The sequence below is a fragment of the Rickettsia slovaca 13-B genome (assembly GCF_000237845.1).
GTDB classification, from domain to species: Bacteria; Pseudomonadota; Alphaproteobacteria; order Rickettsiales; family Rickettsiaceae; genus Rickettsia; species Rickettsia rickettsii.
Window position 1 is genome coordinate 576714 of sequence record NC_016639.1, and the last position, 115343, is coordinate 692056.

Genomic DNA, 115343 nt, shown 5'->3' on the forward strand with positions numbered 1-115343 from the left:
GAAACAAAAACATTAGTTCAGTCCCTAGGGTTTGCAAGTTCCGTTGTTGAAAAACGTAATGTCATACCTGAATATGCAAACATTAAATTATCGGCAAAAGACGGCAATCTAGAGCTTAGTTCTACTAATATGGATTTGTACTTAAGTCAAAAAATAGCAGTACAGGTAGTAAGTGAAGGTGAATGTACCGTTTCTACGAAAACTCTAAATGATATAGTCCGAAAACTTCCGGATTCCGAGCTTACATTAACAGATCTCGGTACAACGGGACTTGAGATCAAAGGAAAAAATTGTAAATTTAATTTATTTACTTTGCCGGTTAGTTCTTTTCCTGCAATGGATAGTATTAATCCTGAAGCAAGTTTTAAAATTTCCTGCACGGATTTTGCTAAAATAATCGAATCGACAAAATTTTCGATTTCTTTAGATGAAACTCGTTATAATTTAAACGGTGTTTATTTACACATAAAAGACAAAGAGTTTTGTTCGGCAAGTACCGATGGGCATAGACTTTCGATTTCATGGGTAACATTAGAAAAACAAATAAAGAATTTTGGAGTTATATTACCCCAAAAAAGTGCAGAGGAAATTTTAAAAATCGTTAAAGATCCTAAAAATATAAATGAAGATATAGAAATTTTATTAAATAGCAATAAGATTAAATTTATATGTAACGAAAATACTATTATGCTATCAAAGCTTATAGACGGTACTTTCCCTGATTATAGTACTTTTATTCCGGAAAGCAGCAGCTCAAAATTAGTAATTAATCGAAAAATGTTTGCAGATAGTATAGAAAGGATAGCGATAATAACCGTTGAAAAATTTAGAGCAGTAAAATTATCGTTATCTCGTGAAACCTTAGAGATTAGTGCCGTCGGTGAAGCAAGAGGTAACGCAAAAGAGGTTATTAATTCTTCACAAGATAAGGAAAGTTTTTATGAATATAATAGTGATGAGTCTTTAGCTATAGGCTTTAACCCGCAATATTTGGAAGATGTCTTAAAAGCAGTGAAATCGGATTTAGTAGAACTATATTTTTCAGATGTTTCAGCACCGGTACTTATTAAATTTCCTGAGAATCCTAAAGATATTTTTGTCGTCATGCCTGTTAAGGTGTAAGTGTTATGAGAACCGGAATATATAAGCATTACAAAGAAAAATTATATCAAGTTATAGATACTGCAAAACATACTGAAACTTTGCAAGAGTTATATGATAATTTCCAGCTTCTGGGTAAGGCCGCTTGAAATGTTTAACGAAAAGGTTTTATTACACGGCAAAAATATTCCACGTTTTGAATTTATTTCTGAGAAATAATTAAATCTGCCCTATGTCATGCCCGCCTATGCGGGCATGACATCGAGTGGGTTTTTTTGAGCCATATAACAATGCCAAAGAACGGTGGAAAGAAATAATTTTTGACTAATAGCTAAAGCTTCTCTATTATTTCCCTCAAGCACACTAATTAAATATTGGTTATGAAGAAAATTATCGGATTATTTTTTGTAATTATACTTAGTGCAATAAGTACTAGTATCTTAGCGGGTGATTATCCAAAAACAGAACGAGAGCAGAAATGGGACGAAGTAGGTTCTATAGCAGGTGAAGAAGGATTAGTTTTTAGACCGGGTAGGGTTAAGAATGAATCTACTAAAGCTGTAGGAGGTTCAGTTAATAAATATCTCTGGCAAGCAGCATTAGAGACTATAAGTGTTGCTCCTCTTGCATCAGCCGACTCAAACGGCGGTGTGATTATTACGGAATGGTATAGCCCACGTTCTAATCCTAATTTTCGATTTAAAATAAATATATTTATTAAAGACGATGTAATCAGCCCTGATTCAATCGAAGTGAAAGTATTTGAAGAAATGCTTAAAAATAAACAATGGGTACTTAATGAAAACACCTCAAATCTTGCTATCACGCTTGAAGATAAAATTTTAAGAAAAGCTAGAGAGATATATATTAATAGTGTGAGGTAATAACAGTATTGCCGTCATTGCGAGGAAATTACGGAGTAATTGACAAAGCAATCTCAGGATATTTGATGAGATTGCCGTGTAGTCTACGACTGCTCGCAATGACAATGTAGTATATAAATTAAAAAAATATGAACCAAATAGAACAAAAATGGCAGTACATTTGGCAAGAAGAAAAAGCTTTTGAGGTATCAAACGCGAGTAGCAAGCCAAAATATTACGTACTTGAAATGCTGCCTTATCCTTCCGGTAAAATCCATGTAGGTCACGTACGCAACTATTCTATAGGTGATGTTATTGCAAGGTTTATGACTATGCAAGGTTTTAATGTGCTTCATCCGATGGGCTGGGATGCTTTCGGGCTACCTGCCGAAAATGCCGCAATAAAAAATAATTCTCACCCAAAAAAATGGACATATTCTAATATCAAGAATATGAAAAAGCAGCTAAAATCTATGGGCTTTTCTTATGATTGGTCTAGAGAGATAAATAGTTGCGATCCTGAGTATTATAAACATGAGCAGAAATTCTTTTTAGAGCTTTATGAACGAAATCTTGCTTATCAAAAAGAATCATTTGTTAATTGGGATCCGGTTGATAATACCGTGCTTGCGAATGAACAAGTTGTAGACGGGCGTGGTTGGCGTTCAGGTGCAATAGTTGCAAAACGTTATTTAAAGCAATGGTTCTTAAAAATTACCGATTATGCTGAAGAATTATTAAACGAAATTCAGAATTTAAAAGAGTGGCCTGAAGCTGTTCGGTCTATGCAAGAGAAATGGATAGGTAAATCGATAGGTGCTAATTTTCATTTCAAAATTAAGGATAATGAAGAGACTACTATAGAAGTATTCTCAACCAAACCTGAAACCATTTTTGGTGCTAGCTTTATAGGAATTGCCTTTAATCATCCGATAATAGAGCGGTTAGTTTCTAAAACACCTGAAATACTCGCTTTTATAACTCAATGCTCGCATATTACAAGAAGTAGCGAACTAGAAAAGGCTGAAAAGGAAGGTGTATTTACCGGTCTTTTTGTTACTCATCCTTTCGATTCAAATATAGTTTTACCGGTTATTATTACTAATTTTGTGCTAATGGATTATGGCACTGGTGCAATATTTGGTTGCCCTGCTCATGACGAATGTGACCATGAATTAGCTGTTAAAATGAATTTATCTATTAAACAAGTAATTAAAGCAGATATGGATGTACAAAAGACCGCTTATACGGAAGATGGAATTTTAATTAATTCGGATTTTCTAAACGGCTTAACTAGTAACGAAGCAAAACAAGAAGTCATCGGAGAATTTGAGAAACTAGGCATAGGTAAACGCAGCGTAAATTATCGTCTAAAAGATTGGGGGATTTCAAGGCAGCGCTTTTGGGGATGTCCTATTCCTATGATTCACTGCGAAATTTGTGGCATAGTGCCTGTACCTTACAAAGACTTACCCGTTACTTTACCTGATGATGTCAATTTTGACGGTCACGGTAATCCGCTTGATCATCATCCTAGTTGGAAACATGTTAATTGTCCGAAATGCGATAAGCCGGCTGTGCGTGAAACCGATACTTTTGATACATTTTTTGAATCATCTTGGTATTTTACGAGATATTGCAATAGCAATGCTACAGAGATGACTGATAAAAAAGCTTGTGATTACTGGCTACCGGTCGATAAATATATAGGCGGCATTGAACATGCGGTAATGCATTTATTATATGCAAGGTTTTTCACAAAAGTAATGAACGAACAGAATTACGTAAGCGTTCGAGAGCCTTTTAAAGGGCTATTTACTCAAGGTATGGTGCTGCATGCCACTTACAAAGATGAACATAATAATTGGTTATATCCTGAAGAAGTAGTTAAAAAGGGTAATGAATTTTTTCATAAAGAAAGCAATAATAGAGTAGTGCAGGGACGCATTGAAAAGATGAGTAAGTCTAAAAAGAATCTCATCGATCTTGAGACAATGCAAGAGCAATATGGGGGCAGATGCTATTAGGCTTTTTGTACTGTCCGATAGTCCGCCTGAGAAAGATCTAGAATGGTCGGCAAGCGGTATTGAAGGCTGCTCACGTTTTATTAATAAGCTTGAGTATATGTTTAAGGCGATAGATTCTTTAAAAGATGATGTGAATAGCGAGGTTAATAAAGAGCTTAATAGGTTAGTACATTTTACAATAAAGCACGTCGCCGAAGATATAAAGCATTTTGCCCTAAACAGAGCAATAGCACGTATGCGCGAGCTTTCTAATGCTATATCTGCTGAAATATCCAAAGATAAAATTGATGTTAAAACCGTAAGGCGTGGCTTTAATGTTTTAGTACAGCTACTAAATCCTTTTATCCCGCATATTACGGAAGAAATTTGGCAAAAGCTTGGCAATAAAGAGCGATTATATAATTTGTCTTTTCCTGCATTTGATGAATCAATGCTAGAGTTAGATACATATATTATGGCAGTGCAGGTTAACGGCAAACTCCGTGATACCTATGAGTTTAAAACTTCCGTAAGTGAAGATGAAATAAAGCAAGTTACCGTCAGTCTGCCAAAGGTACAAAAGTTCTTAGAAGGGAAAGAGCCGAAGAAGATTATCCTCGTTCCTCGTAAAATTGTGAATATACTCGTTTAATTTGGAAAATTGGCTACGTCGTTTTGGTAAGTCTTCGGATGCTCACGTATTAAGTATATGCTCCGCTCCTCGGCTTACAGACTCCTTGCTCTTTCCAAATTAAACTGCGTCTATCTACTTTTCATTTATCAGAAGTATATTATTTTTTGAATCTGTCATCCCGCGACTTGATCGCGGGATCTAGTTTAAAATACTAAAATTATTAGTACTTTAAGTTGTTTTTAAATACCGTGGTCAAGCCGCAGTATGACACCTAGCATACTTTTATTGTATTACCACCATACTAACCCAAAAAAAAGTAGTAGTATGACCTAAAACTACCTCCTTATGTTTATCTAATGAAGCGTCATAATGCTGCTGCGTCTCATTTATAAAATTACTGCAATTATTATGGTAAGTACCTTTTGAAGCACCCTTATAACTCTGATAAGATGAAGTTTCATAATGCCCCTTCTCTAAGGTAATAGTAAATATTGTTTATTAGCATTAATACTTTATCTATTATATAATTGGCTGCCTACCAAAATGCGGCAAAAACACCGCCATCAATACTTAAAGTGTCTTCTTCTGTTTTACAAGTTATAATCCTAGGATAACAGAGGTTTGCTATACTATCTAGACTTAGATTTAAATCTGACTCTGAATCTAGCACGTCTATTTTTTTTCTATTAGTCATAAAGATCCCCTTTGAGTTACTAATTAATTAAACTTTTTGTATAACTTGCGTCTAAGGGTAAATTTGTATGTCAATCCGGTACTCACATCCTTACGTATTTTTATGTATGCTGCGGTGGCAAGTGTTTCCGTGTTGTCTTCAAATTCTTCCTTATTAGCTACATTATGCAATAAGTCTATTGTAGGCTTAGTAATTTAAAAAAATCAATTAGCTACTAATAAACTGTCTGTAATAAATTTTAACCGGTAATTTAATTTTTTTTGCTGTAAATTATAAGATTTTTTTGAAATAGGAACTGCTATTTCTGCAAAAATCTTCAATTATTAATTAAAATTTATTACAGATAGACTATTAAATAGTGCGCCTGATTTTATACCTGAAGTCAATAAATGGTATTAATAAATTAATGCATGAAAATATCGATTTCATTCCAACCGATAAGGTCTAAATTAGCTCTTATCGGTAAAAAACGGAAAATATCTTGGGCAAGTTCATACCTATTTTCTTTAAGTAGCATTTTTTGTAAAATATCTTTTAACTGATGCAAATAAAGTACATCTTTTGCTGCATATTCTTTTTGTTCTGAAGATAAATTATCCGCACCCCAATATGAAGATTGTTGTTGTTTTGAAATATTTATATTAAGCAATTCTCGGCACAAATCCTTAAGCCCATGACTATCGGTATAAGTTCTAACTAGTTTTGAAGATATTTTAGTACAAAAGATATTTTCTAAATCTATACTTAAATATTTTTTTATGGATGCTAGATCAAATCTAGCAAAATGAAATATCTTACATCTAGTTTTATCTAGTAATAATGCTTTTACATTAGGAGCTGTATAATCTTGATTTGTAAAATGAACAAGATGAGCTTCACCATTGCCGTTACTAAATTGTAGCAAACATAGTTTATCTCTATGTAGATTTAGTCCCATTGTCTCGGTATCTATAGCTAGATCTCCTTCAAGTTTAAAATTATTAGGTAGGTCGTTTTGATAAATTTTTATAGTCATAAATGATTTTTAATTCCTTTGAATCAATAATGTTGTTGTGCGGATCGAAAAACGCGTTCTGTGTCATACCGTGGCTTGACCACGGTATCAAAAAAAAATTAAAAAAGACTGGATCCCGCGATCAAGTCGCGGGATGACAACAAAGTTTTGTTATTGGTGATTAAACACCTGCTCATTTGGAGCAGCTACTCCTAAAACTTTCTTTGCTTGTTCTTCTAACATATCTTTATTTAGAGATTCCGTTCGAAGTAATTTGACGTTATGCTCAAGTTCTACTCTTTCTGCTCGTAAGCCTTTTAGTTCATCATAAGCTTTTTCAAGCTGCCTATTTACTTTTAGATATGCAATAATCCCTTTGTTACCATATATGCAATGAAAAACAAAATATCCAAGCAGTAAAGCTAAAAAGATATTTAAAATTATTTTTTTAGAATGATTATTTAAATGTATTATCATAAATATATATTCATAAGAAATAATATCAGAGCGGTTAAAATAATACTATCAAATCTGTCTAGCACTCCTCCATGACCGGGTATTATATGACCGCTATCTTTAATATTAAATTTTCGCTTAAAATATGAAATAAATAAATCACTTAATTGAGCTATTAATGCTAATATACAACTAATTATAAACAAATAAATTTTATTTGAAAAATAGTAATTTTCAATATGAAAGTTTGGTATAAAACTAACTAATACCGCAACTAAACCTGCTGATAATACTCCCGTCACTAAACCGCTCCAGGTTTTTTTAGGACTAAGTTTCGGAGCAAGTTTTGCTCCTTTAAAAGTTTTACCGCCAATCATAGCGAAAGTATCTACCGACCACATTATGCAAAAATAAAGCATAATAAGCCATCTATTGGTATCTTCCATACTTAAAAATATTAATAGGCTTATAGGAATCGGAATAATAATTAGCCCGATTAATAGATCAGGAATAGAAGAGTAGGTCATATTATACCATTCACTTAACATTCCCGTACCTACTAATATCATTAGAATATAGAATAAAGGCTTACACCATAATATAGCTATGACAAATAACGGAACTAAAACTATACCGGACAGGATTCTTAAATATATGTTTGATTTTTGTTTATCTTTTACCAAATGTTCTTTTCCTTTTTGAGTAATCATTTATAGCTTCTTGTATATCATATTTATTAAAATCAGGCCAATATTTGGGTGAGAAATATAATTCAGCATAAGCTGCTTGCCAAAGCAAGAAATTACTGATGCGATAAACCCCGCCCGGTCTTATTAATAAATCTACATCCGGCATTTCAGGATCATATAAAGCGTGTTGTATATCGCTGTCACTTACTGCTTTTTTACCGCTTGTAATAATTTTTGTGCAGGCATCAACTATTTCTTGACGACTTCCATAACTAAAAGCTATACAAAGCGTTATTTTATTATTATTTTTTGTTAATTCTATAGCATTATTTATTTGTTTTTGCAATGAGCTACTTAATAAAGTCAGCCTACCTATTACTTTTATTTTAACGCCGTTTTTATGTAAATTATTTAATTCGGTTTTTAAATAAATACTTAATAATTTTATTAAGAAATCTACTTCCGTGCTTGAGCGTTGCCAATTTTCAGAAGAGAAAGTATATAAAGTTATATAAGGTATGTTAAGGTTAAGAAACTCAGGCAGTAATTCACGAATTTTATCGGCTCCTGCTTTATGCCCTTCAGATTTTGTTAAGTTATGCTGATCTGCCCAACGAGCATTACCGTCCATTATTATTGCTAAATGTTTTATGTTAGTCATTATTTTATATTTTAGATGTTGCTGCATGGATCGATTTTTCCGTCATTGCGAGCGACTGCAAGGAGCGTGGCAATCTCATGAAACAATATAAAATTTCTGAGATTGTCACGCCCTCGGCTTTGCCTATCCTTGTAATGACGATTTGGCATCTACACGGGAATGACATCGGTAGTCATATTTTAGGTATTTCGATTCTTACCGATAGCCCGCCTAAATCCTTGCTATCTTCTAAATAAATAGAGCCTTTATGATCGTTTATTATTTCTTTAGTAATAGCAAGCCCAAGCCCTACGTTACTTGCATTATCAAGCTGTCTTGCTTTATCCGATCTATAAAACGGTTTAAATACAAGGTGTGTTTCCGTATCATCTATACCGGGACCGTTATCCTCAATAATTATAGCTACGGTAGATGAATTATCTTTTGAGGATATCTTAATTTTAGTTCCATATTTTATAGCGTTACCGATTAAATTAGACAAGGCTCTTTCAAAAGAATGCGGCTTAATGCATACTTCTAGTTTATCTAAATTAGTAGATTTTATAAATTCAATATTTACATGTGACCATTTGTTAAAAAAACGTTCCATCCAAGGTAATAATAAAATGTCTTCAAATTCTTCTGTACTTTCACCTTTAGCAAAATCTAAATAAGAATTTATCATTTGCTGCATAGTTAATATATCTTGTTTTAACCCTTCGATTTCTTCGCTTTCTTCCATCAATTCAAGTTGTAACTTCATTCTTGTTAAAGGAGTTCTCAGGTCATGAGAAATCATAGCAAGCATAGTGGTTTTTTTAGTAATTTGTTTTTCAATACGAGCTTTCATTTTTAAAAAAGCAAGCCCTGCTTTTCTTATTTCTAAGGCTCCTGAAGGTTTGAAATTTTTGCCTTTTAAAACACCTCGACCAAATTTATCCATGCTATCCGCAAGAGTGAGTATTGATTTAATTTGATTTTTGGAGAAAATAATAGAAACAGAAAGTAATATAACAGTTAAAGATATAATCCATAAAACAAATATATATACTGTAGGATTAAGTAGTAACTTTGCAGGAAAAGTAATATATAATACTCCATCTTTTAATTCTAAAAATACTTCAATTTTATTTTCCTTATTTAGTTTAACTATATTTTTTTCATGGATTTTTGTAGCTAAAATATTTTTGAATATAGTTAAAGGTTCACCTAATTTAGGCTGTTTTATAGATAACTTTTTATTAAGCTGAAACTGATAAGATAAATTAAGATAATTTTCCGATAAATGGGTTATCTCTCTTGAATTATTTCTATGTTCTTTAATCAATGATTCTATTTCATTGATAATAATAGTACTAGTATAATATGAAACATTATACCAATGACGATCGTAAAACAAAAATATAGCAACGATTTGTCCTATTAAAATCGGAATGATTATAATAAACATAAACCGTACAAATAATGTTCTTGGTAAAGCATATTTCAAAGAGCTTGATACAAGCGAATTTTTCAAGATTCGTCTGTGCTCACGTATTTTTATACGCTGTGTAGGCTCGCTTTTAAATTCATCTTGTCTGAAGCTCTTTGAAATATGCTGTAATAATTTAGATATAAAGTGCATAGCCCTCATTACGCACAGTTTTTAAATATTTCGGCTCTTTTGGGTTGTCTTCTATTTTGCTTCTTATTCTTGTAATTTGTACATCGATAGAACGCATACTAAGCCCTCCCATGATTTTTGACAGTTCAAAACGACTAGTAGATTTACCGGAATTTTTTATTAATATCTCAAGTAATTTTTGTTCAGTAGAGCTAAGAGATACAATTTGATTATTCTTGGTAAATTCTTTTGTATCGGAATTATAAAAATTATTGCCGAATTTAATTATATTCGTTTCTTTTGTAAAGTTATTATAATTATTGATTAAGTTATTTATCCGAAGTAATAATTCTCTCGGTTCAAAAGGTTTAGTTATATAATCAGAGGCACCGGCTTCAAGTCCTTTAACACGGTCATCGGCTTCCGATAAAGCAGTAAGCATAACTATAGGAATATTATTACCGGCATCCCTTATAGTAGTAGCAAAATCAAGCCCTGTTATTTCAGGTAACATAACATCTAAAATAATTAAATCATAATTAGAAGTTTTTAATAGATTTTTAGCTTCTATGACTGAGCTTGCCGTTGATACTAAAAACGCGTTTTTATTTAAAAATTGCTTTAAAAGTGCTAATATTCTGCTATCATCATCAACGATTAAAATATGTGCTTTGTATGTATGCATGTATACTCGTTTAATTTAAAAAAATTGTATTTCACTATTGTCATCCCGTGGCTTGACCACGGGATCTTATGTCGCAGGCTGTGTTCTGAGATCCTGCGATCAAGTCGCGGGATGACGTTAAATACTACTGGATTCCCGCTTTCGCAGGAATGACATAAGAACTACGGCCGTATAGCTCATGACGATTGACAATACTTTAATATAAATATAGGTTAATGACAATGGTAAAACTAGAGCAAATTTTTTGGCATGTTTGGATTAACGGTGATTTAGTTCCTTATCAATTTGCAAGGATTCATGTTTTGACTCATAGCCTGCATTATTCAGGATCGGTATTTGAGGGTGAGAGAGCTTATAACGGCAAAGTTTTTAAACTAAAAGAACATACGGCAAGATTAATAAAATCAGCAGAAGCATTAGGTTTGAAAGTACCTTATAATGTAGACGAGATAATAAAAGCTCATGAACGTGTAATAAAACAAAATAATATTAAGGATGCATATATAAGACCGCTTATTTGGTGCGGAGACGAGTCGCTAAATATCACTAATCAGTATTTATCTACTAATCTTTTGATTGCCGGTATTCCATCTATGCCGAGGTCTTTTGAGAAAGGTATAAATTTGCATGTAAGCCGCTGGCGTAAAGCAATGCCTGATAGCACCCCGGTACAGTCTAAATCCGCCGCTCAATATAATATGGCAATAACGAGTAAAAAAGAAGCTAAGGCTCTTGGCTATGAGGATGCATTATTACTTGATTATGAAGGGTATATTGCTGAATGCACTACAACAAATATTTTCTTTGTTAAAGATAAAATATTATATACTCCAATTGCCGATAGGTTTTTAAACGGTATAACAAGACAGACTATTATTGAAATTGCAAAAGATTTAGGTCTAGAAGTAAAAGAAGAGCGTTTAAAATTAGAGCAAATAGAGGATTTTACCGGATGTTTTGTTACAGGCACGGCAATTGAGGTACAAAATATTGATTCTATAGATCTTGGCAATAAAAAGATTATTTTTGATGATCATAAAATTGCAGATCGTTTGAAAGAAGAGTATAGGCGTGTTGTTAGGGAGTAGAAGAAACGTCATTGCGAGGAGGTATTGCCTGTGTATGGATACCGAGTCGTCATTGCGAGCAGTCGTAGACTGCGTGGCAATCTCATGAAATAATAACAAACTCCTGAGATTGCTTCGTCGAATTACTACGTAATTCTTCTCGCAATGACGATTTAATAAGCTAAACAATTAAAATCAAAAAAATCATGCATAACATATTTAAAGGTTTAATTACCGCACTTATAACACCTTTTAAAGATAATAAGTTAGACTTATATGCTTTAGAGAGAATTGTAAAACATCAAATAAAGCATGAAGTTGATGCAGTATTAATTGCAGGCTCAACGGGAGAAAGTAGTAGTTTAAGCTTTGAAGAATATAAATTATTACTGCAAACTAGTGTAGAAATCGTTAATAAATGTATTCCTATAATAAGCGGGTGTTCATCAAATAATACTACTTATGCAAGAGCACTTGCAGCGGAATCTACAAAAATCGGCGTAGATGGTTTTATGGCTAGTCCACCATCTTATGTCAAACCTACCCAACACGGGATTTATAAGCATTTTGAAGCATTGCATGAAGCGTGTAATCTACCTATTATGTTATATTCAGCTCCAACTAGAAGCGGAGTAGATTTTTCTGATGAGACAATATTGAGACTTAGCAAGCTACCGCGTATTTTAGCATTAAAAGATTGTGGTGTAGATTTAGAACGTCCATTGCGGATCAGAGCAACAGTTAAAAAGGATTTCAATATTTTAACCGGTAATGATGAAGTAGTCTTAGCTTTTAACGCTCAAGGTGGGGTGGGGTGGACTTCTGTAGCCTCTAATATTGTTCCTAATATATGTAAAGAGCTATTAGAAAAATGGAATAAGAACGATACTAAAGGAGCATTAGAAATACATCAGAAATTACTACCTTTATATACAGCATTATTTGTAGAATCTAATCCGATTCCGATAAAATATGCTGCACATTATTTAGGTTTATGTGAAAATGAAATTAGACCCCCATTAACTGAAGCAAGCGATAGTGCCAAAAAACAAATTGAAAACATCATAACATCACTATCTATAAAAATATGACTGAATATAAGAAAGTTATTGCACAAAATAAGAAAGCCCTTTTTAATTATTTTATTGAAGAAAGATTAGAAGCGGGTATTGTATTAAAGGGTAGTGAAGTACGGTCTCTGCGTCAAGGCAAAGCTTCTATAGAAGAAAGTCATGCGGCAGATACCGGACATGAGGTATTTTTGTATAACTGCCATATTGCAGAATATGAAAAAGCGAATAGATTTAATCATGCTACTCGTAGACCGCGTAAATTATTGTTGCATACTAAAGAGATAAAGAAAATTATCGGTAGAATTAGAATAAAAGGCTATACGCTAGTAGCTCTTTCTATGTATTTTAATAAAAAAAATAAAGTGAAAGTTGAACTGGGTATTGCTAAAGGTAAGAAATTACATGATAAAAGAGAGTCAATTAAAGAAAAAGACTGGAAAAGAGATCAGAGCAGATTAATAAGACAGAAGTAATGGACTTTGCTACACCGGATGACAAGCCGGCTTTGTTACATAGCTCGTTTTATGTCATTCCCGCTTTCGCGGGAATGACATATAGAATTACTTAGACTTTAGGAAGATATAAAATTTTAAAAAAGGTATTTATGCAGCATATTATAGGTAAAATATTGGTTATATTTATAGTTATAATAGGAGTTTTATTTGTTTTCAAAACAATGAAAACTTATTCTACAAATCCGGTTTCCGTTGAGGTTAAACAAAGCGAAGATGCAAGAAAATGTGAAGAGGAAAGAGTACAAGAAATAATCAAAGATTATTTGCTTAAAACTCCAGAAATAATAATAGAATCAATAGAAGGGTTGCAAAAACGTAAAGTACAGGAAAATGAGACTAAAGTTAATAACTATATAAAAGATAATAAGTTAAGTATTGAAGATAGCACAAGCTTTCCTGTTATAGGAAATAAAGACGGTGATGTAACAATAATTGCTTTTTATGATTACAATTGTTCTTATTGTAAAAAAGGCGATGTTTCTATAAATGAATTATTGCAAAACGATCCAAAAGTTAAAGTTGTATTACGACCGCTTCCTATCCTTGGAGATGTTTCCGAATATCTTGCAAGAATAGTTTTAGCCGTTTATAAGGTTAATCCAAGTAAATTCAAAGCTGTTCATGATGAATTAATAAAAATAAGAGATGTTTCTAAGGAATCTATAAAAGAATTATTAACTGAGAATGGCTTAAATGCTACGGAAATTGAAGAAATTGCCGATAGTAATGAGATTAAAGATTTAATTACTCAAAATATGAAAATAGCTAGAAGTCTTAGAATTCAAGGAGTACCTGCGTATATAATCGATTCAAAATTAATACCTGGGTTAATAGATTTCCCACAATTACTAAATATAGTTAAAGAAATTAGGGGTAATTAAGAGTTCTTAAGAATTGTTGCGTAGACCAGTAAATGCTTTTTATGTTATTCCCGTGAAAGCATTGTTGCATGGATACCAAATCATCATTGCGAGGAGCGAAGCGACGTGGCAATCTTGTCAAGCATCCTGAAATTGCTTCGTCAATTAGTTACGTAATTTCCTCGCAATGACGACCTTCAGTCTCCACGCAACAAGGCCTAGTAGGAATGACAGCAATTGCTCTTGAATAACTTTAGCCTTTATTTAGTAAATCTAACATAGTTTTACCGATATCGGCAGGGGATCTAGTGATAATTACGCCGGCACTTTGTAGAGCTTCAAGCTTATCTTCGGCACTTCCTGTTCTTCCGACAATAATGGCTCCGGCATGTCCCATTCTTTTACCTGGAGGTGCTGTAATACCTGCAATAAAGCTTACTATAGGTTTCTTGATTTTTGACTGCTTGATAAACTCAGCTGCATCTTCTTCTGCATTACCACCAATTTCACCGATCATAATAATTGCTTTTGTTTCATCATCTTTCAAAAACATCTCAATACAATCAACAAAATTAGTGCCGTTAACAGGATCGCCGCCTATACCGACACACGTAGATTGTCCAAGTCCTACTGCTGTTGTCTGTGCTACTGCTTCATAAGTTAGAGTACCTGATCTTGAAACAATACCTATTGTTCCTTTTTTATGAATATGCCCAGGCATAATACCGATTTTACATTCACCCGGTGTGATAACTCCAGGGCAGTTAGGACCGATTAATCTAGTTTTAGAACCGACTAAAGCACGTTTTACTTTCACCATATCAAGCACCGGAATTCCTTCCGTTATACATACTACTACTTCAATTTCGGCATCGATTGCTTCTAATATCGAATCAGCGGCAAAGCCGGGCGGAACATATATAACGCTTGCATTTGCACCGGTTTTTGCTTTTGCTTCATGTACGGTATTATATACAGGTAAATCAAGGTGAGTATGACCGCCTTTGCCGGGTGTAACACCGCCAACCATGTTAGTGCCGTACGCTATCGCTTGTTCAGAGTGAAAAGTTCCTTGTAAACCAGTAAAACCCTGACAGATAACTTGTGTTTTTTTATTTATTAATATTGCCATGTTAAATAATGTTTATTGTTTTTATTTTACTTTGATGTCATCCCGCGACTTGATCGCATGATCCAGTCCTTTTTTAATTTTTTTATGGATACTGTGGTCAAGCCACGGTATGACACTGAACTGGTTTTTCGAGCTATACAACAAGGTCAATGCCTGTATAGCTCATGACGGTTATCTACCGTATCGCTTCAACTATTTTATTTGCCGCATCTGCTAAATCATGTGCCGGTATTATTGCTAAACCGGAATTTGATAAAATTTCTTCGCCTTTTTCAACGTTTGTACCGGCTAAACGAACTACTAACGGTACTTTTATACCTATGTCTTTTGCAGCGGCAATAATCCCTTCTGCTATAATATCACAACGCATGATACCGCCGAAAATATTAACTAGAATCCCTTGTACTTCTTTATCAGATAAAATTATTTTTAAAGCTTCTTTTACACGCTCACGATCAGCTCCACCACCGACATCCAAGAAATTAGCAGGCGAAGCACCGTAAAGTTTAATAATATCCATAGTGGCCATGGCAAGACCGGCACCGTTAACCATACAACCGATATTACCGTCCATTTTTACATAGCTAAGTCCTGCATTTGCTGCTCTAGTTTCTAGAGGATCTTCTTCATCATGATCACGCATTGCCGTAATATTCGGATGCCGAAATAAGCCGTTATCGTCAAAAGTAATTTTTGCATCTAAAGCTAATAAGTTCCCGTCGCTATTTACAATTAATGGGTTGATTTCAATTTGTGCTGCATCGGTTTCAATAAAAGCATTATAGACTGATTTTACTATTTCTTTCATCTGTTTAGCTTGGTTATTCTTAAAGCCTAACTCATAAGCTATGCCTCGCATATGAAAATCTTGTAAACCGGTTGCAGGATCAACGGAAAATTTAATAATTTTGTCCGGAGTTTTTTCTGCTACTGCTTCAATATCAACTCCTCCTTCTGTAGAAGCTATAAAAGTAATACAGCTAGCCGATCTATCAAATACTATACTAAAATAATATTCTTTTAAAATATCACAACCTGATTCGATATAAAGACGGTTTACTTTTTGTCCTTGAGGTCCTGTTTGATGAGTTACTAAATTAATACCAAACATGTCATGAGCAACTTTTTTGGCTTCTTCTTTACTCTTAACAACCTTAACACCGCCTGCTTTACCTCTACCGCCGGCATGTATTTGTGCTTTAACCACATATACTTCCGTATTTAATTTATCTATGGTTTCATTAATCTTTTCGGTTTTCGTAACAACTAGCCCGGTGGAAGTAGGTACGCCGTATTTTCTTAAAATCTCTTTTGCTTGATATTCATGAATATTCATTTTAAATAATTTATTTAAATTGCTATTAATTTTTATGGATAAGATGCATTTTTAACTTCTCTTACTAGGTCTTTATCAAAAGTGATAAACTTATTAGCACTATTGACTTCTCCTTCTGCAATAATCATATAATCGGTAAAGTCTGCTTTACCTTTAATATATTTCTCAGTAGCTGATATTATTATGTCTTGATGCCCAATGATAAAGCCGGAATTATCAATAAGATTAATTACTGCTTCATAAATTTCCTGGCGAGTAAATTTATTTACTTTTAGCACCCATACAAATTCAAGTAATGCATATGATGCAATAAAAATCTTATTAGTGATGTTATTTTTTAAGAAATTTTGAGCTGCTTTACCTTGTATTTCATCATCTTCAAGAAAAGTACGAGTTAAAATATTAGTGTCAATTCCTATCATTTTCGATAACCGCAATACTAATAGCTTCATCTACATCCACTGGACCGTTTTTAGCTTTATGTTTACCTTTACCAAAAAAGCTATAGATATCTTTTTTTATAGGAAGCAATTCTAATGTTTCATTTTTTTTGTAGTTAATTATTAACTCAGAGCCTGAATGTAAACCAAGTTTATTTCTTATATATTTAGGTATAACTACCTGTCCTTTCGATGAGATTACTACTCTGGCACTTTTACTCATAATACTAATATAGTAAGTTATCTGATCTTACTTTGTATATAAAACACAATTTATTATATGTCAATAAGTTTATAATGAGGTTACTCATTCAATATCCTCTTTAATACGTTATCTTTCCTAATAAAGTGATGATATAATGCAGCTAGTATATCAAAATAATTAAAGCAGTAAATAAGCAGCCTTTTTATAGATTTTTTTAAAGATTTTGGCAAATTGTAAATCTGGAGCAAAAGAATTTATAGTAAACAAACCATAAAAATCAATATGATGGTTTGATAAAATAGTTATTAGAAAGCCGCTTATCGGCATTAATAACCATTAAAAGCTATAGCAAATTTATATTAATATTAGCGGCTTTTTTTGCCAATTCGGCATATCTTCCGGTAGCAAAACATTAGCATTATAGAATTTCCATAAAAGCCTTATTATTACTAAAGATAAAACAACTATACCGGTTGCTTCATGTATCCCGTATAATTGCCATTTTAAAGGAAGTTCTAAGAAATTATCCATTAAGACACCGACAACGAGCATTACTATAACTATAATGCTCATGATCCAGTGAAAAAGTTTTGCAATTAAGCCGTAAGAATTTTCAGTATTTGTAAGTAGCATGATAGTACTCAAACTTACTTAATGTCATTGTCGCTCTTCTGTGTCATTTTCCTGCGAAAGCAGGAATCTAAAAAACAATAAAAAATACTATTATTAGTATTTTTAACTAGATCCCATGGGCAAGCCACGGGGTGACACCGAGTCACGGTATGACAGTTTCTTCTTAATTCCCAACGGCCGTATCTATAATCTTTTCTGCCTCTGTACCGCTAATTTTTTCTTTATCATTCAGAATGAGATTAGCATTCTTTAAGTCATCTCCTATATGTTCCGCTCTTCCTTTTAAAACCTTAGCTAAAAACTGCTCGGCAAGAGCGTAATATGAGATTCGATTACCGGCTTTTGCAAATCCATGACCTTCATCTTTGTAAAGTGCATAAACTACCGGTATATGCTTTGCTTGCATGCTGTTTACAATCTGTTCTGATTCTGCCTGCACGACTCTCACATCGTGAACACCCTGTGCTATAAATAAAGGCTTTTTGATATTATCAACAAAATTAATCGGTGATCTTTGTCTTAAAAATTCTTTTTCTTCTTCAGTATCCCAAGGTCCTATACGTGTTTTATATATACTTAACAATGGTGTAATATAAGGAGCTTTAGATTGCACATGAGTTAATAAATTAGACATACCGACAACGTCAATACCGCAAGCAAATACGTCAGGCGTCATGGTAAGACCTACAAGCGTTGCATAACCTCCATAGCTTCCACCCATAATACAAACTTTGTCAGAATCAACTATATTATTCTTAATAGCCCAGTTAACACCATCAATTAAATCTGTGTGCATTTTACCGGCATATTCTAAATTACCGGCGTTTAAGAAATCTTTCCCAAAACCGGTAGAACCACGGTAATTTATACTTAAAACTGCGTAACCACGATTTGCAAGCCACTGATGCTCAGGATTGTATCCCCAGCTATCACGTACCCACGGACCGCCGTGGACATTTAAAATTAGAGGTACTTTTCTATCGGGTATATTATTTTTATCGAGCTTTACATCATTTGGAAAAGTGATATAGCTAACTAAATCAAGCCCGTCACGTGACTTGATAATTATCGGTATCATCTTAGCAAGATTATATTGCTCAAGTTCTTTACGATTAGTAAATAAAAACTCAGCTTTTTTATTTGCCCTATCATATTTATAATATTTCACCGGTGTATTATCAGCCATATAAGCAACGATCCAAGTTTTATCGTCTAGCGTCCTACTATTAATAATTAAATCACCGCGATCAATAGATTGCAAATATTTAATATCATCTTCAATATCTTTATCTAATATTTTATATGAGACTCTATCATAATCTATAGATACTGCTTGCGGAGTTTGCTTTGTGGGATGAACTGTAAATAAGCCGATATCAGCTTTTGCATCTTCGGCTAATATTTCTTCACTACCTGTAGCTAGTGTTATAGCTTTAAGTGCGGAGGTATTACGATTACGTCCCTCTAGCATATATAAAGTTTCACCGCTAGCATCAAAACCAAGTATGGAAGTGTTAAAAGAATCTTCCATTGATATCTTAGTAAATAACTTTGGTTCTCCGTCTTTTAATTCATAATATTCAACAGCTCCGTCTTTATCTAGTAAGCTACCGAATCTTAAATTTAAATTTTCATCAGTTACATAATCAGTAAATCTATCATTTTTATAAATCAGTTCTTTTTCTAGAGTATCTAGATTTAATTTGTAAATATCAAAATATTCAGGATTACGCTCATTTAAATATATTAATATCTCATTTGGCTTCTTATGACTTGCTCCGGCTATTTTGGCTTTAACTCCTTTTGCAGGAGTAAGTAATTTTGTCTCTTTTGTCTCTATGTTATAGCTATAAATTCGGTCATTTTCATCACCGTTAAAATCTTGGGTATATAAAATATTTTTATTATTATAAGCTTTAGCATAAGACCAAATACCGCGTCCTTTATCATGGGTTATGGCTTCTGCTTTACTAATATCATCTGAGGGTGCTAGCCAAATGTTTAATACACCGTCTTTCGGTGCAACATATAGAATATATTTGCCGTCGTGGGTTAGAGAAACCCTTGCTTTATCAGGGTTACCGAATAAAACTTTTCTGGGGATTATTTGATTGTTATCCGTTATCGTTTGAAACATAAAAATACCGACACTTATTATTAATATAGTGCCTATAATATAGAAAATTTTACTCATTACTAATAGTTTGTTATTTAGTTTTATAGTCTTTTGATGTCATTCCCGCTTCCGCGGAAATGACATTCAGGTCATAAAATATAATTGCTACACTCTCTCAATATTGCTTAAAAACCAATCAACTTCTTTGGTATTAGCATTACGTGTAAATGTCCATTCTTCTTTTAAATCTTCGATTTTGTCAACTACATTTTTACCTTGAAATAGTAATTTAATAAATATGTTATTACCGAACATGTAAATTTCTGAATATTTTGCACTTAAAGCCGATGAGTCAAAAAAATCACCATAGGACGGTGTTATTTTTTCAAATTCTTCCAAGTATCTTTTATCTATCAGCTCAGATAATTCTTTAGCATCTTTTTTATAAGCAGCTTCTATAATCATTTGAAAAGCAGTTTTAGCATTATTTATGAATTTAACCGGATCAAAGGAGTAAAGGCGTTTATGGATTTGTTCCATTCCATCTACGACCGCAGTTATATTATGTTCTACTATTATATCTTTAAAAGCTTTAATATCTTGGGCTGTTGGAATATTTTTTTCTTCTTTATTAGATTTAACTATACTGTAAGTTACGTCCTTAATAACCGGTTCGCCAAAATAAGATTTTTGCTTTGTCTGTTCCTCTTCTGAAGTAGAACCGAGAGTCGTAATTAATTTGTTGATAATGTAAAAGGCAATAACGGCAAAAATTAATAACTCTATTATTTGAGGAGACATTTTCTATGTATTTTTATTAAAAGATTATTTTTATATTTTAATATAAAAAAATAATCTTTTAAAGTTATTTAATAAAAATAAGGATTTATTTTTATTTGAGTTATACTTAAAATTTAAAAGATCACTAAAATATCTTGATTATTTTAATTATTATGATATTTATCGTTTTGTAAATGATGTTTAAACTCCATCATTGCAAAACATTTATTATAGCCTTTAGTCCATTTATGCTAGGGGGCTGTTGTACTAAAGCTTAATTTTTAAGCGTTTTTAGTATAACGGATAATTATTGTTTTCAATGATTGCGTTTATCCCCTAGCACCTATCTATCTATTCACTTTTAATTGATGAATGAACTGGCGAGCTGGTAATTCAATTATATAATGCAACATAGTAGCTATTGTAACCGAAGTAGCAAATTTAAGCCATAAAGGAGTTGGATAAATCCAGTAATATGCTACAAAAAATTCTGTAGTTAAAGCAGAAAGGTATAAAGCATATGAAATTTGATCTAGAAAATATGTTATTGGATTACCGAAAATAAGTTTACTTAATCCTGAATCATTAGATGTTCCAATAATTATTAAGGATGAGCCAACTGCAAGCCACCAAAGTGTTTCTGCATTAATTATAATAAAAATATAAGCAAAAACAGCAATTCCTACAAATGTAATAATATCATAAATAATATAATTAAGTTTCAAAGATTTTATATATTTTGTAATAAAAAATGTTATACAACCAAAAATAAATACACCTAAAAACATTATTAAGCTTTTACCGTAAGCAAATTGTACTCTTTCGTTACTAATATGGGTCTGCAGCCATTGAAAAGCATAAGGAGCAGAAATTATCCCATAAGATATAAATAACAAGATTATCAATAACTTAATTATTGATAATCTTTGCATCAATGATATTAAAAAAGGAAATAATTAATATGCAAACATTGCCGTACTTATTGCACATGAAGGTTGATTCCAAGATACTAAATCCGTGAACTCCCCTTGAATAAGGAACACATTATAAATTATAAAAGCATAAATAAATGTAAGGGATAAACTCTGGCAATACGTGCAAATAAAAAACTTTTATAACTAACGGTATGCGTATAAAATCTAGTATTATATACATAACATAAAATAAAGCCGGATAACACAAAAAATATTACAACCCCAAGACTGCCAAGTCTTGCTATATTCATTCCAATTGAGTTACCTGGCCAAATTATATGTGGCGTGTTAAGAAGAATACCCATAATGCAGTATATCCGCGTAAACCTGTTAATCCTTTTATTTCTTTTAAGTTATCTATTTTGGTTATGCCATATTTAAGTTATAACATTACTGATTAAAATATGGCATGATACAATAACCTAAATATTAAAACAATTTATTAATAATAATTTTTTTAATAAATTATTAGATTCTTATATTCAGAGATCTCTTAATAAGTGTGCCACTTTTATAGCATTATCAAATCCGTGATCGTAATGAAATCTTATATCAGGCGAGAATTTCATATTTATTTTATTAGTAATAAAATTTCTGATAGCATTTTTAGAATTATTTAATGCATCCATAATTTCATCTATTGTTAGTTTAGTATTAAAAGGCAAGAAATAACAATTAGCTATTTTGAGATCAGCAGTAACTATAACTTTCGTAATAGTGAGAGGACAATCAAAAAGTCTGCTATCCAGCATTTTGCCACGCCTTAGAATTTCTATTAATGCTTCATTTATAATGCTTGCTAATTTTTGTTGTCTATGAGAATGAGTTTTGGTTAATTTTTTCATGCGTTAAAAAATATATACAATTCTAAGGCATAATAGCATGCTTTTGCCAAACAACCAATACCTAAAAATTTTAGAAATTTTGTTTTAAAAAAACCGGAGAATAAAGAAATAAAGCTTCCCCAAAAAGCAAATGCCATTACGAAAATTATAAATATCTCATATTTATAATATAGTTTTGTTAAATTTTTATGTCTTAAAATATTTTGTGTATTTTTGGAAGCATAAAAGATATTTAAAACTATTTTTCCAAAAATATAATTGATTGCATTACCGCTAAGAGAAGCACAAATAGCTACTAACAGCATTATTAAACTATTATAGCCTCCGAACATTTTCATAGAATGAAATATTAATTCATTCTGAAAACCTATAACAAGATTTGAGACAAAACTATCAACAAATAATAAACTATATGCTTCAAATTGATTCATGAATGTAATATATTGAATTTTGATTAGGGGTATTAATCGTCATTGCGAGGAAAAACTGTAAGTTTTGACGAAGCAATCTCATGCCAAAATCCTGAGATTGCCATAACCCTTACTATCTAACACCAAAATAAAGTAACTGGCAATGAAAAAGCAAATTATTTATCCTGATTTTATAGCACGAATTTTTTCTACGGCACTTGATTTATCAGTATTTGCCTTTATAGCAATCCCAATATCACAATTTTGTTCTTTTAATTTATTATGGTTGTTCTTTAATGATTACTTCCTTAGCAATAACATTAATCTTCATAATCCCAATGAAATGTTTAACTCGGTTATGAGTCAGGAATTTTATGAATATCTTAAAGCAGGAAATTTTAATAAATATATTTTGTTTAATATTTCAATTTTTGCTACTAATATATTAGTAATAGGCTCATATTTCATAACGCTTTGGTATTATAAAGGTGCAACGCTTAGTAAAATGTTTTTACGTATGAAAATCGTAGATGCCGTAACATTAAATCGTCCGACCTTAAAGCAGTTAATTAAAAGATTTTTAGGGTATATGACTTTTCCTATCGGTATTTTTTTCATACTTTTTTCTTCTAAAAAACAAGCATTACATGATAAAATAGCCGGAACCGTCGTTATTAAGTCTTAAATATACTCCTAAGTAATAGACGAAGTTTAATTTGGAAAAGAGCAAGGAGTATATAAGGCGAGGAGCGGAGCATATACACTTAATAGGTGAGTACCGCAGTTCTTATAATACGACGTAGCTCATTTTTCAAATTAAACGAGTATATTTATGAATGAAACAAATGATAATGATATAGATCAGCTAATTTATCTTTTTTCAAAATTACCCGGTCTTGGTATTAGATCGGCAAGGCGTATAGCGCTTTACCTATTGCAAGATAAAGACGTAAGGTTAAAAAGCCTGATTAATAATCTTGTAGAGATAGATAAGAAAATAGTAAAATGCGAGATTTGCGGTAATATGGATACGGAAAATATGTGCCGTATTTGTTCTTCTGAATATAGAGATAAATCAATTATTGCTATTGTCGAAACTGTGGCTGAATTATGGGCAATGGAGCGTAGCGGTAATTTTAAAGGTTTATATCATGTACTCGGTCATAATTTATCGGCAGCTAGTAGACAAAACCCTAGCATACTTCGGTTACCTGAACTACTTACAAGATGTTTTGCAGAAAATATTAAAGAAGTTATTATTGCTACTAATTCTACTTTAGAAGGTCAGACTACTGCTTATTTTATTACAGAATATTTAAAAGAGCATCCTGCTAAAATTTCTCGCCTTGCTAGCGGTATACCTATCGGAGGTGAACTTGATTATTTAGACGAGGGTACCGTATCTGCCGCTATTAACCTACGCCAACCTTTTGAGTAAAAATTAATAATTTTATTAAAGTTATAGTGAATCTTGATGAAATTCTAGATGATGTTCGCCGGCGAATTTTATTACATCATTATGATTTCCTTGATGATCAAAATGTATCAGTAATTCACCTTGTTCGTTTGAATGTAATATATTTGTGAAGAAACGCTGGTCACCATCAATTTTAATGTCAACTACTTTTTTACCGATAAATTTAACGCCGTTATCCCCCTGTTGTCTATATATTATATCTTTCTTTAAGGCATTTATAAATTTATCACATTGATTCTTATCTAATCTCAATGGCTTCCTGATTTTTATTATCATATTGTAAAATTTCCTCAACTTTCTTTAACGCTAAGTTGTATTTCTTAATTGCGATTAAACAAGTGATAATCTTATTAATGTTTTCTATAGCTTGTGCTTGTGCAAAATTAAGGTTGCTAACAAGAGCTTCGATATGAATTTGGTTAATATATTCTTCAGGATTTATAAAAATTCTATTGCCTGGAAGATATTACTGAGATATGGAGTTATTTTATTTTTAGGTATTTTTTGTATAAATTGTTTAGCTAATTCATATTGTTTGGTATATAAGGCTGTTGTAGATAGTAATATAACACCACTAATAGAGTTGCTAATTTCGATTCACTCATCCTTTAGGTTTTCTTCATTCACAATTTTCTCAGCAGCAGAATATTGATTGTATTTGGCAATATATTGAAAACATCGAAACTGTTCTTGACTATCTTTAGATAAATTGTCTTGGTTAATTAGATTTAATTTAGCTTCAGCAATTTCAGCTAAATTAAAACTCATTGCTGTCAAAATTTTGATATCTGTAGGAGCATTTTTGATTAAATTTTTTGTTGCTGTTGCCCTTTCGTTAAGTAAATAAATATTAAATAAGCTATAGATTGATGAAGCGCTATCGTTTGGTCGATCCTTTAAAATGCGTAATAATTGTTCTTCGTCTAATGATAATTTTCCTGTATTATTATAGGCTACTGATAGATTATAACGGCAAAAATAAATGAATTTACTTTCCTGTTTTTGCTCATTGTTTACTAGATTCGCTGGTCGTGGTGCAAGTAATGTTATTATTTCATCATATTTTTTGGTAGCAAGCAATATTTCAGAAAAAGAGCCTAGAATAGCAAAATCTTCTATATTTGCTAATTGTTTAATAATATCAGGTTGAAATTCAGGTTTTACAAATAATAAAATTTCTGCAATAAAATTTAGATATTTTTGATACCATTCTCCTTGAGTTTTAAGTAAATTTAAAACTATAGGTGCTGATTTTAAGTATATCTGTAGCTACTTCTTCCATTAATGCAATATTCTTTTCTACTACGGCTAAACGAAAAATATTTTCCTTAGCGATAAATTTATTGATAATCTTAGTGATAGGGTTAGAAGAATTGGAGCTAGGTTTGTATTCAAAAAATATTTCTACTTTAGAATTTTTATTAATTAAAGCATTATATTCACTAATCTCATAATCTTTAAATAACTCATGATTTTTAAGTTCTTCGTAACTGTATTTTTTAATACACATTCCAATAGCTTTTTTGGGGTTTTTACCTCTTTTATCTTCTTAATTGCTAAATTAGCAAATTCTGAAGCTAATTTTGAATTTTTTATTTCTCCAATAGTTCTTAAATAATTATTTTTTATATCAAAATCCTTAACTATTGCTGAGTACAATTCTATAGCTGTATTTAAGGTAATATTGGAGCTTCACGTGGTAACCATAAAATATGGTTATTTTCAGAAAAGTTAATAGAAGACTTTTTTGATTTCATATATGATGCCTAGTTATTTTTAACAAGGCATCATACATTAGTTTAATTCTTAGTCAAAAAATTATTAATATTTTTTAATAATTACCCACCGAATTGCTCTTTAATAATTCTATCTTCCAGCGTATGGTTTTTATTAAAGAGCAGTTTGACAGGCTTATCCTTAGTAGATTTAACGGTAACATTTGTGATATTATTAAACTCCTGAAAGTCGGCAGTAGCATTTACCGGTCGTTTATTTGTATTAAGTATTTCAAATTTAATCGTAGCAGATGAAAGCAGTAAAGCACCGTGCCATCTACGCGGTCTAAACGAGCAGATAGGGGTTAGGCATAACATGTTTGACTCAAGCGGTAAAATAGGACCGCTGGCAGATAAATTATAAGCACTACTTCCGGCAGGTGTTGCAACTAAAGCTCCGTCTGCTACTAATTCGCTCATTCTCTCTATCCCGTTTACTTCTATTCTAAATTTAGCAGCTTGATTAGTTTTACGAAATATCGATACTTCGTTAATAGCAAGAGCCGTATATATTTGACCGCTCGTATCTTCGACTTGCATAAGAAGAGGATTTAGGATAGAAACCGTACTTTCGTGTATATTTTGTAATAATTTTTTGGTATCTAAAGGATTCATTAAAAAGCCGAGGCTTCCTAAATTAACTCCGTAAAAAGGTATATTAAGATGCATATAGCGGTGAATATTATGTAGTAATTCTCCATCCCCGCCTATTACGATAATGACCTCCGCTTCCTCTATTTTACAATAATTATAGAGTTTTTTTATTTCCTCTATAATAGTTAAATGTTTGGAATTGTGGTTATAAATCAATGCTATTTTATTTATATTCATTATATGAATTTCTTTTTTAATATATAGACGCTTAACTAATAATAAGTTATAAGAATAAAATAATAAAATAAATATTAAGTTAAATTATGTCATCATTCAACATCAAAAATCATAAAAATGATCTGCTATTTGTACCGCTAGGGGGATCTAATGAAATAGGTATGAATCTTAATCTTTACCATTATCAAGGTCAATGGTTAATGATTGATTGTGGTAGCGGTTTTGCCGATGATTATTTACCCGGTGTTGATATGATAATTGCTGATAGCAGCTTTATCGAGAAATATAAAAAAGATATAGTAGGTCTGATTTTAACTCATGCTCACGAGGATCATTTAGGTGGAGTCCAATATTTATGGAATAGACTTAAATGTCCTATTTATATTACTACTTTTACAGCAAATTTTCTAAAAATTCGTTTAAATGAATATGATTTTGCTAAAAATATAAAAATTCATGAAGTAAAACCCGGTAGTAAAATAAATCTAGATCCTTTTTCCTTAGAGATGGTGCCACTGACTCACTCGGCTCCTGAAATGCAAGCAATTATGATCCGTACGGATGCAGGTAATATTTTACATACGGGGGATTGGAAATTTGATAACGATCCGATACTTGGGAAAAAAGCTGATGAGGAGCTTTTAAAATCTTACGGAGATGAAGGGGTTCTTGCACTTGTTTGTGATTCAACTAACGTATTTAATAAAGGAAGCTCAGGTTCTGAGGGGGATGTTAGAAAAAGTTTAGTAGATATTATAGCCGGTTGTCCTCAAATGGTAGTAGTTTCAACCTTTGCCTCTAATTTAGCACGGCTTGATACAATAATTCATGCTGCAGGGCTTGCGGGTAGAAAAGTAGTCTTAACCGGTAGAAGTTTGCACCGTATGATGCTTGCTGCGCAGGAAAGCGGCTATTTGAAAGATATTGCTCCTCTAATTAGTGAACGTGATGTTAGCAGATTTAGAAGAGAAGAATTATTAGTAATTGCTACCGGTTGTCAAGGTGAGCCTATGGCTGCTACCGCAAAACTGGCTAGTAATTCTCATCCGTCTATAAAGCTTGTTCCTAAGGATACAATGATTTTTTCTTCAAAAATTATTCCGGGTAATGAAAAGAAAATATTCAGGCTATTTAATATATTTGTTAAAGCCGGTGTAGAAGTTATTACCGAGCGAGACCATTTTGTACATGTTTCAGGACATCCATCGATTGACGAGCTACAAAAAATGTATTCTCTAATTAGACCGAATATTTGTATACCTGTTCACGGCGAGCCTGTACATATTCATGAACATGTTAAGCTTGCTAAGAAAAACGGCATAAAACAGGTAGTAGAGGTTGAAAATGGTAGTGTAGTACTGCTTGAACCTAATAATGCAAAAGTAATTTCAAAGGTTGAAAACGGTTATTTAGCTGTTGACGGTAATTATTTGCTGCCCGTTGAATCTCCGATTTTCAAAGCTAGAAGACGTATGCGTGAGTCGGGTATCGTGGTAGCATCAGTAGTCATTAATAAAAAAGGACTGCTTGCTGCAAACCCAATGCTGTCTATGCCTGGGCTGCTTGATCCGAAAGAGGATATGGCATTAGTTAACCTCATTAAAAACGACATTAAAGAACTTGTTACCATTCAAAATAAACAGGCTAAAAAAGCATTGTCGGATGAACAAGTAATCGAGGCAATAAAAGGAACAATCCGTAAAACCTTAAAACAAGAAATTAATAAGTCACCCGTTATAATAGTAAATCTTGAGAAAGCTGTGGAGTAGTGAAATTGTTATTGTGAGTAGGTATTGTTTTATGGCTCGAGAAATTCGCTCAATGTCATTCCCACAGAAGCGGGAATCCAGAAACACAACTTCAATATTGATACAGAAGTTACATATTTGATAAAAAAACCATATAAACACTTGTTTTTATATGGTTTTACTGGATTCCCGCCTTCGTGAGAATGACATAAACAAGCCAAGCAACGATACCTACAAACCTGTAAGTGACAAAGAAAAAATAAGCACATGAACAAATTTAAAAATATTGCAGTGTATGGGGGAGGGAGTTTCGGTACTAGCCTTGCTTCTTTAGCAGCACAAAACTGTAATAACGTTACTTTATTTTTACGTGATGAGGCAATAGCAAAGGAAATTTTACATAACAAAACTAATGTAAAATATTTAGGGGATATTAAATTACCTGCTCATTTACAGGCTACTACAAACTTAGATATAATTAAGGATTTTGAACTAATTATTATTGCAGTGCCGTCTTACGCTTTTGATGACTCAATAAAATTATTAAAAACTCACAGCATTTCTAAAGACAATACTCTTCTAATTGCAACAAAAGGCTTTGCCCGTAATCCTACCGCATTATTTTCAGATAGGTTAAAAACTCTATTACCGTATAACCCTACAGCGTTTTTTGTAGGTCCGAATCTAGCAAAAGAACTTGCTAAAAATTTACCTGCTTCGGCAAGTATTGCAAGTTTAGATATAGATATAGCAAATAAAATAGCTTATAACCTAAGTTCAAAAATTTTTACTACTAATGTGTCAAGCGATATTGTAACATTACAGGTAGCAGGAGCTTTAAAAAATATTTTTGCTATTAAAAGCGGGATTGATTTAGCAAGAAAGCAGGGCGAAAATGCAAGAGCAACGCTTATAGTAGCTGCCTTAAAAGAAATTGCTATTTTGTCGAAAGCGTTAGGTGGTATGCAAAAAAATTCTGATATTTTACTAGAGGGCGTAGTAGGCGATTTAGTGCTTACTTGTTATTCGTTAGGTTCACGTAATACAAAATTTGGTTATGAACTTGGAATTAGTAGCGATAAAAAGAAATTTTTACAGGAATATAAAGAGCTAGTAGAGGGAAGAGAAGCATTAAAATTAGTTTTGGATTTGATAAAAAAATATAATTTACATATGCCTATAATTTCCGAAGTAGCTTCGTGTGTTATTCCTTATGTCATTCCTGCTTTCGCAGGAATGACATAGGTATCCACGTAACAATGCCTCCGCGGGAATGACATATGACTCCACGCGAGCAATATCAATAAATATGAAAATTTCATATTAAATTAGATACCTTAAATCATATAAAGTTTTTAAAGTTTCAATTAGAAATTTATTTTGGTCTGATGAAGTAAAAATCTTTACAAAATTTAGTGAAAAAAATAAAACCTCATATATTATAAGTAATTATATCTTTAGCTCATTACATGATAATCTTTAGTATAGTTTTTTTTAAAACCGTTTCGGTATTATTAAGTGTAGTAATAGGATTTTTAGCAGGTAAATATTCAAATGTTGAAAAAGATAGTATCTCTTCGTTACTATTCTATTTTATATCGCCTATAGTATTTTTTACGATACCTGCTAGTACAACCTTAACACTTGCGGCATTAAGCGTTACGGTTGTAACATTTGTAATTGCAACACTCTTATCGCTCTTTTCTTATTATTTTTTTGGTAAATTTTGGCAGGATCATACACGTAATATTATAGCTTTGTCTGCAGGTACGGCCAATGGCGGGTATTTTATGTTGCCTATAGCTGCAGCACTTTTTGATGATTATACATTAAGTATTTACATGATGGCTGTTATAGGAGTGAATATTTATGAATGTTCCGTCGGCTTTTATATTTGTATGAGGAGCTTTGCTAATACCACCGATAGTATATTAAAAGTAGTAAAATTACCGATTTTAAACGCTTTTTTCTTGGGATGTTTATTTAGTTTTTGCGGTTGTACTTTACCGGATTTTTTAGATGATTTTATATATAATATGAAAGGCTCTTTTTCGATACTCGGTATGGTGATGGTGGGTCTTGCTCTTTCGTCTCTACAAAAATTTGAAGTCGATATCAAATTTACTCTTGCTACTTTTGCTGCTAAATTTCTATTCTATCCTTTGGGAGTAGGGTTATTTATCATGTTTGATCATTTTGTAACAAAATGGTATAACAATGATTACTATAATGCCCTAAAACTACTTTCTACGGCACCACTCGCAGCAAATACTATAGTTATAGCGAATTTACAGAAATTTTACCCTGAAAAAGTTGCAGCTACTGTGTTTTTATCTTTGCTTTTTGTAGTTATATATATGCCGACCATGGTTAGTATATTTTTAAGTGACTTAAATTAATAACATGATGACAATTGATGACAATGATTTTTTTACAATTTATTCTAAATTGGTATTAATAGGTTCATATGAAAATTAATTCAATAAAAATTGGTCCCTATATTAATTTATTACCTCTTCAATATATACCGAAACATAAAATTTCTTATTTGGAATTCGGTGATCCTAAAAATAAAAATATAATAGTATGTGCTCACGGTTTAACTAGAAATGCTCATGATTTTGATAAAATAGCTAAAGAGTTGAGTAAAAATTATAGAGTAATTGCAATAAATTATCCCGGTCGCAGTGATAGCGAAAATTTTAAAAAAGCTAATCATTATAACTATACGACTTATATTAAAGATACGTTATTTTTTTTAAAAAGGCTAAATATCAAAAATCCTATTTGGCTTGGTACTTCAATGGGCGGTATTATAGGTATGATACTTGCCAGTAAATATAAAAATATTTTTAAAGCCTTAATATTAAATGATATAGGGGCGTTTATTGATGCTGCTCCTTTAATTAAAATTGGAGGTTATGCTAAAAAAACGATACTCTTAGATGATTTGGCTAGTGCAAAAGAACATTTAAAACTTATTTATGCACAAAGCGGTATTAAAGATGAAGAAGATTGGGATTATTTAACAAAATATAGTGTAATTTCTACATTCGGCGGAAAATATAAAATGAATTATGATCCTGCTATAACAAAAGGAATGAAAAATGCTAGTAACCAGGAAGATATTAAACTATGGTCTGTATGGAATAAAATAAAATGTAGAATATTAGTAATTCATGGGATGAAATCTCAAATTTTAACAAAATCTACTATTAAAAAGATGAAAGAAACAAAAATTTTTGATCTTTATGAAATAAAATATGCCGGTCATGCTCCTTCTCTAATGAACCCTGAAGAAATTAACTATGTCAAATCTTGGTTAGAAAAGAAGTCTTAGATTGTATGACCTTGTATTGTACGAACGTTCAGGATGTCATTCCCGCGGAAGCGGGAATCCAGAAAAATAACCTTAATCTTAGTACAAAAATTACATATTTAATACAATAAACATATAAAAAAACTGTTTTTTATATGTTTTTCTGGATTCCTGCTTTCGCATGAATGACATAGGCATCATTTAAATTAATAAATAATAATTATGAAAATTACTACTAAAGTACTAATAATAGGTTCAGGACCTGCGGGCTTAAGTGCCGCTATTTATACAGCTAGAGCTGCTTTAAAACCAATATTAATAAATGGTATGCAGCCAGGCGGGCAGCTTACAATTACCACCGATGTTGAGAACTATCCAGGATTTGCGGAAACGGTGCAAGGACCTTGGCTTATGGAGCAGATGTCTATGCAGGCTAAAAATGTCGGTACGGAAATTGTTAGTGATTACGTAGAAAAGGTGGATTTATCAAAAAGACCTTTTAAAGTATTTACAGGAGCAGGAAATGAATATGACGCGGAGAGCATAATCATTTGTACCGGTGCGGAAGCAAAATGGCTTGGTATAGCTTCAGAGCAGAAATTTCGTGGTTTTGGTGTTTCGGCATGTGCTACTTGCGATGGTTTCTTTTTTAAGAATCAAGAAATAGTTGTAGTAGGGGGAGGAAATAGTGCAGTAGAAGAAGCTTTATACTTAACCAATCATGCTAACAAAGTCACTATAGTGCATAGAAGAGATAGTTTTAGAGCTGAGAAAATATTACAGGATCGATTATTTAAAAATTCTAAAATATCAGTAATTTGGGATCATGTAGTAGATGAGATTGTAGGTAGCAATAAACCAAAATCCGTTACTGGAGTTAAAATTCAAAATGTTCACACCAAAGAGATTAGTTTATTGAATTGTAGTGGTGTATTTATAGCTATTGGGCATGCACCGAATACGGGGCTATTTACCGGACAAATTGTAATGGATGACGATAATTATATCATCACGAAGTCAGGCACTACTAGAACTAGTGTAGAAGGTGTTTTTGCTGCTGGTGACGTTCAGGATAAAATTTATAGACAAGCAGTAACTGCTGCGGGAACAGGCTGTATGGCGGCTCTTGAGGCTGAAAAATTTCTAAATAAATAATTTAGATTTTTTAGCTGTAAATTAACATATAAGTTAATAAAAAATTGTTGCATTTAGTAAGACACTTATTATAGTCATTGTGTATTAATTTAATTAGGTACAAATATATAATGACTTGGAACAAATATACCACCACAAAAACAAAATATTGATACATATCCATTACTTATGAAATTTTTAGTTGGATTAGGTAGTTTTAACATACAAAATTTAGAAGCATTGAAAAATGCTAATTTAGAAATAGAGCTAGCAGAAGCCGCATTTTCAAAAAAATTTTTAATATATTCTGCAATAAAATTTTACTTAAATCATTTTTATCCAAATAGCCAAAGTGAAAAATTTACAGAGCTAGAAATAACCGGAGTTAGATATGATCAAGTGATAAAGGCTCCTGATATTAGGTTAGCTACCGATAAGCCTACGACTACTAATATATTTAAAAATTTGACTTTGGACTCAATATGTTACATCAGAATTGGATTTTTAATGGAGATGACTCAAATGGTTGGCTGCTAGCAAGTATAAATCTTAATAAAGGCGGTTATTTAATAACTTAGAAAAAGTATTTCTCTCAGCTGTGATCTCTTTAGAGTCACAATTAATAAATCCTAAGAAAAAATATTACTCTGATGTTTCATCTGAGGTTATGAGTATGCATGGGGAAATATTAAAGGAGTTAAAGGTAATTATTTAGAGCCATTCAAGAATTTAATAGCTTTTGGCAAAGAAGAAATAAGTCCCTCTGAGTTATGGGTTAAAATAGCTGAGGCTATAAAGGTAGATAAAGTATCAAATTTATTGTGAGAAAATATTCTAGAAGACTTAAACAAGATAGGTGTATGACTTTATTATAATAGAAAACTCTGCTATATTATCTGACATTGGATATAAATTTCTCAAGAAATATTGAATCTTATATTAAACGCAATAGCTCCTGAAGATATCATTAATATTATAAAACATGCTAATTTGGCAAATATTTCTTATGATGTATTAGAAAGTCAAATGGGTGGTGAAGATTTTGGTATAAATAATTCATTATAAATATTTTTCTTGCTAGTATTGCCGTATAATTTTAAGATAAGTTTATAACACTTTTCTCGAGCCATGCAACAACGCCAATGTTCGCTCGCAATGACGATTTTAGTATCCACGCAGGTAAAAATATATGAACTTACTTAAAAACATTACGGGAAAGAATTATATAAACGGTGAATTTATAGAGTTCGGGAAGCAAATATCCGTTATTAATCCTGCGACCTTAAAAGAAATTGCTACACTTCCGAATTTAGGATTATCTGAGATTAATTCAGCGATTAATAATACGGTGACTAGTTTTTCTTTATGGTCACAAAGTTCATTTGAAGCGAGAATAGCAATTCTTAGAAGATGGTATAATTTAGTAATCGAAAATATTGAGGAGTTAAGTCATATATTAACCCCTAGAGCAGGGTAAAGTACTTGCTGAATCAAAAAAAGAAATTTTATATGGAGCCTCTTTTATTGATTGGTATACATATGCTATACATAATATTCATTCGACTATCAAACCCGGTAATAGTAACACTCATAAAATTGTTACGCAATATGAGCCTGTAGGACCGTCTGCTGCTATAACTCCTTGGAATTTTCCCAATGCAATGATTACTCGCAAGGTAGTACCTGCAATAGCTGCGGGTTGCAGCGTTTATATTAAAACCGTCAAGTCTTACGCCTCTATCAGCTTTAGTACTTGCGAAATTTGCAAGCGATGCCGGTTTGCCTGCCGGAGTATTTAATGTAATTACAGGTAGTTCAGATATTATAGGTAAGGCTTTTTGTGAAGATTTTAGGCTTCGGAAATTATCATTTACCGGCGCTACAAATGTCGGTAAAATTCTATATCAAAATGCCGCAAATACTCTAAAACGTTTATCTTTGGAACTTGGCGGCAATGCTCCTTTCATTATAACGGCAGATAATAATTTAGAGAAAGTAGTAAGTGATTTAGTAATCGCTAAAACTAGAAATAGTGGACAGTCTTGTACTTCACCTAACAGAATATTTATAGAAGAATCTATATATGAAAAATTTATAGAAATTCTAAAGGCTAAATTTACTAAGCTTAAAGCCGGTGACGGATTTGATAAGGAATCGGATATAGGTCCGTTAATTAATTCTGCTGCCATAGAAAAAATACAAAAGTTACTCGCTGATGCACAAAGTAAAGGAGCTAAATTAATTTGCGGCGGTAAAACTGTTGATAATTTTATTGAGCCTACTATTATTATTGACTGTTTGGATAATATGGATATCTTTAGAATAGAAATATTCGGTCCGGTAGTTGCTTGTTATAAATTTAAAGATTTGGATGAAGTAATAGAACATGCAAATAATACCGAATACGGCTTGCAAGGATATGTATATTCAAATAATATATCCGTGGCACAAATGATAGCGTCTAAGCTTGATTTTGGTATGGTATCGATTAACGACCCGTTACCTGCAAATGCAAAAGCACCTTTTGCAGGACGTAAAGCTTCAGGTTTTGGAGTTGAAGGCTCATTTGAAGGGATATTTGAATATCTAAATACGAAATATATAAATTTACAGAATTAAGCATGCCCGCATGGTTCCTTTTATGTCATTCCTGCGAAAGCAGGAATCTAGTAAAGAATATAAAAAATATAATTCTTTGTAGCAGTATTAAGATTATTTTTTCTGGATTCCCGCTTTCGCGGGAATGACATAGAAAATATAATAATCTAAATAGTAACAATTATGCTAGTGCTTGTAGATAATATTGAAGTACAAATTGAAAAAATTTATGAAGTATTTGATTTAATAGATAATGAAGGAGCTGATCTTTTGTTATGGGCAGTATCTGATTGTCTTGCCGAGCTATTAGCTCAATATAAAGAATCGTTAACAATTGAATATGTTGATCCTTTGATGCAACTAATTAAAAGGTTTGAAGAGCAAAATACTATAATACCCAAAATGCTTAATAATGCTTTAAGCAATATATTATTAATCCTTGAAGATGGATGTAAAGCTGAAGAATCAGAACTAATAGAAAATATAATTAATAGTTTAAATACTCTTGATATGTTAGGAGGACATGCATAGTAATCTTCCAAAAATCTCAATAGTTTTACCGGTTTATAATAGAAAGAAGCTATTACCTTTTGCTATTGAGAGTTGCCTTAATCAAAGCTTTAAAGACTTTGAGCTTATTATTATTGATGATTGCTCAAAAGATAATAGCGTTATAGTAGCTAGGACATATGCAGAGCAGGATTCACGTATTAAGGTAATAGTAAATGAGACCAATAAAAGATTACCGGCAAGTCTTAATATTGCTTTTAAAGAGGCCAAGGGGGAGTATTTTACTTGGACTTCAGATGATAATCTTTTCCATGAAAATGCTTTAGAAAAAATGGTTAAGATACTTGATAATTCACCTGAGATAGGGCTTGTATATACTGATTATACTTTGATCGATGACCACGGTAAAGTAGGAATAAGACTTTATCAAGAACCTCCTGAGTTTTTACCGATTAGAGATTGCGTCGGTGCATGTTTCTTATATAGAGCCGATTTAGCAAGGCAAGTAGGTGGATATAATGAAAATATGCAGTTAGTGGATGATTATGAATATTGGCTAAGGTTTGGGCTTGTTACGAAATTTGCTCATATACCGGAATCTTTATATTTCTACCGAGTACATGATCAAAGCTTAACAATAGAGCGTAAAGTAGAAGCAAAACAGGCAAAAAGAGTTTTAAAAGCATTATTTAAAGATCAATATATTATTCCTGCTGAGATTAAACCTATAAATGATTTATATAATTGGTTTATTGAAGATAGAAATTTAAGCTCTTATTTTAGGTTATTTAAAATAATTATTTGTAGTCCGGTAATTACTATTTCGTATATTATTAAAAATCTAAGAAGAATAAGGTGATATTTTAATGCTTTAATGTCATTCCCGCTTTTGCGGGAATGACATAGTAGAGCCATAGCACAACATCCTTAAAATAAATGCAAAATCAAGATTTCATACATACATTAAATCCAGAGCAGCAAAAAGCAGTTCTTCACACTGAAGGACCGCTTTTATTGCTTGCAGGTGCAGGGACAGGTAAAACAAAGGTACTTACCTCAAGAATAGCTAATATTATTCACCAAAATTTAGCCTCACCTCAAAATATTCTAGCCGTTACTTTTACTAATAAAGCTGCTAAAGAAATGGCTGAAAGAGTTAATAGTCTAATTAATTGCTATGGTCTTAATATAGGCACTTTCCACTCAATGGCAGCTAGGATATTACGTGACCAGATTGAGCATTTAAATCTTGGTTTAAATAATAGATTTACTATTATTAGTCATGATGATCAATTAAAACTAGTGAAAGATATAGTAAAGCTAAAAGATATTGATACTAAAAAATATGCTCCTAAATTAATACATATCATAATTTCTAGATGGAAAGATCAAGGATTATTACCAACTAAACTATCAGTATCAGATACTAATTTACCGCTGCAGAGGGTTGCAAAACTTGTATACGAAGAATATCAGAAAAATTTACTTATTTCTAATGTTTTAGATTTTGGAGATTTGCTACTTTATAATAATGAGCTTTTTATTAAAAATTCTGAAATACTAAGATATTACCAAGAAAAATATCGATATATTTTAATTGATGAATATCAAGACACTAACGTTGTCCAGTATTTATGGGCAAGAATGCTCGCAAGTTTATATAAAAATATTTGTTGTGTAGGGGATGATGATCAATCTATTTATGGTTGGCGAGGAGCAGAAGTCGGGAATATATTACGTTTTGAAAAAGATTTTGCAGGTGCAACAATTATTAAATTAGAGCAGAATTATAGATCAACTTTGCCAATACTTGCTGCTGCTTCCAATGTTATCAATAATAATAAAAACCGTCACGGTAAAACGTTATGGACGGATAGGGAAAACGGTGAAAAGATAAAAATTATCTCTTGTTGGAGTGATAAAGAAGAAGCAAGATATATAGCCGGTGAAATAGATAAGTTAGTGCGAGAAAACCGGTATAATGCCGGCAATATTGCAATATTAGTACGAGCCGGATTTCAAACAAGAAGTTTTGAGGAAGCGTTTATAAATAGTGCTATGCCTTATAAAATTATAGGCGGTTTGCGGTTCTATGAACGTATGGAAATAAGAGACGTGCTTGCTTATATCCGTATATCTTTGAATCAAAATGACAATCTAGCACTTGAACGTATTATAAATGTGCCGAAAAGGGCAATAGGTGCAGCTAGCTTAAATAAAATTAGAGGCTATGCACTTGAGCGAAATATTTCTAATTTCGCAGCCATTAAAGAAATGCTAGAAATAGGTGAGATTAAAGCAAAATCATATGAAACTCTAAAAGATTTGGTTACTAAAATCGATAATTGGTACGAAAGATTTAGTATAGATGCTCCAATAAACGTAGTTAAAGCAATACTTGATGATTCCGGTTATCTTGAAATGCTTCAAGAAGAAAAAACCGAAGAAGCATTCGGTAGAATCGAAAATATTAACGAAATGCTTAGAGCTATTGCTGAATTTAACGATGTTCATGATTTTATCGAACATTCAAGCTTAGTTATGGAAAATGAAGTGCTTGAAACCAATTACGGTGGCTCTGTTACTATAATGACCCTGCACGCAGCTAAAGGGCTTGAGTTTGACGTGGTATTTTTACCGGGCTGGGAAGAGGGGGTATTTCCGTCTCAAAGATCTCTAGACGAAGACGGCGAAAAAGGCTTAGAAGAAGAACGCCGCATTGCTTATGTCGGTATTACGAGAGCCAAAAAAGACCTCTACATTACTCATGCTGAAAGCAGAAAAATATTTTATGAAATAGTCCGTTCTTACCCTTCAAGGTTCATAACTGAAATCCCTGATGAAATTACGATCAGGACCTCTTCTATGAAAAAATACAATTCTTTTTATAAGTTTTAATTAATTTTCATTCATAAATTTTAAATTGGTTTGCCATAGATTTAAGTGAGTCTCAAGTAGAGCAGATGAACGACGAAAAACGTAATGGCTTAAGCGAAGATGAAGTGATGGATATTAAAAAACCATTAGAAAAAGCTATGTTAGAATTAGCTAACCAAAAAATATCTCAAGAACAATATAGAGAGAAATTAATAGATAAAACATTAGATAACCTTAAAGAAAATGTTTCAGAAACAACATTAGGTAACTACAGAAAATTTCTTACTAAAAATACTACCCCTAAACTTGATAAACAAGAGCAAATTAATGATCCAAAACAAGTAGAAGCATTAACACAAGCAGCATTAAAGATAGCTGAATTTTTAAAAATTACTTTTCAAACAAATGAAAAAGAAGCAAAAGCTTTATCGTCTATTAATGAGTTAGGAGTAAATGAGCCTAATATAATTAAAACTTTATTACCAGCGATAAGTAAACTACCGTCTGAAAAAATGATAGAGCAAGGTAAAGAAATTATCAAGAATTTTGCCCCATTACTTGAGAGCAGCAATTCTGTACTTGTTAACGGTACTAAAAGAGTATTAGCAGAGTTAAATCCTGGATATTTAAGGAACACACGGATGGGGGGGAGAAAGTATAGAATTAGAATTACAAAGAGTAACCAAACCTAAGCTATGGCAAAGAATAGTAGCAGTTTTTACCGGTACGGATTATGCTCAAAAAAATATAGATAAAGCATTTGCTAACTTTGAAAAAAGTAATAGTTTACATATAGAAACGAAAAATTTGTCGGAAGAACTACAAAGAGAAAAACAAGCACCAAATATTGTAAAGCAAAATAAAACAATACCCCAAGGCTATAAGTCTTCTATATCAACCCCTATATCTCATGTTGAAAACCTTAATAAAAGTAGAGAGAGTGGGCAACAGTCAGGGCATAGTAAGTAGTGATTTATATGATAATATAGTTGCGAATTTTTAAAAAGTTTGATAATTTAGTTCATTATATCAAATAACTTAATAATGAGTATTATATGGCAGAGATTATAACTAATATAGATGATACTATTAAAAAAAACGATGAAGTGACTGAGATATTGGCTGCAGTAAAAGATAAAATAGTTGATATAAAAAACGTAGATAGGAGATTAGATACTTTGAATAAAAATATTGTTACTCCCGATCCTATTCAACAATATTTACAATCTGAAGAATATATCACTAGTACGCTTGAAGTACTTGCCAGTAAAATTATTAGTGAAGTTGTAGAAAATAAAGATATACAAAAATTAGTAGATAACTTGCATATCAATTTAGGACAAGATATAAAACTAATACCTAGTGTAGCAGATAAGCTAAAGTTTGATGTCGCAAGGGCTGAAGCAGCACTTAAGGGTTTTGTACTTCCTCTAAATCAAGGAGGACCTTTTGATGAATTATCATTGATGGGTATAGAAGATGAAGAAGAAATCTTTGCCAATCCTATAAGAGCAACTAAAGAAGCATTAATAGCCGTAAGCGGGAAGTCTATACCTAAAGAGCAATATGCACAGGCTGTAAAAGATCAAGCTATAGAAATCTTAAAACAAGATCCTAAAAACACTCCAGACAAACTTGAGAAATATGAAAAATTTATTATGCAAGGAGATAAAAACCAGAAATTTAATAAAAATAGTAAGCAGTTTATCCCAAGAGTAAATCAATTATCTCAAGTGGAATTTAAGGCATTACAAAATGCAGCCACTTATACGGTACAGCAGATTAGTAATAGATTAGAAAAAAATAATAAAATTAGTAAGCAATTAGAACAAATTATTATACTTACTAACTCATCAGGCATAAAGAATCCTGAAATAATAAGGGAATTAAATAAGTTAGATTCTACTTATCTAACTGAGAATAGTACTAAAATAGCCACTGAATTAAAAGATATTAATGATAGAGGTACTTCTTTATGGGAAAAATTTAAGCAGATATTTACAGGTAGAAACTATTTGGAAAAAAGATTAGGAAAAGTTGTAGATAAATATATTACTCTGAGTGATGGATATGTAGTGAAGACAATTAATGATAAAATCTTTTCAAATGCTTTAACAAATCCTGACATTGCTGCAGGTCTAACAAAATTTTTAAATGAAAATAAAGATAAAGTAGCAACTAATCCTGAATTTAAAAATTTAATTCCTGTTACGGGTGAGCCTATTATAGTTCAACCGCAACAAATTAATAATTTTAATTTAGCGGAACTCAGAAAAATCAATCCAATAGCATTTGATAAAACCATATTTGAAGATTCAATAAAACTAAGAAGTTCTAATATAAAACCTCCGCACATCACTCCTAATCCTTCTACTAAAAATCAAGAAGCAGTAAGAAGAAAGGGTTAAATTTTAATATAACTTCATCATTGTGAGGAGGCGTTGTTACATTGCTTCTATGTCATTCCCGCGAAAGCGGGAATCTAGATTTTTTATTGTCACCCCGTGGCGTGTGACCACGGGGTCTTGTATCACCAGCTGAGTCCTAAGATACCGCGATCAAGTTGCAGTATGACATTAAAGGTTACTAGATTGCTGCTTTCGCAGAAATGACATCAGAACATAAAGATTTAGGTGAGATGCTTAAATACTCCTCTTTCCATAATTCATTATAAAGAATAGGATCGATATTACCGCCTGAGATTAGTACTAGTAATTTTTGAGGTTTGGATTGTGTTTTTAAAAAATTTACCACTGAAACCATGTTTATACTACTTGACGGCTCGCATATTACTTTAAGTAAATGAGTAAGCCACGCCGTCCAGTAATATATTTCATATTCTTCTGCTAAATAAAAATCATCAAGTTTTTTCAGATATTCAAATGTACGAGCTGATATACTCAAGGTTTTAAGACCGTCCGCAATAGTATTCGGAGCATAGTTAAATCTATATGTTTTATTATCTTTAACAGATAAATAAGCATCATTGGCATTTAAAGGTTCTGAACCTATTAACAAGCTTGTCGGTGATATTAATTCCTTGGCAAGATATGCGCCGGAAATTAAACCGCCGCCGCCGCAAGAGGCAAAAATAGCATCAGGACTAAAACCTAGCTGCTGTAATGCTTCATAGCATAACGTGCCTGCTCCTGCTATTGTAGAATCACTATCGGAAGGATGCATATAGTAAAATCCTTGCTTTTCATCTTCTTTTGCTTTTTCTTCCGCTTCTTGTCGAGTATATGTATATATAACTTCACCGCCGTAATAAAGAGCTGCTTGCTGTTTTACTTTTGAAGTATTTAACGGTAAATAAATCCTTGTTTTAATACCGAACAATTTACTCGCATAAGCAAGACCGATTCCATGGTTACCCGTACTATAACCGACTATTTTATCAGGTAATTTTCCTTGCTCTTTTAATTCTAATAAATGATTTAACACGCCTCTAACTTTAAATGCACCGGTTTTTTGTAATGATTCAACCTTAAAAAAAATCTCATGACCGAGCATCTCATTTAAGCTTTCAGAGTGAACGATCGGAGTTAAATGTAGATATTGTTTTATTCTATTATGTGCGGCTGCTACATTTTGAGGAGGTTGTAGTAATAAATTCATAAATATAATTAATAATGGTAGCTTGAAATCAGGTTGATACTATATTATATAGTTAATAATTAAAAATTTTAAAAGGTTTTAATTGATGCATAAAAAATCCCTTCCGTTAATGGCACTGAGAGATATGGTAATATTCCCGGGAGTAATTGCGCCTATTTTTGTGGGTAGGCCAAAATCGTTGCAAGCACTCTCTCATACTACCATTTCCGAGGAAGATAATAGTAAATATATTTTAGTAACTTTACAGAAAAAATTTGATCAAGAAAACCCTAGTACACACGAACTTTATAACACAGCTATACTTGCCAAGATTATCCAAATAGTGAAGCTGCCTAATAATACGGCAAAAATCTTAATAGAAGCAGTAGCAAGAGTAAAGCTAAGCAATATCAAAGGCGAGGAAGCTTTTGAAGCAAATTACGAAATTATTCCAGATGAAGAAATATTTGACGTTAATAACATGCGTTCACTCGTTGATAATGCAGTACAACTATTTAGTAAATATGCGATTAATGATAAGAAAGTTAATGCAGAAATTATTGAAACTATCAATAAAGAAATAAGTAATAGCACTAATTTCATAGATATTATAAATATATTAGCCTCACATTTGATAACTTCACTTGAGGCAAAGCAGCATTTATTAGAAGAAACTAGTCCTTTTAAGCGTATCACTACGGTTATTAGTATGCTTACTTCCAATATAGTAAATTCAGAAACCGAGCAGGCATTGCAGCAAAGAGTACGAAAGCAAATCGAAAAAACGCAGCGTGATTATTATCTGCACGAACAAATGAAAGCTATTCAAAAAGAGCTTGATGAAGATAAATCAGAACTTGCCGATATTGAGAAAAAAATTAAAAGTTTAAAATTATCAAAAGAAGCAAAAGAAAAAGCTGAGGCTGAACTTAAGAAACTCCGTACTATGAACCAAATGTCAGCGGAGTCGGGAGTAACGCGTAACTATCTTGAGACATTGCTTAGCCTGCCTTGGGGTAAGTATGATAATAGCAAAATAGATATTAACCAAGCAGAGAAAATTTTAAATCGTGACCATTTTGGACTCGAAAAAGTTAAAGAACGAATTATAGAATATTTAGCGGTATTACAGCGTTCAAGTAAAATTAGAGGACCTATATTATGTTTAATAGGTCCGCCAGGGGTCGGTAAAACTTCACTTGTAAAATCTATTGCCGAAGGAATGGGCAGAAAATATACTAAACTTGCGCTCGGCGGTGTTAGAGACGAAGCAGAAATCAGAGGGCATAGAAAAACTTACCTTGGATCAATGCCCGGTAAAATTTTAGGTCAACTTAAGAAAGTTAAGACTAGTAATCCTGTAATGCTGCTTGATGAAATCGATAAAATGAGTTCTGATTTTAGAGGTGATCCGGCATCCGCTTTGCTTGAGGTATTAGACCCTGAGCAGAATAGTCACTTTGTTGATCATTATCTAGAAGTAGAATATGATCTATCAAATGTAATATTTATTGCTACTGCTAACTCTCATGATTTACCTAGAGCTTTAAGTGATAGAATGGAAAAAATATATATTTCCGGTTATGTAGAGGAAACAAAGCTCCAAATTGCCAGAAATTATTTAGTTCCAAAACAATTTAAAATGCATAAAATCAAAAAAGATGAAATTACTATATCCGAGACGGCAATTTTGGATTTAATTAGATATTATACCAAGGAATCAGGTGTAAGAGCTTTAGAGCGTGAAATAGGGGCATTAACTAGAAAAGCATTAAAGCAGATTTTAGCAGATAAAAGTGTTAAGCATATCGCCATAGATAGTAATCATCTTGAAGAATTTTTAGGAGCTAAGAAATATAATTTCGGGCTTGCCGAGAAAGAAGATCAAATAGGAAGTACTACGGGACTTGCTTACACTGAAGTAGGCGGAGAGCTTTTAACTATAGAGGCTTTAGCATTTCCAGGGAAAGGTGAAATAAAGACCACCGGAAAACTCGGTGATGTTATGAAAGAATCGGCAATGGCTGCCTATAGTTGTTTTAGAAGCAGAGCAACAAATTTTGGATTAAAGTACGACAATTATAAAGATTTTGATATTCACATTCACGTACCGGCCGGAGCTATTCCAAAAGATGGACCGTCTGCCGGCTGTGCTTTGTTTACGACTATTGTTTCGTTGATGACTAAAATACCCGTACATCGTACTGTAGCAATGACCGGTGAAATTACTTTAAGAGGCAATGTTTTACCTATAGGTGGTCTTAAAGAGAAGTTACTTGCTGCAAGTAGGGGAGGTATTAAAACCGTGTTGATTCCTGAAGAAAATGTCAAAGATTTGAAAGATATACCGCCGAATATAAAAGAAAGCCTAGAAATTATATCTGTATCAAATATTGATCAAGTACTTAAGCATGCTTTGGTAGGAACACCGATAAATAAATAGAGATTTGTTAATAGTCAAAATATCATATATTAAATTAATGCAAGCTATAGTAAAGTAATTCTTTTTGACTTTTCAATCAAAATGCGATTTTTCTTGCTTAATTCCTGACTATCTTGAGCTCACCTATTATTATAGACTCTCTTCCTTACGCCTGTCACTAAATTGGGCTGAATTAACTATATTGTTGCGTGGATCAATTTCACCTCTGTCATCCCGTGGTTTGACCATGGGATCCAGTTAAAAATAGTATTTTTTATTGTTTTTATGGACCCCGTGGGGGTGTGACACAGTAATGCTGCTACTACTGCGGCAGCTACTCAAAGCGGTGTATCTGAGGTAGTAAAATCCATGCCTACAATAAAGTTGGAAAGCAGAAAGACAAAACAGCTTAGTTTATCTTTCTGCTTTCCAACTTTCATTGAGAAATTCCTTTAACTTAATTCTAAATACATAATTAAATTTCTACACTACCAAGTAACAATATTTTTTTGGTACAGCGTCGTTCAGAAAGCTTGATACAAGTGAATTTTCTGACATGCGCCTTTGTTCACGTACTTTTTGTACGTTCCGCAGGCTCAGTAGTCAATTCATCTTGTCTAAAGCTTTCTGAATCTAGCTCTATCTGCTTCTATTTTATTATTGTAAAAAAGTTGCTACAAATTATTAATTAAATGTATTAATATTAATGAAAGAATCAAAAATTTTAAGAAAATTTTTAGCAACGGCATCATTATGCGGAACATTATTCACTAGCTCTAATACTGCAGGAGCAACAATTCCTAATCTCGGTAGCGTAAGCTTGAGTTCCGGTGTCGGTCTTGTAGGAGGAGTATTTAATAACGGCAATATTTATTCAAAGGGCTTGGAATTAAAATATCGGCAGATAAAACAAATGCTGTTATTGGCGGGATAAATACATTAATTAATAGCACTACCTGCTTTTGGTGGGGTTGAGGTAAGTCAAAATGTATCAATAGGTGCTTTTAGTGCAACAGTAGGTCTTACTCCTAATTTCACTCCTCTTAAATTTATTAATAATAATGTTACGTCAATTGTTACCGGAGTCGGTAATCAAACATTAGATTTCGCCGGTAAGAATTCTACTTGACAAATTAATAACGGTTTAAATATTACAACTCAGATAGATAATACGGTAGCTGGCAATAACGGTACAATAACATTTGTAGGTACGGGTACTATATCAAATCACATAGGTCTAACTAACTCTCTTGCCGGAATAAATGTAGGAAACGGGGAAGCACAGATTTATATGTCCGGAGCAGGTAATATTACAATTAATGCTGCAAATATAAATCTTACTAACAATAACTCTATACTTACTCTTTTTGACGGTAATATAACAACGTTAACGGGTAATATAAATAATACTACCGGCGTTGACGGTCAAGGGATACTAAATCTAGCTCATGATCTTGGTAGTAGTAACATAATATAACAGGCGATATAGGTAATATAGGCTCATTAGCCGCAGTAAACGTTTTACTTGGGTCGGCAACACTTAATTCTACAATATTAAAAGCTACTAATATTAATTTACAAAGTAATACGTCCGTACTTAATTTAGATGACGACATGTTACGGGTAATATAGACGGTGCTAAAGGAGTAAACGGAAATTTTATAGGGAATGCTATACTTAACGGAAATATAAATAATTTCAATATACTTCAGTGTAATGGAGGTAACGGTAAGATTCTTGATTTACAAGGTAATACTACGGTAAATAGTATTGTTTTTGCAGATAGTGTTTTAGCTGCGGGAACTATAAGTGTTAACAGTCTATTAGATGTAGGAGGTATTACTTTTAATAATAGTAATGCTAGCGGCGGTACTTTAATAATAAATACCGAAAATACAATCAATGTTGCATTATTAAACGCTATACAAGCAAAAATACAAATAAATGCTAATTTAACAATCAATGATCCAAGTGCCGGAGATATAGGTGATATTAGAATAGCGGATAATACGACATATACAATAGATGCAGCAAATGGGAATGTAAATTTGCTAAAATAATAATTTAAACAAATCTGGCAATGATGAATATGGAATAGTGAGAATAGGAGCAATCACAAAATACCTAACCATAGCAAATAACGGTGGACCTTATACTATAGAATACCCATCGCCTTAAGAATTTCATAGTAGACTGAGCAGGTGATGTCGTAGTCGATAATACGGTATTTACGCAGTTACTTAGTATGAATAGCAGGTAACATTTAAACAAGCTTTAGATCTAGGAGCGGGTGGTAACATATTATTTAGAGCAGATGGTGAGTTAATAGTAAATGGTGTGACCAGTTCAGTTACGACCTCTGCAAATAACCAAGGAAATAACCAAGGCACACTGACAATACAAAGCGGTAATGTTAACGGTACGATTGGAGCTAACGGCAGCAGCTTAAAACTCGTAAATATCGGAGCAACCCCCATTACGTTCTCAGCTAATGTATTTGTTCCCGTAGCTTTAAATAAGAATGGCTCTATCTTAGCTTTAGCAGATGGGGTTACGCTAACCGGTAGCGTAGGAGCAAATGGAGCAGTACTTAGCACCGGCGGTGTAGGCGGTACATTGAATTTGATAGGTGACGGTAATGTAACTCAAAATATAGGTACGGATGCTGCAAATAGTCCTGCTAATGCTAATATAAATATCCCTAACTTTACTTAATTCAGTAATATCCATTGCGGCAATTAATTTTTGTGCTTCTGCGGTATTTTCTTTCTGCATAATTCTTATTAATTCTTGATTTGAGGGTTGAAACCATCTAAACATAATTATTTTCTTATTAAATTCTATAAATTTTAATATTTTGTTAAAAATGAGCTTATAGATAGCATCATAATAAGAAGTTTTAAGAATACAATAGAAATTTAACTAAAAGTGCGAACAAATGAGTTGAGGTTACTTTAAGGAATATACAAAGTTAGTTTTTTATAATATTTAAAATTCGGAATTTAAAAGAGTTTAATATAACAATTAAAACAAAAGGCGAATAAAAGGAGCATATGAATTTTTTAGAAAACGACAGGAAATCCCGAAACCTGAAAGGGGTTGGCGAGAGTGACGGGACTCGAACCCGCGACCTTCTGCGTGACAGGCAGATGCTCTAACCAACTGAGCTACACCCCCTTATATACTCTTCTGCTTTTAAGAATTGCTCTTTCATTTTATCAAGGATTGCATCTTTATCTATTAAGTATAGGCTGCGGGTGCTCACCTCTCAAAATAAAATTCAATTCTTGAAATCATTTGAGTATACGTAAAAGATAACAATGTATATAACAATTCTTCTATTTCTGCAAGAGTAAAATATCGTATTTTATCAAAAAATATACAGAACCTAACATCTAGCTTATTCCTAATATTATAATTACTAGATATCTCTATTAATCCAAATTAGTCACTACTAGTTGAAGCCTTGAAAATTATTATACTTTTTAAGGCCTTTGTTAAAAAAGAAAAACCTAGTAGTTACATTTATATTAATAAAATCTTACTTTGTTAATAATTATTAGAGGTTTTATATGACTAAACCATATGTCATTAAATTAACTACTCCTTTTGAGCGTATTAAACTTTATAATCCTATACCCGATATTGCTCTTAGAAGTGCTATTATTATGCAGGCAATAATAGATGCAACTAATACTTCTACCAAGAAAGAGGCAACAAAAGCAGAATATAACGCTAAAAAATGGCTTGTTGAAAATAATGAAAATTTTAATGCTACCTGCTTAGAAATTGGCATTGAGCCTAATTATGTAAGAAAGACTGCTAAAAAACTAATTAAATCGCAACAAAATAAGGATAAGCGTCCTAAACTCTACGGCTAAAGTTTAAATAAATTAATTTGTAATAAAACTTGAAATTACTCTAAATATAAATTAATTGTATAGGTGTTACTTAGTAACGCCTATATATTAATTATTTCAGATTATAAAGGTTATTTATGATTATTTCAGTTTCAGGTCAACATATTTCTATCGGTAATAATTTACAAGAATATTCAAAAGAGAGGGCTACGCAAGTCGTTAAAAAATATTTTACCAATATAATAAATATAGATATACATTTTTCAAAAGAAGGAATTAACTTTAAATGTGATATTATAGTAAAATATGGCTCCGGTAAACATAATATAGTCAAAAGTAATGATAGTTGTAGTGATATATATGTAGCTTTTGATAAAGCTATGTCAAAACTAGAAAAACAGCTTAGAAAATATAAATCAAAATTCAAAAATCATCATGCGGGTAAAGTAAAAATATCAGAAATTGCTTACGAAGGTACCAAATATATTATTAATCCGCAATCTGATAGTGAAACCTCTAACGCCGAAGATAATGATAATCCGGCAATTATCGCTGAAAAGCCTGTAGAAATATTAAAATTATCAGTAAAAGAAGCGGTAATGCAAATGGATTTAGAAGATTTACCTGCAGTAGTATTTAAAAATATAAATAATGATCGTATCAATATAGTTTATTATCGTAAAGACGGTAATATTTCTTGGGTAGATTATAATTAATGCTCATTATCCCTTACAAAGGAGTTACGCCAAGAATCGATAAAAGTGCATATATTGCCGAAAGCAGCTCTTTAATAGGAGATGTTGAAATAGGTAGTAATTCAAGCATTTGGTTTAATACGGTTCTTAGAGGCGACGTTGAATCGATAAAAATAGGAAATAATACTAACGTACAAGACGGTAGTGTAATTCATGCTTCAAGGTTTAACGGACCGGTAGAAATAGGCGATAATATAACTATCGGTCATCTCTCTCTTATTCATGCCTGTACAATACATAATAATGCTTTTATCGGTATGAGTGCTACGATAATGGATTATGCAGTAATAGAAGAATATGCTTTTATTGCTGCAGGCAGTCTTATCCTGCCAAAGAAGATAATTAAATCTCAAGAATTATGGATGGGATCCCCTGCAAAATTTGTTAGATATTTAACCGATCAAGATTTAGAATATATGCAAGATAATGTAAGACATTATGTAGAACTTGCAAATGTTTATAAGATACTCGTTTAATTTGAAAAATTGGCGTCGTCTATCTACTTTTTACGTATCAAGAGTATATAAGGAATCCTTAAATGCCTTAACCGTATTTTTAAGTAAAAACGCAATAGTCATCGGTCCGATGCCGCCTGGGACGGGAGTAATATATTGTACTTTAGACTGAACATTTTCCAAATCAACATCACCGATAATTTTATTGCTGCTAATTCTATTAATGCCTACATCAATTACTATAGATTCAGGATTAAAATATTCTGCAGTTAATTTTAAAGGTGAGCCTATTGCAGCAACGACAATATCGGCTTTAGAAGTAATAGAGCGTAAATTGTGTGTCTTAGAATGACAAATAGTAACGCTGCAATTTTCCTTTAACAGTAAAGCACTTAAAGGTTTGCCTACTATATTTGAGCGTCCAATAATTACAACGTTTTTACCGGTTAAATTAGGTTCGTATTTTTTTATAACTGCAAGACAACCAAGAGCAGTGCAGGGAATAAAGCCTTGACTAATTCCGCTATGTAAGTAACCGACATTTAAAGGGTGGAAACCATCGATATCTTTAGAAGGTGATACTGCAGATAAAATTTTATTTTTATCTATGGAGCTTGGCAAAGGAAGCTGAACTATAATTCCTGAAATCTCGTTATCAAGGTTTAACTCATTGATTTTTGATATTAAATCATTAGTATGAATAGTAGCAGATAGATTTATTAATAAAGTATAAATTCCTATTTTATGTGCATTTTTTATTTTGTTTCTTACATAAATAATGCTTGTCGGATTATCGCCTACTAGGACTATAGCAAGCTTCGGTGAAGCGTTGGTTTGGCTTGTAAGTTCTTGAATTTCTAGCTTTAAGTCTGCTAGTATCTCATTGGCTAATGCTTTACCGTCAATTATATTATTCACTCTTATTTTTGTCTCCGTTCAGTTTTAACGTCATTGCAAGGAAATTACGTAAGTAATTGACGAAGCAATCTCAGGAGTTTGTTATTGTTTCATGAGATTGTCACGCTCTCTACGGTTGCTCGCAATGACGATCTCTTTATTTAGTCACGCTCTTACTTCTTTTCCCCGTATTTTTGGTAGTAGAATACTCAAAATGTAGAGCTTTGCCGTCAAATACTCTACTATAAGCATGATGAAGACTGCTTGCCGCTTCAGCAAAACCCGTAAGAATCAGCTTAAGCTTACCAACATAATGAGCAATATCGCCAATGGCGTAAATACCTTCTATATTAGTTTGATAATAGGAAGAGTCTACTTCAATATGGTGAAGCTTAACATTTAAACCCCAATTTGCTAAGCTACCTAAATCTTGTTTTAAACCAAAAAAAGGTAGTAATATATTGGCATCCAGTTTGCGAGTATTATTTTGTAAATCTTTAACTATAACCGATTGAAGTTCACTATTATTACCATCTAAAGCATTTAATTGATAACCGGTTATTAACTCGATTTTATCGGTTTCTGCAATATGCCTTAATTGCCTTACGCTTTCAGGAGCTGCCGTAAATTTATCCCGCCTATGTACTAAATATATTTTATTTGCAATATCTGAAAGAGAAATAGCCCAGTCAACAGCCGAATCCCCGCCGCCTGCTATAACTATATTTTTACCCGCAAATTTGCTTTTATCATTGATGAAATAAAAAACTGACTTGCTTTCAAAATCTTCAATATTCGCAAGGGGCGGTTTGTTTGGACCGAATGAACCTGCTCCTGCTGCAATAATAATAACTTTGCTTTTAATAAGAGTGTTTTTTGAGGTTTTAATTTCAAAAAAATCATCTTGTTTATTTAGCTCTATAGCTTGCTGATTTAAATGATATATAGGGTTAAAAGGAGCTGCTTGAAGTGCTAACTGTTTTATTAGCTCTTCTGCTGCAATTTTAGGATATGCCGGTATATCGTAAATAGGCTTTTCAGGATATAGGGTAATACACTGACCGCCGATAACTTCTTGTGCATCAATAACATGACACTTCATGCCAAGCATTCCTGCTTGAAAAACTGCAAATAATCCAACCGGACCGGCACCTATTATTACAACATCAGTATTATACATACTTTTTATATTTAAATTTTAAAGAGGATTTTATTGGATATTGAGAAAATAATCAATGGTTATGTGAGTATATTTATAGAAATCCAACACTTTCGCAGGGGGATTTTTAAAAACTGTCGGATATTATACTAGACGAGATGCATTTAAAGGTTGTGCTGCATTCCACTTTTCTTCTACGGGTTCTAATATATCCGCTTTTATCTCGGCTTTGTTTTGTAGCATACCGAATAATGAGATTTTTTTAGTATTTATAGGTAATATTTGTGCTACTTCCCTATCGCTTTTGGTAATTATAATAGATTCTTTATCTGTTTGTAATTTTTCTATATAAAGAATCTATTTATAGCTAATTTGGGTTATATTCATTATATTTTAATGTAAAAAATAAAATTTAAAGAAAAACCAAAACAAATTCTGTGGGGCAAATATCATCAATTCATGTTTAAATATAACCATTTCTTAAACTAGCCTTGTAAAATCGTTAAACTTTGTAAAAGATTAATAATAGAAATTAATTATTTTTATAATAAATTATGAAAATTAAGATTCTACGAAATATTATCGGTTTTATTATCTTAACTATAAGTACGGGCAATAGTTTTGCCTCCTCCGCTAATGCTTTTTTCCTTGTTAGTGCGATGGTGTATAGTTCGGCTACTCCTTTAGCTTTCGGTACGTATGTTCCAACTGTCGATGCTCTACAAATACAATTATAATAAAGTGTATTTTAGGTACTAATTATACTGTTTCATTAAATGCCGGTACTGCACCTGCTGCTACAACTAGTACCCGTAAAATGACTGGTGTTGTTAACACTAATAGTTATTTACCTTATAATCTTTACTCCAATGCAGGGAGAACGCAGAATTGGGGAAATCAATCAAGTGACTGGGTAATTGGAACAGGACTAGATCAAACGCTCACAATATACGGCAAAATACCTCAAGGAGCAAATGTTCCTTCCGATACTTATAATGATACAATTACAATAATCGTGGCATATTGATATAAATATTTTTTAAGATTTCTACCTATCCTATCTATATTCTTGACTTTTAATTCTTTTGCCAGTGCCACTATCGTACCTGCCAATATATAGTAATAGAATAGCAACTATGACGGTGCAAAATAATGATTATGCACCTAAAAAGTTTCAATTAATTCGTTTAAAGCGTACATATAAAGATGGTATAGAAGAATATAAAGAAACTAAAGATTTAGTGGCAACTCCGGTAACATTTACCTTACATGATGGTAAAATACAATTGACGGGTAGCTTTAAAAAACACACAGAATTATTCTACTAAAGCAAAATATAGAATTTTTATAAAAGAATTACCTCGTAGAGTGAAGTTAGAGAATAGTGTTACCTCCACCGTAGATCTTGTTGTTCAGCATAGTATACCTATAACAATATCAGGTTAAAAATCTTTAAAACTAAATAAATTAAAGCACTGTGCTTTTTAAATACAATAATATCAGTTTTTATAGGTATTATTTTTTTATACCGGTGAGTTTTGCAGGTGGAGTTATCTCTGAATCTCTTGGTGATACTTCGCCTTGAATCGCAGCGGATACAAACGTACATGAGGATAAGGAGTTAGGGTTATTGCCCCAATTACCTCTAGCAGTAGAATTTGAGAATAGCGCTAATGAAATTGCGGGTGAGAGTGAATTGATGGTTTCGTTAGAAGTTAATTATACCGAAACCGATATATTGCCGACTATAGTGCAAAACGCTCAAGGTCATTATTTAATTCCTCTTGAAGATATAGAACATTTTGATGTTCAAGAAGATTATCTTAAGCAGGGTTTAGTGAATTATCATGATACTGCATATATTAATTTAGATTTGCTTGAGGGTACTAAATATGATTTAAACTTTGAGAATTTAGATTTAAATATTACTTTTCCAGCAGAAAAATTCAACCTCAATCATTTGATGCTTCAGGTGGTCCTATGAAGAACGTCGATACTAAACTTATTAGTGGGGTATATTTAAACTATGATGTGACTCTTAGTCCAAATGATGATATTAATTATTTAGCTGGAGTAGAGGAACTCAATTATTTCACTGAACACGGTGTATAGTTATAGTTTCTTATTTCAAACTGAAGTCGTTAAATCAAATTTTTCTAAAATCACAAATACCACAAAAAACCAAAATAAATTTACACGTTTAGACACAAATTGGACATATGAGAATGTGGATAAGATGACTAATTGGTGGGTAGGGGATTAATAGCATAACTAAAGTGTCTTCTTGGTCTAATTCAACTAGATTTGCCGGTATTCAGTATGCTACTAATTTTGCAGTTAGACCGAATTTAGTTACCTATCCGTTACTGGATTTTAGAGGGAAATCAGAACTGCCAAGCAGTATAGAGATATTTTCAAATAGTATACCTATATATAATGCTAAAGCTCATATGGGGGATTTTGATATAACCAATATTCCGGTTATCACCGGTAGAGGTGATTTAATAGTTAAAACGCACGATATAACCGGTAAAGTTTAGACAATTACTATTCCTTATTACGCATCACCGAGCTTATTACGTCCCGGGCTTTCACATTTCTCTTACGAAGCAGGTTTTCAAAGACAAGATTTTACTATATATAGCAGTGCTTATAAATATTTAGTTCTAAATACTGATTATATGCTTGGTATGAATGATTATTTAACAAGCGGTGGACATGCAGTAGGGGTAATAATTTAAAAATCGGAAATTTATTATAGGCATTTCAGCTGCAAATAATATCAAAAATTTCGGTCGCTGTCAAAGAATTAATTGCGGCTATACTTATGAATCGGAATATTTTGATATTAATAGTAATTTAGATTGGAATAATAGTAATTATCAGGACGTATATAACGATCCTGATAAAATTTTCTCAAGTTTAAATTATCAGATTTCAGCTAGTTGCGGTAATACCGATTTTGGTAATATAAGTGTTAATTTTTTGTCTTTTGTCGTAAATAACACAATGCAAAAAGGTAAACGCCCCAATATATTATCATCGACTTATCAAAGAAATATTACTAAAAAAGGTTTCTTAAGTTTTACTATAGGTACCGATTTAAACAGTAAACGTAAAAATAATTTTGCCTATATACCATTTAACTTAAATTTAGATTCCAATAAAAGCATTTCATTGACCGATTTATATCAAAATAAATATCATACAAAGCAACTTGGTGTTTCCTCGCCGATTACTTCAAATATGGGATGGGGATATAATGCTAACCTGATCAAAGCTAAAGCTACAAATTACAATGTACAAGTTAACCGTAACGGTAAAAATAATGATATTGGAGTTTATCTGCAGAAAAATGATACCGAAATAATGAAACAGTTTAATATCAAAGGAGGAATTTTCTCTATTGATAAAAGCTATTATGAGACAAGACCGATTAACGGAGGTCTTGCTTTGATTAAAGTAAATAGTTTAAAGAATGTCGGGGTTTATAATAATAGCGGGTGATACCGATGATAAAGGTAAAATGCTTGTACCTAACTTAACACCGTATGTTCCTTCCGAAATAAGACTAGACGATGAAAATCTACCTCTTAATACAGAGTTTGAAGAAATTGCTTTGAAAGTTGCTCCAAGAACAAAATCAGCGGTATTATTAGACTTTAATATTAAAATAATTAAAAGCATTGAAATGACAGTATTTGATAGTACGTGAGTATTGAAGGTTTAGATGAAGAAATATTTGTAGGCTATGACGGTAAGATATATATTAAAGATCTTGAAGTATTAAACGGTTCTATTTGTGACGAGAATGAGGAGAATAATAAATGCTGTTTAGCGTACCGGTTAATAGAGATTTAAATGACCCTGTAATTGATTTAGGCGAAGCAATATGCAAATGAAGACTTTATTGTTACTCCTGTGTGGACTAAAAACGCTCCGTTGTCATACCGTGGTGGTCAAGCCACGGTATGACAAATTCTTTTTAAGCAATGTCAAGAAATCAATAATAATATTATTAATCAACATGATTATGTCAGGAAATGCTATGGCGTTACTTGCAACATGTAATCCGTCAGTTCCAACCGTAAATTTCGGTAGTTTTAATGTCGGTGCCATTAGCACAACTGCCGTTACTGCTTCAGTTACTTGTGGTGCTTTATTATCACTACTTGTTAGCTATACCGTAACTTTTAGTACGGGAGCTGCTAATATTTATAACCCAAGAAATATGATTAATGGGGTACGTAAGCTGAATTATAATTTGTATAAAGATGCCGGTTTTACTCAAATCCTCGGTAACGGTACTAGTAGTACTGTAACATTTACCGATAGCTATACACTAGGTCTTGAACCGGTCACAAAAAACTATACCGTATATGCGCACGTCTGCCGTCACAACCTCTTGCTGCTGCCGGCACGTTTCAAGACACTATTACCGTAACCCAGCCATGGCTATATAATAAAAAATCTTTAAAATCAAAATTCTTCAGCCTAGGTTCTAACTTTGTTGCTTGCATGGATTGACTCCTAGGGTGCTAGACATTGCTGTCCAGTATTATGAAGCTGTATTTTTATTATAATATCAAAAACAATTTAAGTTTTATATTACTATAACTACATTTAGTATTTTGTAGTTACTTAATATTTTTAACTTAAATAAAGGTCGAATTTATGAAAAATGAAGAACAACACAATCCACCAACTCCAAAACATGGTCGAATAATATTCCCGCTTTACACAATGGGACAAGTTTGTGTAGATAAGAAGCTAATAGATGAAGAGTGGAAACTTAACGAATTTGAAACAGGGAAAGGGAGTGATGAGCGTTTTGGAAATGATGTTGCAGGAGAGCCGCTACCGCTAGATGGGCATATTCTTAATGGTGGGCGTACAGATGATACAGATTGGGTAAATGCTACTAATGAAGAAATAAGAGCGGAATTAAAAGATCCAACGTTTAACTGGATAAACTATACCATTAGAAGGTGAGAAAAAACTTACAATAGCATGGGATTATACTGTATCACATAAAACTTGCGGTTATATAGTGTAAATGACAAAAGCAGAGTTTACCTTTGAAAATAGACTGAAACACGATGATTTAGACGAAATTTATAGTGAACTTTCTGATCAATTTCCTTACTGGGATCATACATTAGTTCCTTCTAAAATGATTGAAGTAACTTTTCCAGATAGAGAGCCAGGATATTATGTTGTAGAAGTTGATTGGATAGTAGCCGACACACCACGTTTGTTGCATCGTTTATTGTTGAACATAAGGATGAGGTTACACCGATAGGTCCTCTTAATACGAATGATGGAGAATGTATTTAACGTTATTCCCGTATAGATAAGGTCTTGTTGCATGGATCGGTTTTCTTTCTGTTACGCTGTGACTTGATCGTGAGATGACAGAGATGGAATCGATCCTTAAACTTATGTCTACGCGAAAATGCAACCGGGAACCACGCAACGTTGCCTTACTTCCGCAGGATAAGACTGTTTGTGCCTTAAGAAAGTATAATATTTGTACAAACTATTCTATATAGTAATCAAGAGTGATTTGTGTCAAGTCAAAAATCTAAAAAAAAATAAATATTTATATTGAATAAATTATTATTCTCGTGTCTACTTAAGTGAAGATTCTATACACTGAATATGGTGTCATTTTTTCAAAATAAGCATTATAAATCCTACAACCCCATTAGTACCTATAATGAACACGTTTAAAAAAAATAAATTTCAACTCACTATAAACAACAACCATAACAATTTACTTACTCCTTTCGGTAAAGCTATTCTGCGAGATCGATATCTTATGAAAGGTGAGGATTTTCAAGATTTATTTGCAAGAGTTTCTAGTTATTATGCCGAAAATAAACAGCATGCTCAGAAGTTATATGAATATATGAGTAAAATGTGGTTTATGCCAGCAACACCAATCTTAAGTAACGGCGGAACGGATAGGGGACTTCCTATTTCATGCTTCTTGAATGAGACCGATGATAGCTTAGACGATATAGTAAATTTATGGACAGAAAATGTTTGGCTTGCTGCACGCGGTGGCGGGATTGGCAGTTATTGGGGTAATGTTCGTGCTATTAATGAAGGGATTCGTGATAAAGGTCATTCATCTGGTATTATACCGTTTATTAAAGTAATGGATTCTATGACTCTTGCTATTTCGCAAGGTTCTATTAGACGAGGTTCATCGGCTGTATATTTGCCTATTAATCACCCTGAAATTGAAGAATTTATCGATATAAGACGTCCGACAGGTGGGGATGTTAACCGTAAAGCTCTTAATATTCATCACGGTATAGCTATAACCGATGAATTTATGAAAGCAGTTGAAAACAACACGGATTTTGACCTTGTTAGTCCTGCTACCAAAAAAGTCGTAAATAAAGTTAGAGCAAGAGATTTATGGGTTAAGTTATTAACTACTAGAATAGAAACAGGTGAGCCTTACTTGTTATTTATCGATAGTGTTAATAAATCTATCCCTGAGCATCATAAAAAATTAGGGCTTCAAGTTAAAATGTCTAATCTTTGTAGCGAAATTACATTGCCGACGGGAATTGACCATCTAGGCAAGTCAAGAACTGCTGTTTGCTGCCTTTCCTCTTTAAATTTAGAGTATTACGAAGAGTGGAAAGACGATAAAGAATTTATCCATTCTATTATGTTGTTCCTTGATAATGTTTTAGAAGACTTTATTAATAAAGCACCGGATACTATGGCAAGAGCTAAATATTCGGCTTTACGTGAGCGCAGCGTTGGACTTGGCGTAATGGGCTTCCACTCATTTTTGCAAATGAAAAAAGTACCGATAGAATCGGTTATGGCAAAAGTTTGGAATAAAAAAATATTTGAATATATATCTGCTGAAACTGATAAAGCCTCAATAGAAATCGGTAAAGAAAAAGGAGCATGTCCTGATGCTCTAGATGCAGGAAGTAATGAACGATTTAGCAATAAAACCGCAATAGCACCTACCGCCTCAATTTCGGTAATAGCAGGTAATGCCTCACCCGGAATAGAGCCGTTTGCCGCTAATAGCTTTGTACAAAAGACTTTAACCGGTTCTTTTAACGTGCGTAACAAACATTTAGAAAAGTTATTAGAGGAGAAAGGATTTAATAATGATCAAGTTTGGTCTTCGATTGCAACACATGAAGGATCAGTACAACATTTAACATTTTTATCCGAAGAAGAAAAACAGGTTTTCAAAACCGCTTACGAAATTGATCAGAATTGGCTAATTGAACTGGCAAGCGATCGTACTCCTTACATTACGCAAGCACAATCTTTAAACATCTTTTTACCGGGGAATGTTAGTAAGAAATATTTAAATAATATTCATTTTAAAGCCTGGACAAAAGGGGTAAAAAGTTTATATTACTGTAGATCGACATCAATACAGCGAGCCGATAAGGTCTCGCATGACGTATTAAAGGCCGATTTTAAAGATTTAGAGGAACAAAACGATAAGTTAGCAGAAGCCGGTAACTACGAAGAATGCTTAGCTTGTCAGTAAGTATAACTATGCAAAGATATTTAGACCCAACAAATGATGTAGCATTTAAAAAATTGTTTACGGATAAAACAAGGTGACTAGGCTTTCTCAATATATTATGAGATTACCTGAAGAGTTAAGGATTATCAACCTTGAATATATTTCAAACGAACAAGCGCCGGATTTAGGGCAGAATAAAAGGAGTATAGTAGACGTAAAAGTTCAAGATAACTCCGGCAATATTTATATTGTTGAGATGCAAGACGGCTATGCCGACGCTTCTTTAGCAAGAGTACCATTTTACAGTTGTATAGCATTTTCTTCGCAATTAAAAAGAGGAAAAGAATATGTTGATCTAGCTCCTGTAGTAATGGTAGTAATTATTTCTGGATTTCAGGCATTGCCCGAGGAAAAAGAATGTATTAGCTATCATCAAACTATTAATGTCGGCAACGGTAAGCATCAACTTAAATGCTTGCGTATTTGTTGAATTAGACAAATTTACCAAAGAAGCACATGAGTTAGAAAGCTTAGAAGATGATTGGTTATATATGATGGCTAAATTCGATAGAGCAAAAGAACCCCCGCAACATACAAAAGATGAAAATAGCATTATCAGTTTATAAAACTATTGAATAATTTAACTGGAGCGAAGCAGAATATGATAATTATATTAAAGCGATGCTTGCTACTCAAACGGAAGAGTTAAATCAAAAAAGTAAATATAATGAGGGGAAAGCTGAGGGTATTGAAATTGGAGAAACTAGAAGAAATACAGAAATAGCAAAAGAAATGTTAGCGGATAATAAGCCGATCGAGAAAATAATTAAATATACTAAGCTTTCAAAAGAAGAAATAGAAAAATTAAAAGAAGAAAAATTATGTCACTACTTGATGCAAGTCCAATTTATAAACCGTTTTCATATCCATGGGCATATGAAGCTTGGCACACTCAACAAAAAATTCATTGGCTACCGGAAGAAGTACCGCTTGCCGACGATGTTAAAGATTGGAAATATAACTTAACTCCAGGGGAAAAACATCTATTAACGCAAATATTTCGTTTTTTTACACAGGCAGATATTGAAGTGAATAATTGCTATATGAAGCATTATTCACGAGTATTTAAACCGACTGAAATATTAATGATGTTATCAGCATTTTCTAATATGGAAACGGTACATATCGCGGCATATTCACATTTACTTGATACGGTAGGTATGCCGGAAGTAGAATATTCAGCATTTCTTAAATATAAGGAAATGAAAGACAAGTATGATTATATGCAGCAATTCGGAGTGGATGCCAAAGAAGATATAGCAACTACACTCGCAGTATTTGGAGCTTTTACTGAAGGATTACAGCTATTTGCTTCTTTTGCGATTATGCTTAATTTCCCTCGTTTTAATAAAATGAAAGGTATGGGACAGATTATTGCTTGGTCAGTGCGTGATGAAACACTTCATACTAACTCAATTATTACTCTGTTTAAGACTTTTGTAAGAGAAAACCCTGAAGTTTGGACAGAAACTTTACGTAAACGTATTTATGAAGCTTGTACGACTATTGTGCATTTTGAAGATGCCTTTATTGAACTTGCTTTTGAAGTTGGCGGTATTGAGGGATTAACGGCATATGAAGTAAGACAATATATTCGTTATATTGCCGACCGTCGTTTAATGCAGCTAGGACTCAAAGATGTATATTTGGTAAATCATAACCCCCTTCCTTGGCTTGATGAAATGCTAAACGGAGTCGAACATACGAACTTTTTTGAAAATAGAACAACTGAATATTCAAAAGCAGCGACTACCGGTTCATGGGAAGAAGTATTCACTGAGATGGACGTCACAGCGGAGGCTAAATAATATACTCAGATAGCACTTATGCTGAACATGTTGTGTCGAAGTATACATATTAACAACAACAATAACAAAAAATTAAAAATACCTGATCTTTATTTTTAAAAATTTTTTAAAATAGACTTAGAATATTTAAACATTGCGAGTGATTTTATGGCTGTTATAAATAATAAAAACTATCAAAAAGTTGTAGAAAAAGTTTTATCTTCTTCTAAAGCTAATAAAGTACTAAAGAGTGCAATTCAGGACTTATCATCTTCAAAGAGTATAAGCTTAAGAACGATATTACTCGGAGCAAGATTTATTTTAACTAATCCTGTAAATACTTATAATCTTGTTAAGCTTGCTAACTCTTCTAAGATATATCTTGATCCGGAATTTCAAAAATCACTTCTTAAAAAATCTCCAATATGGGAATTTTTAAAAAAACATTCGGATGATTTGCCTAAAATAGGTCAAATCTTAGCAAATGCGGGCTTTAGAGAATTTCAAGATAAGAGTGCTTTAGATGAAAAGGGACTCGAAATACTAAAAGAATGTTTTAAAAATGAACAAGTACTTAAAAAACTTCAAGAAATTGCAGTTGAAGTAAAGCAAGAGCTACCGGACTGGAATAAAGTGACTTCTAGAACTTTAGATATGCTGGTTACCGATAAAAACTTCCAAAAATTCTTTAACGAAAAGAGTGAAGATATTACGAAATACATACGTACAGGAGCAACTGAAATACTTCCAAGCGATTATATAAAAACTTTTGATGATATATTACAAAAACCCGAAAAGAAAAATTTATTAAAAATATTTAATGAACATCCTGATTTTAAGCAAGAACTGGCTAAAAATATAAACAATCCTAATACTCTAAAAAGATTTAATAAGTTATCTCCTGAAGAACAAATAATTATTGAAAATTTCTTAGAAGAAGCAAAAGAACAAGCTAAACCTTTCTTAAAAGAACATTTTGAAACCTACAAAATTGATCTTAAAATTTTAGATATTATTCCTACTTTATTAAATAAAATGCCTGAGACAAAAGAGATTTTTGATACTCTTAATGCTCCAAATCAAGGTGTAATGATATCTCTTGAGAAATCCTTAGAAATGGTAGCTGGTGATGATAAATTAAAAAGTTTTTTTGCTAATAATAAAACAATCTTACCAAATATTGCTTTAGGTATTATTGAAAATACTCCTAGCGTACAAAGCGTAACAAAAGAATATAATTTTGATAAACAAATGCTTAGTATTGTAGGCGAAGTTATGTCAAAACCGGAAGTTGCTCATGAGATTATTGCAGACTTAAATAAAGGCGATTATATGAGTTTAACCGGTAATATAATCTCCGCCCTTAATGATCCTTCATTTAAATTAAAAGATATATTAGTAGAGCAAAGTAAAGGAGGTCTATTTGATAATTTAATTACAGGAGTTTTAGAACAAGATGCAAAAAATAGCCAAACTATAAAACAACAACTTATAAATTATGGTCTGGAAGCGAGTGATGTTACAAAGCTAACGAGCATAATGCCTATATTACTTGATCAATCTGAATCATTAAAAAAGGTTTTTCGAGATTTTATTCAAGGTGATTATACGGGAATGGCAAAAGAGTTAATAGCTTTAACTAAAGACAATCCTGAAATTAAAAAATATTTAAACAATAATAGAGAAATATTTGCAAGTATTTTAGATAAAACTTTAGTAGAAATACCAGGTATAAATAACCTTGATAAGAAAGAATTATATAATGTACTTCCATCAATGTTAAACCATCCTAATGAATTAGTTAAAGTTATAGAAGAGGTTGAAAAAAGTAATTATCGTGAGGCTGCTAGTGCTATGTATAATCTAGCTCAAAAAACAAATTATTTGGAAGGGCAATTGCCGAATATTATAAAAGCAGGTTTTAGCTATGCTACTGAAAAACTAAAAGACGTATTTAGTCCATCACAAGATTTTAAAGATAAAACTATAGATGCAATTACTCTTAGAAATAATTTACATAAAATACAAAATGGAAAATTCAGCTTAGAGGGAGCTATATTAGTAGGTGATTTATCTAATATCGACTTCTCAGGCGTATCATTAAAAAATGCAGATTTAACTAAAGTCACTTCTTTAAAAGATTGTAATTTTAAAAATATTAATTTAGCAGAGGCTAAATTACCTGATAATTTAATGCTACTTACTGATACTTACAATCTTGATAAGGCTATCCCTCCTTTAGTACCTAAACTAATTAAAGAACAACAAGCAAAATTAATTGATAAGGCAATTGATAAATTATTTTTACAAATACAAGCTGAAGGAAAAAGAAATGTACTTAGTAAAAAAAAATTTGCTCAACAAGTAAAAAGATTATATGAAGAAAATCAAACGATTAAAGACTATATTATAGAAAAACTAAATTCACTACCTATGAATATGGTTACTAACCTAGCTACTCCTAGAACAAATCAATATAAACATATTACAAATCATGTAAATTCTCCATTACAAATATTGAACCCTTTATATGAAAATATTGCAAATAAACAAAATATTAAGAGTAATTTATTGGCAAATATTTTAAGCGAGAAAATATCACAAAAACTTTTTGATAAAGGTGATAATAGAGGTGAAGATTTTTACATGATAAATCAGATGCTAAAACCTATCGTTTCTGAATATTCTAAAGAAAATCCTGATAATATAAATAATTTTTTAGAGCCAAAAAATCTAGAAAAGTTAGCAAGTAATATTGCCTCTACTTTATATTCTAAATCTAAATATACTGGGGTAGGCACTATTACCGGTGGAATTTATTTACCAAAAGAAATCTTCAATGAACAGTTAAAAGATAACTTTAAAAATGAGTTCGAAAATATTAATAAATTAAATGTTTTAAAAGAAGCAAAAAATATAGTTTCAAATTTAGATAGTAAAGTGCATGTAGTAGATAATCACGATAAATCACATACTTACGCATCATTACCTACAAAAAGTAAACAAATACACAGATAACTCCATAAATCTTAGATCAAATTGATTTAATTACCATATTATGTAATATAAATTAAAATATTTAAGTAGTGCTTAATTTATTTGAATCAATTTTAAGATAATTTAATGTTTATGTAATTAAATATATTTCATTATTTTTACGGCAGTTACAAATTCCATTAAAGATATTAAATTAAAGAATTTTAATAAAACTGTTAAAAGGACATTATCTTCTACTGATGCAGAAAGGCATTGACAAGCTTTATTTATGACCTTGCATCTCCAAAGAAAAAATATTACCAGTTAGTATAGGAGCATTATTAAAAGGTGCGAAGTTTGCCTTCACTAATCCCGTAAATAGTTATAATCTTGTTAAACTTGCAAGCTCCTCTGATAGATTCAAAGTTTCAAAAATCTGTTCTTGAAAAATCCGAAATATAGGATTTTCTAAAAAAGCATGCCGATGATTTACCAAAAATAGGACAAATCTTAGCAAAAGCAGGTTTTAGAGAATTTCAAGATAAGAGTGCTTTAGATGAAAAGGGACTCGAAATACTAAAAGAATGTTTTAAAAATGATGCTTTACTTAAAAGCCTTCAAGAAATTGCACTTGAGATAAAGCAAGAAGTACCGGACTATAATAAAGTAACTTCTAAAACATTAGGAATGTTATCCACGGATAAAAATTGCTGAAAATTTTTTAATGAAAAAGGTAACGATATTGCGCATTACATAACTGAAATACTTCCAAGCGACTATATAAAAGCTTTTGATATTACAAAAACCTCAAAGTAAATGACACATATGCAAAAGTTATAAAAATATTTAATGAACATCCTGAGTTTAAACAAGAGCTGGCTGAAAATATAAACAATCCTAATGCTCTAAAAAGGTTTAATAAATTATCTCCTGAAAAATAAATAATTATAGAAGGTTTCTTAATAGAAACTAAAGAACAAGCTAAACCTTTCTTAAAAGAATATTTTGAAAGCTATAAAGTTGATGTAGATACTATTCCTACTTTATTAAATAAAATGCCTGAAACAACAGAGATTTTTGATACTCTGAATGCAAATCAAGGAGTAATGGTGGCTCGTGAGAAATCTTTAGAAATGGTAGCGGGTGACGATAAATTAAAAAGTTTTTTTGCTGATAATAAAACAGTCTTACCAGATATTGCCGCAGCTATTATTGAAAATACTCCGAATATACAAAGCATAACGCAAGAATATAATTTCGATAAACAAATGCTTAGTATAGTAGGTGAAGTTATGTCAAAACCGGAAATTGCACATGCTATTATTATAGATATAAATAAAGGCGATGATATGACCGTAACAAGCCGTGTAATTACTGCTTTTAACGAACCTTCATTTAAGTTAAAATATATTAGTAGAGCAAAGTAAAGAGGGTTTATTCGATAATTTAATTAAAGGCATTTTAGAGCAAGATGAACAAAATAGCCACACTATAAACAGCAGCTTGAAAATTATGGACTAGAAACAAAAGATACTACAAAACTTACGAATGTAATGCCTATATTACTTGATAATCCTGAATAATTAAAAAAGGTTTTTGATGGATTTGTTAAAGGTGATTATACGGGAATAGCTAAAGAATTGGTAATGTTAACTAAAGATAATCCCGAGATCAAAAAATATTTAAACGATAATAAGGAAATATTTACAGGTATTTTAGATAAAACTTTAAAAGATGTACCCGGTATAAATAAGCTCGATAAGAAAGAATTATATAGTATACTAACACCTATGCTCAATCAACCGGATAAGCTTGATTCCAATCTTAGAAAATATTGAAAATAAAAAATATATTAATGTTGCTACTAGTATAGGTAGTTTAGTTTGGAAAGAAGGACAAGCACTGAATATTATTAAACAAATACTAAATGTTGTTAAAGCGGGAGTTGGTTATTTTAATCAAAAATCTGATAAGAAACCAGAATTAGAAAATAAAGTTCTGGCTGATGTATTAAAAGAAGCACAAAGTATCGTCTCAAATTTAAATAGTAAGATTAATATTGTAGGACCTAAGACAAATACACTCTCCATTACTCCTATTTCCAATAATAAAAAGAAAGAAGCAATACGTAGATAAGCTATATAGTTTTAAAAGGGTTTTTTAAAGTTTGAGTAAATTCTTCTTGGTTAGCATATTCCAATGTGATTTTATCTTGTATCTGATTTTTAAACCAAGTAACTTGTCTTTTAGCATACTGACGGGTTCGTATTTGAGCTGCATTTAAAGCCTCATCTAAAGTGAGATTGCCGTTTAAATAAGCTAAAATTTCTTTTATCCCTACAGCTTTCAAATTCGTATAATCTTTAGGAGCAAATTGCTTTTTTATTAAAGCTATTTCGTCAATTGCCCCTTCTTTAAATATCTTATCTAAACGCTCATCACATGTTTTATATAAAAACTTTCGCTCAGGATTTAAGAAAATAATTTTGAAATTAAAATCAGATAAGATTTGTTCTTTTGGCAAAGTTTGAAAAGAAAAAATAGATTTACCGGTTTGCATAAATACTTCATAAGCTCTAATTAAACGCTGAGTATCATTTTGGTTTATTTTAGAAGCAGCAAGCGGGTCAAACTTCTCTAATTTACCCCATAATTCTATATTGCCTATTTTAACATGTAAATTTCTTACCTGTTCTTGTAAATCTTCTGATATATCAGGAATATTATTATAGCCAAAAACTAAAGAATTAATATATAAACCCGTTCCACCTATTAATATAGGTAGCTTACCCCTGTCGGTTATTTCTTTTATTTTTTCTGTCGCAAGTTTTAGATATTTTATTACCGAGAAATCTTCTGTCATTGATAAGAAGTTATATAAGTGATACAAGATTTCAGTTTTGTAGCTTTTCGGAGGGGAGGCGGTAATAATAGGAATTTCCTTATAAACCTGCATTGAGTCGATATTAATGATTTCGCCGTTATAAGCTTTAGCCAGTTCATGACCTAAATAAGACTTCCCGCTAGCAGTCGGCCCGCATAATATAATTATACTCTTCTGCTTTGAAGAATTGTTTCTGCAACACTTCGGATCACCTATTAAATATAGGCTGTGCGTACTCGCTCCTCGTTTTACATTCCCATTCTCCAAATCATTTGAGTATATTTCTTTCTTTGTCACTTGTTTAACTAATAAATACAAATTTGTATCGTCATTGCAAGCCAGCATTTATGCTGGCGTGGCAAGCTCAGGAGTTTTTTTATATTATCTTATGAGATTGCCGCGTCGTTGCTAACGCAACTCCTCGCAATGACGGAAAAACCTATCCATGTAACAACGCCTAGCAGGAATGACCTCATACCCTTAAACGGTTTCATTAGTATTTCCTAAAGTGTCAGTATTAGCATTACTATCTGCTGGTCCACTAAATGTTATTGTACCAAGTTTGTTGTCATAACTAATAGTTGGACCACTAAATAAGCCCGCATCACTGTAGTCAATGGTCAGACTATTTAAACCGTTAGATGCGGCTACGTCACTGTTAAGAGGATTATCAGTAGGCTCAAGGTCTTTATGTTTTATTACTAATGGTGCCTCAATGTTAATATTTAATGTATTTACACCTATTGGCGTTATTGTAACTAATTTAGTATCAACAAATGAGTGATTGATATTTGAGATTTTTAACATATTATTTTTCTTTATATTAATTTAATGTAAGAAAAATATATAAAATAATATTTTAGAAAGCAATAATGTTTTAATAATTAATTAATAACCCGTATTTTTCAAGATATTTATTAATTATAGTGATTATTTCCTCTAAACCATTCTTACTATCTGATTCAGCCCTTGCAACTATAATAGATTCGGTATTAGAGCTACGCAAGAGCCACCAACCATGTGCAGTATTTACCCGTACACCGTCTATATCATTAAACTCTATTTTCTCTTCTAATGATTTTTCTTTAATCTCTTTAATAATTTGTAATTTTAACTCTGAAGGAACAAAAATTTTAATTTCCGGTGTACTATAGCTTTTCGGTACATCCTCTATTATCTCATCTAGAGTTTTACTTGATCTACTAAGTAAATCTAAAAATCTAAGAGCTGCATAAATTGCATCGTCAAAACCAAAATATTTATCGGCAAAGAATATATGCCCGCTCATTTCGCCAGCGAGTAAAGCCTTTGTCTCAAGCATTTTGCTTTTAATAAAAGGATGACCTGTTCGCCATATTATAGGATGTCCTCCATATGATTTTATTTTAGCGACTATAAATTGGCTGACTTTTACATCAACTATTATAGTTGCGTTTGGATTTTCCTTTAAAATATCCTCAGCAAAAATGCATAAAATTTGATCACCTAATAATATTTTACCGCTTGAGCTTATAATGCCGATTCTATCACCGTCACCGTCAAAAGCTATACCAAGGTCACAATTTTGTTCTTTAACCACTTTTATTAACTCCTGCAAATTAGCAGGATTTGTAGGATCAGGATGATGGCTTGGAAAATTCCCGTCAATCTTACTATGTATGATTATATTCTTGTTTGAGAGATGCTTTTTAAGTTCTTCAACAATATCGCCGGTTGCTCCATTGCCGCAATCCCAAGCCACTTTTAATTTTGGATTAATGTTTATTCCATCTAAAATACGTTTTAGGTATTTAGATTGTATATTATGGATTCCTGCTTTCGCAGGAATGACATAAGGGGATGCTGGTGTGGTATTGGAGTAGTTATCCAAAATCTTAGTCAATAACTCCTGTATCTGATCACCGAAAAAAGGTTTACCGTTTTGTAGTATTTTAAAGCCGTTATCGTCACGAGGATTGTGTGACCCCGTGACCATAATACTACCGGCGGGCGTAAAGTGTTTATCGGCAAAATATAAAACTGGTGTTGGAACTACGCCAATATTTATGATTTCAGCCCCTGCATTAGTTAATCCTAGTTCTAAAGCTTTACAAAGGGTAGGGGAGCTAAGCCGACCGTCTAAACCGACACAGATTTTATCGTTATCTTTTGTTATAGTCATCTCGGCAAAACCAAAGCCGATTTTATAAGCTACTTCTTCCGTTAAATCTTTAAGGCTATTGCCTCTTATATCATAAGCCCTAAAAATTTCTTTGTTAATTTGCATAGAAAACTATTTTGAATATTATTACATGGCTCTTATGTCATTCCTACAAAAGAGCCTTGTTGCATGGCTCGGAAAACCTACTCGATGTTATCCCCGCGTAGGCGGGAATGACATAAAACAATCCATGCAACAACACCTGCAAGTCGCTCGCAATGACGAATTTGCATAGTCTAGAAACTAAAGCTCTCACCTAAATACACTTCCTTAACTTTCTTGCTATTTGCTATTTCCTTAGCACTTCCTTCTAATAATACTTTACCTTCAAAAATAACATAAGCACGGTCGACTATATCTAGAGTATCACGTACATTATGGTCGGTAATTAATATACCTATATTAAATTCACGTAAATAAGTAATTAGATTTTTAATATCGGAAATAGCAAGCGGGTCAATACCGGCAAGCGGTTCATCCAGCATGATAAATTTAGGCTCTATTGCAAGTGCACGTGCAATCTCAAGCCTACGCCTTTCACCGCCTGATAAGCTAGCAGCGGATAAATCTTTTAAATGAACTATCGAAAACTTCTCTAACAAATTATGGGTTTTTTGTTCAATTACTTCTTTATCATTGTTAGATATCTCAACTACAGCCTTAATATTATCTTCAACCGACAATTCCCGAAATATCGAAGGTTCTTGAAGAAGATAACCGAGTCCAAGCCTTGCTCGTAAATAAATAGGCAAGTTAGTAATATTTATATCATTTAAAAGTAATTGCCCTGAGTCCAGTTTCATTAAACCGATAATAATGTTAAAGCAAGTTGTTTTACCGGCTCCATTCGGACCGAATAAACCAACTATCTCTCCTTGTTTTATATTCAGAGATATATCAGTTAATATATTCCTTTTTTTGTAGGATTTTGATATATTTTTAACGTGTAAGCTGTCCATCTTTTTTATTTGTTAAGATTTTGTTGCGTGGATTAATTTTCAACGTCATTGCAAGAAAATTACGTAAGTAATTGACGCAGCAATCCAGTTAAAAATATTAATCTTTAGCATTTTTTTAATTATTTTCTGGATTGTCACACTTCTTGCAATCGCTTGCTGCAATGACGTACCAACGGTAAATAGCTCTATTTTTTAATAATATCTACATAGTAGATTAGTTTATTAGTTTTTAAAACATTATCGTCACGCTGTAATATTACATTACCAAGTAGAATAAGTTGTTTATTATCGCAAAAATATTTAGCACTATCTGCAAGTAATAATTCATTATTTATTTTTCTTTCTACAGTCAATTTAGTAGGGACAACTATATGATCAATAGTTTGCTTTTCATCTATTATTTTATAAAAAATATATAATTCTTTCGTTCTAAGTATCGCATTATCGAAGTAAACAATAACATTTCCAAGATATGCTGCTTTTTGTTTGGTTCTATCAATAATTAAACTATCAGATGTGATATGTAAATTTGAAATATTTTTATCATTAGCATATATTATAGTACTAATTATAAGAAGTAAAACAAGTTTAATAATAGACATCTTTCCAAACTTCGCTTCTAGAGGTAATTTAGACGTCGAATCGGTACTCGTATCCTCAAGTACTTCTTTGTACGCTGCGGTGCTACATTCTATGTCTCCTTTAAATTCCTCTCTATAAGCTGGTTTGGCAAGATGTCTAATCCGATAAATCGATGATTGTAGAGACATTGCCTTTAAAAATTATAATATTATTTTCATCTTTTGTATTAAAACTATCCGAAGTAATTGAAGAGTTTTTGTAAAGTAACTTAGCAGGGGAATGACCGGTTATATTCTTATTTACTAAATCAATCCTTGCATCGTTAGTGTTAAATATGATCTCATCAAAAAAAAGTTTTACATCGTTTTTTAAATCTAATATGCTTGATTCTTCATCTAAAAAGCCTTCTTTCGCATTGATAATAAGAGTTTGGTCTTGATTTACGTTATAAATAGCATTTATTATATCTAGTTTATATTTGTTATTCGACTCTTTTATAGCTCGTTCAGTTTTAATCTTATACGCATTTAAATTTTTATTTACTCCTTCAAAAATTGAATCTTTCAATATAATATTATACTTTAAATCAAAATTTTTATTGTCTTTTAAACTTTTTTTTGTAACGTTAATATCGTTTTTTTCATTAATATAACCGCTTTTAATTAATATATACCCTATATATAAAATTCCAACTGTTATTAAAAGATATACAGATTTCCAAATTTTTTTTCGCAGTTTATAAGAAGAGGGCATAGATTTTAGCTAACCCCTATGCGTAGTAAATCATGAATATGAATAATGCCTATAATAATATTATCATCAACAATCGGTATATTAGTGATATTCTTGGCTTTCATTAAATTTAAAGCCTCTTTTGCAAATATTTCCGATGAGATATGAATAGGGTTTTTGGTCATAATGCTTGATGCTGTTTTTAAGTGGATTTGATCGTTAATATGACGATGTAAATCCCCATCGGTTATAATTCCCACCAAATTTTGGTTTTTATCTGTTACAAGCGTACAACCTAAACGTTTTTTATTCATAATAATTATAGTTTTGGCAAAGGAAGTATCTTCATATACTAAAGGTATTTCATCACCGCTACGCATTAGGTTTTTAATTTTTGTTAAATTAGCGCCGATTGTACCTCCCGGATGATAAATTTTAAAATCATCTTTAGTAAAGCCTCGTTTTTCATGTATAACAGTCATTAAAGCATCACCGAGTGATAGCATGATTAAAGATGATATAGTAGGAACTCCAATTACAGAAGCTTCCGGGTATTCAGGTACTATTAATAAAAAATCGCTTCTTTTAGCTAAAGTAGAATTTTTATTCACTGTCATTGCAGCAATTTTTATGGAAGAGTTCTTGCAATATTCAATTATATTAAATAGTTCTTTAGTTTCGCCGGAATTAGATAACATAATTACTAGATCATTTCTCGTCACCATACCTAAATCGCCGTGACTTGCTTCTGCCGGATGTAAATAAAAAGCAGGCATACCGGTTGAAGAAAAGCTAGCAGCTATTTTTCTTGCAATATAACCGCTTTTGCCTATGCCGGTTAGGATTATCCGTCCTTTGAAAGATAGTAAAAATTCTATAATTCTGTTAAAGTCTTCAGGGATATTTTCGGATAATTTTTCTAAAGCACTTGCTGCACTAGAAATAACCCTCTTTGCGATGATTCGGTAATTATTTGTGTTGGTCATTTATTTACTTATTGTCATACCGTGGCTTGTCCACGGTATCCAGCAAATTATTAGTATTATGAGCTATTTTTGTGGATACCCGAACCGTCATTGCGAGCAGCCGTAGGCTGCACGGCAATCTCATGAAATAATAACAAACTCCTGAGATTGCTTCGTCAATTACTTCGTAATTTCCTCGCAATGACGATTAAGCTTCATATCAATTAAAATACTTACGTTCTGTAATTACTTCAGCAGTTTCAGCATTATTATCTTCATTCCAAGCTCGTTTTTTACTAGAATCACGTCGCTGCTCAGGTTCTGAATTGTCCTTAGTATTATTAACATTAGTTTTTGGCTTTGTATTATTTGAAGATTTATCTTTATCGGCATTTTTAATAGTTAATTTTGCTTTGCCTTTATTATCAAAGCCTATTAGCTTAACTTTTACTATATCGCCTTGTTTTAAAACACTGCTAACCGTTTCTATTCTTTCTCCTGATACTTCACTAATATGAACAAAGCCGTCTTTATTACCTACATAATTAATAAAAGCACCGGAATCTAAGACTTTCACTACCGTACCGTTAAATATTTCACCGATTTCAGGTTCAACGACAATAGCTTTAATTTTATCTAAGGCAACTTTTAGCTTATCTCTATCTGAAGCATAAACAGACACCGTACCGTCATCGCTTATATCTATTTTAGCACCACTAGTTTCACAAATTTCCTTTATTACTTTACCGCCCGGTCCTATAATATCTCTAATTTTATCCTTATCTATTTTTATAGTAGTAGTAGAAGGAGCATTTTTACTTAGTTCGTTATTTGGTTTACTGATAACTTTATTCATTTGCTCCAGTATATGCAAACGACCGAGTCGTGCTTGCTCTAAAGCTACTTTCATTATTTTAAAATCTACTCCGGATATTTTGATATCCATTTGTAATGCAGTAATCCCTTCGCTAGTTCCTGCAACCTTAAAGTCCATATCACCGAAATAATCTTCATCGCCGAGAATATCCGATAATACGGCAAAATTTTTACCTTCCTTAACAAGTCCCATAGCAATACCCGCAACCGGTGCTTTTATCGGTACGCCGGCATACATTAAAGCAAGAGAACTACCACAAACAGTTGCCATTGAAGAAGAACCGTTAGATTCCGTAGTTTCGGCAACTACTCTAATAGAATAAGGAAATTGTACTTTATTAGGTAATATTGGATTAATAGCACGCCATGCGAGTTTACCGTGTCCGACTTCACGACGACTAGGTGCTTTCATTGGCATTGCTTCATTTACAGAGTAGGGCGGAAAGATATAATTGAGCATAAAACGCTCTTTATACTCACCCTCTAAACTGTCAACTATCTGCTCATCTACACTAGTACCGAATGTAGTACTAACTAAGCTTTGCGTTTCACCTCTAGTAAATAAAGCTGAACCATGTGCGGAAGGTAGTAAACCTATTTCACAAGCAATTTGTCTTATATCCGTGGTACTTCTTCCATCGATACGTCTATTTTTTTCTAAAATCTCGTTACGCAATATATCTGATTCAATAGCTTTTAAAGCTGATTCGATTTGATAATTACTATATTTTTTATTTTCTATGTCGCTTACAAAATGTGTAAGAACTTTTTCAGGTATTAAATCTAAATTAGTGCTACGTTCTTGTTTAGATTTAATTGCAAAAGCTTGTTCAATTTCTTTTACAAATAACTTCTCAATTTCTTTCTTTAATGAAGCAGGATATAAAGCTTGCATTTCAAGTTTTGGTTTTTTAGCTTCTTCTGCTAGTTCTTTAATTATCTTTATTACCGGCTGAAAGCTTTCAAATCCAAATTTTACGGCTTCTAACATTTGTTCTTCAGAAAGTAAATGAGCTTCCGATTCAACCATCATTACTGAATCTGATGTTCCTGCAACTACTAAATCAAGCTGACTTGTTTTTAATAATGCAAGTGTCGGATTTAAAACAAATTCACCATTGATTAAACCTACTTTACTTGCCGCAACTATTTCTAGATAAGGAGCAGGGGATAGGCTAAGTGCAGCCGATGCACCGATAATTGCAAGTATATCTACTGGAGTTTCAGGATCATATGAAAGAACACTGCAAGTTACATGCGTTTCATTCACAAAAGCCGGATGAAATAATGGTCTAATCGGTCTATCTATTAAACGAGATACTAAAACTTCTCTATCTGATGCTTTTCCTTCATGTTTAAAAAATCCCCCTGGTATCTTACCGGCAGCATATGCCATTTCTCTATAATTAATTGTTAAAGGAAGAAAACCTATGCCCTCTTTTGCTTTGTTAGCTACTACTGCCGTACATAATAAAACGGAATTACCCATTTTTACCGTAACTGCCCCGTCAGCTTGCCTTGCTATTTTACCTGTACTAAGCTCAAGAACTTGCCCGTTCCATGTAACACTCTTAGTTATTTCGTTAAACATCTATTTATCTCATTTCATAATTTATATTTTATTGTATTCTACCACGTCATTGCGAGGAAAATTACGAAGTAATTGACGAAGCAATCTCAGGATATTTGACGAGATTGCCACGCATCCTACGGCTGCTCGCAATGACGATTATCCAACTACTTAATCTTTCTAATTCCTAGCTTACTTATTAAATCTAAATATTTGCTAACATTATTCTTTTTTATATAGTTAAGTAATCTGCGGCGGCGCCCAACTAAAATTAATAATCCGCGTCTTGAAGTATGATCTTTATGGTTAGATTTAAAATGCTCGGTTAAATTATTGATTCTTTCAGTTAAGATAGCACATTGCACTGCACTTGAACCGGTATCATTTTCCGTTATAGCATATTCTTTAATTAATTGTTGTTTACGTTCTGTAGTAATCGACATCGATAATTTCTCCTTAAATATATAGACTTCCAGTTTTAAAAGAAGTCTTGTGTTAAATTAAATACTCGTAAAGAATTAAAGCAACTCTTGTTTAAGCTACCTATTGCAAGCAAAGTGCCTTTATAGCGAACCCACAAAAGATCAACAGACATCTTGCCAAACTCTACTTCTAGAGGTAATTTGTACGTCAATCCGGTACTCGCATCCTCACGTACTAAAGTGTACGCTGTGGTGCTGAGTTCCGTGTTTCCTTTAAATTCCTCTCTATAAGCAAATTTGGCAAGATGTCTAAAGTCTTTTTCATAATTAAATAAACATTTCTGTCCATATTTAATTTGCTGTGCTTGGCTGTCAGTTGCATCAAGAACCAGGATGTCGTCCAGTATTGCTTCTATCTTTATACTTTTTTCCTCTAGGGCATTTTTGGTAATTTCGTCAGGCGATTTAATTCGGATAGCATTTTCTTCTTTAAATATTCCAACCTGAGTACGGCGTAATTCTATCACAAATCCTAAACTTTGCAAGGACAATGCCAAATCTTCTGCTAAAGTCCTTATATAAGTACCTTTTGAGCATTCCGTATAGTATGTAGCGGTAGCATTTTTCTCATCAAAATTTAAACATTTTAGATCATAAATAGTTATATTTCGTGGCTTTAATTCTACTTTTTTTCCCTCTCTAGCCAATTTATAAGCTCTTACACCGTTAACTTTAAGAGCTGAAAAAGCCGGCGGTATTTGTGTTACGTTACCGATAAATTTAGAACATACGGCATAAGCTTCTTCTTGAGAAGGGACACAATCTTTCGTTGCTATTACTTTACCGGCACAATCGCCGCTATTGGTTTGCATTCCGAATTTTACGGTAAAAATATAGGTTTTTCTAGCATCAATTAGCAGATGTATCAGTTTTGTAGCTTCACCTACGGCAAACGGTAATATTCCTTCCGCTTCTACGTCTAAAGTACCGGCATGTCCTATCTTGGTTTTACCGAGTATTTTTTTTACTATGCTAACAAGTTGAGCAGAACTTATACCTCTTGGTTTATAAATATTTAACCAATAATTACTCATTTTAATGTGATTTTAACTTGACTTAAATTTAGACAATCTTTAATATATAATTCTAGCCAATAGCAAGATAGGTTAGACCAAATAATGACGATTAACCCCAGTAATATAGAAAATTCTTCCTCTAAAATCAATAGCTATTTTTCTAAACTTACCGATTATATCTGGCCTATAAAACGCCATGAAGTTTCTAAATTTTTATTCATCACTTTATTAATGTTCTGTATTTTATTTATCCAAAATCTAATCAGAGCTTTAAAAGATAGTATTGTTACTACTATGATCGGTGCCGAGATTATCTCGTTTTTGAAGTTTTGGGGAGTGATGCCGTCAGCTTTTTTAATGACTGCTATATATGTAAAGCTTGTTAATAAGATGAAAGCAGAAAATATATTTTATCTTATTATATCAATATTTTTAACATTCTTTGCTCTTTTTGCTTACGTTATTTTTCCAAATCATGAAATGCTGCATTTCAGTCCTGTAACCGTTCAAAATTTAACGGCAAGTTTACCTAATTTGAAATGGTTTATATTGCTTTTATCAAAATGGAGTTTTTCGTTATTTTATATAATAGCCGAATTATGGCCAAACGTAGTTTTCGCATTACTTTTTTGGCAGTTTGTTAATAATATTACTACAGTAGAAGAATCTAAAAGATTTTATCCGTTATTCGGTTTACTTAGTCAAACAGGTATTTATTTAGCAGGGCAGTTTTTAGAAAATCTAAGTAATATTAATGATTACGTAACTAATAAATTTGCATTGCAATCGTCTTTTCATACACTTTCTATACAAATTATACTAACTATAGTATTAATTTTAGGAATAATAGCTATTAAAACTTTTTGGTTGCTTAATCATAAAGTACTAGACAAAGAGCATATGGCGTTACTCAGGTTTAAAGCAAAGAAAAAATCTATGACTATTGCCGAAAGTTTTCAGATGCTTCTATCGTCAAGACATATTAGATTAATTGCAACTTTGCTTATCTGCTATGGCATTGCCATTAATTTAATAGAAGGTCCTTGGAAAGCAGCAGCTACTAAAATTTATAAAACTCCAACCGAATATGCAGCTTTTATAGGAAGTTATTTGAGCTATACCGGAGTATTTACTATTTTATTTGTCGTACTTGGTTCAAATATAGTTAGAAGACTTGGCTGGTTTACGGCGGCTGTTATCACCCCTTTAATAGTTTTTATTACCGGTATATTATTTTTTGCCGTTAATAATTTTGAAAGATTTGCCGGCTTAATAATAGCAAATTTTATTCTAACCGACCCTGCTTTAATTGCTATAACAATAGGTGCTATTCAAAATGTGCTTAGTAAATCAAGCAAATATACCTTATTTGATTCAACAAAAGAAATGGCCTATGTTCCTTTAGATCCGGAAATAAAAATAAAAGGCAAAGCTGCTGCCGACGTGATAGGTACAAAACTCGGTAAATCTGGTAGTGCATTTTTACAATCATTGGTATTTATAATATTACCTTCCGCTAGTTATCAATCTATTTCCATCTGTTTAATGATTATATTTATAATTACTTGCTTAACCTGGCTTTGGGCAACTAAAGCACTCAATAAAGAATATAAAAATTCTATTAAATTTTCTCAATAATATTAGTTTTTTCTTGATATTACTAAAATCTCTATATACTATCTTTGACAGTATAACTCAAACTGTGAAAAAAGGATATGTTATGTCATTCCCGCGTAGGCGGGAATCCAGAAAAAAGCGAAATAAATCGAGCTTTTAATTTAAAAATCTAGTGTGCTTAGACTTTTTAGTGACTGGATACCCGCCTACGCGGGAATGACATAAGAGGGTAAAGATCAATGTAACAACATCGGCTTGACTACGCATCACTTACAGTTTATGCTAATTAATTTTGAGAGGTTTTATGAGTAAAGACGGTAACCTAGATACAAGTGAATTTGATCCTTTAGCAAATAAGGAATATACAGAAGAACAAAAGCAAACATTAGAACAAGAGCAAAAAGAATTTTTATCTCAAACTACAACCCCAGCACTAGAAGCTGACGATGGTTTTATCGTTACTTCTGCATCTTCTGCTCAATCTACCCCTTCAATGAGTGCTTTATCGGGCAATATCTCTCCTGACAGTCAGACATCAGACCCAATAACCAAGGCTGTAAGAGAAACAATTATACAACCGCAAAAAGATAATTTAATAGAACAAATATTAAAAGACCTGGCAGCCCTTACAGACCGTGATTTAGCTGAACAAAAAAGAAAAGAAATAGAAGAAGAAAAAGAAAAAGATAAAACATTAAGTACTTTTTTCGGTAATCCGGCTAATAGAGAATTTATTGATAAGGCTTTAGAAAATCCTGAGCTTAAAAAGAAATTAGAATCAATAGAAATAGCCGGCTATAAAAATGTGCATAATACATTTAGCGCCGCTAGTGGATACCCTGGTGGATTTAAACCGGTACAGTGGGAAAATCACGTAAGTGCAAGCGATCTTAGAGCAACAGTAGTTAAAAATGATGCAGGTGATGAACTCTGTACCTTAAATGAAACAACTGTTAAAACTAAGCCTTTTACTTTAGCTAAACAAGACGGTACTCAGGTTCAGATCAGCTCATATAGGGAAATAGATTTTCCTATAAAACTTGATAAAGCCGATGGGTCAATGCATTTATCGATGGTAGCATTAAAAGCTGATGGCACAAAGCCCTCCAAAGATAAAGCCGTATATTTCACTGCCCACTACGAAGAAGGACCAAACGGTAAACCTCAACTTAAAGAAATAAGCTCACCAAAACCTTTAAAATTTGCCGGAACCGGAGATGACGCAATAGCTTATATAGAGCATGGTGGAGAAATTTATACACTTGCGGTAACACGCGGTAAATATAAAGAAATGATGAAGGAGGTAGAACTAAACCAAGGGCAGAGCGTTGATTTATCGCAAGCTGAAGATATTATAATAGGACAAGGACAAAGTAAGGAACAACCGCTAATAACTCCACAGCAAACAACAAGTTCATCGGTTGAACCACCTCAGTATAAACAACAAGTACCGCCAATTACTCCTACTAACCAACCACTGCAAGCTGAGACTTCACAAATGCCACAGTCGCAACAAGTGAATCCAAATCTTCTTAATGCAGCTACGGCCTTATCAGGCAGCATGCAAGATTTATTAAATTATGTAAATGCAGGTTTAACAAAAGAAATTGATAGCAATAAACAAATTGATTTAATTAAAGAAGCAGCCAAGGCAATTCTTAATAATGAGAAAAGTGATATTGCTGAAAAGCAGGCTAATATCATTGCTTTAGCTGAAAATACGGTCAATAATAAAAACCTCAAACCGGATGCAAAAGTAGCTGGAGTCAATGCAGTATTAGAAACCATAAAAAATGATCAGAATACCCCAGACCTAGAAAAATCAAAAATGCTTGAAGCTACAGTAGCTATCGTTTTAAATTCAGAGAATCTTGAGCCGAAGCAAAAACAGCAGATGTTAGAAAAGGCAGTAGATGTCGGTTTAAGTCTTAAAGATGATGCAAGTAGAGCTGCAGCAATTGACGGTATTAAGGATGTTGTAATAAAAAGTAACCTTTCTACTGAAGATAAAGGGACAATGCTTATAGCAGTAGGTGATAAGGTTAATGTCTCTGAATTAAGCAATGCGGAAAAACAAAAATTATTAGGTTCTGTATTAAAGAAAAAAGGTGTAGAAGCCCAAGTTCTCAGTCCGGCACAACAACAATTGATGCAGCAGCATTTAGATAAGATTACGGCAGAACAAACTAAAAAAGATACAATAAAAAAAGTAAATGATATTTTGTTTGATCCTCTAAGTAATACTGAATTAAAAACAACAAACATACAAGCCATTACGTCTAATGTTTTAGATGGTCCGGCTACAGCAGAAGTCAAAGGCGAAATAATTCAAGAAATTACTAACACAGTTGCAGGAAGCTCGCTTGAAGCTCAAGACAAAGCAGCGATTATTAAAGGGGTAGGCGAGACTATAGCTACTCATAGTGATACCTCTTTATCCTTACCTAATAAAGCACTTATTATGGCATCAGCGGAAAAAGGTATTGCAGAAAGTCAGACCAATTTACCTGATAGAGAGCTAATGACTAAAGGGTTAGTAGACGGTATTTATGAAGGCAAAGGAGGTCCTGAAATAACTAAGGCAGTTTCTAGCGGGATCGATAATAGTAATATTAATGACTCTGAGAAAGAGGCACTTAAAAAAGCTAAAGATGCAGCGAGTGAGGCAGCTTTAGATAGAGACACTCAAAATTTAACTGAAGGGTTAAAAGGACAGAATATAGAAGAACACAAGCCTCACGATGATATATATAACAAAGCTCGAGAAGTAATTAACGCTGTTAATCCTGTTATAGAAGCATTAGAAAAATTTAAAGAACCGGTAGTGTCGGCAGAAGAAAGAATTGTACAAGAAACTTCTAGTATATTAAATAATATCTCTAAGCTTGCAGTTGAGAAAGTCAATAATTTTCGTGCTATGCTTTCTCCAACTGGTAACCTTAAAACTCTTGAAGAAAAAAAAGAGGAATCAATAAAAAAAGTAGATGAGCTGGTAAAGGCATTTGGTACTAAATCTTCTACTGAAGAACAGCAAAGTTTCATTAAAACTAATTTAATTGATGATAAAACTTTATCTAAAGAGGTACGTTTACAAACTATAGATAAGTTATTACAAGAACAAAAACGAGCAGAAGCAATTGAAAACCCTAGTGTTAAAACGGAAGATGTAAGGGTAGTATCAGGAAAGTCTAAATTAAAACCTATAAGTAAAGATAATCCAGATATTGAAAAAGCTAAAATGGTAGTAGGAAGAGATAGAGTTAATATCAAAGGGAATATAAAAATTATGGGAGCATTAATGAATGCAAGAGATATCATTCAGTCGGAAAATTTAAATAAATCAACACCTATTAAAAGAGAGTCTTCCCCTCCACAACGCTGATCAAGATTTGTATTCTGTATATTATCAAGGCAAGCAATAGTTATTCCCGCTTCTGCGGGGATGACATAAATTATATCACAACGTAATCAGGATGGCAGCTTGCCGTTATGTATTAGTTTTTAGTTTTTCTTTCCAGCTAAACATTTTACTAAATTATTAACGGCTTGTTGTTCTTCCGTGCTATTAATTTTCATAAAATTTCTTGAAACTTCAATGCACATACGTTGATGTTGAGTATGTACGGGCTGCGGTTTATTAGCTTCTTCTAAACCTTCAAAGAAATAATCAATATTCCTATCTAAAGCTTCTGCGATTAGTACTAGCCTTCCTACAGAAATTCTATTAATTGCTTTTTCGTATTTTTGTAATTGTTGATGCGTAACATCAATTACTTCAGCCAGTTGTTGACGAGACAACCCCTTAGCGAGTCTTAAAGAATAAATTTTCTTGCCGATAAAACTATCGATTTTTTGTATAATATCGTTTTTTCTACCCATTATCCTCTCCTTGGTTACTAATTACATCTTACTAATTACATCTTACTAATTACATCTTACTAATTACATCTATATTTAAAAATTTTCTTTGAACAAAAATGATATTATCCTATATTATTATAAAACATGTGGTTATTAATAATTTAATACCGTTAAACTTATCCAAGTGTAAGTAGAAATAATACCATAAATTAATATTATAAGCAACTATAAAATAACATTTTTTAAGTTTTCATTTGGTAAATAATTATTAAAGAATAAAATTATTTCTTATCAAATAAAAATATCATAAGAACTTTAAAATTATTTGTAAAATATGAATACCTTATGTTTTAAAAACTTATTTACTGAAGCATAAATTAACAATTTATAAAAAATAAAATTTTGGTGCATTATAGAAAAATATAAAATTAATGCAAGGAAAAAATTTCATTTCTATATTAATATTTCAAATCAAGGATAAAGTATAGTTTCATTTTAATTATAAATTAATTATTTACAGCGAACTTATTTAAGATTAAATATAAAATTAATAATAACAACTTAGCTTTTATAATGAGAAAAATTTTTAATTGTCTTTACGTAGCCTTATTTAGAACAATAGAAGATGATGGCGTTGAACATTCGGGATATATGTCATTCATGATACTTTTATCTATTTTCCCTTTCCTAGTATTCTTATTAGCTTTAACAAGCTTTTTAGGAGCTTCAGAACTTGGTCAAAATTTTATACAAATTTTTCTAGAGAGTCTTCCGGAACAAGCAACAGAATCAATAGAAAAAAGAATACGCGAATTACTAAGTGCTCCTCCTCAAAGTTTAATGAATCTTGCCATAGTAGGCAGTATTTGGACTGCTTCTTCTTTTGTAGAATGTTTAAGGACTATTTTAAATCGTGTATATCAAATAAAATCTCCACCCACTTATATAAGAAGAAGATTACTTAGTATTATACAGTTTCTTATAATTAGTGCCTTGATTACCTTTACTATGTTTCTTTTATTGGTGATTCCAATATTATTTACAAAAATTCCGATAATATTAGAGACCATTGAAAAATATAAGATCATTTTAAATTTTATAAGATATTTTTTAATTTTAATTTTATTATTTTTAGGTGCCTCATCTTTGTATTATATATTACCTAATGTAAAACTAAATTTTATTGATGTATTTCCAGGGGCTTTATTAACTGTGATATTATGGATAATAAGCGGCTATTTGCTTTCAACTTATATAGTCTACTATAATCAATTAAATCTAATGTATGGTTCACTTGGTAGTATAATAGTTACATTAATATTCTTCTATATTATAAATATGATATTTATCTATGGTGCGGAATTTAATTATCTAATGAAAAATTATGAAAATATAGAGTGAAGTGCAGCTTAAAGCACTTCATCAGAAAAATAAAATACTTAATTGAAACAATTTCGGCAGTTTTATATTTAATATTTTATATCAATCTTTATTTTAGTTGTAAAAAACAATTATTGTTTAGTTTTTAGGTTTTGTGAACAAAATACAAATTATTTAAAAAAATCCGGTTTAAATAACATAAAGCTCGCCTGAGATGATGTCGGTAATGGAGTTAAATTATATTGTGGATCGAAAGCATTCCCGTAAATTTTTTCTATTGTTTGGAGCGAACTTGGAGATTTTAAAGCCAACAATATTGACTTTAAAATAGTAAAAATTGCTATATATGGATCGGTTTCGGGGGAAGATAAGCGATGTTCTAAACGTTTGGGAAAAGCATTTGGAGTTCGTACGGCTACGCTTCTATTATTTCCACCGTACGATATATGCGTAGGAGCCATAAATTTTTTATTTATCCGTGAATAATCTAGAGTAGTAGGCATAAAAGCGAGTAGGGTGTCTAACATATAGTGACATAGCCCTTGTGCTGCTAAAATTATATAATAATCATTGAACTCGGAATTAAAATTAATATGAAAATGCATACTATTACCATAATCATCCAAAAACGGCTTAGGCGAAAAATCTATATAACCGTTTAACTGCTGTGCCATTTTTTTTAAAATAGTTTTAACCTCTAATATATTTTTTATATATTGTATTAAGTTTACAGAAGGGGGAAGATCTATTTCAAATTGGTTATTGCCTTTTTCTTTTTTTATTTTAGCAATTTTAAATCTAGCTAAGTATTTTCTTGAAAGTATTTCAAATTTAGCTATATCAATATTGTGACTTAAATAAAACTCTATTTCTACGCCAATAATAGGGATTAGGTTATAGTCTTGATGAAATTGTGCTATTATTTTTTCTAGCTGTTTATTTTTTTGTAAACGACCGGATAAAGTATTAATAAAACTATTATAATTAATATGGGATATTTGCATGGAAGGATTAATAAACGGATCAGTTTATTATAAAATTTTTGATAAAACATTCAATAATTCTAGTCATAGATATATAAAAAAAAATAACTCTATAAATGAAACAGAAATAGTTGAAAACAAAAAATCTATTACTACTTATTTTAAAGCACAAGATATTTTAATTTTAAACCAAGTACATGGCAATCAAATTGTTAATGCTGATGAGTCCATAATTGCCGTACCTGAAGCAGATGGCAGCATTACAACTAAGAAAAATTTAGTATTAGCGATACAATCAGCAGATTGTGTACCGGTATTACTTGCAAGCGGCAACGGTAAAATAATCGGAGCGGCACATGCAGGTTGGAAAGGAAGTATAAATAATATTATTAGTAATATAGTTACTAAAATAACAGAAAAAGGAGCAAAGAATTTAATAGCAGTGATAGGTCCTGCTATAGCTCAAAGTTCATATGAAGTTGATGATGAATATTATAAAGCTTTCTTAAGTAAGGATATTAACAATAAACAGTTTTTTATAAACTCTATAAAAGAAAATCATTATATGTTTGATTTACCGGCTTTTGTAGAGTTAAAACTTAAAGAAGCAGGCGTCAAAGATATAAAAAATATTGCTGAAGATACTTACACAAATCCGTTAAAATATCCAAGTAAAAGACGCTCATATCATTTGCAAGAACCTTATAATCAGAATATATTATCAGCTATCGTAATGAAATAATGGCATTGCTAAATAAATATTGATGGTTTGAAAAAGCTACACCATTGCAAGGAGGCGTTGTTGCATGGACACTGAGTCATCATTGTGAGCAGCCGTAGGCTGCGTGGCAATCTAGAAAATAATTAAAAAATTCTGTAAATTAGAATTTTTTACTGGATTGCTTCGTCAATTACTTTGTAATTTCCTTGTAATGACGGGAAAACCGGTCTACGCAACAATGCTCGCTCGCAATAACGATATCTATCTTTATTTAGCAATGCAAAAATAACTCTTCATTTATCAGAGTATATTAATGAATCAAGATAAACCTTACTATCAAATAGTTTATGCACCAAACGATATTTTTAAAAAACAAGCAGAATATATAGACATTGTTGATGATAATATTCGTACTATTGTCGATAAAATGCTTCAGAATTTACATATAGAAAGGGCAGTGGGCTTGGGTGCTAATATGGTAGGAATATTAAAGCGTATAGCGGTAGTTGACCTACATGAAAATAATAAATCATCGCCTATAGTTTTTATTAATCCGGACATAACTTATTTTTCAGAAGAAAAACAAACTTTTATTGAGGGTTCTTTATCGTTTCCAGGCATTGAAGCATCTATTACACGATCAAAAGCAATCAAGGTAAAATATCTTGATTATAACGGTAATAAGCAAGAACTAGCAGCAGAAGGCTTTTTAGCAACTGTAATTCAGCATGAAATAGATTATTTAAACGGCAAAACTTTCTTAGATTATTTATCAAAACTTAAGCGTGATACACTACTTAAAAAGATGCTAAAGCATATAAAACGCCATCCTCCACATATTCACGGTAGCGGTTGTAGGCATTAGACATTTTCTCAAACTTCGCTTCTAGAGGTAATTTATACATCAAACCTAGACTCGTATCCTCACGTACTAGTTTGTACGCTGCGGTGACAAGTGCTTTCGTGTCTCCTTTAAATTCCTCTCTATAAGTGTTTGGAAAGATGTCTATTAAAGTTTTTGACATTTAAATTTAAAATATGTTATAATTGACTAGTTAATTAACTAGTTCATTATATGAAAAACACAATTACAGCCTTTGATGCTAAAACCCATTTTTCTAAATTATTAGACCGAGTTAGTAAAGGTGAAGAAATTTTAATTACTAAAAGAGGAAAAGCTGCTGCAAAAATTGTTCCTATTGATTCTCATAATAATATTGAAATAGCAAAGATTGCAGCTCTTAGACTTCGAAAACTTGCAAAAGAAATTAATTTACAACCATCGGATTTAGAAGTATGGCTAAATTACAAAAATGAGGGTAAGAAGTAAAAAATGGTCTCTTTTGTTTTAGATTCTTCAATTGCTTTATCATGGCTTATGCCTGATGAAGTAGCAAGCTTGGATATACTAGATAAAACCATAACAGAAGGAGCAATTGTCCCTGCTATTTGGGGGCTTGAGATTGGAAATGTATTATTATGTGCAGAGCGTGCAAAACGTCTTACTGCAAATCAACGTCACCAAGCAATTTATACTTTAAAGGATCTTTACATCAAAATTGATCAAATAACATTGGAACATATATGGTTTGAGACAATGGATTTAGCCGTACAATATGGATTAACACTTTATGATGCTAGCTATTTAGAGCTAGTATTACGCTGTGGGTTACCAATAGCAACACTTGATAAATCCTTAAAACAAGCAAGTAAAGCCGCTGGGGTCGTAGTATTGTGATCACATCTTCACAAGTCGTAGCCAAGCTGCCCAGTCACGTTTGCCTAAATCTTCTTCAAACGATAATAAGTCTTTTACCGTCTGCTTACATATTTCTACGGAAGGGATTATAAGCTCTTGTTCTTTTGTAGAATTTAGTAGGCATTGCGTTTTACAAGCTTGTTCTAAATGGTAAGTATAAAACATAGCTTCATGAATAGTTTTTCCGCAGGTAATAGCACCGTGATTACGAAGTAACATCACATAATTCTGTTTAAGGTCAGTAACAAGTCTACTACTCTGTTTATCGGCATCTAGTACTAGAGAATTATAATTATGATATGATATTCTGTCGTAAAAATGTAATGCCCATTGACTGATCGGTAAAAGCCCGCATTTTAAAGCAGAAACGGCAATAGCTGCAGGAGTATGATAATGAAAAATAGCAGAAATATCAGGGCGTGTTTTATAAATACTACCATGAATAAAGTAACCGGTTTTATTATATTGATATTCTTCTCCTTCTAAAATTTGTCCGTCTAAACTAACTTTTAAAAGATTCTCTGTAGTTACTTCTTCAAATCTTAGTCCAAAAGGATAAATATAGTAAAAAACGGCATTTTTAGGTCTTGCGGATAGATGCGTATAAGTATGATCATCCAGCGATAAATACGCCATTATTCGGTAAGCGGCAGCTAAATTATATTTTATATCCATAATTGTTAAAATCTATATTGGTTTTATGTTATTCTCGCGTGATGTTGTTGCGTGAATCAGCTTTCCCATCTGAGCTACGGAAATTGCATAGCAATTGATGAAGCAATCTCAGAAGTCTGTTATTATTTTATGAGATTGCCACGCAAGTACTACAACTGCTCGCAATGATGGGGTAATATCTACACAACAAGGCCACACGGGAATGACATAGGAGCTGTGCAACAAATCCTCAACGCTATTTAAAAGGAGCGTATACCGCTTCTTCCTTTGTTTCTATAATCGCTTCTTTAGAAGCTTTTATGCATTCTTGTAAGGATTTCTTACCTAAATACGGTACTAGATTATAATTTAATATATAACATTGTAAATTATCTTTCTTACCGCTAAAGTTAAATTCAATTTTATTGCCTTGCTCCAATAGCTTTTTAACTTCTGTTGTTTGCTGGATAAAATTCTTTTGTTCTAAGTTTAAGTGTTTGATTCTTAGTATATTTTTTACTACGGAAAACGTAGAAACAGCAAGAAGCAGAAGGAATATAAATAACTCTTTATTACTTTGCTTGTGTAAGAAAATACTATTTTTAACATACGAAGCTGCAATCATTCCGATAGCTATAACATAACATCCAAGATATCTAAGTAATGATGCCCCTCTAATTGCCTCTTCATAACTAAAGTTAAAGAAATATAAATATAACCGCCACAAAGCAAAAATTATAAAACACGCAAACGTACTTATCAGGAAAAATTTATATTCTTTCAGCAAATCCGGTTTATATTTACGAATTCCGTACCATGCAGCTATACAAATAGTATATACAACTAAACTTCCTTCTTTTAATAAGAATAACAAGAGAAATTTACCGTAATTTAGTAATAATGATCTATGCTGTTCATTAAAATTTTCAGCAATATATACTAAATTGCTAAAACTATGTTCGCATCTGTCAAAAAAATCATGGGTGTTTTTAAAATAACTCATCCAAATAAAATTACACAAAATAGGTAAAGTAAGTAAAATCAGATACGTAATATAATCACTTGATTTTTTAGGCTTTTTATAAAAAATTGTATAATGAGCTATAAGAATTATCGAAGCAAAACTAGCAAGCCATGTTCCAATTTCTCGGAAAGAGGCAAGTAATATCGTAATAGGTAAAATAAGCAATAATGCTTTTTTCTTGTCTTCCGCAAGGATATAAATTGCAAAAATAGCTCCGAACATTAAGCCAATAGTACTATCGTTATATATTGAACGAATTCCGGTCGTATATAATACTACGCCACAAAGTAAAAGTGAAAACAACATTCCGGTTTGCCACAATTTCTTATTTGCGGCTAAAGGAGCTAGAAATGCTAAATGTAATAAGAAATGAGCAAATAATACGTTACCGTCCGAATAACCTGAAAGTAGCAGCATAAAATAATGATAAACGGCAGCTCCCCTTGGATAATGGGCATGAGTAGTAATAATGGAAGTTAACGAAGACTGATTTTCAAAAACACCGAAATATAACAATTCTTTAGTAAATATTCCCCAATGTGAGAAATCATCATAAGAATGCAGCGATGCATCTCTGGTATAAAGAAAAAACAAAAGAATCAATAAAGTAAATACAATGATTTCAATTATATTTTTTCTAGATTCCTGCTTCCACAGAAATGACATGAAGGAGGTATTATTGCGTAGATCAAGAAATGCGTGCGGTGTCATACCGTGGCTTGACCACGGTATCCAAAAATATAACGTAAAAATACTAAACATTTTTAACTGGATCCCGCGATCAAGTCGCGGGATGACAGGAGCGGAGCCACCCCCTACAACAACGCCTATAAAATGCAGGAATGACATGAAAGCTAAAAATATACCGATGAAATAATATATATATGTTGCAGCCGGTAATAGCTTTAACATAGCAAAACAATATAAAATCGGTACTAATATGCTGATTGTTATGGGAATAGCGAAAGTCAATTTTGTTTTGAAATATTTGGCAAAAAAAGATGAAAACCCAAAAATGCTTAATATTGGTATTATGATCATATTAATTTGTAAATAATTTTTTGGTCATTGCGTGAACCGGTAAAACCCACTGTGTCACCCCGTGGCTTAACCACGGGGTCCAAAAAACAATAAAAAATACTAATAATTTTAGTATTTTTAACTGGATCCTGTGGTCAAGCCACGGGGTGACACAGTGGGTTTTACCGGTTCACGCAACAAGGCCACGCGGAAATGATATAGAACGAAAATGTCCGGTACTATAGGTATCCAATACCCGCTCGCAACAACGCCTTTATCACCCGTGTTTAATTTTAGCTTGTGCTGCGGCGATTCTTGCTATAGGGATACGGTATGGAGAACAAGAAACATAGTTTAAATTCATTCTATGAAAAAATTCTATAGAGGCAGGGTTCCCTGCATGTTCTCCGCAAGCTCCGAGTTTCAAATTAGCATTACTGCTTTTTCCGCGTTTTATAGCAATTTCAATTAATTCTCCTACTCCTTCTTCATCGAGAGTAGTAAATGGATCGGATTCAAAAATCTTTTCTTCTAAATAATATGGAAGAAAAGAGGCAATATCATCTCTAGAAATTCCATATGTAGTCTGAGTTAAATCATTAGTACCAAAACTAAAATAGTCAACTTCCTTAGCTATTTTCTTACTGCCGAGTGCTGCCCTGGGTAGTTCTATCATAGTACCGAGCGTAAAGGAAAACTTATATCTATAACGTTGCTCTAATTCCTCTATTACCGCATAAATATCCATTTTAAGCTTTTTTATTTCACCTACATTGCTAATTAAAGGGATCATTAATTCTAAGTTACATTCTATATGTTCTTTTTTATGTAGCTCAAAAATAGCTGTAAAAATTGCTTCAATTTGCATTTGGTAAATTTCCGGCGAACATATACCAAGTCTACATCCACGGTGACCGAGCATAGGATTTACTTCATGCATAGCATGAAGACGTTGATTAATCATGGATAAAGGTAGATTTAAGCTATTGGCCAAATTCTTTTTATCTTCTTCGGTGGTAGGTAAAAACTCATGTAACGGCGGATCAAGTAATCTAATATTTACCGGTTTATCTTTCATTACTCTGAATAAAGCTTTAAAATCCTCAGTTTGCAGAGGTAATAATTTCTGCACGGCAAGCTTTCTCCGTTCTATATCAGGAGCAATAATCATGTCTCTTACTAAAGGAATTTTATTTTTATCAAAAAACATATGTTCGCTACGACATAAACCTATACCTTGAGCTCCAAACTTTACAGATACTAAAGCATCGTTAACTGTTTCAGCATTTGCACGAACTTTTAAGCTACTAATCTCGTCTGCCCAATCTAAAATTAATTTTGATTCCTCACTGAAAGTAGGTTGCATTAACGGCATTTCACCTAAGAAGATTTTACCGCTACCTCCGTCAATCGTTATAATATCACCTTGTTTAATAACTATGTCGCCTGCTGTTAATATTTGCTTTTTCTCATCTATAGATAAATTACTTGTACCGCAAACACAAGGCTTCCCCATACCTCTTGCCACAACTGCAGCATGTGAAGTCATTCCCCCTCTAATAGTTAAAATACCTGAAGAAACATGCATTCCGTTAATATCCTCAGGACTAGTATCATGGCGTACTAAAATTACTTTATGATGATGAGATAATTTTTCGGCATCATAAGGTGAGAATACTGCAATACCTGTTGCAGCCCCAGGAGAAGCAGGTAGCCCCTCAGCAATAGAAGTAAGCCCCTTACTGTAATCAATTCTTGTATGTAATAATTGATTTAATGATTCCGGATCGATTCGCATTAAGGCTTGTTCTTTAGAAATAAGCTTTTCTTCTACCATTTGTACGGCAATATTAATAGCAGCGATGGCTGTTCTTTTTGCAGTACGTGTTTGCAAAATATATAGCTTATTATTTTCTATAGTGAATTCTATATCCTGCATATCTAAGTAATGTTCTTCAAGCTTTTGTGCAATTTGCGATAACTCCTTAAACACTTCCGGCATCATTGCTTGCATAGAATTTGAATCATTTGCAATAATAGGCATAGGTGTTCTAGTTCCCGATACTATGTCTTCACCTTGAGCATTTATTAAAAACTCTCCAAAGAGCTTTTTTTCTCCTGTAGAAGGTGATCTAGTAAAAGCAACTCCCGTAGCTGAAGTTTTACCTAAATTACCGAAAACCATTGCTTGGATATTAATAGCCGTACCGAAATCCTCCGAAATATTATTGATTTTTCTATATATAACCGCTCTATTACTCATCCAAGAATGTAGCACCGCTTTAATTGCCGATTCTAACTGTTCATAAGGATCATTAATTAGTTGCTTAGTATACTTAATATGCAACCGTTTGAAATCATCAATAATTTTTTCTAATAATTCTACGGTAATATCGCTATCTTTATGAATATCGGCTTGCATCTTGTACTTTTCGTAAATTTGTTCAAATAGATCACTAGGTATAGATAATACCGTTGAACCGTACATTTCTAAAAATCTTTTGTAACTATCAAGAGCAAATCGTTTATCACCGCAGGAATCCGCAAGAGCATTACACACTTCGTTATTCATTCCAAGATTAAGGATAGTATCCATCATTCCAGGCATTGAAACCGTAGAGCCCGAACGCACCGATAACAATAAAGGATTGCTTGTACTGCCGAAAATTTTACCGGTAATTATTTCAAGTTTAGTGATAGCTTTTTTTAAGTCGCTTTGAAAGTTTTTAGGAAAGTTATTATTGTGGGTATAAAAATAATTACATAGCTCTGTAGTTATTGTAAAACCATCAGGAATAGGTAGTTTGAGGTTGGACATTTCGGCAAGACCAGCACCTTTGTTACCAAGTATATTTTTCATGCTAGCGTTTCCATCACTACCATTACTGCCAAAATAATAAATTAATTTTTTCATATCATATATCAAAATTTGCTAACAATTTATGTGTTTAGGAGCATTAAATACATATTTATACAGTATGAAAAAAATAGTAGCAACGTTAAATTAAGAATATCTTTAATAAAATAGTTGAAATTTTAAATTTGTTATTATACTTTAATTAACTGTTTCATTGTACATATTAATTTAATTATATTCTGTGTACAAAAGTCAAATTTTCAAAAAAATCTTATTAATTTTCGCTAAAAAATATCTCAAAATAGCAAATCAATTAGAAACCTTCACAGAACCTAATAAGTTAATTGAACTTATTCTAAATGTTATTGACTAATTTAAGAAAATTGACCATAATTCTAAATGGTCGTGCAGTTGCGTGATAATATAGCAAAGCTATAGATCACGAGGAAAGTCCGGACTCTATAGAGGTATGGTGCCGGTTAACCTCCGGCAGAGTATTATTACTTTAGGGACAGTACCACAGAAAATACACCGCCAAGTATGAATACGAAGATCAACTTCAAAAAGAGCTAGGAGTTCACAAGACGAGGAACGGAGCGTATACTTAATACATGAATACCGTAGTACTTGTGAAATGACGCAGCCAATTTTTGCAGTTGATCGAGTATTTTTGGTAAGGGTGAAAAGGTACGGTAAGAGCGTACCGGTAAGTTGGTAACAAATTACGCATGGTAAACCCCACCAAGAGCAAGATCAAATAGGCGTTACAGAACTTATCAAGTTCCCGGGTTATCTCTAGCCGGCTTGTAATGCGGGTAGATCGCTTGAGGTAAACGGTAACGTTTATCCTAGATAAATAACTGCAATGAATTGATATTCATACAGAATCCGGCTTATAGACCTTATTGTCATCCCGCGACTTGATCACGGGAGCTTAGAAAATAGCTTAACAAATATTGATAGATCCTGCGATCAAGCCGCGGAATGACTAGGACTGTAACACAATTTAATGAAAAAGTTATATCATAATCCTATTTGTCCTCTTTCAAGACAAGCCCGTGTCTTCTTAAAAGAATTAGATATAGAATTTACTACGATTAAAGAAGATTATTGGCAATTCAATAAAGATTTCTTAAAAATAAATCCTGCCGGAACTTTACCTATTTTAGCAGAATCATACGGTTTATTTGTGGTAGGTATTTATCCTTTTGTTGAATATCTTAATAGCAAATATCCGAATTTTAATTTTTTAGATGAAGATATTGATATTTGTTGCGAAATTAGACGATTATTCTTTTGGTTTAACGATAAATTTTATCGTGAAGTTACTAAGATTATTATCGATGAAAAAGTTATAAGATCAATTGCTAAAATGAGCAGCCCACGAACCGAGTTTTTACGTGTTGCAAAAAATAATTTAAATTATCACTTAGAATATATAACTTCTTTACTAGAAAAAAGAAGTTATCTTGTATCGGAGTCACTAACTATTGCCGATATTGCCGCAAGTTGTCACTTATCGGTACTCGATTATTTCGGTGAGATTTATTGGGATAAATGGACGCTTATCAAACATTGGTATTCACTAATTAAATCAAGACCGGCTTTTAGGTTATTACTACAAGATAGAATCCCTGGCTTTACCCCTCCAAACTATTATACAGATTTAGATTTTTGAATAGACTTCTTTGGAAACTCTACTTCTAGAGGTAATTTGTGCGTCAATTCGCTGCTCGCATCCTCTCACGTACTTCTACGTACGCTGCGGTTCTGTTGTGCTGCGTGTTTCCTACAAATTCCTCTCTATAAGCGTGTTTCCGAAGAAGTCTAATATATAATTTAATAATTTGATTCTTTCCGTATCATGAGCTTTTAGTATTTTATGAATATTATTAAGAGATTGATTTTTTATGAGTGCAGGCTCATATTCAAGATGAACTCCACTTAAAATAGCTGTCCCGTCGCCGTAAGTACATTTTATTATTGCAGCCTGAGAATCCTCATAACTTGCTATTATTTCAGTATCTTTGGTATTTTCTGCATCAATAAAATATCCACCGCCATTATAAAAAGCATAACAATCCTTAATATTTAAATTGAGTGTTGGATTTATTTTTAGATAAGCGGCTCTTGCTCCTTTATGTGAGTTGTAACAATAAGGAGCAAGCAATGGTCCTCTAACCGTTCCATTGAAAATCTTTAATTCTCTTTTACTTATAACCTCTATATTTGTTCCTTTAGCGAATTCTACATAGTTACCGCTGTAGTAACTGCCTGCACATATCCCAAGAAAATTACCACCGTTTTTAATATAATTCTTTATATTAGCATTTCCTTTGCCTTGCAATTTTTGTACATAGTATAAATCTCTTCCACCGAGTAAAATAAGTAATAAGGTGTTTTGACCCCACTTTTCGTCTATAATTTCTTGTGCAGTAATATAATCTACGTTATACTTTGGAGCATAAAGTCTTAAGGTATGCACGCAATGCTTAATACTTTCTTTTGAAACTCCTAGATCATTATAAATTTTTATTTTCATTTTTATATTCTTGACAAGGACATTATATAATTCTATTTAGTGTAATTACTTAAAAATAAATCATGCGGTAATTTTATGCAACTTAATTCAATCTCACTACCGTTAACCACAAGGCAAGCAATAGAAATAGTTTTAGGAGTGGCATTACTTACTATTTGTTCACAAATAGTAATACCTATAAAGCCTATATTTATTTCATTGCAAACCGTTGCAGTGATATTCATCGGACTTACATATAATAAGACTACCGCACCTTTAACAATATTATCTTTCATAACTCTTGGAGCAATGGGAATCCCTGTGTTCGGAGAATTTTCAAGCGGTTTACGAATATTATTCGGTCCTACCGGAGGATATCTAGCAGGTTTTGTAATTGCCGTATATGTTATGGCTAGCTTAAAAGATAAAATTTTTACTTCTAATCAATGGTTAAATCAGATATCTTTATGTTTGATCGGTAATATAATTATTATGAGTTTAGGCTGGATGTGGCTCTCTACACTCTTAGGAGCAAGCGGTGCCTTTTACGGCGGCGTATTACCTTTTATAATACCGGGAATAATTAAATCAGTATTATTAATTGGACTTATCAATGCAGTAAAACCAAAAACTCGATGAACTTCAGTATTGCCTAAAAACAGTTGATCTAAAGTTTCGATGTCATTCCCGCGCAAGCGGGAATCCAGGGTAAAGCGAGATAAATCAAGCTTTTAGAAAGCTTAAAAGTAGCGGATTCCCGCTTGCGCGGGAATGACATCGAGTAGATTTTTCGAGCCATGCAAAAACACCACCTTTGCAGGAATGACATCGATCTTTAAGTTGACAACAAATATGGTATAACTCTATCATTCATGAAAAAAATAAATAACAATGCTAATGCCGCATTTTCCGGTGCCGACCTGGAAAAATAACATTAAATATGATCTTGAAAATATAGCAAGACTTTTAAGAGCCTTAGGTAACTCTCATTTAAGGCTTCCTCCCGTCATACATATAGCAGGTACAAACGGTAAAGGTTCAAGTAGTGCTATGCTTAAAAGCATCTTTACGCTTGCCGGTTATAAGGTACATTGCTATACATCTCCTCATTTATTAGAATGTAATGAACGAATCGTAGTAGCAGGTGAGAAAATCTCGGATAATGAATTATGGCAGGTTTGTGAGCAGGTGAGGGTAGCAAGCGAAAAATTTAATATTGAACCTAGCTTCTTTGAAGGTACTACGGCAGCAGCGTTTCTAGCATTTGAGAAAACAAAAGCCGATATATTAATTTTAGAGACGGGACTAGGCGGTCGGTTAGACGCAACAAATATAGTAGAACAACCGTTAATTACTTTAATTACACCTATTTCATATGATCATATGCATATGCTGGGTAATACATTACCCCTAATAGCAGTTGAGAAAGCTGGTATTATGAAGTCTTGCGTTCCTTGCGTTATAAGTATGCAAGTTTTGGAAGTTTATGAAACATTATTTGCCAAGGCTGAAGAGTTAGAAGTACCGAGTTTCTGTTATGAATATGATTTCGGTATTAAAAAGACGGACAACGGATTTATTTATTCATCACGAAATTTTACCTATGAGTTTCCGACTCCTTCGCTACTTGGTGATCATCAATTAATAAATGCTGCAAGCGTTATTGCCTTAATAAGCCTTATTAACAAACAATTTAATATTAATAATGAGGTTATTGCTAAAGGATTACAAAATACTATTTGGCCTGCTAGAATCGAAAAAATAGAACCGAAAAAATATTCTAAATTAATAGGTGATAATGTTCAAATTTGGATAGACGTAGCTCACAATAATAGCGGAGCTCAAGTTTTGGCAAATTGGATGCGTGATAATTTAAAATCATCGATATATTTAATACTCGGTATGACTAAAAATAGGAATATTGAGGAATTTTGCTCTTACTTTAAGGATTTGACAATTAAAGGTTACGGCGTTAAAGTTTTATCCGAACCGCTAAGCCATAGTGCAGAAACAATAAATTTGGAAGGCAGAAAGAGTGGTATTGATTTTAGCGAAAGCGACTCACTCGAAGAAGCGATTAGTGATATAAAGAAGATAAACGGCGATAATAAAGCAAATATTATAATAACCGGATCGCTTTATTTAGCTTCCGATTTTTATAAGTTACTATGATGTCATGCCTGCGTGGATACTAAATCGTCATTGCAAGCAACTGCAAGGAGCGTGGCAATCTCATAAAGTAGGACTCCTGAGATTGCTTCGTCAAAATTTTCAATTTTTCCTCGCAATGACGTATTGATTCTCGCTATAAATATATAAAAACCAACATAGGAGAAAATAACATGACCTATTGCAACAAATCTAATCAAACCTCATATCCTTTTATCTTACCTGATTTACCTTATGAGAAAGAAAGTTTTAAACCACATTTTACTCTCGAGACTTTTGATTATCATCATGGTAAGCATCATAATACTTATGTACAAAATCTAAACAATTTACTCAAAGATAAAGAAGAATTACAAAAAAAAGATTTAGAAGAAATAATAGAATGGTCATCACAAAACTCAAATGCGGCTATTTTTAATAACGCAGCCCAAATATGGAATCATACCTTTTTTTGGCATTCAATAAAGCCGCAGGGCGGAGGTAAGCCAAGCGGTAAAATATTAGAACAAATTAATAAAGATTTCGGTAGTTTTGAAGAGTTTTGCGAACAGTTTAAGCAAGAGGCAGTAGGGCAATTCGGTAGCGGCTGGGCATGGCTTGTATATCACGATAATAGGTTACAAATTATAAAAACCGCTAATGCCGGTACACCTATAGCACACGGTATGAAGCCGCTTCTTGCATGTGATGTATGGGAACATGCTTATTATATTGATTATCGTAACAAACGACCTGATTATGTTGACATATTTATTAAGCATATGATCAACTGGAAGTTTGTAGAAGATAACTTAATAAAATAAAACTATGGCTGATATAAAGGTAAGAAAACATCCTATTATTAATAATCTGAAGCAAGAGTCACAAACTCCTGTAGTTAATGAGCAATCTGATATATTAGAGGAGTTAAAAGACCTAAAAAAATTCAACAATCTTCTAGCAATCAAACAAAAACATTGCAGGAGTTAGAGCAAGCACAGAAAACTCCTATCGAATATATAGCTTTTAGTGGAGGAGGAGCTAAGGGAGCAATATATTCCGGAGCTTATGAGACAGCAAAAAAAGCTGGTATTTTAGATAATGTCAAGGCGGTAGCAGGTTCTTCCGCTGGTGCTATAACTGCCACAGTGGTAGCTCTTGGGACACCCGCCTGAGCGATTTGAAGAAATTTCTAAAAATACAAATCTGCAAACTTTACTTGGAAAAAAAGGATTTTCTGCGGATATAATACAGTTAAATAAAGACGGTAAACCTTTATATGCTCTATTAGAACTTGTTATTAAAGAATAATACAGGAAATTTTTTACAGAGATCAGATATAGTAAATGTTAAAGATGATAAAGCTCTTGATGAATTAAGAGAAAGATACAACCAAAAAGACGGTAAACTATATTTTAAGGATATAGCGTTACTGCGAAAATACAATCCAGTGCAGTATAAAGATTTAGTAATTATGGCAACTCAGCAAGAGACAAGTGAACTAACTATTTTCAATAGCTTTGATACGCCAAATGTTGAAATTACTTTAGCTTGCTGTGCTTCTGCTTCTATACCGCTTGTTTTTAAGCCGGTAGAAATTGACAGTAAAAAATATATAGACGGCAGATATAGAGATAATATACCGACAAAATATTTTAAAGGCAATGAACTGGAATTTGATACAAAAGCAATAACTGATAATATGGAGGAGATTACCTTAGCTAAAAAACAAGGTAGAACTCTAGCTATGGCTTTTGGTACGGGTATGGAAGCTGATGCAAATATTGCTATATATAGTGCAAAAAAATTTGAAAGCCCAAGTGATATCGTAAAGTTTTTAGCTGATATATTATTTAAGACACTTGCAAAAGTAGGAGGAAAATTTAAATATACTGAAAACTCTAAGAACAACTAATGAACAATTACGTGAAAATGCTTTAAACACTGCTGTTTTAGATACTGCCGGAATAGATACTTTGGATTTCAAAGATGCACAAAAATATTCTAATTATTTGCAGATTAAAGGATATTGTCAAACTAGAGAACATTTGAATAATCATGACCTTGGCAAAGAAGCAGATAAAATATTTGACCATCAAAAATTTCTACTAAATGTTTATGAAGTTTATGATAATAAAAATCTACATAAAACATTTGGCACTAAATTGTTAGAAATGTTTATTCAGTCAAAAGAAAATAATACTTCTAAATGGCAAGAAGGAGTTATTGAAAATCATGATGATAAAGCAAAGATGTTATTATCATTTTGTAAAACCGGAGCATTAAACGAAAAAGAATTAAATGAAAAGCTTAAAGAATATGTAATTATTGCTGCAACTAGTCGTAATAATACACTAAAAGCCGATACAAACTCATTGAACGCTTTATTGTATACCTTAAAATGATACTGCTGCTTCAAGTAAAATAAAAGATAGTTTCATTGAGGTACTTGGAATAGATAAAAATAAAGATGTAAGATTTGATAAAACTAAAACCTTTGATGAAAATATTGCTAAGTTTTAATTTACTAAACAAGATTTAGAAAGCTTTATAACTAAGAGTAAAAGCGAAGCACCAAAAATTCAAAGCAAACATAGTGTAGCTACAAGTCATGTCAGTAGGGAGCGAGTTAGGTGTTTTTATGTCATTCCTGCGAAAGCGGGAATGACATCGAGCGGGTTTTTCAAGCCATGCAACAAAGCTCGCCTTTCCTCGCAATGACGGCTACTAAAAAAAATGAATATCGGTAAATTTAAACTAATTGTTTTTGACAAGCTAGACAGTACAAACTCTGAGGCTATGAAAATGGCTCAGAATGCTAAAGTTGATTCAAACTATGCAGTACTTGCCAAATCTCAAACTAATGGACGTGGTAGAAGCGGCAAAAACTGGCAGTCTAGGTCAGGTAACTTACATGTAAGTTTACTAATAAAGCCTGATAAAGAGCTAAAATTATTGCCGCAATTATCTTTTGTTACGGCACTTAGCGTTTATGATAGTATAACCTCTTTATGTCACTCCCATAGTGCTCTATGTCATTCCCGCTTTCGCGGGAATGACATAAGGAACGAAAATAACATTATACAACTAAGATGGCCCAATGATGTATTAATTAACAGTCGGAAAATTGCCGGTATACTTCTTGAATCTGTTAAAGTAGAAAATAATTATTACCTTATTATCGGTATCGGCATTAATATTACCTATCACCCTGATAATATCGACCAGCCTACTACTAGCTTAATAAGCGAAAATCTACCACCTATAGAACCGCAAGCTTTACTTGAGATATTAATAGAAAATTTTGAAGAATATTATCAAATTTGGCATAATAACGGTTTTCCTTTTATTAGAAAAAAATGGTTAGAACATGCTTATAAGTTATATGAAAATATTAGCGTTAAATATCAAAATGATATAGTAACCGGTCTTTTTAAAGATATCGATAATACCGGCAGAATAATATTGCAACTACCGTCCAAAAAAATAATCTCTTTTTCCACTGCCGAACTTTTTTTTAGCAAAAATATTACTAAATTTAAATTGTAGATTTAATTTTTGTTAACTTCTACTTAAGCTCCAATTTAACAAGGTAATAAATATATGCCTCAAGAGAATAACAACCCAAGTTATCTGTCTCAAGCGTTTTTAACAAATGCATATGAGCAATTAAACGAATTTAAAAAACTTTCTTCTAATAACATTCGTACATTAATGCAAGATTTTATAAAATTGAAAAAGCTTTTAAATGTACACTATTTACAGGTAATAATAACGCATGTGAAGGTTTAGTAGAATTATATGACGAAGTAATAAAAAATGCCTAATTATGAACTTCAAAATATAAATATAACACAATTTAGAGATATTATGGTCTTAGTCGGAAGAGAACTTAAGCATGAACAATGTATAAATACCTCCTTATTGTCAGTAAATATTAATGAAAAATTTCTCAAACCAAGTGTTGTTACTCACGTAAAAACTATTGAAATATGTCAACAGCAAAATAGTGAAGATCCTTTCGCAATTAACGAGTCAGAAATATTTAATCAAAAATGCAAGGTTAAGCAGTACGGAATTTGAGCAATTTAATAGCTTTTTTAAAGCAAGATGTGGAAGTAATTTTGCTTTGAGATTTAGGAATTATGCAGATTATAGAGGAATTAACGAAGTTATTGCTAAAGGGGACGGTAATTTAAATAAATTTCAGCTAAGGAAGATATATGGCGATCCTATTGCTCCTTACGAACGAGTTATCACTAAACCGGTTAATAATAGTGTCATTCTATACATTAATAATGTAAGAACTATGTGCATTGTAGATTACAACGATGGTATAGTGACCTTACCAAGTCCCTTAGGTCAAGATGTAATTTTAACTACTGATTTTACTTTTGACGTAGCAGTTAGATTGAGTATAGATAGTTTTGAATATTCTTATTGTAATGACGGTTCTATAGCGTTATACAACATAGAGTTAGTGGAGGTGATTATATGAGTATTGCGATTGAAGAGGTAATTACAAAGCTTACGAATTTTGTTTATTGTTTTCAAATTAAGCGAGCTAGCGGTGAGGAATTAAACTTAACAAATAGCGATCATGCTATAAAAAGTGAAGAGAGAGTTTTTTTACCGAATTCCAGTTTAGATTTAAAAGAAGCAGAATTTAACGATTCCGCACAAAACCATATAATCATTGAAGGTATTTTTGAGGAAAACGGCTATTATAACGGCGGTCAAATTATATTCAGCAAAATCGTTTTAACATTAAAGTTCTAAGCAATTTCGGTGATTTGATTATATTAGAGGATATTATACCGGATTATGTTAAAGATGCCGAGGAAGTAAAAATTACTGCCAGATGTGATAAAAATTTTATAACCTGTTGCAATAAATTTAATAATGCTATAAATTTTAGGGGCGAACCGCTAATACCAAAAACAGATTTTATAAATTTAGTATAATCAATGAAACAAAGTGTTATAAAACTAGTATATGCAGAGCTACAGAATATAATAAATATGAAAAGCTCCAAACAACAGCAAAAAAAAGAAACGCAATTAATTGATTATTTTAAAATAGTTGAAAGTAATATATTATATACATTTCAAAAAATAAAACAGGGATATGAAAGAGACTAAACGTTTTTTTAACAAAAATAATAGATTAAATAAAGGTTATGCTAAGACTTTTAGTGTAAACGAACCTGATAATAATTTTTACCGTAAAAAATTTGAACATATATTACCGCCAATTGATTTAATCAGTGAGTATGAGAGTATTTATCCCGGTACTTTACAGGAATTAATGCATATGGCACAACAAGAGCAAACTCATAGGCATGCTATAGACCTAAAAAACTTGAAAATACAGGCAAGAGTCGCTAAATTAACACGAATCTGTTTATTAATATTTGGAATTTGCCTTGTAGTTTCAATTTTTTTTAAAACTTTCTAAATAAAATTAAAGATAAAATATTTTATTTACTTGTAATTTTAAATAAAATAAGTTAAATGCAATATATATTTATTTATAAACATAATACGGAGACATTTTATTTCTAAAAATAATTTTCCTAAGGCTAATAGAGAAATCAGAGCTAGAGAAGTGCGTTTAGTAGGCGAAAACGGCGAAATGCACGGCGTCGTAAATATTAGAGAAGCATTAGATATGGCGGAAAGAGCCGATCTTGACTTAGTCGAGATATCACCGAATGCTGTACCCCCTGTCTGTAAAATTCTAGATTTTGGTAAGTTTAAGTACGAAAGCAAAAAACGTTTGCATGAAGCACGCAAAAAACAAAAAATCGTCGTACTTAAAGAAATGAAATTTAAACCTAATATTAGTATAGGTGATTTTGAAACTAAGTTAAGAAAAATAAAAGAATTTTTAAAAGACGGAGATAAAGTAAAAATTTCTTTATGGTTTAAGGGACGAGAGATTCTTCATAAAGAGGTCGGTCAAGAACTATTTAAACGTATAGAAGTAGGGCTCGAAGGACTCGTTAAAATCGATCAGCATGCTAAAATGGAAGGTAAACAGATGATAATGATCGTTAGCCCTGATATTAAGGTGCAATAGCTACTCAAATCGTCATTGCGCGCGAACGTAGAGAGTGTGGCAATCTCAGGAATTTTACTGTTTCATGAGGTTGCCGCGTCGAGGCTTGGCCTCTCCTCGCAATGACGTGTAATAACAACAATAAAAAGTCAAATCTAAATAAGTTATGCCGATTAAAATTTTAATGCCTGCTTTATCTCCAACTATGACGGAAGGAAATCTAGCTAGGTGGTTAAAAAAAGAAGGGGACAAAGTTAATCCTGGAGAAGTAATTGCTGAAATTGAAACCGATAAAGCAACGATGGAAGTAGAAGCAGTAGACGAAGGTATACTTGCCAAAATAGTTATCCCACAAAATAGTCAAAATGTACCTGTTAACTCTTTAATTGCCGTGTTAAGTGAAGAGGGAGAAGAAAAAACAGACATTGATGCGTTTATTGCAAAAAATAATAGTGTATCACCGTCACCGAAAACAGATGCTAATCTTCCGAAACCCCACGAGAATATAGCTAATGTAGAAGAACAGGTAACAGTTATAAAACATGATGCTAGTAAAATATTCGCCTCACCGCTTGCAAAAAGACTTGCAAAAATGAGAAATATTAGATTTGAGAGCGTGAAAGGTAGCGGTCCGCACGGTAGAATAGTCAAACAAGATATCTTATCATATACTCCTAGCACTGCTCATAATAAAATAGTTAGCAGAAATCCTGAAGAATATCGTTTAGTACCAAATAATAATATCCGCAAGATTATAGCCAAGCGTCTGCTTGAATCTAAACAAACAGTTCCACATTTTTATTTATCTATAGAATGTAATGTCGATAAATTGTTAGATATAAGAGAAGACATTAATAAATCTTTTTCTGAAGATAAATCAACAAGGATATCGATTAATGATTTTATTATTTTAGCAGTAGCCAAAGCTTTACAAGAAGTGCCAAATGCCAATGCTAGCTGGGGAGAAGATGCAATTAGATATTACAATAATGTCGATATTTCAGTAGCGGTAGCGATTGAGGACGGGCTTGTTACACCAATAGTTAAAAATGCCAATCAAAAAAACATTCTAGAACTATCTCGTGAAATGAAAGCATTAATAAAGAAAGCAAAAGATAATAAATTAACCCCTGAAGAATTTCAGGGCGGAGGGTTTACCATTTCTAACCTCGGTATGTACGGTATTAAGAATTTCAATGCTATAATTAACCCACCACAAAGTTGTATAATGGGCGTCGGAGCTAGTGCAAAACGTGCTATAGTCAAGAATGATCAAATAACTATAGCAACAATTATGGACGTAACTCTTTCTGCCGATCACCGAGTAGTAGACGGAGCAGTCGGTGCTGAGTTCTTGGCAGCATTTAAAAAGTTTATAGAGAGTCCCGTTTTGATGTTGATATAAGTCGTCATTACGAGCAGCCATAGGCTGCGTGACAATCTCGTCAAATATCCTGAGATTGCTTCATCGCAGCTTTCAGTTGCTTCTCGCAATAACGTTGAAATCTCACCCATAAACAAATCACAATAAAATAACATGCGTTTTTCAGATAATTTAGCAAAAATTTTAGACAAATACGAAAATTTAGGCAACAAACTATCTTCCGGCATTATGGGAGACGAGTTTGTTAAGGCATCTAAAGAATATGCAGAACTTGAAGATGTTGTAGCAAAAATTAAAGAATATAATAAGGCTAAATCTGAGCTTGAAGAAGCAAATAATTTTAAGCTAGAAGTGGGACTTGATAATGCCACTTTAGAAATGATTGAAGACGAAATATACACTCTTGAAAATGCGTTACCAAAACTTGAAAGAGCCGTAAAAATTGCTTTATTACCAAAAGATGATGCGGATAGTAAAAGTGCTATTATTGAAGTTAGAGCAGGAAGCGGCGGAGAAGAAGCGGCACTTTTTGCTGCCGTACTTTTTAATATGTATCAAAGATATGCTGAGTTAAAAGGATGGCGTTTTGAGATATTAGCAATTTCCGATACGGGAATAGGCGGTTATAAAGAAGCATCGGCGTCAATAAAAGGCAAAGATGTATTCTCTAAGCTCAAATTTGAGTCAGGCGTTCATAGAGTACAGAGAGTACCGGAAACGGAATCACAAGGACGTATTCATACTTCGGCAGCAACGGTTGCAGTACTTCCTGAGGCTGAAGAGGTTGATATTAAAATTGAAGATAAAGACTTAAGAATCGATACTTATAGAGCTTCAGGGGCTGGTGGACAGCACGTTAATACTACTGATTCTGCCGTACGTATAACTCATATCCCTACCGGTATTACCGTAGCCTTGCAAGATGAGAAGTCACAGCATAAAAATAAAGCAAAGGCGTTAAAAATTCTACGTGCTAGAATTTATGAAGAAGAACGACGTAAAAAGGAACAAGAAAGAGCCGATAGCAGAAGAGGGCAGGTAGGTTCGGGAGATCGTTCGGAGCGGATACGTACTTATAATTTCCCACAGGGAAGAGTATCCGACCATAGAATAAACTTAACACTTTATAAGATAGACGAAGTAGTTAAAAACGGAAAATTAGATGAGTTTGTTGAAGCTTTAATTGCAGATGATGAAGCTAAAAAACTTTTGGAGATATAAGTGTATATCGTCATTGTGAGTAGGCATTGTTGCGTGGATCAATTTCACCTCTGTGTTCACCCCGTGGTCAAGCCACGGGGTGAACACAGAGGTGAAATTGATCCACGCAACAATGCCTACTCACAATGACGATATACAGCAAAAATACAGCCTAATAAACAAATGAAACCACAAGCATCTATAAACGGTAAAATCTGGCAGCAGAAACTGATTAACGAAGATATAGTCACCGAGTTATGTCGTAGTTTCAAAATTAGTGATTTACTTGCTAGGATAGTATCATTAAGAGTAAATAATCTAGAGGAAGTAGAAAATTTCTTGAGACCGAAAATCAAAAATTTATTACCTGATCCTTTTCATCTACTTGATATGGAAAAGGCTGTAGACAGAACTGTTACAGCTATTTTAAATAACCAAAAAATATGTATCTTTGCCGATTATGATGTAGACGGTGCTACTTCAGCCGCTTTACTTAAAAATATTTTTAGAGATTTAAATATACTATGTGATATTTATGTTCCTGATCGTATAGCTGAAGGATACGGTCCAACTCCTTTTGCTATGCAAAAAATTAAAGATAACGGTACAGAATTATTAATTACGGTTGATTGCGGTGCTATGGCACATGAAGCCCTAAAATACGCAAAAGACGTTAACCTTGATGTTATAGTAATCGATCATCATATAGCTACGGAAATATTACCGGATGCAGTAGCTATAGTAAATCCAAATCGTATTGATGAAAAAAGCGAATATAAACATTTGGCAGCCGTAGGAGTTGCTTTCTTATTTGCAACTGCAATATTATCGAATTTAAAGAAGCAAAATTATTTCACGCAAACAATGCTTCAGCCTAATCTAATGCAGTATCTAGATTTAGTGGCTCTTGGTACTGTTTGCGATATGATGAAATTAACAGGCTTAAATCGTGCATTTGTTGCAAGCGGATTGAAAGTAATGCAACAAAGGCAAAATATAGGGATTAAAACATTATATGATATGGCAGGACTTCATGAAATACCAAAATGTTATCATTTAGGGTTTATTCTAGGTCCGCGTATCAATGCAGGCGGTAGAGTAGGAAAGTCAAGTTTAGGGGCTCATCTCCTATCTACTAGTTGTTCTAATGAAGCAAATAAATTAGCTAAAGAACTTGAAAAACACAATAATGAGCGTAAAGTAATTGAGTTATTAATGATAGAAGAAGCGATGGAAATTGCTTTGACACAACAAGATAGTAGTTTATTATTTATCGTAAAAGAAGGATGGCATCCAGGCGTTATAGGAATCGTTGCCGGCAAATTAAAAGAAAAATTTGATAAGCCGGTGGCAGTTATAGCTTTAAATGACGGGATTGGTAAAGCTTCATGCCGTTCTATTTTAGGTATTGATTTTGGTGCTGAAATTATCAATGCTAAAAGTAAAGATTTGCTAATAGCAGGCGGAGGTCATGCTATGGCGGCAGGTTTTACCGTAACGGCTGAAAAATTACAAGAATTGCAGAATTTTTTTAATAATGCTTTTAGAATTAGTATAACTAAACTAGAAAATTATAAGCATGCGGAATATGATATTGATTTAACGGTTAATAGTGTGAATTTCCCTTTAATGGAGGAATTAAACACTTTAGAGCCTTTCGGTCAAGGAAATCATGAGCCTATATTTAAATTTGATGATTTATTTGTATTAAAAGCGGATATCGTTGGAAGTAAGCATATTAAATGTATGCTTGTTCCAAATAAGCGAGGCTTTGGTAATAAAGCCTTATCTGCTATTGCTTTTAATTCGGTAGGAACTGCATTTGAAGATGTTTTATTAAGCCCTAAAGCAAAAAATATTGCCGCAATAGGAACGTTAAAAACTAATAATTGGCAAGATAATTATACTATTCAATTAATTATAAAAGATATACTTCTAAAAGAGTAGATAGACTAAGTATATATAATAACAACTTAAAAAATAATAATTTATGAGAAATTTAAAGAAAACAAAAAATACTACAATTTCTAAAGACTTAGCAGAAGTACAAGAGCATTATCAAGATTATCCTTATCCTTTCAGAGACCCAAATCAAGAAAAAGAATATTTACTTGCAACATGCGGTGAGTTCTTAGGAGAATTAAACCATTTTCTATATCAAGGAAAAGAAAATTTTAATAATAATTTTAGATGCTTAATAGCAGGCGGCGGCACCGGTGATTCGACTATTTATCTTGCCGAGCAGTTAAAAGATAAAAATGCCGAAATAATATATCTAGATTTCAGCAAGCCTAGCATGGAAGTAGCACAAAAACGTGCAGAAGTACGAGGTCTTAAAAATATTAAATGGATTAATGATTCAATATTAAATATACCTAATCTAAAACTTGGAAAATTCGATTATATAAATTGTACCGGCGTGCTTCATCATTTAGCAAATCCTGATGAAGGTTTAAAAAATCTAAAAGATTCTTTAAAGCCGACCGGCGGTATGGGTTTAATGGTATATGCTAAATACGGACGTACCGGTGTTTATCAAATTCAGGATTTAATGAAAATGATAAATAAAGATACTAAAAGCCGTATCGAAGAAGTAATGAACGGGAAGCTAATTCTAGATAATTTGCCTGCTACTAACTGGTATAAAAGAGGTTGGGAGTTATTTTCAGATTACCAAAATTTCGGTGACGTCGGAGTTTATGATATGTTCCTGAACAAACAGGATAGAGCCTATTCCGTTCCTGAGTTATATGAATTCGTAGAAAAAGCAAGCTTAAATTTTGTTGATTATCTTGATCCTTTAGAGAAAATTTTATTAAGACCGGAAAATTATATAAAAGATTTTTCACTTCTACAAAAAGTTAAAAAGATGGATAAAGTAACTAGAGAAGCAATTTCCGAAATACTTACCGGTAATATTACTAAACATTCATTTTACGTATCAAATCAAAAAGATAGTGTAGCCTCTCTTGATGACCTTGATAATATACCGTACTTCCATAATATTGCCAATTTTGCTAAACAAATTTATGAGCATTTGGAATCTAATCCTTCAGCAGTAAATAATTCTATTAATTTTACTATTAATAATGGGATATTAAATAATGTTAATATCTCAATGTCGATATTTAGAAGCACTAAATATATTTTTAAATATATGGTAGAAGCGAAAAGTTTAAGAGAAATATTTGATGCGGTACGCAACGAATTAAACCAAGAAATAAGCAATGAGGCCTTATTAAATGAAGTTAAAAACGTATGCATGCCATTACTTAATACAAATGTGTTATTGTTAAAATCAAAGGATTGCTAGAATTACGTGGATTGATTCATCCGTCATTGCGAGAAGAGGTTACCAGGGTCGTCATGAGCTACGCAGCCGTAAGCTGTGCAGCAATCTCATGCAATAATAATAAACTCCCAAGATTGCTTCGTAATTTTCTCGCAATGACCATTTACCGATTACCTGCTCGCAATGACGATTTGGGTTGACAATGTGCTATTAACGTTGTTAGTATGCTTTTACATACATAGCCAGCTCTTATAAGCTAACAAGATAAATAATTCTTTAAACCGCAAGAATAAATAAAACTTTCTAAAAATCTAATTTGATTCCTAACTTAAATAAGTATATTACTTACCTTTAAACTTGATTGCTAACTCAACTTTTCAATTATAATCTATTAATAATAAAATAATGAACACAACTAATAAAGAATCCACAGCAGAACTTAACAATACCGAATCCAATAACAATTATAATAATTTTGCAGAGAACGGTAATATTATTAATTTAAAACAATTAAAACGTAAATTACCGGAGGAACTACAAGCTCAAGCAGAAGAATTAAAAATTGAAAATATTAATTCATTACTTAAACAAGAATTAGTTTTTGCAATTTTGAAAAAATCCGTAGAGCAGGGAGTTTTAATAGTGGGAGAGGGGGTACTTGAAGTACTACCTGACGGATTTGGTTTTTTACGTTCGCCGGAAGTAAACTACTTAGCAGGCCCTGATGATATTTATATTTCTCCTAGTCAGATTCGTCGCTTTGGTCTGCGTACCGGTGATACTGTAGAAGGTCAGATCAGAGCTCCAAAAGCCGGAGAACGTTATTTTGCTTTACTGAAAGTCAATAGAGTAAATTTTGAAGACCCTTCTAAAGCTTATCATCGTGTTCATTTTGATAATTTAACCCCCTTATATCCTGATGAAAAATTAGGATTAGAACTTGAAAATAATAGTAAAGATAGTAAGGATTTTAGTACACGGGTTATTGAACTTGTTGCCCCTATGGGTAAAGGACAACGTGCATTAATAGTAGCACCGCCTCGTACAGGTAAAACCGTATTATTACAAAATATAGCACATGCAATTACAACCAATAATCCGGAAGTATTTTTAATAGTACTGTTAATAGACGAAAGACCTGAAGAAGTAACCGATATGCAACGTTCCGTGCGTGGGGAGGTTGTTAGCTCTACTTTCGATGAACCGGCAAGTAGGCACGTGCAGCTTGCAGAAATGGTTATCAAAAAAGCAAAGCGTTTAGTAGAACATAAAAAAGATGTGGTAATTTTAGTAGATGCGATAACACGTTTAGCTCGTGCTTATAATACCGTAGTGCCGTCATCAGGTAAAGTATTAACGGGCGGTGTTGATGCTAATGCTCTTCAGAGACCTAAAAGATTTTTCGGAGCAGCAAGAAATATTGAAAACGGCGGTTCGCTTACTATAATCGGTACGGCTTTAATTGAAACCGGTTCTCGTATGGATGAGGTAATTTTTGAGGAGTTTAAAGGTACAGGTAATTCCGAAATAGTTCTAGATCGTAAGATTGCCGATAAGCGTATTTATCCGGCTATTGATATAACTAGATCAGGAACTAGAAAAGAAGATTTATTAGTAGATAAAATAATATTAAATAAAATGTGGGTTCTTCGTCGTATTATCGATCCAATGGGTAGCAGTGAAGCAATAGAATTTTTACTCAAAAAACTTGAAAATACTAAAACTAACGGTGAGTTTTTTGAGATGATGAAGAGTCCTGAACGTCCTAAGAACGGTCTATAGTCAATTAATACCTATATTGTGCTTCATTGTGCGTCGGCCTCACCTTATTATATTATAGGCTTCGCTCCTCACACCTGTCACAGTATAGGTCTGCATTTAGTATTCTAAAAAAGTATATAAGATCATGAGTATAACACCTGATTATTTAATTGAAAGAAGACAAATAAAATCTCGTTTGTTAATTTGGAAGCTAGCAGCTATTATTTTAATTGCGATCGTATTCTTACTAGTCGGTAAAGATTTTGCTCCAAAAGAGGTGTTACCTATTAATAGTAATGAAGACTATATAGCTTCCGTATTAATAGACGAAATAATTCTTGAAGACGAAAAGCGTGACAAAAAACTCAAAAAAATAATCGATGATTCTCATATTAAAGCGTTAATAGTTAACGTAAATTCTCCCGGCGGTACGGTAGTCGGCGCTGAAAAAATTTATAATATTCTGCGTAAAATATCCGCAAAAAAGCCGGTAGTGATAGTTATGGGAACAATGGCTGCAAGCGGCGGTTATTTAATCTCTCTTGGAGGTGATTATATTATCAGCCATAACGGAACTATTACGGGTTCAATCGGTGTAATACTACAAACAGCCGAGGTAACGGAGCTTGCTCAAAAATTGGGGATTAAGTTTAATAATTTCAAATCGGGTGAATTAAAAGCTGTCCCAAATCCTACCGAAAAACTGACGGAAGCAGTGCGGGTAGCCATTATGGACAATATAGAAGATACTTATAATTTCTTCCTTGAACTTGTTTCAGAGAGGCGTAATCTTCCTATAGAAGAAGTAAAAAAGCTCGCAGACGGACGAGTATATTCAGGTCGTCAGGCTTTAAAGTTAAAGCTTGTGGATGCTATAGGCTCGGAAGATACTGCATTAAAATGGTTACAGGAAGTTCAGAAAATTAATGTTAATCTACTAGTTAAAGATTATCAATTAAAACCAAAACCAAAATTAATGGACATAATACTTGAAGATTTTGATAGTATAGCACCTAGTTTTTTTAAAAATAGTTTTAACGGAATCAAAGCGATTTTTTAATAATGATTACTAAGAATTATTTAATAGATAAAATACATGATAAGCTGAATTATCTTTCTAAAGAAGATGTTAAAGATTCAGTAGATTTAATTTTAGATTATTTAAACGAATCTCTTAAAAAACAAAAGCGTATCGAAATCAGAAATTTCGGTAATTTCTCTATCCGCAAACGCAAATTTCCTGAAAGCGAAAAATTCTATAATACGGTTTATTACAGAATGCCTAAAAATTTATTTAAGGAATAAATTTCCATGGCTCTTCATAGTGAAGATTTAGAACTCTTCAAAAAAATATTATCGATAGATGGGAAGCTGATTATTCAAGCACTTAATATAGACTCTTTTATATATCACGATATTATAGGGAATGGGAACTATGATTCTTTTTTTGAAGCATTATATTAATTACTTAAATGATAGTACACCAACAATCATGCCTTTAGTATCTGAATAAGAAAGAATATTATCCTATTGTTGAAGAATTATGTAATGAATCTTTAAAGGAAAAAACATCATCAATAATGATATATTGAGAAAAAGAATCTGATAATCACCCTCTACCTAGATGGGAATATGAAGCAACTTTAGAATATTATTTAAAAACTAGAAAAAATTATGATAAGCTTAAACCTAAACCCGAAATAGAAAGAAGCAAAGATGAACCTCATTTAAATTATGCAGAATTAGATTTAAAATATTATGAAGAATCTTTAGACTATTACTGAAAGGTTATAGGGTAGGGTAATAAAATTTTCCTCTCACTTGACATTATAATAATAGGCAGCTATCTTAAGTGTAAAATTAAAACAGGGTATTTATGATAAGGTATTTAATAATTTTATTTGCTTCTATAGCTTTAATTGGCTGTACCGGTCCAAAAACTACGAAACCCAAAGAAGTAGTAGAGCTTGACGGTGATCCAAGCTATGCAATTATGCAAACAATCGATAGTACTAACAGAAATATCGCTAGCACTACTTCATCTCTTCCGAGTACTCCGGCTAGATAGAAATGCTTGCTATTATTTCTTCTGCTAAAACTCTAAATTTCGAGAAGTTAGCTCCCAAGACGGAGCTGACGATTCCAATGTTCCTTACGTTAACTAATAAACTACTTTCTACACTTCAAAGCTATTCTGAGAATCAATTATCGAAAATAATGAATATAAGTGCAAAACTTGCACATATAAATAAAGAAAGATTTAAGGATTTTGATAATCAAGAGAGTAAAGCGGCTATTTTTGCTTATGCAGGAGATGTTTTTAATAATATACATATAGAAAAATTAACTAATCATGCATTAAATTTCTTGCAATCACATTTGCTTATTATATCAGGATTTTACGGAGTCTTAAAACCGCTAGATACTATTAAGCCGTATAGATTAGAAATGGCAACAAAATTAAATGAAATAAATTTAACAAACTTTTGGCAAGATGAAGTCACTAATTATATTAATAAAATTCTTGCTAAACAGGAAAATAAATATTTACTCAACCTAGCATCACAAGAATATTCATCTGTAATAAACCCAAATAAACTTAAATATCAATTAGTTAACGTTCATTTTAAAGAAAATAGGAACGGTAAATTATCAACAATCGGTATAAATGCTAAAAAAGCTCGAGGGGCGATGGTCAAGGTTATTGCTAACAACCTAATTGACTCACCTGAGCTACTTAAGAATTTCTCATATTTAGGTTATGCATTTAGTACTAAACACTCATCCGATAACGAATTGGTGTTTATTAAGAGTTAAAATAGTAGGGGTGAAATACCAATAGAAATGCTTCAAGTTATTAACTTTAATTAAAAAATTAGTATTTTCTTTACAAAATAGCGGGTTTACTTTATAATACATGCCTATTTATTAATAAGTATTTATTATGATAAAAAATCCTAAATCTTCAGCAGTCTCAAAATTTAATCCTATAGCATTGTCATACAATAAAATAATAGAGTTTAAATCACAAAAGGCTTTAATTGTAGCGGGGGAATGAATAGAACCATTAAAAAATGTAAAAAGTTCTATAGATGCTAGTGCAGAAATAGCAACAACTCTTTTAAACTCTTTAGATAGCAAAACAACAAAAAATTGGGTATTCCACAAGTAACAAGCCTAAAACTTAATACACTAAAAACTTTATTTGATAATTATGAATATAAAAATATTCAAGAACATAAAGTACTGAAAGAAGCCTTAAGCAAATATCATGTTGCATTAAAAGCGAATAAAGAAATTAGCATTTTTATAAGCCCCAAAACTTATAGTACTCCTATTGTAAATAAAGAACCCAAAACTATTAATTTTATAAATATTTTTCTTCAACTTCAAGGGATGATCACTGCTATACATTGCAGTATAATGAATAACCATGTGGAAGTAGCAGAAAAATTATTTATAGATATATTGTCAAAAGCAAATATAGATTTAAATTTAATATATTCCCAATACGAATTTCAAATTCATAAAGCTTATACCAATACTTTATTTGAGTTAGTCAATCAGTTTATATCATGGAGTATGGAGATAAAATTATTAAAGATTTAACGCCTCATATAAGGCATTATTACAATATTACATATACGCTCTCTACCATATTAATTAATAATAATCACTTAGATGAAGCTAAAAAATTGCTTACGGCAGCACTTAGCAATATCACTATAGATGATCAAGTAAATGCCAAAGATATATAGGTTGGTGTCAGTATAACTTAGGGGGTTGTTTATTATAAAACTGGTCAGTTAGAACTTGCTATAAAATATTATAATAGTGCAATAGATAGGTTACCTGAAGAGGAAGAAATCATATATAATTTATGGACTATCTATGGTTATCACTCTGATTCAAAAAATATAGAAAATTTACTAAATAAGATGCCTGAAGGTAGCCTTAAAGCTTTACTAAAATTAGGTCGAGACTTAAATAATATCACCAATGAAAAATTAGAGACAATGAATTCTAAAAATTTATTACCTTACCACGTTCAAAGTTTTGGGCTTTATAAATATACTGCTAAATATAATACTCTTTCAGATGAGAGATGAGAGAAAAATTGCACAAAAAATACGTTTAGCAAAGGATTTAAATACAATAATTTAAAAAACTGATGTCAATAATACTGATGAGTTACTTGTACTTTCGGTTGCCATTTATACAAAACAATTGGATATAGCACGTAATATATTAAATAACATTCCTAACAACGATATTGCTATTTATAAAAGTTTAAATTTATCTACTTTAGCAGCTTTTCCTGATCC

Annotated in this window: 120 protein-coding genes, 1 tRNA gene, 1 other RNA gene and 11 pseudogenes (2 of these 133 cut by a window edge); 85 read left to right on the top strand and 48 right to left on the bottom strand. The window is 32.3% G+C overall.

Features of this window, described 5'->3' with window-relative positions; all coding sequences use genetic code 11:
* The 5 genes and pseudogenes from dnaN to leuS form a co-directional block, all read left to right on the top strand.
* On the top strand, window positions 1-1122 hold the 3' portion of the coding sequence (dnaN, locus tag RSL_RS03005) for a DNA polymerase III subunit beta (protein ID WP_014273458.1). It extends 18 nt beyond the left edge of the window; 1122 of the gene's 1140 nt are visible here — the last part of the coding sequence; its start codon lies off the left edge, out of view; it ends in the stop codon at window positions 1120-1122.
* A 5-nt stretch (window positions 1123-1127) separates the two neighbouring features.
* Window positions 1128-1250, top strand: a complete 123-nt coding sequence (locus RSL_RS09910) for a DUF1653 domain-containing protein (RefSeq protein ID WP_012262374.1) — start codon at window positions 1128-1130, stop codon at window positions 1248-1250.
* A 1-nt stretch (window position 1251) separates the two neighbouring features.
* Window positions 1252-1320, top strand: a complete 69-nt coding sequence (locus tag RSL_RS10470; protein ID WP_231839134.1) for a hypothetical protein — start codon at window positions 1252-1254, stop codon at window positions 1318-1320.
* 161 nt (window positions 1321-1481) lie between these two features.
* On the top strand, window positions 1482-1985 hold the full coding sequence (locus RSL_RS03015; protein ID WP_004995768.1) for a DUF3576 domain-containing protein: 504 nt from the start codon (window positions 1482-1484) through the stop codon (window positions 1983-1985).
* Window positions 1986-2113: 128 nt separating this feature from the next.
* Window positions 2114-4622 (top strand): annotated as a pseudogene (leuS, locus tag RSL_RS03020) (leucine--tRNA ligase).
* Here the strand turns inward: leuS and RSL_RS09915 are convergent.
* From RSL_RS09915 to RSL_RS03050, 8 genes and pseudogenes are all read right to left on the bottom strand, one after another.
* Window positions 4619-4715: pseudogene (locus RSL_RS09915) on the bottom strand (palindromic element RPE5 domain-containing protein); the annotation flags it as partial. The pseudogenes leuS and RSL_RS09915 sit on opposite strands and share 4 nt — an antisense overlap.
* A 424-nt stretch (window positions 4716-5139) precedes the next feature.
* Complete coding sequence (locus RSL_RS09300) at window positions 5140-5298, bottom strand: hypothetical protein (RefSeq protein ID WP_014273460.1); 159 nt, start codon at window positions 5296-5298, stop codon at window positions 5140-5142.
* Between the two features lie 403 nt (window positions 5299-5701).
* Window positions 5702-6313: a ribonuclease D gene (locus RSL_RS03025; protein WP_004995765.1), complete on the bottom strand. Its 612-nt coding sequence runs from the start codon at window positions 6311-6313 to the stop codon at window positions 5702-5704.
* A 150-nt stretch (window positions 6314-6463) separates the two neighbouring features.
* Window positions 6464-6769 carry an FtsB family cell division protein gene (locus RSL_RS03030; RefSeq protein ID WP_012150781.1) on the bottom strand — a complete coding sequence of 102 codons (306 nt, stop codon included), beginning with the start codon at window positions 6767-6769 and terminating at the stop codon, window positions 6464-6466.
* On the bottom strand, window positions 6766-7458 hold the full coding sequence (locus tag RSL_RS03035) for a phosphatidate cytidylyltransferase (RefSeq protein WP_012719679.1): 693 nt from the start codon (window positions 7456-7458) through the stop codon (window positions 6766-6768). Before RSL_RS03035 ends, RSL_RS03030 begins: the two co-directional genes overlap by 4 nt.
* Window positions 7418-8125, bottom strand: coding sequence for a polyprenyl diphosphate synthase (gene uppS / locus RSL_RS03040; protein ID WP_010977222.1), 708 nt, complete (start codon window positions 8123-8125; stop codon window positions 7418-7420). Before uppS ends, RSL_RS03035 begins: the two co-directional genes overlap by 41 nt.
* 145 nt (window positions 8126-8270) lie before the next feature.
* Window positions 8271-9701, bottom strand: coding sequence for a palindromic element RPE3 domain-containing protein (locus RSL_RS03045; RefSeq protein ID WP_012150783.1), 1431 nt, complete (start codon window positions 9699-9701; stop codon window positions 8271-8273).
* Window positions 9685-10365: a response regulator transcription factor gene (locus tag RSL_RS03050; RefSeq protein ID WP_010977225.1), complete on the bottom strand. Its 681-nt coding sequence runs from the start codon at window positions 10363-10365 to the stop codon at window positions 9685-9687. Before RSL_RS03050 ends, RSL_RS03045 begins: the two co-directional genes overlap by 17 nt.
* Before the next feature lie 215 nt (window positions 10366-10580).
* On the opposite strand from RSL_RS03050, the gene RSL_RS03055 reads away from it, so the two are divergent.
* From RSL_RS03055 to RSL_RS03070, 4 genes are all read left to right on the top strand, one after another.
* A complete protein-coding gene (locus RSL_RS03055; RefSeq protein ID WP_012150785.1) occupies window positions 10581-11453 on the top strand; it encodes a branched-chain amino acid transaminase in 873 nt (290 codons plus the stop codon).
* Window positions 11454-11638: 185 nt separating this feature from the next.
* Window positions 11639-12523: a 4-hydroxy-tetrahydrodipicolinate synthase gene (gene dapA / locus RSL_RS03060; RefSeq protein WP_004995750.1), complete on the top strand. Its 885-nt coding sequence runs from the start codon at window positions 11639-11641 to the stop codon at window positions 12521-12523.
* On the top strand, window positions 12520-12978 hold the full coding sequence (gene smpB / locus RSL_RS03065; protein WP_004995749.1) for an SsrA-binding protein SmpB: 459 nt from the start codon (window positions 12520-12522) through the stop codon (window positions 12976-12978). The genes dapA and smpB overlap by 4 nt, the downstream gene beginning before the upstream one ends.
* A 131-nt stretch (window positions 12979-13109) precedes the next feature.
* Window positions 13110-13901: a DsbA family protein gene (locus RSL_RS03070; protein WP_014273466.1), complete on the top strand. Its 792-nt coding sequence runs from the start codon at window positions 13110-13112 to the stop codon at window positions 13899-13901.
* 232 nt (window positions 13902-14133) lie between these two features.
* Here the strand turns inward: RSL_RS03070 and sucD are convergent, their stop codons facing one another.
* The 12 genes from sucD to RSL_RS03130 all read right to left on the bottom strand — a co-directional run bounded on the left by sucD (window position 14134) and on the right by RSL_RS03130 (window position 22772).
* Window positions 14134-15012: a succinate--CoA ligase subunit alpha gene (sucD, locus tag RSL_RS03075; protein WP_014419805.1), complete on the bottom strand. Its 879-nt coding sequence runs from the start codon at window positions 15010-15012 to the stop codon at window positions 14134-14136.
* Between the two features lie 175 nt (window positions 15013-15187).
* On the bottom strand, window positions 15188-16348 hold the full coding sequence (gene sucC / locus RSL_RS03080) for an ADP-forming succinate--CoA ligase subunit beta (protein WP_014273468.1): 1161 nt from the start codon (window positions 16346-16348) through the stop codon (window positions 15188-15190).
* 32 nt (window positions 16349-16380) lie between these two features.
* The gene (locus RSL_RS03085) at window positions 16381-16770 is read right to left on the bottom strand and encodes a type II toxin-antitoxin system VapC family toxin (RefSeq protein WP_014273469.1); all 390 of its coding nucleotides are present in this window, start codon (window positions 16768-16770) and stop codon (window positions 16381-16383) included.
* Window positions 16757-17011 carry an AbrB/MazE/SpoVT family DNA-binding domain-containing protein gene (locus RSL_RS03090; protein ID WP_012736399.1) on the bottom strand — a complete coding sequence of 85 codons (255 nt, stop codon included), beginning with the start codon at window positions 17009-17011 and terminating at the stop codon, window positions 16757-16759. The genes RSL_RS03085 and RSL_RS03090 overlap by 14 nt, the downstream gene beginning before the upstream one ends.
* 159 nt (window positions 17012-17170) lie before the next feature.
* Window positions 17171-17320 (bottom strand): hypothetical protein, encoded by a 150-nt coding sequence (locus RSL_RS10650; protein WP_014419806.1) that lies wholly within the window; start codon window positions 17318-17320, stop codon window positions 17171-17173.
* Window positions 17321-17347: 27 nt separating this feature from the next.
* Complete coding sequence (locus tag RSL_RS03100; protein ID WP_014419807.1) at window positions 17348-17626, bottom strand: cytochrome b; 279 nt, start codon at window positions 17624-17626, stop codon at window positions 17348-17350.
* A gap of 163 nt (window positions 17627-17789) precedes the next feature.
* Window positions 17790-19820, bottom strand: a complete 2031-nt coding sequence (locus RSL_RS03105; protein WP_014273470.1) for a S9 family peptidase — start codon at window positions 19818-19820, stop codon at window positions 17790-17792.
* A gap of 87 nt (window positions 19821-19907) precedes the next feature.
* Complete coding sequence (locus tag RSL_RS03110; RefSeq protein WP_014273471.1) at window positions 19908-20543, bottom strand: Tim44 domain-containing protein; 636 nt, start codon at window positions 20541-20543, stop codon at window positions 19908-19910.
* Window positions 20544-20869: 326 nt separating this feature from the next.
* Window positions 20870-21418: an acyltransferase gene (locus tag RSL_RS03115; protein WP_014273472.1), complete on the bottom strand. Its 549-nt coding sequence runs from the start codon at window positions 21416-21418 to the stop codon at window positions 20870-20872.
* Window positions 21419-21573: 155 nt separating this feature from the next.
* Window positions 21574-21801 (bottom strand): acyltransferase family protein, encoded by a 228-nt coding sequence (locus tag RSL_RS10655; protein ID WP_014419808.1) that lies wholly within the window; start codon window positions 21799-21801, stop codon window positions 21574-21576.
* A 177-nt stretch (window positions 21802-21978) separates the two neighbouring features.
* Complete coding sequence (rbfA, locus tag RSL_RS03125; protein WP_014273473.1) at window positions 21979-22341, bottom strand: 30S ribosome-binding factor RbfA; 363 nt, start codon at window positions 22339-22341, stop codon at window positions 21979-21981.
* A complete protein-coding gene (locus RSL_RS03130; RefSeq protein ID WP_014273474.1) occupies window positions 22338-22772 on the bottom strand; it encodes a YqaA family protein in 435 nt (144 codons plus the stop codon). Before RSL_RS03130 ends, rbfA begins: the two co-directional genes overlap by 4 nt.
* A 142-nt stretch (window positions 22773-22914) precedes the next feature.
* Between RSL_RS03130 and RSL_RS03135 the strand changes: the two genes are divergently transcribed.
* A complete protein-coding gene (locus tag RSL_RS03135; RefSeq protein WP_004995736.1) occupies window positions 22915-23436 on the top strand; it encodes an RDD family protein in 522 nt (173 codons plus the stop codon).
* A 147-nt stretch (window positions 23437-23583) separates the two neighbouring features.
* The gene (recR, locus tag RSL_RS03140) at window positions 23584-24189 is read left to right on the top strand and encodes a recombination mediator RecR (protein ID WP_004995735.1); all 606 of its coding nucleotides are present in this window, start codon (window positions 23584-23586) and stop codon (window positions 24187-24189) included.
* A gap of 21 nt (window positions 24190-24210) precedes the next feature.
* Here the strand turns inward: recR and RSL_RS03145 are convergent, their stop codons facing one another.
* The 4 genes from RSL_RS03145 to RSL_RS03155 all read right to left on the bottom strand — a co-directional run bounded on the left by RSL_RS03145 (window position 24211) and on the right by RSL_RS03155 (window position 26834).
* Entirely contained in the window at window positions 24211-24504 is a 294-nt protein-coding gene (locus RSL_RS03145; RefSeq protein WP_014419809.1) for a hypothetical protein, read from the bottom strand.
* A 321-nt stretch (window positions 24505-24825) separates the two neighbouring features.
* Complete coding sequence (locus RSL_RS09135; RefSeq protein WP_049779719.1) at window positions 24826-25308, bottom strand: hypothetical protein; 483 nt, start codon at window positions 25306-25308, stop codon at window positions 24826-24828.
* Between the two features lie 142 nt (window positions 25309-25450).
* Window positions 25451-25738 (bottom strand): hypothetical protein, encoded by a 288-nt coding sequence (locus tag RSL_RS03150; protein WP_231287759.1) that lies wholly within the window; start codon window positions 25736-25738, stop codon window positions 25451-25453.
* Between the two features lie 328 nt (window positions 25739-26066).
* The gene (locus tag RSL_RS03155) at window positions 26067-26834 is read right to left on the bottom strand and encodes an NAD kinase (RefSeq protein WP_014273475.1); all 768 of its coding nucleotides are present in this window, start codon (window positions 26832-26834) and stop codon (window positions 26067-26069) included.
* An 86-nt stretch (window positions 26835-26920) separates the two neighbouring features.
* Between RSL_RS03155 and RSL_RS03160 the strand changes: the two genes are divergently transcribed.
* From RSL_RS03160 to RSL_RS03215, 13 genes and pseudogenes are all read left to right on the top strand, one after another.
* Entirely contained in the window at window positions 26921-28603 is a 1683-nt protein-coding gene (locus RSL_RS03160) for a ribonuclease J (protein WP_010977243.1), read from the top strand.
* 246 nt (window positions 28604-28849) lie between these two features.
* On the top strand, window positions 28850-29827 hold the full coding sequence (locus tag RSL_RS03165; RefSeq protein WP_014273476.1) for an NAD(P)H-dependent glycerol-3-phosphate dehydrogenase: 978 nt from the start codon (window positions 28850-28852) through the stop codon (window positions 29825-29827).
* Window positions 29828-30051: 224 nt separating this feature from the next.
* Window positions 30052-30981, top strand: coding sequence for an AEC family transporter (locus tag RSL_RS03170; protein WP_014273477.1), 930 nt, complete (start codon window positions 30052-30054; stop codon window positions 30979-30981).
* Between the two features lie 68 nt (window positions 30982-31049).
* The gene (locus RSL_RS03175; RefSeq protein WP_010977247.1) at window positions 31050-31922 is read left to right on the top strand and encodes an alpha/beta fold hydrolase; all 873 of its coding nucleotides are present in this window, start codon (window positions 31050-31052) and stop codon (window positions 31920-31922) included.
* Window positions 31923-32123: 201 nt separating this feature from the next.
* On the top strand, window positions 32124-33056 hold the full coding sequence (gene trxB, locus RSL_RS03180; RefSeq protein ID WP_014273478.1) for a thioredoxin-disulfide reductase: 933 nt from the start codon (window positions 32124-32126) through the stop codon (window positions 33054-33056).
* Window positions 33057-33275: 219 nt separating this feature from the next.
* Window positions 33276-33572, top strand: a complete 297-nt coding sequence (locus tag RSL_RS03185) for a hypothetical protein (protein ID WP_004995724.1) — start codon at window positions 33276-33278, stop codon at window positions 33570-33572.
* A gap of 390 nt (window positions 33573-33962) precedes the next feature.
* Window positions 33963-34100 (top strand): hypothetical protein, encoded by a 138-nt coding sequence (locus tag RSL_RS09090; RefSeq protein ID WP_012262387.1) that lies wholly within the window; start codon window positions 33963-33965, stop codon window positions 34098-34100.
* A 124-nt stretch (window positions 34101-34224) separates the two neighbouring features.
* Window positions 34225-35654 (top strand): annotated as a pseudogene (locus RSL_RS03190) (NAD-dependent succinate-semialdehyde dehydrogenase).
* 162 nt (window positions 35655-35816) lie between these two features.
* Complete coding sequence (locus RSL_RS03195) at window positions 35817-36164, top strand: hypothetical protein (protein ID WP_012736385.1); 348 nt, start codon at window positions 35817-35819, stop codon at window positions 36162-36164.
* Entirely contained in the window at window positions 36157-37002 is an 846-nt protein-coding gene (locus tag RSL_RS03200) for a glycosyltransferase (protein ID WP_014273481.1), read from the top strand. The genes RSL_RS03195 and RSL_RS03200 overlap by 8 nt, the downstream gene beginning before the upstream one ends.
* 77 nt (window positions 37003-37079) lie before the next feature.
* Window positions 37080-39041, top strand: coding sequence for a DNA helicase PcrA (gene pcrA / locus RSL_RS03205; RefSeq protein ID WP_014273482.1), 1962 nt, complete (start codon window positions 37080-37082; stop codon window positions 39039-39041).
* Window positions 39042-39106: 65 nt separating this feature from the next.
* On the top strand, window positions 39107-39712 hold the full coding sequence (locus RSL_RS03210) for a hypothetical protein (RefSeq protein ID WP_014273483.1): 606 nt from the start codon (window positions 39107-39109) through the stop codon (window positions 39710-39712).
* A gap of 363 nt (window positions 39713-40075) precedes the next feature.
* Window positions 40076-41428 (top strand): hypothetical protein, encoded by a 1353-nt coding sequence (locus tag RSL_RS03215; RefSeq protein WP_014273484.1) that lies wholly within the window; start codon window positions 40076-40078, stop codon window positions 41426-41428.
* 178 nt (window positions 41429-41606) lie between these two features.
* Here RSL_RS03215 and RSL_RS03220 read toward each other — a convergent pair whose 3' ends face one another.
* Entirely contained in the window at window positions 41607-42638 is a 1032-nt protein-coding gene (locus RSL_RS03220; RefSeq protein ID WP_010977257.1) for a serine/threonine dehydratase, read from the bottom strand.
* A gap of 85 nt (window positions 42639-42723) precedes the next feature.
* Between RSL_RS03220 and lon the strand changes: the two genes are divergently transcribed.
* The 3 genes from lon (at window position 42724) to RSL_RS07725 (ending at window position 46516) form a co-directional block, all read left to right on the top strand.
* Window positions 42724-45060, top strand: a complete 2337-nt coding sequence (lon, locus tag RSL_RS03225; RefSeq protein WP_014419811.1) for an endopeptidase La — start codon at window positions 42724-42726, stop codon at window positions 45058-45060.
* 685 nt (window positions 45061-45745) lie between these two features.
* Window positions 45746-45973: a hypothetical protein gene (locus tag RSL_RS03230; protein ID WP_016926253.1), complete on the top strand. Its 228-nt coding sequence runs from the start codon at window positions 45746-45748 to the stop codon at window positions 45971-45973.
* 357 nt (window positions 45974-46330) lie between these two features.
* Window positions 46331-46516, top strand: coding sequence for a hypothetical protein (locus RSL_RS07725; protein ID WP_193384670.1), 186 nt, complete (start codon window positions 46331-46333; stop codon window positions 46514-46516).
* Window positions 46517-46747: 231 nt separating this feature from the next.
* On the opposite strand, the gene RSL_RS03240 is transcribed toward RSL_RS07725, so the two are convergent.
* Complete coding sequence (locus RSL_RS03240; protein WP_014419812.1) at window positions 46748-47002, bottom strand: hypothetical protein; 255 nt, start codon at window positions 47000-47002, stop codon at window positions 46748-46750.
* A 374-nt stretch (window positions 47003-47376) separates the two neighbouring features.
* On the opposite strand from RSL_RS03240, the gene RSL_RS09925 reads away from it, so the two are divergent.
* Window positions 47377-47754 carry a cell surface protein gene (locus RSL_RS09925; RefSeq protein ID WP_231287761.1) on the top strand — a complete coding sequence of 126 codons (378 nt, stop codon included), beginning with the start codon at window positions 47377-47379 and terminating at the stop codon, window positions 47752-47754.
* A 385-nt stretch (window positions 47755-48139) separates the two neighbouring features.
* On the opposite strand, the gene RSL_RS03250 is transcribed toward RSL_RS09925, so the two are convergent.
* Window positions 48140-48216: transfer RNA gene (locus RSL_RS03250), tRNA-Asp, on the bottom strand.
* A 395-nt stretch (window positions 48217-48611) separates the two neighbouring features.
* Between RSL_RS03250 and RSL_RS03255 the strand changes: the two genes are divergently transcribed.
* The 3 genes from RSL_RS03255 to RSL_RS03265 all read left to right on the top strand — a co-directional run bounded on the left by RSL_RS03255 (window position 48612) and on the right by RSL_RS03265 (window position 50130).
* Entirely contained in the window at window positions 48612-48920 is a 309-nt protein-coding gene (locus RSL_RS03255) for a hypothetical protein (RefSeq protein WP_010977262.1), read from the top strand.
* A gap of 116 nt (window positions 48921-49036) precedes the next feature.
* Complete coding sequence (gene hpf, locus RSL_RS03260) at window positions 49037-49615, top strand: ribosome hibernation-promoting factor, HPF/YfiA family (protein ID WP_014273486.1); 579 nt, start codon at window positions 49037-49039, stop codon at window positions 49613-49615.
* Entirely contained in the window at window positions 49615-50130 is a 516-nt protein-coding gene (locus tag RSL_RS03265; RefSeq protein ID WP_014273487.1) for a gamma carbonic anhydrase family protein, read from the top strand. The genes hpf and RSL_RS03265 overlap by 1 nt, the downstream gene beginning before the upstream one ends.
* 30 nt (window positions 50131-50160) lie before the next feature.
* Here RSL_RS03265 and folD read toward each other — a convergent pair whose 3' ends face one another.
* The 3 genes and pseudogenes from folD to RSL_RS09930 form a co-directional block, all read right to left on the bottom strand.
* Window positions 50161-51027: a bifunctional methylenetetrahydrofolate dehydrogenase/methenyltetrahydrofolate cyclohydrolase FolD gene (folD, locus tag RSL_RS03270; RefSeq protein WP_014273488.1), complete on the bottom strand. Its 867-nt coding sequence runs from the start codon at window positions 51025-51027 to the stop codon at window positions 50161-50163.
* A gap of 152 nt (window positions 51028-51179) precedes the next feature.
* Window positions 51180-52186: pseudogene (locus RSL_RS03275) on the bottom strand (NAD(P)/FAD-dependent oxidoreductase).
* 123 nt (window positions 52187-52309) lie between these two features.
* Window positions 52310-52522 carry a hypothetical protein gene (locus RSL_RS09930; protein ID WP_049779720.1) on the bottom strand — a complete coding sequence of 71 codons (213 nt, stop codon included), beginning with the start codon at window positions 52520-52522 and terminating at the stop codon, window positions 52310-52312.
* A 197-nt stretch (window positions 52523-52719) separates the two neighbouring features.
* Between RSL_RS09930 and RSL_RS10985 the strand changes: the two are divergent.
* The 17 genes and pseudogenes from RSL_RS10985 to RSL_RS09960 all read left to right on the top strand — a co-directional run.
* Window positions 52720-53192, top strand: a pseudogene (locus RSL_RS10985) (Csu type fimbrial protein).
* A gap of 109 nt (window positions 53193-53301) precedes the next feature.
* Window positions 53302-53611: pseudogene (locus RSL_RS10660) on the top strand (fimbria/pilus periplasmic chaperone).
* A 184-nt stretch (window positions 53612-53795) separates the two neighbouring features.
* On the top strand, window positions 53796-54149 hold the full coding sequence (locus RSL_RS03295; RefSeq protein WP_014419814.1) for a hypothetical protein: 354 nt from the start codon (window positions 53796-53798) through the stop codon (window positions 54147-54149).
* Window positions 54146-54277 (top strand): hypothetical protein, encoded by a 132-nt coding sequence (locus RSL_RS03300; RefSeq protein ID WP_012150834.1) that lies wholly within the window; start codon window positions 54146-54148, stop codon window positions 54275-54277. The genes RSL_RS03295 and RSL_RS03300 overlap by 4 nt, the downstream gene beginning before the upstream one ends.
* Before the next feature lie 164 nt (window positions 54278-54441).
* On the top strand, window positions 54442-54705 hold the full coding sequence (locus tag RSL_RS03310) for a hypothetical protein (protein ID WP_231287766.1): 264 nt from the start codon (window positions 54442-54444) through the stop codon (window positions 54703-54705).
* 445 nt (window positions 54706-55150) lie between these two features.
* Entirely contained in the window at window positions 55151-55672 is a 522-nt protein-coding gene (locus RSL_RS09950; protein ID WP_233417491.1) for a hypothetical protein, read from the top strand.
* On the top strand, window positions 55644-55880 hold the full coding sequence (locus RSL_RS03325; protein ID WP_004995697.1) for a fimbria/pilus outer membrane usher protein: 237 nt from the start codon (window positions 55644-55646) through the stop codon (window positions 55878-55880). The genes RSL_RS09950 and RSL_RS03325 overlap by 29 nt, the downstream gene beginning before the upstream one ends.
* Window positions 55877-56026 carry a hypothetical protein gene (locus tag RSL_RS09310; protein WP_167316225.1) on the top strand — a complete coding sequence of 50 codons (150 nt, stop codon included), beginning with the start codon at window positions 55877-55879 and terminating at the stop codon, window positions 56024-56026. Before RSL_RS03325 ends, RSL_RS09310 begins: the two co-directional genes overlap by 4 nt.
* A gap of 166 nt (window positions 56027-56192) precedes the next feature.
* Window positions 56193-56692: pseudogene (locus RSL_RS03330) on the top strand (Csu type fimbrial protein).
* A gap of 147 nt (window positions 56693-56839) precedes the next feature.
* The gene (locus RSL_RS03335; RefSeq protein WP_014419815.1) at window positions 56840-57157 is read left to right on the top strand and encodes a hypothetical protein; all 318 of its coding nucleotides are present in this window, start codon (window positions 56840-56842) and stop codon (window positions 57155-57157) included.
* A gap of 64 nt (window positions 57158-57221) precedes the next feature.
* The gene (locus tag RSL_RS03340) at window positions 57222-57467 is read left to right on the top strand and encodes a chitin-binding protein (protein WP_014419816.1); all 246 of its coding nucleotides are present in this window, start codon (window positions 57222-57224) and stop codon (window positions 57465-57467) included.
* A 417-nt stretch (window positions 57468-57884) separates the two neighbouring features.
* Window positions 57885-59708: a ribonucleoside-diphosphate reductase subunit alpha gene (locus tag RSL_RS03345; RefSeq protein WP_014419817.1), complete on the top strand. Its 1824-nt coding sequence runs from the start codon at window positions 57885-57887 to the stop codon at window positions 59706-59708.
* A 73-nt stretch (window positions 59709-59781) separates the two neighbouring features.
* Window positions 59782-60177: a PD-(D/E)XK nuclease family transposase gene (locus tag RSL_RS09530; RefSeq protein ID WP_193384671.1), complete on the top strand. Its 396-nt coding sequence runs from the start codon at window positions 59782-59784 to the stop codon at window positions 60175-60177.
* Window positions 60131-60313, top strand: coding sequence for a hypothetical protein (locus RSL_RS09955; RefSeq protein WP_041472083.1), 183 nt, complete (start codon window positions 60131-60133; stop codon window positions 60311-60313). The genes RSL_RS09530 and RSL_RS09955 overlap by 47 nt, the downstream gene beginning before the upstream one ends.
* 255 nt (window positions 60314-60568) lie before the next feature.
* Window positions 60569-61555: a ribonucleotide-diphosphate reductase subunit beta gene (locus RSL_RS03365; protein WP_014419818.1), complete on the top strand. Its 987-nt coding sequence runs from the start codon at window positions 60569-60571 to the stop codon at window positions 61553-61555.
* 147 nt (window positions 61556-61702) lie between these two features.
* Window positions 61703-64552, top strand: a complete 2850-nt coding sequence (locus tag RSL_RS03370; protein ID WP_014273492.1) for a pentapeptide repeat-containing protein — start codon at window positions 61703-61705, stop codon at window positions 64550-64552.
* 157 nt (window positions 64553-64709) lie between these two features.
* Window positions 64710-66475, top strand: a pseudogene (locus RSL_RS09960) (pentapeptide repeat-containing protein); the annotation flags it as partial.
* A 172-nt stretch (window positions 66476-66647) separates the two neighbouring features.
* Here RSL_RS09960 and miaA read toward each other — a convergent pair.
* The 10 genes from miaA to truB form a co-directional block, all read right to left on the bottom strand.
* A complete protein-coding gene (gene miaA, locus RSL_RS03390; protein WP_014419822.1) occupies window positions 66648-67739 on the bottom strand; it encodes a tRNA (adenosine(37)-N6)-dimethylallyltransferase MiaA in 1092 nt (363 codons plus the stop codon).
* 135 nt (window positions 67740-67874) lie between these two features.
* Window positions 67875-68201: a hypothetical protein gene (locus RSL_RS03395; RefSeq protein ID WP_014273494.1), complete on the bottom strand. Its 327-nt coding sequence runs from the start codon at window positions 68199-68201 to the stop codon at window positions 67875-67877.
* Between the two features lie 70 nt (window positions 68202-68271).
* The gene (locus RSL_RS03400) at window positions 68272-69660 is read right to left on the bottom strand and encodes a phosphomannomutase/phosphoglucomutase (protein WP_014273495.1); all 1389 of its coding nucleotides are present in this window, start codon (window positions 69658-69660) and stop codon (window positions 68272-68274) included.
* A 170-nt stretch (window positions 69661-69830) separates the two neighbouring features.
* A complete protein-coding gene (gene lptB, locus RSL_RS03405; protein WP_004995684.1) occupies window positions 69831-70553 on the bottom strand; it encodes an LPS export ABC transporter ATP-binding protein in 723 nt (240 codons plus the stop codon).
* Between the two features lie 185 nt (window positions 70554-70738).
* Complete coding sequence (locus RSL_RS03410) at window positions 70739-71155, bottom strand: LptA/OstA family protein (RefSeq protein WP_410527976.1); 417 nt, start codon at window positions 71153-71155, stop codon at window positions 70739-70741.
* 136 nt (window positions 71156-71291) lie between these two features.
* Window positions 71292-71888, bottom strand: a complete 597-nt coding sequence (lptC, locus tag RSL_RS03415; RefSeq protein ID WP_010977285.1) for an LPS export ABC transporter periplasmic protein LptC — start codon at window positions 71886-71888, stop codon at window positions 71292-71294.
* Window positions 71889-71893: 5 nt separating this feature from the next.
* Window positions 71894-72853, bottom strand: a complete 960-nt coding sequence (locus tag RSL_RS03420; protein ID WP_014273497.1) for a KpsF/GutQ family sugar-phosphate isomerase — start codon at window positions 72851-72853, stop codon at window positions 71894-71896.
* Between the two features lie 199 nt (window positions 72854-73052).
* Window positions 73053-75299, bottom strand: a complete 2247-nt coding sequence (gene pnp / locus RSL_RS03425; protein ID WP_014273498.1) for a polyribonucleotide nucleotidyltransferase — start codon at window positions 75297-75299, stop codon at window positions 73053-73055.
* Window positions 75300-75445: 146 nt separating this feature from the next.
* Window positions 75446-75721 (bottom strand): 30S ribosomal protein S15, encoded by a 276-nt coding sequence (gene rpsO, locus RSL_RS03430; RefSeq protein ID WP_004995678.1) that lies wholly within the window; start codon window positions 75719-75721, stop codon window positions 75446-75448.
* Window positions 75722-75756: 35 nt separating this feature from the next.
* On the bottom strand, window positions 75757-76794 hold the full coding sequence (gene truB / locus RSL_RS03435) for a tRNA pseudouridine(55) synthase TruB (protein WP_014273499.1): 1038 nt from the start codon (window positions 76792-76794) through the stop codon (window positions 75757-75759).
* Between the two features lie 84 nt (window positions 76795-76878).
* On the opposite strand from truB, the gene tlc4 reads away from it, so the two are divergent.
* Window positions 76879-78414 carry an NTP/NDP exchange transporter Tlc4 gene (gene tlc4 / locus RSL_RS03440; RefSeq protein WP_014273500.1) on the top strand — a complete coding sequence of 512 codons (1536 nt, stop codon included), beginning with the start codon at window positions 76879-76881 and terminating at the stop codon, window positions 78412-78414.
* A 283-nt stretch (window positions 78415-78697) separates the two neighbouring features.
* Entirely contained in the window at window positions 78698-81775 is a 3078-nt protein-coding gene (locus tag RSL_RS03445) for a Sca4 family spreading effector (protein ID WP_014273501.1), read from the top strand.
* Window positions 81776-81894: 119 nt separating this feature from the next.
* Here the strand turns inward: RSL_RS03445 and RSL_RS03450 are convergent, their stop codons facing one another.
* Complete coding sequence (locus RSL_RS03450; protein ID WP_010977292.1) at window positions 81895-82272, bottom strand: helix-turn-helix domain-containing protein; 378 nt, start codon at window positions 82270-82272, stop codon at window positions 81895-81897.
* Between the two features lie 555 nt (window positions 82273-82827).
* Here RSL_RS03450 and RSL_RS03455 point away from each other — a divergent pair.
* Complete coding sequence (locus RSL_RS03455; RefSeq protein WP_014273502.1) at window positions 82828-83655, top strand: YihY/virulence factor BrkB family protein; 828 nt, start codon at window positions 82828-82830, stop codon at window positions 83653-83655.
* A 149-nt stretch (window positions 83656-83804) separates the two neighbouring features.
* Here the strand turns inward: RSL_RS03455 and RSL_RS03460 are convergent, their stop codons facing one another.
* On the bottom strand, window positions 83805-84638 hold the full coding sequence (locus RSL_RS03460) for a type I glutamate--ammonia ligase (RefSeq protein WP_014273503.1): 834 nt from the start codon (window positions 84636-84638) through the stop codon (window positions 83805-83807).
* Between RSL_RS03460 and pgeF the strand changes: the two genes are divergently transcribed.
* From pgeF to RSL_RS03480, 5 genes and pseudogenes are all read left to right on the top strand, one after another.
* Window positions 84637-85359: a peptidoglycan editing factor PgeF gene (gene pgeF, locus RSL_RS03465; protein WP_014273504.1), complete on the top strand. Its 723-nt coding sequence runs from the start codon at window positions 84637-84639 to the stop codon at window positions 85357-85359. The two genes, RSL_RS03460 and pgeF, sit on opposite strands and share 2 nt — an antisense overlap.
* Before the next feature lie 71 nt (window positions 85360-85430).
* Window positions 85431-85543, top strand: a pseudogene (locus RSL_RS09965) (lytic transglycosylase domain-containing protein); the annotation flags it as partial.
* A 108-nt stretch (window positions 85544-85651) separates the two neighbouring features.
* Window positions 85652-86203 (top strand): peptide deformylase, encoded by a 552-nt coding sequence (def, locus tag RSL_RS03470; protein ID WP_014273506.1) that lies wholly within the window; start codon window positions 85652-85654, stop codon window positions 86201-86203.
* 210 nt (window positions 86204-86413) lie between these two features.
* Window positions 86414-86668, top strand: a complete 255-nt coding sequence (locus RSL_RS03475; RefSeq protein ID WP_004995655.1) for a type II toxin-antitoxin system Phd/YefM family antitoxin — start codon at window positions 86414-86416, stop codon at window positions 86666-86668.
* Between the two features lie 3 nt (window positions 86669-86671).
* Window positions 86672-87076 (top strand): type II toxin-antitoxin system VapC family toxin, encoded by a 405-nt coding sequence (locus RSL_RS03480; protein ID WP_004995653.1) that lies wholly within the window; start codon window positions 86672-86674, stop codon window positions 87074-87076.
* On the opposite strand, the gene RSL_RS03485 is transcribed toward RSL_RS03480, so the two are convergent.
* Entirely contained in the window at window positions 87077-87772 is a 696-nt protein-coding gene (locus RSL_RS03485; protein ID WP_010977301.1) for a class II aldolase/adducin family protein, read from the bottom strand.
* A 235-nt stretch (window positions 87773-88007) separates the two neighbouring features.
* Entirely contained in the window at window positions 88008-89687 is a 1680-nt protein-coding gene (locus RSL_RS03490; protein ID WP_014273507.1) for a hypothetical protein, read from the bottom strand.
* A 28-nt stretch (window positions 89688-89715) separates the two neighbouring features.
* Between RSL_RS03490 and RSL_RS10665 the strand changes: the two genes are divergently transcribed.
* The gene (locus tag RSL_RS10665) at window positions 89716-89832 is read left to right on the top strand and encodes a hypothetical protein (protein ID WP_014273508.1); all 117 of its coding nucleotides are present in this window, start codon (window positions 89716-89718) and stop codon (window positions 89830-89832) included.
* A gap of 240 nt (window positions 89833-90072) precedes the next feature.
* Here the strand turns inward: RSL_RS10665 and ppdK are convergent, their stop codons facing one another.
* Window positions 90073-92709, bottom strand: coding sequence for a pyruvate, phosphate dikinase (ppdK, locus tag RSL_RS03495; protein WP_014273509.1), 2637 nt, complete (start codon window positions 92707-92709; stop codon window positions 90073-90075).
* 338 nt (window positions 92710-93047) lie between these two features.
* Here ppdK and rnpB point away from each other — a divergent pair.
* Both rnpB and RSL_RS03500 read left to right on the top strand, forming a co-directional pair.
* Window positions 93048-93564: RNase P RNA component class A (gene rnpB / locus RSL_RS07130), an RNA gene on the top strand.
* 97 nt (window positions 93565-93661) lie between these two features.
* A complete protein-coding gene (locus RSL_RS03500) occupies window positions 93662-94330 on the top strand; it encodes a glutathione S-transferase family protein (protein ID WP_010977394.1) in 669 nt (222 codons plus the stop codon).
* Here the strand turns inward: RSL_RS03500 and RSL_RS10670 are convergent.
* A pseudogene (locus RSL_RS10670) lies at window positions 94318-94499 on the bottom strand (palindromic element RPE1 domain-containing protein); the annotation flags it as partial. The gene RSL_RS03500 and the pseudogene RSL_RS10670 overlap by 13 nt on opposite strands.
* A complete protein-coding gene (locus RSL_RS03505) occupies window positions 94442-95194 on the bottom strand; it encodes a BPL-N domain-containing protein (RefSeq protein ID WP_014273510.1) in 753 nt (250 codons plus the stop codon). The pseudogene RSL_RS10670 and the gene RSL_RS03505, both read right to left, overlap by 58 nt.
* Window positions 95195-95269: 75 nt before the next feature.
* On the opposite strand from RSL_RS03505, the gene RSL_RS03510 reads away from it, so the two are divergent.
* The 22 genes and pseudogenes from RSL_RS03510 to RSL_RS03620 all read left to right on the top strand — a co-directional run bounded on the left by RSL_RS03510 (window position 95270) and on the right by RSL_RS03620 (window position 113835).
* On the top strand, window positions 95270-95812 hold the full coding sequence (locus tag RSL_RS03510) for a biotin transporter BioY (protein WP_014120825.1): 543 nt from the start codon (window positions 95270-95272) through the stop codon (window positions 95810-95812).
* Between the two features lie 252 nt (window positions 95813-96064).
* Window positions 96065-97345 carry a folylpolyglutamate synthase/dihydrofolate synthase family protein gene (locus RSL_RS03515; protein WP_014273511.1) on the top strand — a complete coding sequence of 427 codons (1281 nt, stop codon included), beginning with the start codon at window positions 96065-96067 and terminating at the stop codon, window positions 97343-97345.
* 170 nt (window positions 97346-97515) lie between these two features.
* Complete coding sequence (locus RSL_RS03525) at window positions 97516-98145, top strand: superoxide dismutase (protein ID WP_012736349.1); 630 nt, start codon at window positions 97516-97518, stop codon at window positions 98143-98145.
* A 4-nt stretch (window positions 98146-98149) separates the two neighbouring features.
* Window positions 98150-99943: pseudogene (locus RSL_RS09970) on the top strand (patatin-like phospholipase family protein); the annotation flags it as partial.
* Between the two features lie 114 nt (window positions 99944-100057).
* Window positions 100058-100870 (top strand): biotin--[acetyl-CoA-carboxylase] ligase, encoded by an 813-nt coding sequence (locus RSL_RS03545; RefSeq protein ID WP_014273512.1) that lies wholly within the window; start codon window positions 100058-100060, stop codon window positions 100868-100870.
* A gap of 54 nt (window positions 100871-100924) precedes the next feature.
* On the top strand, window positions 100925-101113 hold the full coding sequence (locus tag RSL_RS09975; protein ID WP_014410734.1) for a hypothetical protein: 189 nt from the start codon (window positions 100925-100927) through the stop codon (window positions 101111-101113).
* Window positions 101114-101330: 217 nt separating this feature from the next.
* Window positions 101331-101819, top strand: coding sequence for a phage distal tail protein, Rcc01695 family (locus RSL_RS03560; RefSeq protein ID WP_041472086.1), 489 nt, complete (start codon window positions 101331-101333; stop codon window positions 101817-101819).
* Window positions 101816-102100 carry a baseplate hub domain-containing protein gene (locus RSL_RS03565; RefSeq protein ID WP_014273513.1) on the top strand — a complete coding sequence of 95 codons (285 nt, stop codon included), beginning with the start codon at window positions 101816-101818 and terminating at the stop codon, window positions 102098-102100. The genes RSL_RS03560 and RSL_RS03565 overlap by 4 nt, the downstream gene beginning before the upstream one ends.
* A gap of 14 nt (window positions 102101-102114) precedes the next feature.
* The gene (locus RSL_RS07785; protein ID WP_014273514.1) at window positions 102115-102285 is read left to right on the top strand and encodes a phage BR0599 family protein; all 171 of its coding nucleotides are present in this window, start codon (window positions 102115-102117) and stop codon (window positions 102283-102285) included.
* A gap of 3 nt (window positions 102286-102288) precedes the next feature.
* Window positions 102289-102462 (top strand): hypothetical protein, encoded by a 174-nt coding sequence (locus tag RSL_RS09320; protein ID WP_014273515.1) that lies wholly within the window; start codon window positions 102289-102291, stop codon window positions 102460-102462.
* Complete coding sequence (locus tag RSL_RS03570) at window positions 102449-102778, top strand: DUF2335 domain-containing protein (protein WP_014273516.1); 330 nt, start codon at window positions 102449-102451, stop codon at window positions 102776-102778. The genes RSL_RS09320 and RSL_RS03570 overlap by 14 nt, the downstream gene beginning before the upstream one ends.
* 150 nt (window positions 102779-102928) lie before the next feature.
* A complete protein-coding gene (gene infC, locus RSL_RS03575; RefSeq protein ID WP_014273517.1) occupies window positions 102929-103402 on the top strand; it encodes a translation initiation factor IF-3 in 474 nt (157 codons plus the stop codon).
* 145 nt (window positions 103403-103547) lie between these two features.
* Window positions 103548-104786, top strand: a complete 1239-nt coding sequence (locus tag RSL_RS03580; RefSeq protein ID WP_014419827.1) for a pyruvate dehydrogenase complex dihydrolipoamide acetyltransferase — start codon at window positions 103548-103550, stop codon at window positions 104784-104786.
* 132 nt (window positions 104787-104918) lie between these two features.
* A complete protein-coding gene (gene prfA / locus RSL_RS03585) occupies window positions 104919-105986 on the top strand; it encodes a peptide chain release factor 1 (RefSeq protein ID WP_014273519.1) in 1068 nt (355 codons plus the stop codon).
* 162 nt (window positions 105987-106148) lie between these two features.
* Window positions 106149-107912: a single-stranded-DNA-specific exonuclease RecJ gene (recJ, locus tag RSL_RS03590; protein WP_014273520.1), complete on the top strand. Its 1764-nt coding sequence runs from the start codon at window positions 106149-106151 to the stop codon at window positions 107910-107912.
* Between the two features lie 43 nt (window positions 107913-107955).
* Complete coding sequence (locus RSL_RS03595; RefSeq protein ID WP_014273521.1) at window positions 107956-109278, top strand: class I SAM-dependent methyltransferase; 1323 nt, start codon at window positions 107956-107958, stop codon at window positions 109276-109278.
* 384 nt (window positions 109279-109662) lie between these two features.
* On the top strand, window positions 109663-111039 hold the full coding sequence (gene rho, locus RSL_RS03600) for a transcription termination factor Rho (RefSeq protein WP_004998383.1): 1377 nt from the start codon (window positions 109663-109665) through the stop codon (window positions 111037-111039).
* Between the two features lie 124 nt (window positions 111040-111163).
* Entirely contained in the window at window positions 111164-112078 is a 915-nt protein-coding gene (gene sppA, locus RSL_RS03605; RefSeq protein WP_010977375.1) for a signal peptide peptidase SppA, read from the top strand.
* A 2-nt stretch (window positions 112079-112080) separates the two neighbouring features.
* Entirely contained in the window at window positions 112081-112323 is a 243-nt protein-coding gene (locus RSL_RS03610; protein ID WP_004998379.1) for an HU family DNA-binding protein, read from the top strand.
* A 6-nt stretch (window positions 112324-112329) separates the two neighbouring features.
* Window positions 112330-112482: a hypothetical protein gene (locus RSL_RS07790; protein ID WP_014419828.1), complete on the top strand. Its 153-nt coding sequence runs from the start codon at window positions 112330-112332 to the stop codon at window positions 112480-112482.
* Window positions 112483-112894: 412 nt separating this feature from the next.
* Window positions 112895-113086, top strand: coding sequence for a hypothetical protein (locus RSL_RS03615; RefSeq protein ID WP_004998377.1), 192 nt, complete (start codon window positions 112895-112897; stop codon window positions 113084-113086).
* Between the two features lie 2 nt (window positions 113087-113088).
* Entirely contained in the window at window positions 113089-113835 is a 747-nt protein-coding gene (locus tag RSL_RS03620; RefSeq protein WP_014273523.1) for a YaaA family protein, read from the top strand.
* Window positions 113836-113946: 111 nt separating this feature from the next.
* Here RSL_RS03620 and RSL_RS03625 read toward each other — a convergent pair whose 3' ends face one another.
* Window positions 113947-114159: a hypothetical protein gene (locus RSL_RS03625; RefSeq protein ID WP_016770243.1), complete on the bottom strand. Its 213-nt coding sequence runs from the start codon at window positions 114157-114159 to the stop codon at window positions 113947-113949.
* Window positions 114160-114171: 12 nt separating this feature from the next.
* Here RSL_RS03625 and RSL_RS03630 point away from each other — a divergent pair, with 12 nt between their 5' ends.
* The 4 genes from RSL_RS03630 to RSL_RS10475 all read left to right on the top strand — a co-directional run.
* Entirely contained in the window at window positions 114172-114627 is a 456-nt protein-coding gene (locus RSL_RS03630; RefSeq protein WP_041472087.1) for a hypothetical protein, read from the top strand.
* The gene (locus tag RSL_RS03635) at window positions 114594-114776 is read left to right on the top strand and encodes a hypothetical protein (protein WP_016926331.1); all 183 of its coding nucleotides are present in this window, start codon (window positions 114594-114596) and stop codon (window positions 114774-114776) included. Before RSL_RS03630 ends, RSL_RS03635 begins: the two co-directional genes overlap by 34 nt.
* Before the next feature lie 180 nt (window positions 114777-114956).
* Window positions 114957-115127: a hypothetical protein gene (locus RSL_RS09325; RefSeq protein ID WP_167316226.1), complete on the top strand. Its 171-nt coding sequence runs from the start codon at window positions 114957-114959 to the stop codon at window positions 115125-115127.
* 118 nt (window positions 115128-115245) lie between these two features.
* On the top strand, window positions 115246-115343 hold the 5' portion of the coding sequence (locus tag RSL_RS10475) for a hypothetical protein (protein ID WP_016830817.1). Its footprint extends 34 nt past the window's final position; 98 of the gene's 132 nt are visible here — the first part of the coding sequence; its start codon is at window positions 115246-115248; its stop codon lies off the right edge, out of view.

Excerpts from the sequence above, each read along its gene's own strand:
- RSL_RS03030 (WP_012150781.1), bottom strand. The coding sequence starts at position 6,769 with ATGATAATACATTTAAATAATCATTCTAAAAAAATAATTTTAAATATC.
- RSL_RS03460 (WP_014273503.1), bottom strand. The coding sequence starts at position 84,638 with ATGCAAATATCCCATATTAATTATAATAGTTTTATTAATACTTTATCC.
- sucC (WP_014273468.1), bottom strand. The coding sequence starts at position 16,348 with ATGAATATTCATGAATATCAAGCAAAAGAGATTTTAAGAAAATACGGC.
- RSL_RS03045 (WP_012150783.1), bottom strand. The coding sequence starts at position 9,701 with ATGCACTTTATATCTAAATTATTACAGCATATTTCAAAGAGCTTCAGA.
- uppS (WP_010977222.1), bottom strand. The coding sequence starts at position 8,125 with ATGCAGCAACATCTAAAATATAAAATAATGACTAACATAAAACATTTA.
- dapA (WP_004995750.1), top strand. The coding sequence starts at position 11,639 with ATGCATAACATATTTAAAGGTTTAATTACCGCACTTATAACACCTTTT.
- recJ (WP_014273520.1), top strand. The coding sequence starts at position 106,149 with ATGAAACCACAAGCATCTATAAACGGTAAAATCTGGCAGCAGAAACTG.
- RSL_RS03050 (WP_010977225.1), bottom strand. The coding sequence starts at position 10,365 with ATGCATACATACAAAGCACATATTTTAATCGTTGATGATGATAGCAGA.
- RSL_RS03635 (WP_016926331.1), top strand. The coding sequence starts at position 114,594 with ATGGAGTATGGAGATAAAATTATTAAAGATTTAACGCCTCATATAAGG.
- RSL_RS03570 (WP_014273516.1), top strand. The coding sequence starts at position 102,449 with ATGAAAGAGACTAAACGTTTTTTTAACAAAAATAATAGATTAAATAAA.
- hpf (WP_014273486.1), top strand. The coding sequence starts at position 49,037 with ATGATTATTTCAGTTTCAGGTCAACATATTTCTATCGGTAATAATTTA.
- RSL_RS03620 (WP_014273523.1), top strand. The coding sequence starts at position 113,089 with ATGCTTGCTATTATTTCTTCTGCTAAAACTCTAAATTTCGAGAAGTTA.
- RSL_RS10665 (WP_014273508.1), top strand. The coding sequence starts at position 89,716 with ATGCTGATTGTTATGGGAATAGCGAAAGTCAATTTTGTTTTGAAATAT.
- RSL_RS03150 (WP_231287759.1), bottom strand. The coding sequence starts at position 25,738 with ATGTGTATTAAAAAATACAGTTACGAAGAACTTAAAAATCATGAGTTA.
- RSL_RS03505 (WP_014273510.1), bottom strand. The coding sequence starts at position 95,194 with ATGAAAATAAAAATTTATAATGATCTAGGAGTTTCAAAAGAAAGTATT.
- RSL_RS03085 (WP_014273469.1), bottom strand. The coding sequence starts at position 16,770 with ATGATAGGAATTGACACTAATATTTTAACTCGTACTTTTCTTGAAGAT.
- RSL_RS09955 (WP_041472083.1), top strand. The coding sequence starts at position 60,131 with ATGTCGGCAACGGTAAGCATCAACTTAAATGCTTGCGTATTTGTTGAA.
- RSL_RS03485 (WP_010977301.1), bottom strand. The coding sequence starts at position 87,772 with ATGGATATAAAATATAATTTAGCTGCCGCTTACCGAATAATGGCGTAT.
- RSL_RS10650 (WP_014419806.1), bottom strand. The coding sequence starts at position 17,320 with ATGCCGATAAGCGGCTTTCTAATAACTATTTTATCAAACCATCATATT.
- RSL_RS03410 (WP_410527976.1), bottom strand. The coding sequence starts at position 71,155 with ATGTCTATTATTAAACTTGTTTTACTTCTTATAATTAGTACTATAATA.
- RSL_RS03400 (WP_014273495.1), bottom strand. The coding sequence starts at position 69,660 with ATGCAAATTAACAAAGAAATTTTTAGGGCTTATGATATAAGAGGCAAT.
- RSL_RS03035 (WP_012719679.1), bottom strand. The coding sequence starts at position 7,458 with ATGATTACTCAAAAAGGAAAAGAACATTTGGTAAAAGATAAACAAAAA.
- recR (WP_004995735.1), top strand. The coding sequence starts at position 23,584 with ATGAATGAAACAAATGATAATGATATAGATCAGCTAATTTATCTTTTT.
- RSL_RS03230 (WP_016926253.1), top strand. The coding sequence starts at position 45,746 with ATGAAAGAATCAAAAATTTTAAGAAAATTTTTAGCAACGGCATCATTA.
- RSL_RS03195 (WP_012736385.1), top strand. The coding sequence starts at position 35,817 with ATGCTAGTGCTTGTAGATAATATTGAAGTACAAATTGAAAAAATTTAT.
- RSL_RS03580 (WP_014419827.1), top strand. The coding sequence starts at position 103,548 with ATGCCGATTAAAATTTTAATGCCTGCTTTATCTCCAACTATGACGGAA.
- lptB (WP_004995684.1), bottom strand. The coding sequence starts at position 70,553 with ATGGACAGCTTACACGTTAAAAATATATCAAAATCCTACAAAAAAAGG.
- RSL_RS03510 (WP_014120825.1), top strand. The coding sequence starts at position 95,270 with ATGCAACTTAATTCAATCTCACTACCGTTAACCACAAGGCAAGCAATA.
- miaA (WP_014419822.1), bottom strand. The coding sequence starts at position 67,739 with ATGCTGGCTTGCAATGACGATACAAATTTGTATTTATTAGTTAAACAA.
- RSL_RS03160 (WP_010977243.1), top strand. The coding sequence starts at position 26,921 with ATGTCATCATTCAACATCAAAAATCATAAAAATGATCTGCTATTTGTA.
- sppA (WP_010977375.1), top strand. The coding sequence starts at position 111,164 with ATGAGTATAACACCTGATTATTTAATTGAAAGAAGACAAATAAAATCT.
- RSL_RS03500 (WP_010977394.1), top strand. The coding sequence starts at position 93,662 with ATGAAAAAGTTATATCATAATCCTATTTGTCCTCTTTCAAGACAAGCC.
- truB (WP_014273499.1), bottom strand. The coding sequence starts at position 76,794 with ATGAGTAATTATTGGTTAAATATTTATAAACCAAGAGGTATAAGTTCT.
- RSL_RS03525 (WP_012736349.1), top strand. The coding sequence starts at position 97,516 with ATGACCTATTGCAACAAATCTAATCAAACCTCATATCCTTTTATCTTA.
- rbfA (WP_014273473.1), bottom strand. The coding sequence starts at position 22,341 with ATGAAAAAATTAACCAAAACTCATTCTCATAGACAACAAAAATTAGCA.
- RSL_RS03455 (WP_014273502.1), top strand. The coding sequence starts at position 82,828 with ATGAGAAAAATTTTTAATTGTCTTTACGTAGCCTTATTTAGAACAATA.
- pcrA (WP_014273482.1), top strand. The coding sequence starts at position 37,080 with ATGCAAAATCAAGATTTCATACATACATTAAATCCAGAGCAGCAAAAA.
- RSL_RS03090 (WP_012736399.1), bottom strand. The coding sequence starts at position 17,011 with ATGAGTAAAAGTGCCAGAGTAGTAATCTCATCGAAAGGACAGGTAGTT.
- pnp (WP_014273498.1), bottom strand. The coding sequence starts at position 75,299 with ATGTTTAACGAAATAACTAAGAGTGTTACATGGAACGGGCAAGTTCTT.
- RSL_RS03130 (WP_014273474.1), bottom strand. The coding sequence starts at position 22,772 with ATGAATCAATTTGAAGCATATAGTTTATTATTTGTTGATAGTTTTGTC.
- RSL_RS03450 (WP_010977292.1), bottom strand. The coding sequence starts at position 82,272 with ATGGGTAGAAAAAACGATATTATACAAAAAATCGATAGTTTTATCGGC.
- RSL_RS03565 (WP_014273513.1), top strand. The coding sequence starts at position 101,816 with ATGAGTATTGCGATTGAAGAGGTAATTACAAAGCTTACGAATTTTGTT.
- pgeF (WP_014273504.1), top strand. The coding sequence starts at position 84,637 with ATGGAAGGATTAATAAACGGATCAGTTTATTATAAAATTTTTGATAAA.
- sucD (WP_014419805.1), bottom strand. The coding sequence starts at position 15,012 with ATGGCAATATTAATAAATAAAAAAACACAAGTTATCTGTCAGGGTTTT.
- RSL_RS03490 (WP_014273507.1), bottom strand. The coding sequence starts at position 89,687 with ATGTTAAAGCTATTACCGGCTGCAACATATATATATTATTTCATCGGT.
- RSL_RS03200 (WP_014273481.1), top strand. The coding sequence starts at position 36,157 with ATGCATAGTAATCTTCCAAAAATCTCAATAGTTTTACCGGTTTATAAT.
- RSL_RS03265 (WP_014273487.1), top strand. The coding sequence starts at position 49,615 with ATGCTCATTATCCCTTACAAAGGAGTTACGCCAAGAATCGATAAAAGT.
- RSL_RS03300 (WP_012150834.1), top strand. The coding sequence starts at position 54,146 with ATGAAGAACGTCGATACTAAACTTATTAGTGGGGTATATTTAAACTAT.
- RSL_RS03255 (WP_010977262.1), top strand. The coding sequence starts at position 48,612 with ATGACTAAACCATATGTCATTAAATTAACTACTCCTTTTGAGCGTATT.
- RSL_RS03025 (WP_004995765.1), bottom strand. The coding sequence starts at position 6,313 with ATGACTATAAAAATTTATCAAAACGACCTACCTAATAATTTTAAACTT.
- RSL_RS03445 (WP_014273501.1), top strand. The coding sequence starts at position 78,698 with ATGAGTAAAGACGGTAACCTAGATACAAGTGAATTTGATCCTTTAGCA.
- RSL_RS03145 (WP_014419809.1), bottom strand. The coding sequence starts at position 24,504 with ATGATAATAAAAATCAGGAAGCCATTGAGATTAGATAAGAATCAATGT.
- RSL_RS03170 (WP_014273477.1), top strand. The coding sequence starts at position 30,052 with ATGATAATCTTTAGTATAGTTTTTTTTAAAACCGTTTCGGTATTATTA.
- RSL_RS03070 (WP_014273466.1), top strand. The coding sequence starts at position 13,110 with ATGCAGCATATTATAGGTAAAATATTGGTTATATTTATAGTTATAATA.
- RSL_RS03480 (WP_004995653.1), top strand. The coding sequence starts at position 86,672 with ATGGTCTCTTTTGTTTTAGATTCTTCAATTGCTTTATCATGGCTTATG.
- RSL_RS03325 (WP_004995697.1), top strand. The coding sequence starts at position 55,644 with ATGTCGGGGTTTATAATAATAGCGGGTGATACCGATGATAAAGGTAAA.
- RSL_RS03615 (WP_004998377.1), top strand. The coding sequence starts at position 112,895 with ATGATAAGGTATTTAATAATTTTATTTGCTTCTATAGCTTTAATTGGC.
- RSL_RS03015 (WP_004995768.1), top strand. The coding sequence starts at position 1,482 with ATGAAGAAAATTATCGGATTATTTTTTGTAATTATACTTAGTGCAATA.
- RSL_RS03155 (WP_014273475.1), bottom strand. The coding sequence starts at position 26,834 with ATGAATATAAATAAAATAGCATTGATTTATAACCACAATTCCAAACAT.
- RSL_RS03395 (WP_014273494.1), bottom strand. The coding sequence starts at position 68,201 with ATGTTAAAAATCTCAAATATCAATCACTCATTTGTTGATACTAAATTA.
- RSL_RS03105 (WP_014273470.1), bottom strand. The coding sequence starts at position 19,820 with ATGAGTAAAATTTTCTATATTATAGGCACTATATTAATAATAAGTGTC.
- RSL_RS03100 (WP_014419807.1), bottom strand. The coding sequence starts at position 17,626 with ATGCTACTTACAAATACTGAAAATTCTTACGGCTTAATTGCAAAACTT.
- RSL_RS03420 (WP_014273497.1), bottom strand. The coding sequence starts at position 72,853 with ATGACCAACACAAATAATTACCGAATCATCGCAAAGAGGGTTATTTCT.
- RSL_RS10655 (WP_014419808.1), bottom strand. The coding sequence starts at position 21,801 with ATGGGTATTCTTCTTAACACGCCACATATAATTTGGCCAGGTAACTCA.
- lptC (WP_010977285.1), bottom strand. The coding sequence starts at position 71,888 with ATGCCCTCTTCTTATAAACTGCGAAAAAAAATTTGGAAATCTGTATAT.
- RSL_RS03475 (WP_004995655.1), top strand. The coding sequence starts at position 86,414 with ATGAAAAACACAATTACAGCCTTTGATGCTAAAACCCATTTTTCTAAA.
- RSL_RS03055 (WP_012150785.1), top strand. The coding sequence starts at position 10,581 with ATGACAATGGTAAAACTAGAGCAAATTTTTTGGCATGTTTGGATTAAC.
- RSL_RS09910 (WP_012262374.1), top strand. The coding sequence starts at position 1,128 with ATGAGAACCGGAATATATAAGCATTACAAAGAAAAATTATATCAAGTT.
- RSL_RS09325 (WP_167316226.1), top strand. The coding sequence starts at position 114,957 with ATGCCTGAAGGTAGCCTTAAAGCTTTACTAAAATTAGGTCGAGACTTA.
- RSL_RS03210 (WP_014273483.1), top strand. The coding sequence starts at position 39,107 with ATGAACGACGAAAAACGTAATGGCTTAAGCGAAGATGAAGTGATGGAT.
- RSL_RS03345 (WP_014419817.1), top strand. The coding sequence starts at position 57,885 with ATGAACACGTTTAAAAAAAATAAATTTCAACTCACTATAAACAACAAC.
- rho (WP_004998383.1), top strand. The coding sequence starts at position 109,663 with ATGAACACAACTAATAAAGAATCCACAGCAGAACTTAACAATACCGAA.
- RSL_RS03340 (WP_014419816.1), top strand. The coding sequence starts at position 57,222 with ATGACAAAAGCAGAGTTTACCTTTGAAAATAGACTGAAACACGATGAT.
- prfA (WP_014273519.1), top strand. The coding sequence starts at position 104,919 with ATGCGTTTTTCAGATAATTTAGCAAAAATTTTAGACAAATACGAAAAT.
- RSL_RS09975 (WP_014410734.1), top strand. The coding sequence starts at position 100,925 with ATGCCTCAAGAGAATAACAACCCAAGTTATCTGTCTCAAGCGTTTTTA.
- RSL_RS03515 (WP_014273511.1), top strand. The coding sequence starts at position 96,065 with ATGCTAATGCCGCATTTTCCGGTGCCGACCTGGAAAAATAACATTAAA.
- RSL_RS07790 (WP_014419828.1), top strand. The coding sequence starts at position 112,330 with ATGGCTCTTCATAGTGAAGATTTAGAACTCTTCAAAAAAATATTATCG.
- RSL_RS03175 (WP_010977247.1), top strand. The coding sequence starts at position 31,050 with ATGAAAATTAATTCAATAAAAATTGGTCCCTATATTAATTTATTACCT.
- lon (WP_014419811.1), top strand. The coding sequence starts at position 42,724 with ATGCATAAAAAATCCCTTCCGTTAATGGCACTGAGAGATATGGTAATA.
- RSL_RS03135 (WP_004995736.1), top strand. The coding sequence starts at position 22,915 with ATGAAAAAGCAAATTATTTATCCTGATTTTATAGCACGAATTTTTTCT.
- tlc4 (WP_014273500.1), top strand. The coding sequence starts at position 76,879 with ATGACGATTAACCCCAGTAATATAGAAAATTCTTCCTCTAAAATCAAT.
- RSL_RS03545 (WP_014273512.1), top strand. The coding sequence starts at position 100,058 with ATGAATATCGGTAAATTTAAACTAATTGTTTTTGACAAGCTAGACAGT.
- RSL_RS03370 (WP_014273492.1), top strand. The coding sequence starts at position 61,703 with ATGGCTGTTATAAATAATAAAAACTATCAAAAAGTTGTAGAAAAAGTT.
- RSL_RS03110 (WP_014273471.1), bottom strand. The coding sequence starts at position 20,543 with ATGTCTCCTCAAATAATAGAGTTATTAATTTTTGCCGTTATTGCCTTT.
- RSL_RS09300 (WP_014273460.1), bottom strand. The coding sequence starts at position 5,298 with ATGACTAATAGAAAAAAAATAGACGTGCTAGATTCAGAGTCAGATTTA.
- RSL_RS03215 (WP_014273484.1), top strand. The coding sequence starts at position 40,076 with ATGGCAGAGATTATAACTAATATAGATGATACTATTAAAAAAAACGAT.
- RSL_RS09320 (WP_014273515.1), top strand. The coding sequence starts at position 102,289 with ATGAAACAAAGTGTTATAAAACTAGTATATGCAGAGCTACAGAATATA.
- RSL_RS03335 (WP_014419815.1), top strand. The coding sequence starts at position 56,840 with ATGAAAAATGAAGAACAACACAATCCACCAACTCCAAAACATGGTCGA.
- smpB (WP_004995749.1), top strand. The coding sequence starts at position 12,520 with ATGACTGAATATAAGAAAGTTATTGCACAAAATAAGAAAGCCCTTTTT.
- RSL_RS03365 (WP_014419818.1), top strand. The coding sequence starts at position 60,569 with ATGTCACTACTTGATGCAAGTCCAATTTATAAACCGTTTTCATATCCA.
- rpsO (WP_004995678.1), bottom strand. The coding sequence starts at position 75,721 with ATGTCGATTACTACAGAACGTAAACAACAATTAATTAAAGAATATGCT.
- RSL_RS03220 (WP_010977257.1), bottom strand. The coding sequence starts at position 42,638 with ATGAATTTATTACTACAACCTCCTCAAAATGTAGCAGCCGCACATAAT.
- RSL_RS07725 (WP_193384670.1), top strand. The coding sequence starts at position 46,331 with ATGTCCGGAGCAGGTAATATTACAATTAATGCTGCAAATATAAATCTT.
- RSL_RS03165 (WP_014273476.1), top strand. The coding sequence starts at position 28,850 with ATGAACAAATTTAAAAATATTGCAGTGTATGGGGGAGGGAGTTTCGGT.
- ppdK (WP_014273509.1), bottom strand. The coding sequence starts at position 92,709 with ATGAAAAAATTAATTTATTATTTTGGCAGTAATGGTAGTGATGGAAAC.
- trxB (WP_014273478.1), top strand. The coding sequence starts at position 32,124 with ATGAAAATTACTACTAAAGTACTAATAATAGGTTCAGGACCTGCGGGC.
- def (WP_014273506.1), top strand. The coding sequence starts at position 85,652 with ATGAATCAAGATAAACCTTACTATCAAATAGTTTATGCACCAAACGAT.
- RSL_RS03595 (WP_014273521.1), top strand. The coding sequence starts at position 107,956 with ATGAGAAATTTAAAGAAAACAAAAAATACTACAATTTCTAAAGACTTA.
- RSL_RS03610 (WP_004998379.1), top strand. The coding sequence starts at position 112,081 with ATGATTACTAAGAATTATTTAATAGATAAAATACATGATAAGCTGAAT.